105 protein-coding genes, 3 tRNA genes, 3 rRNA genes and 1 pseudogene (2 of these 112 cut by a window edge) are annotated in these 115343 nt (G+C 52.6%); 43 read left to right on the top strand and 69 right to left on the bottom strand.

Annotated elements, in window-relative coordinates; all coding sequences use genetic code 11:
- The 4 genes in view from HV314_RS20125 to HV314_RS20140 are tightly spaced (at most 47 nt apart) and all read right to left on the bottom strand, a layout consistent with a single transcriptional unit that may run on beyond the window.
- Window positions 1-485, bottom strand: the 5' end (the start) of a protein-coding gene (locus HV314_RS20125; protein ID WP_003838846.1) for a flagellar motor switch protein FliG. 532 nt of this gene lie to the left of the window's left edge; the window shows 485 of its 1017 coding nt (coding positions 1-485); its start codon is at window positions 483-485; its stop codon lies beyond the left edge, outside the window.
- On the bottom strand, window positions 463-2142 hold the full coding sequence (fliF, locus tag HV314_RS20130) for a flagellar basal-body MS-ring/collar protein FliF (protein ID WP_142417612.1): 1680 nt from the start codon (window positions 2140-2142) through the stop codon (window positions 463-465). Before fliF ends, HV314_RS20125 begins: the two co-directional genes overlap by 23 nt.
- A 4-nt stretch (window positions 2143-2146) precedes the next feature.
- Window positions 2147-2509 (bottom strand): flagellar hook-basal body complex protein FliE, encoded by a 363-nt coding sequence (locus tag HV314_RS20135; RefSeq protein WP_029139418.1) that lies wholly within the window; start codon window positions 2507-2509, stop codon window positions 2147-2149.
- 47 nt (window positions 2510-2556) lie between these two features.
- Window positions 2557-3543 carry a sigma-54 interaction domain-containing protein gene (locus tag HV314_RS20140; protein ID WP_016151826.1) on the bottom strand — a complete coding sequence of 329 codons (987 nt, stop codon included), beginning with the start codon at window positions 3541-3543 and terminating at the stop codon, window positions 2557-2559.
- A gap of 594 nt (window positions 3544-4137) precedes the next feature.
- Between HV314_RS20140 and HV314_RS20145 the strand changes: the two genes are divergently transcribed.
- The 7 genes from HV314_RS20145 to HV314_RS20175 are packed head-to-tail and all read left to right on the top strand — an operon-like array spanning window position 4138 to window position 10395.
- Window positions 4138-5001, top strand: a complete 864-nt coding sequence (locus HV314_RS20145; RefSeq protein ID WP_019076071.1) for a FliM/FliN family flagellar motor switch protein — start codon at window positions 4138-4140, stop codon at window positions 4999-5001.
- Window positions 4994-5365, top strand: coding sequence for a FliM/FliN family flagellar motor switch protein (locus HV314_RS20150; protein ID WP_016151824.1), 372 nt, complete (start codon window positions 4994-4996; stop codon window positions 5363-5365). The genes HV314_RS20145 and HV314_RS20150 overlap by 8 nt, the downstream gene beginning before the upstream one ends.
- A complete protein-coding gene (gene fliP / locus HV314_RS20155) occupies window positions 5362-6120 on the top strand; it encodes a flagellar type III secretion system pore protein FliP (RefSeq protein WP_016151823.1) in 759 nt (252 codons plus the stop codon). Before HV314_RS20150 ends, fliP begins: the two co-directional genes overlap by 4 nt.
- Window positions 6121-6132: 12 nt before the next feature.
- A complete protein-coding gene (locus HV314_RS20160; RefSeq protein ID WP_016151822.1) occupies window positions 6133-6405 on the top strand; it encodes a flagellar biosynthetic protein FliQ in 273 nt (90 codons plus the stop codon).
- Window position 6406: 1 nt separating this feature from the next.
- On the top strand, window positions 6407-7189 hold the full coding sequence (fliR, locus tag HV314_RS20165) for a flagellar biosynthetic protein FliR (RefSeq protein WP_046275396.1): 783 nt from the start codon (window positions 6407-6409) through the stop codon (window positions 7187-7189).
- Window positions 7179-8318 carry a flagellar biosynthesis protein FlhB gene (gene flhB, locus HV314_RS20170; protein WP_181546550.1) on the top strand — a complete coding sequence of 380 codons (1140 nt, stop codon included), beginning with the start codon at window positions 7179-7181 and terminating at the stop codon, window positions 8316-8318. Before fliR ends, flhB begins: the two co-directional genes overlap by 11 nt.
- Window positions 8302-10395: a flagellar biosynthesis protein FlhA gene (locus HV314_RS20175; protein ID WP_016151819.1), complete on the top strand. Its 2094-nt coding sequence runs from the start codon at window positions 8302-8304 to the stop codon at window positions 10393-10395. Before flhB ends, HV314_RS20175 begins: the two co-directional genes overlap by 17 nt.
- 38 nt (window positions 10396-10433) lie before the next feature.
- Here the strand turns inward: HV314_RS20175 and HV314_RS20180 are convergent, their stop codons facing one another.
- The gene (locus HV314_RS20180; RefSeq protein ID WP_016155761.1) at window positions 10434-11195 is read right to left on the bottom strand and encodes a C40 family peptidase; all 762 of its coding nucleotides are present in this window, start codon (window positions 11193-11195) and stop codon (window positions 10434-10436) included.
- 349 nt (window positions 11196-11544) lie between these two features.
- Between HV314_RS20180 and dpaA the strand changes: the two genes are divergently transcribed.
- On the top strand, window positions 11545-12285 hold the full coding sequence (dpaA, locus tag HV314_RS20185) for a peptidoglycan meso-diaminopimelic acid protein amidase (RefSeq protein WP_016151817.1): 741 nt from the start codon (window positions 11545-11547) through the stop codon (window positions 12283-12285).
- Here the strand turns inward: dpaA and HV314_RS20190 are convergent.
- Both HV314_RS20190 and lpcA read right to left on the bottom strand, forming a co-directional pair.
- Window positions 12256-13023, bottom strand: a complete 768-nt coding sequence (locus HV314_RS20190) for a class II glutamine amidotransferase (RefSeq protein ID WP_016151816.1) — start codon at window positions 13021-13023, stop codon at window positions 12256-12258. The two genes, dpaA and HV314_RS20190, sit on opposite strands and share 30 nt — an antisense overlap.
- A 149-nt stretch (window positions 13024-13172) precedes the next feature.
- Window positions 13173-13751 (bottom strand): D-sedoheptulose 7-phosphate isomerase, encoded by a 579-nt coding sequence (gene lpcA, locus HV314_RS20195; protein WP_016155760.1) that lies wholly within the window; start codon window positions 13749-13751, stop codon window positions 13173-13175.
- 239 nt (window positions 13752-13990) lie between these two features.
- On the opposite strand from lpcA, the gene fadE reads away from it, so the two are divergent.
- Window positions 13991-16435, top strand: a complete 2445-nt coding sequence (gene fadE, locus HV314_RS20200; protein ID WP_181546552.1) for an acyl-CoA dehydrogenase FadE — start codon at window positions 13991-13993, stop codon at window positions 16433-16435.
- A gap of 51 nt (window positions 16436-16486) precedes the next feature.
- Here fadE and ivy read toward each other — a convergent pair whose 3' ends face one another.
- Window positions 16487-16933, bottom strand: coding sequence for an Ivy family C-type lysozyme inhibitor (ivy, locus tag HV314_RS20205; RefSeq protein WP_047498493.1), 447 nt, complete (start codon window positions 16931-16933; stop codon window positions 16487-16489).
- A 173-nt stretch (window positions 16934-17106) separates the two neighbouring features.
- On the opposite strand from ivy, the gene HV314_RS20210 reads away from it, so the two are divergent.
- Window positions 17107-17874 carry an amidohydrolase gene (locus HV314_RS20210; RefSeq protein WP_181546554.1) on the top strand — a complete coding sequence of 256 codons (768 nt, stop codon included), beginning with the start codon at window positions 17107-17109 and terminating at the stop codon, window positions 17872-17874.
- 178 nt (window positions 17875-18052) lie between these two features.
- Window positions 18053-18463, top strand: coding sequence for a Spy/CpxP family protein refolding chaperone (locus tag HV314_RS20215; RefSeq protein ID WP_181546556.1), 411 nt, complete (start codon window positions 18053-18055; stop codon window positions 18461-18463).
- Window positions 18464-18478: 15 nt separating this feature from the next.
- On the opposite strand, the gene HV314_RS20220 is transcribed toward HV314_RS20215, so the two are convergent.
- From HV314_RS20220 to HV314_RS20260, 9 genes are all read right to left on the bottom strand, one after another.
- Window positions 18479-19198, bottom strand: a complete 720-nt coding sequence (locus HV314_RS20220) for an EAL domain-containing protein (RefSeq protein ID WP_049040762.1) — start codon at window positions 19196-19198, stop codon at window positions 18479-18481.
- A gap of 1 nt (window position 19199) precedes the next feature.
- The gene (locus tag HV314_RS20225) at window positions 19200-20867 is read right to left on the bottom strand and encodes an O-antigen ligase family protein (RefSeq protein WP_181546558.1); all 1668 of its coding nucleotides are present in this window, start codon (window positions 20865-20867) and stop codon (window positions 19200-19202) included.
- A 1-nt stretch (window position 20868) separates the two neighbouring features.
- Window positions 20869-21411 (bottom strand): fimbrial protein, encoded by a 543-nt coding sequence (locus tag HV314_RS20230; RefSeq protein WP_137379584.1) that lies wholly within the window; start codon window positions 21409-21411, stop codon window positions 20869-20871.
- A 9-nt stretch (window positions 21412-21420) separates the two neighbouring features.
- Window positions 21421-22485, bottom strand: coding sequence for a fimbrial protein (locus HV314_RS20235; protein WP_016155754.1), 1065 nt, complete (start codon window positions 22483-22485; stop codon window positions 21421-21423).
- Window positions 22482-23087: a fimbrial protein gene (locus HV314_RS20240; protein ID WP_019076065.1), complete on the bottom strand. Its 606-nt coding sequence runs from the start codon at window positions 23085-23087 to the stop codon at window positions 22482-22484. The genes HV314_RS20235 and HV314_RS20240 overlap by 4 nt, the downstream gene beginning before the upstream one ends.
- Window positions 23088-23099: 12 nt before the next feature.
- A complete protein-coding gene (locus tag HV314_RS20245) occupies window positions 23100-23876 on the bottom strand; it encodes a fimbrial biogenesis chaperone (protein ID WP_046275745.1) in 777 nt (258 codons plus the stop codon).
- A 26-nt stretch (window positions 23877-23902) separates the two neighbouring features.
- Complete coding sequence (locus tag HV314_RS20250; RefSeq protein ID WP_181546560.1) at window positions 23903-26374, bottom strand: fimbria/pilus outer membrane usher protein; 2472 nt, start codon at window positions 26372-26374, stop codon at window positions 23903-23905.
- Window positions 26375-26415: 41 nt separating this feature from the next.
- Window positions 26416-26964 (bottom strand): fimbrial protein, encoded by a 549-nt coding sequence (locus tag HV314_RS20255; RefSeq protein WP_019076063.1) that lies wholly within the window; start codon window positions 26962-26964, stop codon window positions 26416-26418.
- Window positions 26965-27033: 69 nt separating this feature from the next.
- Window positions 27034-27582, bottom strand: a complete 549-nt coding sequence (locus HV314_RS20260; protein ID WP_016155749.1) for a fimbrial protein — start codon at window positions 27580-27582, stop codon at window positions 27034-27036.
- A 750-nt stretch (window positions 27583-28332) separates the two neighbouring features.
- On the opposite strand from HV314_RS20260, the gene HV314_RS20265 reads away from it, so the two are divergent.
- Window positions 28333-29016: a winged helix-turn-helix domain-containing protein gene (locus HV314_RS20265; RefSeq protein ID WP_223307926.1), complete on the top strand. Its 684-nt coding sequence runs from the start codon at window positions 28333-28335 to the stop codon at window positions 29014-29016.
- A 1-nt stretch (window position 29017) separates the two neighbouring features.
- On the top strand, window positions 29018-29536 hold the full coding sequence (locus tag HV314_RS20270; RefSeq protein WP_016155747.1) for a hypothetical protein: 519 nt from the start codon (window positions 29018-29020) through the stop codon (window positions 29534-29536).
- Window positions 29537-29692: 156 nt separating this feature from the next.
- Here HV314_RS20270 and HV314_RS20275 read toward each other — a convergent pair.
- Both HV314_RS20275 and dnaQ read right to left on the bottom strand, forming a co-directional pair.
- A tRNA-Asp gene (locus tag HV314_RS20275) sits at window positions 29693-29769 on the bottom strand.
- 134 nt (window positions 29770-29903) lie between these two features.
- Window positions 29904-30632, bottom strand: a complete 729-nt coding sequence (gene dnaQ / locus HV314_RS20280) for a DNA polymerase III subunit epsilon (protein WP_029139417.1) — start codon at window positions 30630-30632, stop codon at window positions 29904-29906.
- A 64-nt stretch (window positions 30633-30696) separates the two neighbouring features.
- On the opposite strand from dnaQ, the gene rnhA reads away from it, so the two are divergent.
- Window positions 30697-31164 (top strand): ribonuclease HI, encoded by a 468-nt coding sequence (gene rnhA, locus HV314_RS20285; RefSeq protein WP_016151805.1) that lies wholly within the window; start codon window positions 30697-30699, stop codon window positions 31162-31164.
- Here the strand turns inward: rnhA and HV314_RS20290 are convergent.
- A complete protein-coding gene (locus HV314_RS20290; RefSeq protein WP_046275000.1) occupies window positions 31161-31883 on the bottom strand; it encodes a class I SAM-dependent methyltransferase in 723 nt (240 codons plus the stop codon). The two genes, rnhA and HV314_RS20290, sit on opposite strands and share 4 nt — an antisense overlap.
- A gap of 33 nt (window positions 31884-31916) precedes the next feature.
- Between HV314_RS20290 and gloB the strand changes: the two genes are divergently transcribed.
- A complete protein-coding gene (gene gloB / locus HV314_RS20295) occupies window positions 31917-32672 on the top strand; it encodes a hydroxyacylglutathione hydrolase (RefSeq protein WP_046274999.1) in 756 nt (251 codons plus the stop codon).
- Between the two features lie 71 nt (window positions 32673-32743).
- Window positions 32744-34102 carry a murein transglycosylase D gene (mltD, locus tag HV314_RS20300; RefSeq protein ID WP_029139416.1) on the top strand — a complete coding sequence of 453 codons (1359 nt, stop codon included), beginning with the start codon at window positions 32744-32746 and terminating at the stop codon, window positions 34100-34102.
- A gap of 48 nt (window positions 34103-34150) precedes the next feature.
- Here the strand turns inward: mltD and HV314_RS20305 are convergent, their stop codons facing one another.
- The 3 genes from HV314_RS20305 to HV314_RS20315 all read right to left on the bottom strand — a co-directional run bounded on the left by HV314_RS20305 (window position 34151) and on the right by HV314_RS20315 (window position 37105).
- The gene (locus HV314_RS20305) at window positions 34151-34921 is read right to left on the bottom strand and encodes a class I SAM-dependent methyltransferase (protein WP_016151801.1); all 771 of its coding nucleotides are present in this window, start codon (window positions 34919-34921) and stop codon (window positions 34151-34153) included.
- A 76-nt stretch (window positions 34922-34997) separates the two neighbouring features.
- Window positions 34998-35798 (bottom strand): endonuclease/exonuclease/phosphatase family protein, encoded by an 801-nt coding sequence (locus tag HV314_RS20310; protein WP_053389570.1) that lies wholly within the window; start codon window positions 35796-35798, stop codon window positions 34998-35000.
- Window positions 35799-35929: 131 nt separating this feature from the next.
- Window positions 35930-37105 (bottom strand): MFS transporter, encoded by a 1176-nt coding sequence (locus HV314_RS20315; RefSeq protein ID WP_115191224.1) that lies wholly within the window; start codon window positions 37103-37105, stop codon window positions 35930-35932.
- A 104-nt stretch (window positions 37106-37209) separates the two neighbouring features.
- Here HV314_RS20315 and yafC point away from each other — a divergent pair, with 104 nt between their 5' ends.
- Complete coding sequence (gene yafC, locus HV314_RS20320; protein ID WP_047357608.1) at window positions 37210-38124, top strand: DNA-binding transcriptional regulator YafC; 915 nt, start codon at window positions 37210-37212, stop codon at window positions 38122-38124.
- 20 nt (window positions 38125-38144) lie between these two features.
- Here yafC and dkgB read toward each other — a convergent pair whose 3' ends face one another.
- From dkgB to gmhB, 7 genes are all read right to left on the bottom strand, one after another.
- Window positions 38145-38948 (bottom strand): 2,5-didehydrogluconate reductase DkgB, encoded by an 804-nt coding sequence (gene dkgB / locus HV314_RS20325; RefSeq protein ID WP_019076057.1) that lies wholly within the window; start codon window positions 38946-38948, stop codon window positions 38145-38147.
- A 164-nt stretch (window positions 38949-39112) separates the two neighbouring features.
- Window positions 39113-39189: transfer RNA gene (locus HV314_RS20330), tRNA-Asp, on the bottom strand.
- A gap of 55 nt (window positions 39190-39244) precedes the next feature.
- Window positions 39245-39360: ribosomal RNA gene (gene rrf, locus HV314_RS20335) — 5S ribosomal RNA — on the bottom strand.
- 98 nt (window positions 39361-39458) lie between these two features.
- A 23S ribosomal RNA gene (locus tag HV314_RS20340) occupies window positions 39459-42365 on the bottom strand.
- 219 nt (window positions 42366-42584) lie between these two features.
- Window positions 42585-42660, bottom strand: a tRNA-Glu gene (locus HV314_RS20345).
- An 85-nt stretch (window positions 42661-42745) separates the two neighbouring features.
- A 16S ribosomal RNA gene (locus HV314_RS20350) occupies window positions 42746-44287 on the bottom strand.
- The 16S, 23S and 5S rRNA genes sit together here with 2 tRNA genes alongside, the layout of an rRNA operon.
- Before the next feature lie 364 nt (window positions 44288-44651).
- The gene (gene gmhB / locus HV314_RS20355; RefSeq protein WP_016151783.1) at window positions 44652-45218 is read right to left on the bottom strand and encodes a D-glycero-beta-D-manno-heptose 1,7-bisphosphate 7-phosphatase; all 567 of its coding nucleotides are present in this window, start codon (window positions 45216-45218) and stop codon (window positions 44652-44654) included.
- 189 nt (window positions 45219-45407) lie between these two features.
- Here gmhB and metN point away from each other — a divergent pair, with 189 nt between their 5' ends.
- The 7 genes from metN to HV314_RS20390 all read left to right on the top strand — a co-directional run bounded on the left by metN (window position 45408) and on the right by HV314_RS20390 (window position 51879).
- Window positions 45408-46439 carry a methionine ABC transporter ATP-binding protein MetN gene (gene metN, locus HV314_RS20360; protein ID WP_016151782.1) on the top strand — a complete coding sequence of 344 codons (1032 nt, stop codon included), beginning with the start codon at window positions 45408-45410 and terminating at the stop codon, window positions 46437-46439.
- The gene (locus tag HV314_RS20365) at window positions 46432-47085 is read left to right on the top strand and encodes a methionine ABC transporter permease MetI (protein ID WP_016151781.1); all 654 of its coding nucleotides are present in this window, start codon (window positions 46432-46434) and stop codon (window positions 47083-47085) included. Before metN ends, HV314_RS20365 begins: the two co-directional genes overlap by 8 nt.
- 44 nt (window positions 47086-47129) lie before the next feature.
- On the top strand, window positions 47130-47945 hold the full coding sequence (metQ, locus tag HV314_RS20370) for a methionine ABC transporter substrate-binding lipoprotein MetQ (protein WP_006686809.1): 816 nt from the start codon (window positions 47130-47132) through the stop codon (window positions 47943-47945).
- 116 nt (window positions 47946-48061) lie between these two features.
- Window positions 48062-48466 (top strand): Rcs stress response system protein RcsF, encoded by a 405-nt coding sequence (gene rcsF / locus HV314_RS20375; protein WP_016151780.1) that lies wholly within the window; start codon window positions 48062-48064, stop codon window positions 48464-48466.
- Complete coding sequence (gene tsaA / locus HV314_RS20380) at window positions 48463-49170, top strand: tRNA (N6-threonylcarbamoyladenosine(37)-N6)-methyltransferase TrmO (protein ID WP_047417110.1); 708 nt, start codon at window positions 48463-48465, stop codon at window positions 49168-49170. Before rcsF ends, tsaA begins: the two co-directional genes overlap by 4 nt.
- Before the next feature lie 113 nt (window positions 49171-49283).
- Complete coding sequence (gene proS, locus HV314_RS20385) at window positions 49284-51002, top strand: proline--tRNA ligase (protein WP_016151778.1); 1719 nt, start codon at window positions 49284-49286, stop codon at window positions 51000-51002.
- 52 nt (window positions 51003-51054) lie between these two features.
- The gene (locus HV314_RS20390; protein ID WP_047358506.1) at window positions 51055-51879 is read left to right on the top strand and encodes a YaeF family permuted papain-like enzyme; all 825 of its coding nucleotides are present in this window, start codon (window positions 51055-51057) and stop codon (window positions 51877-51879) included.
- Between the two features lie 47 nt (window positions 51880-51926).
- On the opposite strand, the gene nlpE is transcribed toward HV314_RS20390, so the two are convergent.
- The 3 genes from nlpE to HV314_RS20405 are packed head-to-tail and all read right to left on the bottom strand — an operon-like array spanning window position 51927 to window position 53623.
- Window positions 51927-52628: an envelope stress response activation lipoprotein NlpE gene (nlpE, locus tag HV314_RS20395; protein ID WP_087121852.1), complete on the bottom strand. Its 702-nt coding sequence runs from the start codon at window positions 52626-52628 to the stop codon at window positions 51927-51929.
- A gap of 30 nt (window positions 52629-52658) precedes the next feature.
- Window positions 52659-53081 (bottom strand): alternative ribosome rescue aminoacyl-tRNA hydrolase ArfB, encoded by a 423-nt coding sequence (arfB, locus tag HV314_RS20400; RefSeq protein WP_016151775.1) that lies wholly within the window; start codon window positions 53079-53081, stop codon window positions 52659-52661.
- A complete protein-coding gene (locus tag HV314_RS20405; RefSeq protein WP_046275338.1) occupies window positions 53078-53623 on the bottom strand; it encodes a YaeQ family protein in 546 nt (181 codons plus the stop codon). Before HV314_RS20405 ends, arfB begins: the two co-directional genes overlap by 4 nt.
- A 188-nt stretch (window positions 53624-53811) precedes the next feature.
- On the opposite strand from HV314_RS20405, the gene HV314_RS20410 reads away from it, so the two are divergent.
- Together HV314_RS20410 and rof are read left to right on the top strand one after the other, a co-directional pair.
- Entirely contained in the window at window positions 53812-54012 is a 201-nt protein-coding gene (locus tag HV314_RS20410) for a YaeP family protein (RefSeq protein ID WP_003018499.1), read from the top strand.
- Complete coding sequence (gene rof, locus HV314_RS20415; protein ID WP_016151773.1) at window positions 53999-54259, top strand: Rho-binding antiterminator; 261 nt, start codon at window positions 53999-54001, stop codon at window positions 54257-54259. The genes HV314_RS20410 and rof overlap by 14 nt, the downstream gene beginning before the upstream one ends.
- A gap of 54 nt (window positions 54260-54313) precedes the next feature.
- Here rof and tilS read toward each other — a convergent pair whose 3' ends face one another.
- The 20 genes from tilS to rpsB form a co-directional block, all read right to left on the bottom strand.
- Window positions 54314-55606 carry a tRNA lysidine(34) synthetase TilS gene (gene tilS / locus HV314_RS20420; protein WP_181546562.1) on the bottom strand — a complete coding sequence of 431 codons (1293 nt, stop codon included), beginning with the start codon at window positions 55604-55606 and terminating at the stop codon, window positions 54314-54316.
- Window positions 55607-55667: 61 nt separating this feature from the next.
- Window positions 55668-56057: a VOC family protein gene (locus tag HV314_RS20425; protein ID WP_016151771.1), complete on the bottom strand. Its 390-nt coding sequence runs from the start codon at window positions 56055-56057 to the stop codon at window positions 55668-55670.
- Between the two features lie 66 nt (window positions 56058-56123).
- A complete protein-coding gene (gene ldcC, locus HV314_RS20430) occupies window positions 56124-58262 on the bottom strand; it encodes a lysine decarboxylase LdcC (protein ID WP_016151770.1) in 2139 nt (712 codons plus the stop codon).
- A 99-nt stretch (window positions 58263-58361) separates the two neighbouring features.
- Window positions 58362-59321, bottom strand: a complete 960-nt coding sequence (accA, locus tag HV314_RS20435) for an acetyl-CoA carboxylase carboxyl transferase subunit alpha (RefSeq protein WP_003018513.1) — start codon at window positions 59319-59321, stop codon at window positions 58362-58364.
- Window positions 59322-59333: 12 nt separating this feature from the next.
- Window positions 59334-62816: a DNA polymerase III subunit alpha gene (gene dnaE / locus HV314_RS20440; RefSeq protein ID WP_181546564.1), complete on the bottom strand. Its 3483-nt coding sequence runs from the start codon at window positions 62814-62816 to the stop codon at window positions 59334-59336.
- Window positions 62817-62840: 24 nt separating this feature from the next.
- Window positions 62841-63437 carry a ribonuclease HII gene (gene rnhB / locus HV314_RS20445; protein ID WP_019078405.1) on the bottom strand — a complete coding sequence of 199 codons (597 nt, stop codon included), beginning with the start codon at window positions 63435-63437 and terminating at the stop codon, window positions 62841-62843.
- Entirely contained in the window at window positions 63434-64582 is a 1149-nt protein-coding gene (lpxB, locus tag HV314_RS20450) for a lipid-A-disaccharide synthase (protein ID WP_080859352.1), read from the bottom strand. Before lpxB ends, rnhB begins: the two co-directional genes overlap by 4 nt.
- Entirely contained in the window at window positions 64582-65370 is a 789-nt protein-coding gene (gene lpxA, locus HV314_RS20455; RefSeq protein WP_003018525.1) for an acyl-ACP--UDP-N-acetylglucosamine O-acyltransferase, read from the bottom strand. Before lpxA ends, lpxB begins: the two co-directional genes overlap by 1 nt.
- Before the next feature lie 3 nt (window positions 65371-65373).
- Window positions 65374-65829 carry a 3-hydroxyacyl-ACP dehydratase FabZ gene (fabZ, locus tag HV314_RS20460; protein WP_003018528.1) on the bottom strand — a complete coding sequence of 152 codons (456 nt, stop codon included), beginning with the start codon at window positions 65827-65829 and terminating at the stop codon, window positions 65374-65376.
- A 103-nt stretch (window positions 65830-65932) separates the two neighbouring features.
- Window positions 65933-66958, bottom strand: a complete 1026-nt coding sequence (gene lpxD / locus HV314_RS20465) for a UDP-3-O-(3-hydroxymyristoyl)glucosamine N-acyltransferase (RefSeq protein WP_046275342.1) — start codon at window positions 66956-66958, stop codon at window positions 65933-65935.
- Window positions 66959-66961: 3 nt separating this feature from the next.
- Window positions 66962-67447, bottom strand: a complete 486-nt coding sequence (gene skp / locus HV314_RS20470) for a molecular chaperone Skp (protein WP_016151765.1) — start codon at window positions 67445-67447, stop codon at window positions 66962-66964.
- A gap of 122 nt (window positions 67448-67569) precedes the next feature.
- Entirely contained in the window at window positions 67570-69984 is a 2415-nt protein-coding gene (gene bamA / locus HV314_RS20475; protein ID WP_151222945.1) for an outer membrane protein assembly factor BamA, read from the bottom strand.
- Between the two features lie 29 nt (window positions 69985-70013).
- Complete coding sequence (gene rseP, locus HV314_RS20480; protein WP_181546566.1) at window positions 70014-71366, bottom strand: sigma E protease regulator RseP; 1353 nt, start codon at window positions 71364-71366, stop codon at window positions 70014-70016.
- Between the two features lie 11 nt (window positions 71367-71377).
- Window positions 71378-72235 carry a phosphatidate cytidylyltransferase gene (gene cdsA, locus HV314_RS20485; protein WP_181546264.1) on the bottom strand — a complete coding sequence of 286 codons (858 nt, stop codon included), beginning with the start codon at window positions 72233-72235 and terminating at the stop codon, window positions 71378-71380.
- Window positions 72236-72247: 12 nt separating this feature from the next.
- The gene (gene ispU, locus HV314_RS20490) at window positions 72248-73006 is read right to left on the bottom strand and encodes a (2E,6E)-farnesyl-diphosphate-specific ditrans,polycis-undecaprenyl-diphosphate synthase (RefSeq protein WP_003018543.1); all 759 of its coding nucleotides are present in this window, start codon (window positions 73004-73006) and stop codon (window positions 72248-72250) included.
- 312 nt (window positions 73007-73318) lie between these two features.
- The gene (gene ispC / locus HV314_RS20495) at window positions 73319-74515 is read right to left on the bottom strand and encodes a 1-deoxy-D-xylulose-5-phosphate reductoisomerase (protein WP_151222946.1); all 1197 of its coding nucleotides are present in this window, start codon (window positions 74513-74515) and stop codon (window positions 73319-73321) included.
- Window positions 74516-74734: 219 nt separating this feature from the next.
- On the bottom strand, window positions 74735-75292 hold the full coding sequence (gene frr / locus HV314_RS20500) for a ribosome recycling factor (protein ID WP_016151760.1): 558 nt from the start codon (window positions 75290-75292) through the stop codon (window positions 74735-74737).
- A gap of 139 nt (window positions 75293-75431) precedes the next feature.
- Window positions 75432-76157: a UMP kinase gene (pyrH, locus tag HV314_RS20505; protein ID WP_005132114.1), complete on the bottom strand. Its 726-nt coding sequence runs from the start codon at window positions 76155-76157 to the stop codon at window positions 75432-75434.
- A 145-nt stretch (window positions 76158-76302) separates the two neighbouring features.
- Window positions 76303-77154, bottom strand: coding sequence for a translation elongation factor Ts (tsf, locus tag HV314_RS20510; protein WP_003018551.1), 852 nt, complete (start codon window positions 77152-77154; stop codon window positions 76303-76305).
- A 134-nt stretch (window positions 77155-77288) separates the two neighbouring features.
- Window positions 77289-78014 (bottom strand): 30S ribosomal protein S2, encoded by a 726-nt coding sequence (gene rpsB / locus HV314_RS20515; RefSeq protein ID WP_016151758.1) that lies wholly within the window; start codon window positions 78012-78014, stop codon window positions 77289-77291.
- 450 nt (window positions 78015-78464) lie between these two features.
- Here rpsB and map point away from each other — a divergent pair, with 450 nt between their 5' ends.
- The 4 genes from map to HV314_RS20535 all read left to right on the top strand — a co-directional run bounded on the left by map (window position 78465) and on the right by HV314_RS20535 (window position 83398).
- Entirely contained in the window at window positions 78465-79259 is a 795-nt protein-coding gene (gene map, locus HV314_RS20520; RefSeq protein ID WP_016155726.1) for a type I methionyl aminopeptidase, read from the top strand.
- Between the two features lie 114 nt (window positions 79260-79373).
- Complete coding sequence (gene glnD / locus HV314_RS20525; RefSeq protein ID WP_046275347.1) at window positions 79374-82046, top strand: bifunctional uridylyltransferase/uridylyl-removing protein GlnD; 2673 nt, start codon at window positions 79374-79376, stop codon at window positions 82044-82046.
- Window positions 82047-82077: 31 nt separating this feature from the next.
- Entirely contained in the window at window positions 82078-82902 is an 825-nt protein-coding gene (gene dapD / locus HV314_RS20530) for a 2,3,4,5-tetrahydropyridine-2,6-dicarboxylate N-succinyltransferase (protein WP_003829186.1), read from the top strand.
- 109 nt (window positions 82903-83011) lie between these two features.
- A complete protein-coding gene (locus tag HV314_RS20535; RefSeq protein ID WP_003018562.1) occupies window positions 83012-83398 on the top strand; it encodes a DUF3461 family protein in 387 nt (128 codons plus the stop codon).
- Window positions 83399-83440: 42 nt separating this feature from the next.
- On the opposite strand, the gene cdaR is transcribed toward HV314_RS20535, so the two are convergent.
- The 3 genes from cdaR to dgt all read right to left on the bottom strand — a co-directional run bounded on the left by cdaR (window position 83441) and on the right by dgt (window position 87827).
- Window positions 83441-84598 (bottom strand): DNA-binding transcriptional regulator CdaR, encoded by a 1158-nt coding sequence (gene cdaR / locus HV314_RS20540; protein ID WP_016151755.1) that lies wholly within the window; start codon window positions 84596-84598, stop codon window positions 83441-83443.
- Window positions 84599-84746: 148 nt separating this feature from the next.
- Window positions 84747-86180: a serine endoprotease DegP gene (gene degP / locus HV314_RS20545; protein ID WP_016151754.1), complete on the bottom strand. Its 1434-nt coding sequence runs from the start codon at window positions 86178-86180 to the stop codon at window positions 84747-84749.
- A 129-nt stretch (window positions 86181-86309) separates the two neighbouring features.
- Entirely contained in the window at window positions 86310-87827 is a 1518-nt protein-coding gene (gene dgt, locus HV314_RS20550) for a dGTPase (protein ID WP_046275348.1), read from the bottom strand.
- An 83-nt stretch (window positions 87828-87910) separates the two neighbouring features.
- Between dgt and mtnN the strand changes: the two genes are divergently transcribed.
- Genes mtnN through HV314_RS20565 form a run of 3 tightly spaced genes read left to right on the top strand, consistent with a single transcriptional unit; the run spans window position 87911 to window position 90063 of the window.
- Window positions 87911-88609 (top strand): 5'-methylthioadenosine/S-adenosylhomocysteine nucleosidase, encoded by a 699-nt coding sequence (gene mtnN / locus HV314_RS20555; RefSeq protein WP_016151752.1) that lies wholly within the window; start codon window positions 87911-87913, stop codon window positions 88607-88609.
- Complete coding sequence (gene btuF, locus HV314_RS20560; protein WP_016155723.1) at window positions 88602-89402, top strand: vitamin B12 ABC transporter substrate-binding protein BtuF; 801 nt, start codon at window positions 88602-88604, stop codon at window positions 89400-89402. Before mtnN ends, btuF begins: the two co-directional genes overlap by 8 nt.
- A gap of 37 nt (window positions 89403-89439) precedes the next feature.
- Window positions 89440-90063, top strand: coding sequence for a TRIC cation channel family protein (locus HV314_RS20565; protein WP_006686772.1), 624 nt, complete (start codon window positions 89440-89442; stop codon window positions 90061-90063).
- Between the two features lie 119 nt (window positions 90064-90182).
- Here the strand turns inward: HV314_RS20565 and erpA are convergent, their stop codons facing one another.
- The 3 genes and pseudogenes from erpA to clcA all read right to left on the bottom strand — a co-directional run bounded on the left by erpA (window position 90183) and on the right by clcA (window position 92030).
- Window positions 90183-90527, bottom strand: a complete 345-nt coding sequence (gene erpA / locus HV314_RS20570) for an iron-sulfur cluster insertion protein ErpA (RefSeq protein WP_003018581.1) — start codon at window positions 90525-90527, stop codon at window positions 90183-90185.
- Window positions 90520-90585 (bottom strand): annotated as a pseudogene (yadW, locus tag HV314_RS27205) (small protein YadW). Before yadW ends, erpA begins: the two are co-directional and overlap by 8 nt.
- Before the next feature lie 23 nt (window positions 90586-90608).
- The gene (gene clcA / locus HV314_RS20575; protein ID WP_181546568.1) at window positions 90609-92030 is read right to left on the bottom strand and encodes a H(+)/Cl(-) exchange transporter ClcA; all 1422 of its coding nucleotides are present in this window, start codon (window positions 92028-92030) and stop codon (window positions 90609-90611) included.
- 168 nt (window positions 92031-92198) lie between these two features.
- Here clcA and hemL point away from each other — a divergent pair, with 168 nt between their 5' ends.
- Entirely contained in the window at window positions 92199-93479 is a 1281-nt protein-coding gene (gene hemL / locus HV314_RS20580; RefSeq protein ID WP_016151749.1) for a glutamate-1-semialdehyde 2,1-aminomutase, read from the top strand.
- Between the two features lie 100 nt (window positions 93480-93579).
- Here the strand turns inward: hemL and fhuB are convergent, their stop codons facing one another.
- The 6 genes from fhuB to hrpB form a co-directional block, all read right to left on the bottom strand.
- Window positions 93580-95562 carry a Fe(3+)-hydroxamate ABC transporter permease FhuB gene (fhuB, locus tag HV314_RS20585; RefSeq protein WP_181546570.1) on the bottom strand — a complete coding sequence of 661 codons (1983 nt, stop codon included), beginning with the start codon at window positions 95560-95562 and terminating at the stop codon, window positions 93580-93582.
- The gene (gene fhuD / locus HV314_RS20590; RefSeq protein ID WP_181546572.1) at window positions 95559-96449 is read right to left on the bottom strand and encodes a Fe(3+)-hydroxamate ABC transporter substrate-binding protein FhuD; all 891 of its coding nucleotides are present in this window, start codon (window positions 96447-96449) and stop codon (window positions 95559-95561) included. Before fhuD ends, fhuB begins: the two co-directional genes overlap by 4 nt.
- Window positions 96449-97246: a Fe3+-hydroxamate ABC transporter ATP-binding protein FhuC gene (gene fhuC / locus HV314_RS20595; RefSeq protein WP_003845793.1), complete on the bottom strand. Its 798-nt coding sequence runs from the start codon at window positions 97244-97246 to the stop codon at window positions 96449-96451. The genes fhuD and fhuC overlap by 1 nt, the downstream gene beginning before the upstream one ends.
- Before the next feature lie 47 nt (window positions 97247-97293).
- The gene (gene fhuA / locus HV314_RS20600) at window positions 97294-99543 is read right to left on the bottom strand and encodes a ferrichrome porin FhuA (RefSeq protein WP_016151746.1); all 2250 of its coding nucleotides are present in this window, start codon (window positions 99541-99543) and stop codon (window positions 97294-97296) included.
- A 232-nt stretch (window positions 99544-99775) separates the two neighbouring features.
- Window positions 99776-102316 (bottom strand): bifunctional glycosyl transferase/transpeptidase, encoded by a 2541-nt coding sequence (gene mrcB / locus HV314_RS20605; RefSeq protein WP_181546573.1) that lies wholly within the window; start codon window positions 102314-102316, stop codon window positions 99776-99778.
- 135 nt (window positions 102317-102451) lie between these two features.
- Entirely contained in the window at window positions 102452-104881 is a 2430-nt protein-coding gene (gene hrpB / locus HV314_RS20610) for an ATP-dependent helicase HrpB (RefSeq protein ID WP_181546575.1), read from the bottom strand.
- Between the two features lie 73 nt (window positions 104882-104954).
- On the opposite strand from hrpB, the gene thpR reads away from it, so the two are divergent.
- From thpR to panD, 9 genes are all read left to right on the top strand, one after another.
- A complete protein-coding gene (gene thpR / locus HV314_RS20615) occupies window positions 104955-105485 on the top strand; it encodes an RNA 2',3'-cyclic phosphodiesterase (protein ID WP_181546577.1) in 531 nt (176 codons plus the stop codon).
- 15 nt (window positions 105486-105500) lie between these two features.
- Window positions 105501-106205 (top strand): DNA/RNA nuclease SfsA, encoded by a 705-nt coding sequence (gene sfsA / locus HV314_RS20620; RefSeq protein WP_016151742.1) that lies wholly within the window; start codon window positions 105501-105503, stop codon window positions 106203-106205.
- 177 nt (window positions 106206-106382) lie between these two features.
- A complete protein-coding gene (dksA, locus tag HV314_RS20625; RefSeq protein WP_003018625.1) occupies window positions 106383-106838 on the top strand; it encodes an RNA polymerase-binding protein DksA in 456 nt (151 codons plus the stop codon).
- A 70-nt stretch (window positions 106839-106908) separates the two neighbouring features.
- Window positions 106909-107805 (top strand): tRNA glutamyl-Q(34) synthetase GluQRS, encoded by an 897-nt coding sequence (gluQRS, locus tag HV314_RS20630; RefSeq protein ID WP_181221214.1) that lies wholly within the window; start codon window positions 106909-106911, stop codon window positions 107803-107805.
- A 71-nt stretch (window positions 107806-107876) separates the two neighbouring features.
- Window positions 107877-109271, top strand: coding sequence for a polynucleotide adenylyltransferase PcnB (gene pcnB / locus HV314_RS20635; protein ID WP_203457720.1), 1395 nt, complete (start codon window positions 107877-107879; stop codon window positions 109269-109271).
- Window positions 109268-109747, top strand: coding sequence for a 2-amino-4-hydroxy-6-hydroxymethyldihydropteridine diphosphokinase (gene folK, locus HV314_RS20640; RefSeq protein ID WP_016151739.1), 480 nt, complete (start codon window positions 109268-109270; stop codon window positions 109745-109747). Before pcnB ends, folK begins: the two co-directional genes overlap by 4 nt.
- A gap of 120 nt (window positions 109748-109867) precedes the next feature.
- A complete protein-coding gene (panB, locus tag HV314_RS20645; protein WP_181546579.1) occupies window positions 109868-110659 on the top strand; it encodes a 3-methyl-2-oxobutanoate hydroxymethyltransferase in 792 nt (263 codons plus the stop codon).
- Window positions 110660-110784: 125 nt separating this feature from the next.
- Window positions 110785-111639 (top strand): pantoate--beta-alanine ligase, encoded by an 855-nt coding sequence (gene panC / locus HV314_RS20650; protein ID WP_016151737.1) that lies wholly within the window; start codon window positions 110785-110787, stop codon window positions 111637-111639.
- Between the two features lie 95 nt (window positions 111640-111734).
- Entirely contained in the window at window positions 111735-112115 is a 381-nt protein-coding gene (gene panD / locus HV314_RS20655; RefSeq protein WP_000621526.1) for an aspartate 1-decarboxylase, read from the top strand.
- A 6-nt stretch (window positions 112116-112121) separates the two neighbouring features.
- Here panD and HV314_RS20660 read toward each other — a convergent pair whose 3' ends face one another.
- From HV314_RS20660 to HV314_RS20675, 4 genes are all read right to left on the bottom strand, one after another.
- Window positions 112122-113351, bottom strand: a complete 1230-nt coding sequence (locus HV314_RS20660; protein ID WP_016151736.1) for a polysaccharide deacetylase family protein — start codon at window positions 113349-113351, stop codon at window positions 112122-112124.
- Window positions 113352-113412: 61 nt separating this feature from the next.
- The gene (locus tag HV314_RS20665) at window positions 113413-113853 is read right to left on the bottom strand and encodes a PTS sugar transporter subunit IIA (protein ID WP_019078390.1); all 441 of its coding nucleotides are present in this window, start codon (window positions 113851-113853) and stop codon (window positions 113413-113415) included.
- 103 nt (window positions 113854-113956) lie between these two features.
- Window positions 113957-114727 carry an ABC transporter permease gene (locus HV314_RS20670; RefSeq protein WP_003829467.1) on the bottom strand — a complete coding sequence of 257 codons (771 nt, stop codon included), beginning with the start codon at window positions 114725-114727 and terminating at the stop codon, window positions 113957-113959.
- Window positions 114724-115343 carry the 3' portion of an ABC transporter ATP-binding protein gene (locus tag HV314_RS20675; protein WP_046275357.1) on the bottom strand. 307 nt of this gene lie beyond the right edge of the window, so the window shows 620 of its 927 coding nt (coding positions 308-927); its start codon lies beyond the right edge, outside the window — the gene reads right to left on this strand; the stop codon is at window positions 114724-114726. The genes HV314_RS20670 and HV314_RS20675 overlap by 4 nt, the downstream gene beginning before the upstream one ends.

Below are 115343 nucleotides of genomic sequence, written 5' to 3' on the forward strand. Positions count from 1 at the left end.
TTTTGCACCGACTCATTCATGTAAGACAGTACCGTGGCCGAGATCTCCGGCGTCAGGAAGGCAAGGAAGACGGCCTGCAATTGCAAATGTTCTTCTGAGATCAGTATCGCCAACTGGCGCGGTTCCACCCACTGTAAACGCGCCATCCGCGAGCGGATCTCATCACCATAAATGCCGTTGATCACGCTGCTGGCGATTTCTGTTCCCAACGCTTTATTGAGGATCCCTTGCAGCATGGAACGCGAGGCACCGTTGATGCCGCTCTGCTCGCGGAACTCATCAAAAAAGTTATTGATCACTTTTTTCGCCATGCTGGTTTTCACGCCAGACAGACGCGCCATATTTTCACTCAGACGAACCACCTCTTCACGGCTGAGCTTTTGCATCACCGTGGCTGCCGCCTCCTCGCCCAGACACAGCAATAAAATTGCGGCCTGTTCCAGGTAGCTGTTGTTACTGCCGTTATTTATTGTCAATTCGCTCATTGCTGGTAATCCATTGTCTGAGAACTTCAGCTACGCGATCGGTGTCGCTCATCGCCAGTTTTTGCAGGAACTCCAGCTTCACTTCCAGGCCGGAACTCTGCGAAGGCAAGCTGTCGTCACCAGGGAAAGAAGGCAGTTCGATATTTTTGCGTTCATCTTCAGCAGCCGCAAAATGGGGCTTGTCCGCAGGGATCGCGATCGGTGCGGCGTCCAGCGCCAGTTCAGGCGTAGAGGTCCGACGGCGCTCGACAGTCAAACGTTTCATGACCGGGCGCACGACAAACAGCAGCAGCAGTAACGCCAGCAGGCCACAGCCAATTAAGCGAACCCAGGCCAGAATGCTGTCATCCTTCCATAAAGGCAGCGTCGGCTCGACGGGGATCGACTGCGGCACAAAGTTGAGCAGGGATAAGGACAGATTGTCGCCACGCTTTGCATCAATCCCGGCAGCGTTATTCAACAGCGCCGTCAGCTGCGTGGTTTGTTCCGGTTTCCAGTTCTTTAATGCCGGCGCGCTCTGGTTGAGGACTATGGCCACATTTAAACGTTTGATGTCGAATCCAGGGTGCTGGATATGTTCAACGCTACGGTCCCAGGAGTAGTCGCGTTTGTTCTCGCTATGTTTTGACAGCGCGGCTGGCTGGCGAGAATCCTCAGGCGTCGTCCCTGCGGCGCCATTTCCCACCTGGTTTGCCGCCAACGGAGGACGATTGCTCAGCGAGCCGGGGATCCCCATGGCGATTTGGTTGGTATCACTATCGAGTACCGTTTCTTCACGATTAACCTTCGGCGTGTCACCGTAGTGCTCCTGGGTTTCATCGATATTGCTCAGATCGAGATCCGGCATCACGCTCACGCGGTAATTGCCGGTTCCGACCAGCGAGTCGAGGACATTTGCGAGACTGGCGCGGGTCTTATCCTGAATATCTTTGAGGATCTGGTCGCGCTTACGCGTCGCCGCAGAAACGGCTTCTCCCGCGCCAATGCCGTCGGACAGTAAATTCCCCGCCTGGTCGACAACGCTAACCTTCGACGCATTCAAATTAGGCACACTGCCGGACACCAGATGCACAATGGCATTTACCTGGTCCATGTCCAGCTTGCTGCCATAATGCAGACGCACTACTACTGAAGCGCTGTTTTGTGGCTCATCGCTGACGACAAATGAACTCTCTTCATTCAGCGCCAGATGCACGCGGGCACTCTCAACGGCGTCCAGCGTCATGATGCTCTGCGCCAGTTCACCTTCCAGGCTCCGCTTATAGCGGACGTTCTGCACAAACTGACTGGCGCCCAGCACTTCGTCTTTATCCATCAGCTCGTAGCCGCTGGGCAGCATGGCTTGCACGCCTTTCGCCGCCAGCGTCATCCGCGTTTTCGACAGCGCCTCTTCCGGAACCAGAATTTGCCCGCTTTGCGGGTCGATACGATATTCCAGCTTTTCACCATCCAGCACGGTGACTATTTGTGAAACCGGGAGATGTTCCTGACTACCGTACAGCGAAACATAGCCGTGATTGCTGTTCCACAGCACGCTGACAATAATGGCTGTCGCCGCAATGGCCGCTGCCGCCAGTAACGCCAGACGTTTATTACCATCCAGGCGAAAAGAGAACGAGGGTAAAAACTGAGTGAGTTTTTTTATTAATTCATTCATAGCGTTAGACTGACATGCTCATCAGGTCATTGAATCCGGAAGCGACTTTATTTCTGACCTGAACCAGAGCAGAAAACGATAACGATGCCTGCTGACTGGCAATCATGGCCCCCGCCAGGTCGTCGCTTTTCCCCATCTCAATGGCCGTTTGTTTTTGCTCCGCGACCTGCTGAAATTGATCAACATGATTCAGTGCGCCTTGCATGACGTGGTCGAACGAGACCGGAGATGATGCCGACTGGGCGCCCACGGCGTTAATCTGCATTGGCGAAAGGACAGGCGCCTGAGCGACCGCTTTCATCTGCTGCATGTCCTGCATCATTTGCGTCTGCATCGTACTGGCTGGGGCTATCGTATTTATGCTCATGACCTACTCTTAAAATTAAAAAAGCGTTCTCGCTACCACAGACTGATTCAGGAAAAGATCTCTATTCCCTGTTTTCGCATTGACGCCAGACGATAACGAAGCGCGCGTGGGGTAATGCCTAATAAATCAGCAATTTTGGTTTTATTACCCTGATATTTACGCATCAGGTCAGCGATATATTGATACTGCGCGCTACGGCCATGCTGACCCAGATTATCGCTGGTCGTTATTGGCATACTGGGCTTTGGCTGCCATTGCGGTTCGCTCCAGGAATCAGATTCAATGGATGGCAGACCTAAGGTATCGGGATAAATGACACCATCACGATTCAGGATCATTCCCCGTTGGATAGCGTTCTCAAGTTGACGCACGTTCCCCGGCCATTCGTAGCTGAGTAACGCCCGGCGTGACGATTCAGAAAGCTTGATATTTTTAACCAGTACCGTGGAGTATTTTTTGATAAAGGACTCCGCCAGCGGAATAATGTCTTCCATACGCTCGCGCAGCGGCGGCATCGTCAACGGAATAACTGACAACCGATAATAGAGATCTTCTCTGAAGCGTCCTGCAGCCACTTCTTCTTCAAGATTTTTATTGGTACAGGCAATTAAACGGAAGTTCAGTTTGATTAAACGGTTACTGCCTAAGCGCTCAACCTGTTGCTCCTGCAATACACGCAATATTTTAGCCTGTAGCGCTAAAGGCATATCGCCAATCTCATCCAGTAATAATGTACCGTTATTGGCTAATTCCATTTTCCCCGGCACGGTCGCCACTGCTCCGGTGAATGCCCCTTTATCATAACCAAACAACGTGGCTTCGAGCATATTTTCAGGGATAGCGGCACAGTTCACCCCGATATAGGGGGCCTGTGGCTCCTGCGCAAACGTAATTGAATGGATAAATTTGGCGATACATTCTTTACCAGTACCGGTTTCACCATGGATAAGCACTGGAACATTAAACGCAGCAATACGCCTTGCCATTGAAAAAACATTGATACTGGAGGCTGCTTCGGCAATAAGTTCAAACATGATTATTTTACACTTAGAAGTAAAGTTAACATCCGTTACGAGAAATACACAAATCATTCCAAAGCACAATCATCGAATAATAGATATCGCCCGTGCCATGTTTTAATCCCATCCTTGCTCATGTTTTACCGCCCCATCAAAGGGCAGCCCTATCGAAGACTATTTCAAAATAGGGTTTTTCCTAAAAAAATAGTAACACCGGTGCCTTTAACAATCTTAAATTAAAAGATAATAAAATTATTATTCCATAAAAAACAACAAGTTATGGATGTAGAGATATGAAACCAAGGCACACAAGACGTGCCTTGCCAAGGTAAGAGGATTAGCGGGGAGCATCACGTATATGTAATTAATTATTTTTTAATTATAACCTGACACCATTAATAACTTGCAGAGGAGAGAGGTAAAATATCTAATGTCCAGCCCTACATCAGAGACGAGAGTAGGTACTGCATTTCATATCTAATGGACTTCAACAATATGAGAAAGCGTCAAGGATGAACCATAAATTAAATGGAGTAGTATTTTCTTTTATAACCGCGGGATTTGATATCAACTCATCCGCCCCAAAAATTACAGCTGAGAAAGCGTACCATGCTGAAATATAGTCAAACGCCCGGAATCTTTAAACTTGAAGGCAACCGGCTTGGGCGTCCTTATCATCGTCTGCCGACTATGTTTACGGGTAATTTTGATACAATTGAATCACATCTCGGAAACTATTTTCTGAAAAAACATCGCACAAATATAACACTCAGAAAAATACAATGTGAGATGGACGTTATCAATAAAAGCGCTGAGTTATTAGTCTCGCAGGTTGGACATTTGGCTTTTGATATCGATCGCGCGTTATTGTTAATGTTATTAGGTAACTTTTATGGCCTGACTTCATCGCTTGCAGACGAAAATTCAGAAGATGATTTACCAACCAAGACGGAAACCCGGCTGAGAAGCAGGCTGGCGCTGGATATTAGCAATATCATTTTTAATAAAAATATATCAGGCATTCCGCTGACGCTTAAACCTGACAGCAGTACCGTACAAACACATTGGGCTTATCAGCTCACTTTTGTTTTAGGTGATGAGGAGAATTGCAGTTTCCGCATCTTACTGGACGATTCCCATACCGATTACATTCTGAATTTAATCCGCCGTAGCGAGCACGGCGAGAAGAAAAAGCAGGTTGATAAAGCCAACGTTGAGATGCGTAAAAAAACGCTGATTAAAGAAATCATTCATACGCTGCCGCTGACCATGAACGTCAAGATTGCAGAAATTCCCCTCAATGTCGCCGACCTGACGACAATTAAACCCGGGGATATTTTACCTATCGCAATGCCTGAAACTTTCCCTGTTTATATTGGGAAATCCGAATTATTTAATGCCCTGATCGTAGAGGACAAAGACAAACTGTTTTTATCCGAATTAACGAGCAAGACGGAGAAATCCTATGAGTAAGCCAGAAGATATTTTAGAGCAAGGTTTCGAGTTAGCGCCCGAAACAACCACGCCAACGGCACCGTCGGCAACAGAAACGTTGGTGGCGCGTTTAGAAGACCGCTTTTCCGAGTCGATGTCATTACTCAAACGTATTCCGGTCACGCTAACGCTGGAAGTGTCATCCGTGGAAGTGATGCTGTCCGATCTGCTGAACATTGATGACGACACCGTCATTGAGATGGACAAGCTTGCCGGTGAACCGCTGGATATTAAGGTTAATAACATCCTGCTGGGCAAGGCTGAAGTGGTGGTGGTCAATGAAAAATATGGCCTGCGCGTCCTTGAATTCAACACGCATGAAATCAACGACCTGGCACCATGAAACGCGCACCAACCCTCACGCTCATACTGGGTATCTCATTACTCATCCTTTCTCCCTTTGCCTGCGCGCAAGGGGGAGATATCCCGTTGCTGAATGTGATTTCACACGGTAATAGCCAGGAATACAGCGTAAAAATCCAGGTCCTGATCCTGATGACCCTGGTGGGCATTCTGCCAACCCTGGTGCTGATGATGACCTGCTTTACGCGTTTTATTATTGTTCTCTCCCTGCTGCGCCAGGCGTTGGGGCTACAGCAAACGCCACCCAACCGCATACTGATAGGCATTGCGCTGTCGTTAACCATGCTGGTGATGCGTCCGGTCTGGATCAACATTTACGACCACGCGGTTGTGCCTTTTGAAAACGATCAAATCACACTCCCTGACGCCCTGAGTACTGCCGCCTCGCCCCTGAAGCGCTTTATGCTGGCGCAGACCAACAAAAAAGCGATTGCGCAGATCATGACGATCGCCAACGCGAAAGGTAATGCAGCCGATCAGGATCTCTCCATTATCGTCCCGGCGTATGTGCTGAGCGAACTTAAAACCGCCTTCCAGATAGGCTTCATGATTTACATCCCGTTCCTGGTGATCGACCTGATCGTCGCCAGCGTGCTGATGGCGATGGGGATGATGATGCTGTCACCGCTGATCGTTTCCCTCCCCTTTAAGCTGATGCTGTTTGTGCTTATTGACGGCTGGGCGCTGACCGTCGGTACGCTGACCTCCAGTATTCGCGGTCTGGGACTGGGCTAACGGAGATCGGATATGTTAACCATTGATGTAGCGGCAGATATCGTCGCCAGCGGCATAAAAGTCGTGATCATTTTAGTCTGCGTGTTGGTCGTTCCCAGCCTGCTGGTGGGGATGCTGGTCAGCATTTTTCAGGCCGTTACGCAGATTAACGAACAAACGCTCAGCTTTTTGCCCAGGCTTATCGTCACCCTCGCAGTTTTGGGCATTAGCGGAAAATGGATGATCGTCCAGTTAAGCGATCTCTGCGTGCATCTGTTCACTCAGGCCGCCATTCTGGTGCACTGACATGCGCGAAACAGACGTTACACAGTTAAGTAACCTGATACTGGGCATGTGGTTTCCATTCGTGCGCATTATGGCGTTTATTCACTACGCGCCGGTACTGGATAACGCGGCGCTCACGGTGCGAATACGCATAATTTTGTCCCTGGCGCTGGCCTTTATCATTACGCCGCTTATTCCCCATCCGGTTCCTGACAGCCTGCTGTCGATCAACAGCATTATTTTGACCGCAGAGCAGTTTCTGTGGGGCATGCTTTTCGGCCTGATGCTGCAGTTTTTATTTTTAGCGCTGCAGCTGGCCGGCCAGATCCTCTCTTTCAATATGGGGATGAGCATGGCGGTGATGAATGACCCCAGCAGCGGCGCATCAACGACGGTGCTGGCGGAGATGATCAACATCTACGCGGTGATCCTGTTCTTTGCGATGGATGGGCATTTGCTGCTGGTGAGCATTTTATTCAAAGGCTTTACTTACTGGCCGATTGGTAATGCGCTGCATCCACAATCTTTGCGCACCATTTCCTTGGGGCTGGGCTGGGTGTTTGCCGCGGCCACCCTGCTGGCGCTACCGACAACCTTTATCATGTTGATTGTCCAGGGCTGCTTTGGCCTGTTGAACCGCATTGCGCCTCCGCTCAACCTGTACTCGTTAGGTTTTCCGATCAACATGCTGGCGGGTCTTGTCTGCTTTGCGACTCTGCTTTACAACCTGCCCGACCACTATTTGCACCTGGCAAATTTCGTCTTGCAGCAACTTGACGCGCTCAAGGGGCACTATGGCGGATAGCAGCAGCGAAGAAAAAACAGAAAAACCCTCGGCGCAAAAACTTCGCAAAGCCAGGCAAGAGGGGCAAATTCCGCGCTCAAAAGATATGGGGCTTGCCGCCAGTCTGTTTGCCGCGTTTATGGTGATCTCCAGCAGCTTCCCCTGGTATGAAGATTTTGTCCGCGAAAGCTTTATCAGTGTGCATCAGTATGCGCAGAACATTAATGATCCGGACATTATCGGCCAGTTCCTTGAGCACCATCTGCTGATTTTAGCCAAATTCATCCTGACACTGTTACCCATGCCGGTCGCCGCGTTGTTTGCCTCGCTGATTCCCGGAGGCTGGTTATTCCTGCCAAAGAAAATTTTGCCGGACTTTAGCAAATTAAGCCCGCTCAAAGGAATTGGCCGTCTGTTTTCCACCGACCATCTGGTGGACACCGGCAAGATGACGCTCAAAGCGATTGTGCTGCTGGTGATGCTGTGGATTAGCGTGCGCAATAATGTTGCCGCCTTCCTGGGACTGCAGGAGCTGTATTTCAAGCAGGCCGTCAGCGATGGCCTGGCGCTGTACAGCAGCATCATGCGCAACTTTGTCATCCTGTTTGTCTTTTTCGCGGTGATCGATGTTCCTCTGGCGAAGAAAATGTTCACCAAAGGGTTGAAGATGACCAAACAGGAAGTGAAGGAAGAGTATAAAAATCAGGAAGGTAAGCCGGAGGTACGGGCCAGGATCCGTCGCCTGCAACGGCAAATGGCGATGGGGCAAATTCGCAAGGTGGTGCCAAAAGCCGATGTGGTGATCACCAACCCAACCCACTATGCCGTGGCGCTACAGTATGACCAGTCGCGCGCCGCCGCGCCCTTCGTTGTCGCCAAAGGCACCGATGAAATCGCGCTGTATATCCGTCAGGTGGCGGCGGAGAGCAATATTGAGATTGTTGAATTTCCTAAGCTGGCGCGCTCCGTTTATTACACCACCCAGGTCAATCAACAGATCCCATTTCAACTTTATCGGGCGATAGCACACGTCCTGACCTATGTACTGCAAATGAAACACTGGCGTGACGGTTCACAATCACGCCCTTCGCTGAACAGACATATTTCCATTCCAAAAGAGGTTCTTAAACTGGATGCCGAAAACAACTAAACAATTCCTCGCGCTGCTGCGTAACGGTAACATCGGCATTCCGCTGGTCATACTGTCTATCCTGGCGATGGTGATCCTGCCATTACCACCGGCCGTGCTGGATATTCTGTTCACCTTTAACATCGTGCTGGCGGTGATGGTGCTGTTGGTGGCCGTTTCCGCGAAACGCCCGCTCGAATTCAGCCTGTTCCCGACCATTTTGCTGATCACCACCTTAATGCGCTTGACGCTGAACGTAGCATCAACGCGCGTGGTGTTACTGCACGGCCATATGGGCGCAGGCGCTGCCGGTAAGGTGATTGAGTCCTTTGGTCAGGTGGTGATCGGCGGTAACTTTGTCGTCGGTTTTGTGGTGTTCATCATCCTGATGATCATCAACTTTATCGTGGTTACCAAGGGTGCCGAGCGTATCTCCGAGGTTTCAGCCCGCTTTACGCTGGACGCCATGCCCGGGAAGCAGATGGCGATCGATGCCGATCTGAACGCAGGCCTGATTAATCAGGCACAGGCGCAGGCGCGACGTAAAGATGTGGCGGGCGAAGCGGATTTCTATGGCGCAATGGACGGTGCGTCGAAGTTCGTGCGCGGTGATGCCATCGCCGGGATGATGATCCTGGCCATCAACCTGATAGGCGGCGTCTGTATCGGTATTTTCAAATACGATTTAAGCGCCGAAGCCGCATTCCAGCAATACGTACTGATGACCATCGGCGACGGTCTGGTCGCCCAGATCCCGTCTCTGCTGCTGTCGACGGCGGCGGCGATTATCGTTACTCGCGTGAGCGACAGCGGTGATATCGCCACAGACGTGCGTAGCCAGTTGCTGGCCAGCCCCTCCGTACTCTATACCGCCACCAGCATTATGTTTGTACTGGCGGTGGTACCGGGAATGCCGCATTTCCCGTTTCTGGTGTTCAGCGCCCTGATGGGTTTCACCGCCTGGCGTATGAGCAAGCGCCCGAAGGTGGCTGAAACTGAAGAGAAAAATCTTGAGACGCTGACCAAAACTATCGTTGAAACCACTGAGCAACAGGTCAGTTGGGAAACTATTCCTTTGATCGAGCCAATCAGCCTGAGCCTGGGGTACAAGCTGGTGTCGCTGGTAGACAAATCCAAAGGGAATCCGCTCACTCAACGTATTCGCGGTGTACGGCAGGTTATCTCAGACACTAACGGCGTGCTGCTCCCGGAAATTCGCATCCGCGAAAACTTCCGTCTAAAACCGACCCAGTACGCCATTTTTATCAATGGGATCAAGGCTGATGAGGCTGATATTCCCTCAGATAAGTTGATGGCGCTGCCCTCCAGTGAAACGTATGGCGAGATCGATGGTGTTTTAGGCCACGATCCGGCCTACGGTATGCCGGTGACGTGGATTGTCCCGGCGCAAAAAGCCAAAGCGCTAAATATGGGGTATCAGGTCATTGATAGTGCCAGCGTCATTGCGACGCATGTGAATAAGGTCATTCGCAACTTTATTCCCGACCTGTTTAACTACGATGATATTACCCAACTGCATAACCGCCTCTCTTCGATGGCCCCCCGTCTGGCGGAAGATCTGAGCGCGGCGCTGAATTACAGCCAGCTCTTGAAAGTTTATCGGGCGCTACTGGTCGAAGGCGTGCCGCTGCGCGATATCGTTACCATTGCCACCGTACTGGTCGCCAGTAGCGCCGTCACTAAAGATCATATTCTGTTGACGGCAGATGTGCGTCTGGCGCTCCGTCGCAGCATTACCCATCCGTTTGTGCGCAAAGATGAGCTGGCGGTCTACACGCTGAATAATGAGCTGGAGAATCTGCTGGCTAATGTAGTGAATCAGGCTCAGCAAAGTGGAAAAGTGGTGCTCGATAGCGTACCGGTCGATCCTAATATGCTGAATCAGTTCCAGACCAATATGCCGCAGATTAAAGAACAGATGAAAGCCGCGGGTAAAGAGCCGGTACTGCTGGTCGCACCGCAGCTACGTCCTCTGCTTGCGCGCTATGCGCGCCTGTTTGCACCAGGCTTACAGGTGTTGTCATATAACGAAGTTCCGGATGAGCTGGAATTAAAGATCATGGGGGCGTTGAGTTAACCCCTGACGAGGCGGTGCCATTCGCACCGCCTTTTTGATTACAGAATGGTATTTTCCGTCAGAATACGACGAGCGCCGAGATAATGATCCTGCCAGAAGTCATCGGATAAATTGCTCACCCGAATCGTTTCTCCCGTACGCGGCGATTCAATAAATTGTCCCTGCCCCAAATAGACGCCCATATGATCGGCAATATCCCGACTGTGAATATGAAAGAACAATAAATCACCACGACGAAGGTCGCGATTAGCGACGATGGTCGCCCGCCGATAGTGATACATTTCATTCGCCGTACGTGGCAATTTTGCTGCCAGAATTTTGTTGTAGGCATAAAAGATCAGCCCGCTACAGTCAAAGCCTTGTTCCGGGCTGGTCCCGCCCCACAAATAGGGTTTACCTAACTGCTGCTCAAGACGGTGGATTGCCACTTCGGTTATGTTGTGCAGATGATCGCTACTGAGAAAATGGTCATTCTCAGCCAGCTCCTGCCAGCGTTGATCGCTCGCTTTTAGTGGCCCCGGGAACCACTCCGGGTGCTGTTTAATCAGCGTCCTGTTTTGCTGGCGCAGCGCGCTTTTACTTTGCGCATTACCTTCCACCACATAACTTGCCTGCTTTTTTACCTGCGCGTGGTACTGCTTCAGCAGCCGGGCGCGGTTACGCATGCGTAATTGCGCCGCATAGCTTAAATGGGCGTCAGATAAGAGGGGCTGAACTTTGGCGACAGACGGCGAGGACAACACAACACACAAAGACAGCAGACCCGGCAAAAAGCGTCGGGGCGCAGAGACAAAAGACATGAAAACAACACTACCTAATCAAACACGTTCGCCGCAGTCTACCGCTATTGCCGGGCATTCCATTTTAATATTCGATTATTAAATTATTAATTTTTTAAATTCAATATATTAGGAATTCTGCACTCAGAAGACTTAATGACGTGCGCTAACCCGCAAAATACGTCAGTGTCTGACTGCCTTTAAGCACAATTTTCCGTATAAAGAAAATCTAAAGTGTAAACGCCGCACGAGAGACTTGCGAAAAACTCTCTGGGTGATAATGTGAGCGCTCCAGATCCAGATTTATCCGATTTGGGAACTCTTTTTGCCGTCCTGGCGTGTGTAATCGTTTTATCAAGGAATAAGCAGTATGCGTAAAATCGCATTTTTTCTTGCGATGCTTTTATTGCCGTGCGTTTCATTTGCCGGTTTGCTGAGCAGCAGCAGCCCGACTACGCCTGTCAGCAAAGAATATAAGCAGCAATTAATGGGCTCCCCCGTCTATATCCAGATCTTCAAAGAAGAGCGAACGCTGGATCTGTACGTCAAGATGGGCGAACAGTATCAATTGCTCGACAGCTATAAGATCTGCAATTATTCCGGCGGCTTAGGTCCGAAACAGCGTCAGGGCGATTTCAAAAGCCCGGAAGGGTTTTACAGCGTACAGCGCGGACAGCTGAAACCGGATAGCCGCTTTTATAAAGCGATTAACATTGGTTTCCCTAACGCCTACGACCGCGCACACGGTTATGAAGGTAAATACCTGATGATCCACGGCGCCTGCGTTTCCGTCGGCTGCTACGCAATGACCGACAACGGCATTGATGAGATTTTCCAGTTTGTCACCGGCGCACTGGTGTTTGGGCAGTCCAGCGTGCAGGTTAGCATTTATCCATTCCGCATGACCGATGCCAACATGCAGCGCCATAAGTTCTCGTATTACAAAGAATTCTGGGCGCAGCTAAAGCCTGGCTACGATTACTTTGAACAAACGCGTAAGCCACCGACCGTTTCCGTCGTCGATGGCCGTTACGTTATCAGCAAGCCGTTGAGTCACGAAGTGGTTCAGCCGCAACTGGCATCAAACTATACGCTCCCCGAGACAAAATAACGCCCACTCGCCTGGCATAATCTTTTGCCAGGTTTCATTGCCGGTTAGCGGCTGAGTGGCAATCACGGTGACCACATCATTGGGTGTGGTCTCTGAGCTAAAATCGATTTCCACATCCTGATCCAGCAGTGTCGCCACGCCAAACGGCGCACGACGGGTAATCCAAAACAGGTTGGTCGAGCAGAAAGCCATCACATAACGCCCGTCAGACAACAGCATGTTGAAGACGCCCTTCTCACGCAATTCTCCTGCCAGCATCGCGATATATTTAAACACTGCCGTCATATTGCCAGGCGTACGCGGATACCGTTCAGTCAGCTTGTGGAGCAGCCAGCAGAAAGCTTTTTCGCTGTCGGTTTCCCCGACCGGGCGGAAATTACCGGTTTCCAGCGATTTATAGCCGCTGAGCTGTCCATTATGAGCGTACGTCCAGTTACGTCCCCACAGTTCACGCGTAAATGGATGGGTGTTTTCCAATGCCACTTCGCCACGATTCGCCTGACGAATATGGGCAATCACGGAACAGGATTTGATGGGATAGTCTTGTACCAGTTTGGCGATAGGCGAATTAAAGCTGGGTTGCGGATCTTTAAACGTACGGCAGCCCTTACCTTCATAAAACGTAATACCCCAGCCGTCTTTGTGCGGCCCGGTACCTCCGCCGCGCTGAACCAGCCCGGTGAAGCTAAAGCAGATATCGGTTGGCACATTGGCGCTCATCCCGAGCAGTTCGCACATACATCACCTCCACAAACGCCTTTAAGCGGGAAGGCGTAATTGTTGCAGCCAGTTTAGATTCGGACAGCGCGCAGAAACCGGAGCGTACACGTAGTACGTGAGGATTTCGGGCACTGCCCGGATTCAAAATGGCAAATAAAATAGCCTTCTTACTTCACCATCTCTTTTTCGATCAACTGGATCAGGATATGGATCACTTTGATATGAATTTCCTGAATGCGGTCAGCATAGCCAAAGTGCGGCACGCGAATTTCGATATCCGCACTACCCGCCATTTTGCCGCCATCTTTACCAGTCAGGGTGATGACTTTCATCCCTTTCTCGCGCGCTGCGGCAATCGCTTTAATCACGTTAGCGGAATTCCCTGAAGTAGAGATGCCTAACAGGACATCGCCTTCGCGACCCACGGCTTCAACGTAGCGGGAGAAGACATAATCGTAACCGAAATCGTTGCTGACGCAGGAGATATGGCTGACATCAGAGATAGCGATCGCCGGGTAGCCTGGGCGGTTTTCGCGATAACGTCCGGTCAGCTCTTCGGCGAAGTGCATCGCGTCGCAATGGGAACCGCCGTTACCGCAAGAAAGTACCTTACCGCCAGCTTTAAAGCTGTCTGCCAACAGGACCGCCGCGCGCTGAATGGCGTGAATATTGGCGTCATCTTTAAGAAAATTAGCCAGCGTTTCCGCCGCTTCGCTCAGTTCGTTACGAATAAGATCCTGGTACATGAGGATATCCTTCAGCATGAATGTAAATGACAAGATGCAGTGTACCGGATAGCGCTACCAGCGAGAAGTACAAGCCACAGGAATGGCTGCGGCTTTTGATTTTTTGTGCCGGTTAAAACAGCAACAATGTGAGCTTTGTTGTAATTATTTTGTAAACACATTGCTAAAAGAATTTACATCCACTACAACCATATCATCACAAGTGGTCAGACCTCCTACAAGCAAGGGAGCTTTTCGTTATGATGATTTTGAGTATTATCGCTACGGTTGTTCTGCTCAGCGTTCTGTTTTATCACCGCGTGAGCTTATTCCTCAGCAGCTTAATTTTGCTCGCCTGGACAGCTGCGCTTGGCGTGGTTGGCCTGTGGTCAATCTGGCTGCTGGTTCCTCTGGCCATTCTCCTCGTACCGTTTAACTTTACTCCAATGCGCAAATCCATGATCTCTGCGCCAGTGTTCCGCGGTTTCCGTAAAGTCATGCCGCCGATGTCGCGTACTGAGAAAGAGGCGATTGATGCCGGTACAACCTGGTGGGAAGGCGACCTGTTCCAGGGCAAGCCAGACTGGAAAAAACTGCATAACTATCCTCAGCCGCATCTGACAGCTGAAGAACAAGCGTTTATTGACGGCCCGGTGGAAGAAGCCTGCCGCATGGCGAACGACTTCCAGATCACCCATGAACTCGCGGATCTGCCGCCGGAACTGTGGGCGTATCTGAAAGAACACCGCTTCTTCGCGATGATCATTAAGAAAGAGTACGGCGGGCTGGAATTCTCCGCGTATGCTCAGGCTCGCGTTCTGCAGAAACTCTCCGGCGTTTCCGGGATCCTGGCGATCACCGTTGGCGTACCTAACTCCTTAGGCCCTGGCGAACTGCTGCAGCATTACGGCACCGAAGAGCAGAAGAATCATTACCTGCCGCGTCTGGCACGTGGTCAGGAGATCCCCTGCTTTGCTCTGACCAGCCCGGAAGCGGGTTCCGACGCAGGCGCGATCCCTGATACCGGCGTGGTTTGTATGGGCGACTGGCAGGGCCAGCAGGTGCTGGGTATGCGCCTGACCTGGAATAAGCGTTATATCACTCTGGCGCCTATCGCTACCGTACTGGGTCTGGCATTTAAACTCTCCGACCCGGAAAAACTGCTGGGTGGTGAAGAAGATCTTGGCATTACCTGTGCGCTGATCCCAACGTCAACCCCAGGCGTACAAATTGGGCGTCGACACTTCCCGCTGAACGTGCCGTTCCAGAACGGTCCGACGCTGGGTAAAGATGTCTTCGTGCCGATTGATTACATCATCGGTGGCCCAAAAATGGCCGGTCAGGGCTGGCGCATGCTGGTGGAATGTCTGTCCGTGGGACGCGGTATTACCCTGCCGTCTAACTCGACGGGCGGCGTGAAATCGGTGGCAATGGCAACCGGCGCGTATGCGCACATTCGTCGCCAGTTCAAAATCTCTATCGGTAAGATGGAAGGTATTGAAGAGCCGTTGGCACGTATTGCGGGTAACGCGTACGTGATGGATGCAGCAGCGTCGCTGATTACCTACGGTATTATGCTGGGTGAAAAACCGGCGGTGCTGTCGGCCATCGTGAAGTATCACTGTACCCACCGTGGACAGCAGTCAATCATCGATGCAATGGATATTACTGGCGGTAAAGGCATTATGCTTGGCGAAAGCAACTTCCTCGCCCGTGCTTATCAGGGCGCGCCTATCGCCATTACCGTTGAAGGTGCCAACATTCTGACCCGGAGCATGATGATCTTCGGTCAGGGGGCGATTCGCTGCCATCCGTACGTTCTGGAAGAGATGGCTGCGGCACAGAGTAACGATGTGAATGCGTTCGACAAGCTGCTGTTCAAACACATCGGCCACGTCGGCAGTAACAAAGTGCGCAGCTTCTGGCTGGGCCTGACGCGTGGCTTAACCAGCAGCACGCCAACCGGCGATGCGACCAAACGTTACTACCAGCATCTGAACCGTCTGAGCGCTAACCTGGCACTGCTTTCAGATGTTTCCATGGCCGTACTGGGCGGTAGCCTGAAGCGCCGTGAACGTATCTCCGCGCGTCTGGGCGATGTATTAAGTCAGCTGTATCTGGCCTCTGCGGTACTGAAGCGTTATGACGATGAAGGCCGTAATGAAGCAGACCTGCCGTTGGTTCACTGGGGCGTTCAGGATGCGTTGTACAAAGCGGAACAGGCGATGGACGACCTGCTGAAAAACTTCCCGAACCGACTGGTCGCGGGCTTGCTGAATGTGGTTATCTTCCCTACCGGTCGCCACTACCATGCACCGTCTGACAAGCTGGATCATAAAGTCGCGAAGATTCTGCAGGTTCCGAGCGCCACCCGTTCTCGCCTTGGCCGCGGTCAATACCTGACGCCGAGCGAGCATAACCCGGTAGGTTTGCTGGAAGAGACTTTGCTGGATGTGATTGCAGCCGACCCTATCCACCAGCGGATCTGCAAAGAGCTGGGTAAAAACCTGCCGTTTACCCGCCTGGATGAACTGGCGCACAATGCGCTGGCTAAAGGGCTGATTGATAAAGACGAAGCCGCAATTCTGGTGAAAGCCGAAGCGAGCCGTCTGCGTAGCATCAACGTGGATGACTTTGAACCCGAGGCGCTGGCGACTCAGCCGGTAAAGCTGCCAGAGAAAGTGCGTAAAATCGAAGCGGCCTGAATATCGGCGAAATAAAAAGCGGAGCTGAAGCTCCGCTTTTTTGCTTACACATTAGTTGTAGTTAAACGCATCAGGATGATTTTGCAGGCTCCCGCTCAGCGCAGCGAACAGTACCGTTTTACCGTCGATTGACAGCTCGTCGCTCACGTTCAGCCACGTTAGTTTCTCTCGTGAGGTTTTCTCATCAACCGTTGAGAACACCCCCATCATCTGCTGTGACTTTTCTGACCACAGCACCGCAATACGTTCTGCACTGCAATCATGCGGTTTGCACGCGCTCAGAACCTGGTATGATTCGCCACCCAGCTTCACCGTCTGCGTCGGGGAAGATGTTCCCCCTTTATTGATCCATGCGGGCAATTTATTCCCTTCCACCATTTGGCTGTACGCTGCTTTTGTCGCATCATCTTTCGCCAGAGTGCTCAGGTTAATATCGCTTTGCGCCATTGCACCTGTTGCCACGACCATCGTAGCGATAGTGGTTAATATCTTTAGCATTTTTCCTCCTTGGCCGATCCCCGCATTATTCTGCCTATAAATGGTGGTTGGAGATACTGATAAATGCAAATCAGCGGTTTCTGGAAAATGGCCTTTCAATATGTCCCCCACCCACACACTCCGCGAATAAGATGTTAGAGTTAACTTAAGCCCACAACGAGGAGTTTGGTACTGTGTCTGGTTTGAAGATTACTCTCTTGCAACAATCTTTAGTCTGGATGGATGGTCCGGCTAACCTGCGCCACTTTGATCGGCTGCTGGAAACACTCACCGGACGCGACGTGATCGTCCTGCCCGAGATGTTTACTACCGGATTTGCTATGGAGGCCGCCGTTCAGTCACTCGCGCAGGAAGAGGTGATCCAGTGGATGCGAGTAAAAGCGCAGCAGACACAGGCTCTGATTGCCGGCAGCGCCGCTCTCTTGTCTGAACGTGGCTCGGTAAACCGCTTTTTGCTGGTCGAACCCGAAGGTAATGTCCATTTCTATGACAAGCGCCATCTGTTCCGCATGGCGGATGAACATCAACATTATCAGGCGGGTGACGCGCGGGTTATTTTTGAATGGCGCGGCTGGCGCATTCTGCCGTTGGTCTGTTATGACCTGCGTTTTCCGGTATGGTCGCGCAACCGCAACGATTACGACCTGGCATTGTATGTCGCCAACTGGCCGGCGCCGCGTTCGCTACACTGGCAGGTTCTGCTCACCGCGCGGGCAATTGAGAACCAGGCTTATGTAGCAGGATGTAACCGCGTGGGTACTGACGGTAACGGCCATCATTATCGCGGTGACAGCCGGGTGATTAATCCGCAGGGGGAGATTATTGCCACCGCCGAGCCGCATCAGGCTACGCGCATTGACGCTGAACTGTCACTCTCGGCGCTGCGCGAGTACCGCGAGAAATTCCCCGCCTGGCAGGACGCTGACCCGTTCACGCTGTAGATATCGCCTTCCCTCCCGCTGCACAACGTTTTCCGTAGCGGGATTGTTTCACTCCGTAACCAACCGCAAAACAAATTCGCGTGGCGACGTGTTTCGGGCATCGTATTCTGCAAAGGATAATCACTCGTCTCCAGCGAGTGACAGACAATGTTAATAATTCCCTTATCAGGATCCCGAAATGAAGAACTTCGTACGCATGACTTTGCTGGCGGCAACCGTGGCTGGCGCTTCTTTTAGCACGCTTGCAGCAAACGTATCCAATGTACCCGCACCAGCTCAGGACCCGGTAGTTCAGCACCTTAAACTGAGCACTGACCAGGTTGCGCAGATTAAAAAGCTGCACCAGCAGCTTGAAACCAACGTTAGCCAGATATCGGTGAAGGATGATAAAGACGGCGCGTTGATTGACGTCATCAAGTCCGGGAAATGGGATGAAGCCGCCGTCAAAAAACAGCTTTCCGCCTTCAGCAATATCGAACAGCAGGCGCGTTATTACCGCGTGAAATACTATTTCGACCTGAACAAAGTACTGACCCCAGAACAGCGCCAGCAGGTGCAAAAAGATATCGCACAGACGCTGAGCGAATAATGACCATGGCCTGAATCAGCAATGATTCAGGCTTTTCGGTAATACTTCCTGCTCGAACAAAAATCCCTGCACAGCATCTGCGCCGCTCATACGGCAAATGGCATAATCCTGCGGCGTTTCCACCCCCTCGATCACAACCCGTTCTCCCAGCCCGCGAAATTGATTGACCAGTACCCTTAACTGCCAATCCGACGTCCTGAACTGATGAAACATTCCGCTTTCAATTTTGATGGCATCGAAACGGATGCCAGACAGTCGCCAGACAAAAAATAGCTCAGGCGAAACATCATCCAGCCACACGCGAAACCCGTGACGCACCAGGGTTTTAACGGCAATGCATACGGCCTGCTGTTCTGCCTTTTCCAGTCGCATCATGGTGCCAGGATCCTGTATTTCGATAACAATCCGCCCCTGATGCGCCTGCCGGGCGAGCTGCGCAATCCACGACAGACAGGTCAGCATCCTGACGGATAAATTCAGCGAATAACTTCCTGAGAGTGCCAGTACCTGCCGCATTTGCCACAGAAATAGCTGCTGTTTTGCGGTGATGGAAAGGTGCTTGAAAAAAAGATCGAGCGGTAGCGGCGTGCGTACCTGACTTAACACCTCGCAGACATCCAGCGATGCATCATCAAAAAAATGGATACGCTGCAAACGGATCCCGGTGATCCGCAGCAGCTCGGCGTTGCGGGGAAGCTCTGGCCCAGGGCGGGTCTGTTCGCTGAATCTGTTCATATCATTCCATTTTTTGATTGAAAGGACGTCGTGCATCCTGCAGCCACGGGATACGGCGATCGTTCGGGTATGTCAGGTAAAAGCGCGTCGCCAGACGATGCGCCTCAGGTAGGTCGCGCTGCTGTAACGCCAGCAAGATTTGCGTGAAGGAGACATTCGGGTCTGGGTGAACACGCACATAGTCAGGCGCCCAGCGGCGAACCGCTTCCAGCCAGCGAGCGTCCCGGGAACGCTGATACCGTTGCAGATACCCCATCTGAACATCAAACCGGTAGCGAGGGGCAAGGAGCCAGCCTCCTACCGGGAGCGACTCGGCCAGACGCCACTGCGCTGACTGTCGCTCCGCCAGCGTCAACTGCTGTTGCGTGTGCAGTGAGAGAAGCAACAATGGCGTGAAGGTCAAAAACGAGATCAATGCCAGCGCACGAATCAGCGACGTCGACGTAAGCGTCAGGCGAGCCCCTTTTAGCGGGCTATCTGCACAACGAAGCAGCAGGATCAGCAGTAACCAGTGTGGTGTTGACTGCCTGACGGGGTATTCCGTCAACATATGAATAACCACCGGCAGCGCCGCCACCAGACAGGCGCGACGCCAGCGATTTCCGTGCATCCACAGCCAGAAGCCTCCCGTAATAAAGCACAGCGTCCCCGCCAGCCCAACCAGGCCGCCCTCCACCAGCCACAGCACCAGCTCATTGTGCGGATGCGAGATGCTGCTCAGCCCCAACGGCCCCGCACGTTCGAGAAACACGGCGGCAAAACTGCCCACGCCCCACCCCGTCCACGGGCGTTCGGCAAATAATGCCAGTGACGTTTTAAGCACCGTCCAGCGCACCTGGGAAGTGGTCAAGTGATCGACTGTAGCAACGGACAAAAAATGGCGAGCGAGCGTGCCCGCCACCATGCCTAACGCCAGCGGCAACAGAAGTAGCAACAACATACGGCGTTGCGCCGGGAAAACCACCAGCAGCAAGACTTCACCTACCACCACAGACACATAGCCGGTTTGCGACTGGGATTCATGCAGCACAAAGCCCATCATCACCAGGGCAATCCCGATGACAATTCGATATCTGTCGCGTAGCCGTACAAAGAGCGGAGCTGACAGCAGCACACCAGATGCAGTGAAGCTGGCCATCAGATTGACCTGCTGAAAAATACCGTAGGGCCGCGTACCGCGTCGCCAGGCAAACTCCCAGTAATCAACACCCGGCAAATGCCAGTACTGATACAAAAACGCCAGACATTCGATGACGCACGCGCCCCATAGCAGGGTCAGCAGTACCGTCAGGGTGTTTGCCGCAAGCGGAATCTGTAATGTCACCAGATAGACGAGCACGCCTCCCAGCAGCGCCCCTGCGACCAGCTGCGCCTCGAACTGCCAGACGCCAGGCGTCAGCAGACAAAGCAGCGTCAGGATGAGCGCCCCCATCGAAAAAACCGTGGCAGGGACAGTGATGCGCCAGTGTTGACGAGGCACCAGCACTGATGCGCTTGCAGCCAGCACAACGGCATAAATCCAGCTCGTAATATTAAGCGGCAACGACAGACCGCTGCCGCCGTTATTCGGCCAGTAGAGATGCATTACCCCACACCAGAAAAACAGACTAATAACGAGCAATAATTTCTGCGCAGGCAGCGGCGCAATACGATTCAGTGCGTTCATCATGCTACTGGTAGTTCAGTGTCCAGGTTCCGCTGGCGCTGAACGGACCGTATTCGAGAGACTGATTTTTTATCGCCGACGGCTCTGCTGCGACCCACGCCCAAAAATTTAGCGTCATCGAGCCTGCAGTTATCTCTTTGACTGACGTGCTCTCATCAAGGCGAATTGCCGTGCCGTCCTCTTCACTCATCCCAATACCGATCCCTGTCGCGCCGCCCTGTTCACTGCTATCCAGCGCAAGATGATCGGCAAGCTCAGCATCCTCACTACCACTGAAAGTGACCGAGATCCCGCGAAAAACCTCTGGGTTGCAGTCGCGTAGCTGAATGCTGAATTTTTCCGGCTTACTGCGCCCCGAAAGATAGAGATCCTGCGTTGCGATTTGCCCGAAATCGACCTCGATTTTGTCGCCTCCAGGTGCCAGGCTGCAGGCCAGCGCTCTGATAGTGCCGTGAAAATACATATCGCCGCCGACCAGTTTGGTGTCGGCCTGCGCCATGCCGCCAAGCAGTAACACGCCGATCGCGAATAACGCCGAAAATCTCATGGCATCCCCCTACTGAAACTGCGCAACAACGGTGGCAGAGGCTTCAAACTCACCTTCCTTAACGCTTCCCACGCCCGGCTTTGCCACCGGTGCAGCGGTGAGATTCCAGTCGCCCTGATTCTGGTAAAAACCTTTCACGTTATAGAATTGATTGGGCACGACGGTGCCACCGCTCTCGTCTTTAAGCATAATGCCGAGATCGTCGCGCTTTTGTCCGCCGCTCAGCGTGCCGAGGAGATGATCGTTGAACCCCGCCGTGCCTGACGCCGTGGTAGTTTGTACGCCAAGATTAATGTTCAGCGCGCCCTGATCGAAGCTGCCGCCTTCACAAACAACATGAATGGGGATCGACTTGCTGTAGTTAGTGCCATTGAGCCGGGCAGCGGATCCTGGCAGATCGCCAAACTCAATGCTGATTTTGTCTCCCCGGTTGAAGGTGCATTTGTCCGGTACGGTAATCAGCCCGGATTTAATCACCACACGGGAAATCGCCGTAGTGGGCGTAGGTCCCGCGCTCCCCATGCGCCCGGCAACCTCCACCAGAGACTGGGAAGTGATATTGATGCCGTTGATAATGGGTTTAGTGACAATAAACGTCACTTTCCCTTTTGAACCACTTTCAACGTTAGTGGCGCGCGTGTAGCCCTTGCGCTTTTTGCAAGTGTTATTGCTGTTGCGGTTTGAAACGTTGGTAAAAGGCGCCTGAACATACTGTTTATAGCCCCCGGCAACCCACACCTGCACTTCCACATCCAGATACTCATTTAGCCGAAAACGGTTCGCCCCCTGATTTGAAGGCGGCATCGTAGTCGTGGTGGTGTAGTAAATCGGCGACCGGGAGATGTCAGCCTGCTCGCAATAGAAATTCACCACATACCAACTGCCCAGATTCCAGGTAAACGGATCCGTTCTGCCACCCACGTGGTTTTTACTGACATCCAGCGAGCTCAATTCGATATCGTACTGATGCGGCGACCCGCCCTCCGGCTCACCTTCCCCCTGTGTAAATGCCTGCCCGGCCAGTGGACAGCCAGCCAGGGCAACCCACAACAGCGCTTTGCGTAATACGCTCATAGATACTCCAGCTTAAGTCTCACCAGGCCGTTAAATTCTCCGGCAGTCACCTCTGGCCCAAAAGATTCCAGCGTGGCCAGAAAGTGAATGGCGTTATCGCCTGGTTTGAGGATCCACATACGTTGCGGTTGGTTCAGATGGATCAGCTGATTACGCTCGGTCAGTAGCCGAATGCCCGCGCCGCGCACATCACCACGAATACGCCCCAGGTCACTGTTTTCCGGCGCGCCTTCGGCCATCAGCGTCATCGAAACGCCACGTTCCACCGTGCTGTGCGCCAGCTCGGGCATTTCGCTGGTCTGCCCGGGGAAATCCCTCAGGGTATGACCAGAGCCCTTTAAGCAGCCGTTCAGGTACAGCGTGACCAACACCGGTTCGCTGCGATCGCCGCCCTGGCGAAACCGACTGGCGGAAATATCACCAAGATTGATGGTCTGATCGCGTGAGGCCATATCCAGCACGCACGGCGACACGTAGACCCGGCCGTGAAAGCGGACGTTGCCATACTCACCGGACACGTTGCTCATATCCTGGCGGCCGCTGGTGGCCTGAACCTGCCAGGCCATGCCCGCCATCAGCAGGGCGCAAAGCATCTTTTTCATTTACGATTCCTGTTACCGGGGCTGTTGCTCCATCGGCAATGCTTTACATACATTGCCTGTGCAGCTGAATTTCAGTTCGGGATGACCGCCAAAATCGTTCACGTACATCATGCTGAACTGGCTGACGCTGCCGTCCGTGACGCTGAAATCGAGAGAGGATTTTGGTGAGACCATAACGCCGGGGAAGTCGGTCAATCTGCCGCCTCCCTGCGCTTCTGGCTTGCGGCTTAAGCCGATTAAGGTGACGAAGTAAGGCGTTGGGTTATCCACACTCCAGCGCTGGCCCTGCTTGTGAAAGACCAGTTGGTTTTGCCACACGGCGCCCGGCGTTTCCGGCACAATGGCGGCCGGACGGTAGAACAATTTGATGCGCGACTGCATCGCCAGTTGCAGCACGTTCGGCTTATCCGGTTTAGGCGGAATTTCACGTACGTTCAGGTAGAACAAGCTCTCGCGATCCTGCGGCAGGGCGTTGATCCCGCTGGTTTTCGTCACGCGGGCAATTCCCTTTTGCCCACCGTTAATTCGTTGCAGCGGCGGTAAGACCATCAGCGGCGAGGTAATTTTTGTTCCGTTGGCATCTTCCACCCACGACTGAGCCAGAAACGGAATGCTCGGGCTGGTATTGGTTAAGTTCGCACTGACTGAGCGCGCATCACCAGTGATGATCATGCGGGTACGGTCGAGCGCAATACCCGCCCATGAGGTGTTGATCTCTGCAATCAAAAGCAGGCCACAGGCCACGGGTTTAAGCCAACGCTGCACGGAGTAAAAAGCTTGATTATTCATGACAAAATTCATTCAGGTTATTGAAATTATTCACAAGGCAACAGCACGTTACCTTCTGGGTTGATTTGTTGTGGCACCTGTAAGTGGCACTGCGCACGGCCAGCCCAGGCAACGGAAAGACGCTCAGCCGGATTCACACCCGCAATCCAGGCCATACCGTTTTCCATTACCATGGCGACGCTAACGCCGTTAGCGTTAAACACTTCGGCGCCAAACGGCGGTACCGAGCCATCCTTCAGGCGCAGCAGCGCCATCATTTTTTGCCCCTGCGCCACGGCAAAATGCTGGTAGCCAATCGCACCTTCCGTCAGGGTGTTGGTCACGATGGCTTTAGTCGCGGAAATGTCCTCGTCCATTGCGTCCACATCGATACGGGTATCAAAGCTGTGATAGCTAACGACGTCCGGTACGACGGCAATACCGAAGCGGTTTGAGTGCGCCTGTTCGCCGTTCAGCGGCACGTTCGCCACCCCGTCGGTATCAACCATCACTCTAGCGGTATTCATCGACGCCTGGCTGTTGTGCAGCGCCGCACCGTGACGCGTCGCGGTAAAGCCGCCGCGCATCGTGCCGCCAACGGAGAAATAACGTGATTGCTGCCAGCTGACGTTAGATTCCAGTTCCGCCATCATGCTGCGGTGCTTGTAATAGCCATCAAACGCCGTACGCCCTTCACCGGAAACCCCTGTGCGCAAACGCCACGGATTGTTACGGTCGCGGTTATCGGAATACGAAACCATCTGGCTGGTCTGGTTGCCGCTGTTCTGCAATTCGTAATCCATAGAGCGGCCATCGCTCCATGGCACCGAGATTGAAAGCGAAAGACTGTCGTCTCGTTTGCCCTGATACTCAGAGCGGTAAGCCGCAACGTTGGCGCTGATCCCCTGGATGCCAGCAAATGAAAAGCTGTGCCCCATCGATAATCCGTAACGATCCTGGGAACCGCGATCCCAATAGTTCTGGTGGGTATAGGTCAGGTACAGCGTGGTCGCTAATAGTGGATCGTCAGCAAAGAAGGTTTTGTTGCCGGTGATGGTGTACATCTCTTTTTCGTTGCCGGCACTGTTGTTATTTTCATACTGCTCGTCGAGAAACTGCGAGAAAGTGCGGAAGTTACGCTGTGAGAAGCGGTAACCGGCAAAGGTGATGGCGCTGTTGTACTCATCAAAAGTTTTGGCGTAGCTGAGCTTAAAAGACATACCTTTTTGTTCAGCCTGATGCTTTACCCGACTCACGGATTGCGTCGCATCAGCCGACAGCGCCCCCAGCCAGCTCAAGTCCCGCCCAATCCCCATCGACCAGGCGTTATAGCGATCGCCAGTCAGCAGCGCGCCGCCGTACAGCGACCATGCATTGCTGACCCCCCATGAAAAATCACCGCTATAAAACGCAGGCCCCTGAACGTCGTGGTTATAACGCGATGGCTTCCCGACCGCGGCGTTGTAGCGCACATAGCCTGGGCGCGTCAGATAAGGAATATCGGCCGTATTGACCTGAAAAGTGTGTACGCTGCCATCCTGCTCCTCGACGCGAACATCCAGCGTGCCGCGTACCGAACCGTGCAGATCCTGAATATTAAATGGCCCTGCAGGAACGGTGGTTTGATAGATAACACGGCCCTGCTGACTGACGGTAACCTTCGCATTGCTGCGGGCGATGCCGTGCACTTCAGGCGCGTAGCCCTGCAAATTCGGTGGCAACATACGCTCGTCGCTAGCGAGGTTAGCCCCGGTGAAACGCACCGAATCAAAAACCTGGGAATTCAGGTAGATTTCGCCGACCGTCAGTTTTGCAGCCTGCATCGGCAACGGTCGATAGGCATAGATCTGATCCCAGTCGATACGGCCGCGATTATCATCCGAAGCGTAATTGGCCTGATACTGGCCACGAAATCGCCACGCGCCGAGGTTAAAACCTGTCTGCCCATAGCCAGACAGAGAGCGATAACGATCGCCGCCCTGTTCATAATGTGTGGCCTGGCCCGAGACGCTGTAGTCAAAAATCAGCCCCGCGACGCCGTTATCCCAGCGCTCCGGTGGCGTCCAGTCTGGATCGGTATATTTCATCCACGCCTGAGGCACGATAATGTCCAGTACGCCTGCGCTATTATTCAGCGCCACACCCGGCAGGCGGGAAATGTCATAGCAGGTCGCGCTAATCGGATGAATATAGACCAGCGCCTCTTCTTTGAGCGCCAGTAATTCGAGTTGTTGCGGGGTCAGACATGCCATGGATTTATGCGGGTTGGCAGGATCGACGATATAACGGATCGACTGCTGTGGAATCTCCTGGCTGTTAATACGAACATCCAGCAGATATTCTCCGGGAGTCACAAAGTTGCCTTCGGAAAAACGCTGCAAATCGACATTGTGCCTGTCGCTGGCATCCAGTACGTCGGTATTAAATTCAATGGCCTCATCCGCTTCAGCCCATGAAGAGGCACAGACCAGAGCAATAAAAAGCGCCAGACGTTTTTTATCTGTTTTCAGCGTGATCATTTTCGTTCGCAAACCTTCAGATACCCGAATTGCAGTGCAGCTCAGAGATAATTCACAACAAAATGCGTGACCGCAGTAAATTCGCCAGATGTCATTCTTCCGTCGCGGGAGATCAAATAAGCCGTAAAATTGAGCGTGTTTTTCCCTGGATTAAGCACATAGTCCGGTGATGGCTCACCCAGATGAATTTGCTGTCCGTTGCTGTCATATATTTCTATCGCTAAATTTTCAGTTTCCGATTGCACGCTTAGATAATCAGGATTGTCACTATCCGGTGCGCCAGAAAAGGTAATATTGGCGCGTTGAAACAGATTCCCGGGGTGTTGAGAATCCCCTAATGAACATCCCAACAAATGAATGCTGAAATCATGCGCTGATACTTTCTCTGGTTTTCCGGAAATATCTCTGGCTGAGAGATCATCAAATTCAACCAGTAGCGACCGGTCGCGTGGATCGACATAACAGGCAGCCTCAATAATATTTCCGCGCATGCGCATTTTGCCGGGCGTACTGACAAGACGATTGGTGTCAGCCAAAACCCATGCAGGCGATATGAAGATAAAAAGCAGTAAAATTCGCCATCCAGGCATCACCGCATTTCCTTTCAGTTATTCGCAGGAAGGGTTAAGCAGGCGCGTTAATGCGCCTGCTGCAGATCGTTACTGGTAGTCGATCTGGAAATTAACGGTAGATTCGAAATCACCTGGAGTTACCGCGGCAGATGCGTTGTTTGCCTGCAGGTAAGCGACGAAATCAATGTCGGTTTCACCATCGGTAATGTTGACCTGAGAGGCGGCTTGACCCCATTCCACGTCCTGGTTGCCACTGTCAATCATACCGATGCCCGCGCCCTTTGCAGTACCAGAGGTGAATGCAGCCAGCGCGTTGTTGTCTGTATCAATCGTTGCCGGGGTATAGGTCACAGTGGCCGTTTTCGCGACGGTCGTATCACAGCCCTGCAGAACGATTTTGGCATGCTTAACGCCAGCACGTTGGTTGTCTTTTAACTGAGAAGTTGGGATCTCACCAAAATTAACCTGTACCGGGCTGGATTCTGGTGCCAGACCGCATGCGGAATTAACCAGAGAACCGGTGAAGTGAATTTTACCGTTAGTCGGTTCGACATTTTTTGCAGCAAAAGCAGAAGAGGCAGTAAAAGTCATTCCCGCCATCAGCGCACAGGCCACAGCCACGTTTTTCATTTTCATATTACTACTTAACCTTATATCTGTTTTTTAGTTATTCCGAAGATCTATTTCCGCAGATAATTTATGTCCGGAAAATCCTGATCTGCAGGTGGCGGTAGCGCATATCCTTGCAAACAATCCATCTCAAGCCGCCCCGTATTTTGAACTTCATTGGTATTCCATCCGAAATACCGTCCACAGTTGTTTACGCTGTTTCGGGGCTTATATTAAGTCGACGGGAAAATGACACAATGCAAAAATCCGGTATTAATCAAACTCAGGGAATCATGTTGTAACACTGTCTGCACAGCGATCGTTTACCTAAAAAACCGCCAAAAATCACGACTTAGCCAGTGTTAGTATCTATCATTTAGCATTTTTATAGAGTTTTTATCTATCAACTATTTTTTTATTTAGCCAGAACAACAGGCAAAATGTATTTATGAAATTTTTGTAAAAATGAAATTGGATATCAAAAGCGAGTAATGACAATAAGATAGTGAAAGAGAGGAAGGAGAAAAGAGGATTCTATAAGAGATATTAAAATATTGTTATATAAATATTAATAAAGCGATCTATGGTACAACCATTTTTTATAAATGAATTATGTTATGCTATTGCTTCACCCACTCGAATGCGAGATATCCTGCTTTAAAGGAGACATCAGTGATTTCTCATATACCAATAAACAAAATTAAATCCGTAATTATTGGTGATGGCTTAGTTTTCAGACCACATAAAAATACCCTAAAAGACCTGGCATCTGGTGAAATGGCCACATTGAATAATGTGGCAACACAATTACTGCTCTATTTGTTGCAAAATGGTAAAGAGATATCCTCGCGTGATGAAATTCTGCTGAATGTTTTTCAGCATAATGGCGCCAGAGCGACGGATGCGAATCTCAATCAGCACATTTCATTTCTGCGCAAAGCAATAACGTCTACGGGTCATCCTGCAGAGCTCATCGTCACAATTCCGCGGATGGGATTTCGGATGGGCGACGCTAATATCAATATTCAGCAACTGGAAGAAGCGCAAGCTCCCGCCAGAATTGCCAATGTTGCATCGACGCTCAACAAAAAGAAACAAAGCCGTTGGCCTGTGGCGATAACCGCGTTAATTACCGGTATCGCCGTGCTGGCGACAGCGTGGTTAACATGGATACCCAATGAAATCGCCATGACGGACGCGACTATCCTGCGGACTATCGACTATGAACAATGCCGTGTACATATATTAGGAAACGCCCTCACCGATACCATAACCGAAAAGAAAGCGCTGGATATTTTCAAGTCCGTGGGCATTAACCCCGACTGTTCGTACCCAAAAGATCTGTATCTCAATACCTGGGCGAGCAACCATAATCTGGTTGAGTGGTCGTTTGCCGCTGAATGCGGGCTGAACCTCGGCTATTACCATTGCATCAGCCAGTATCGCCATCATGAGGAATGATATGAAGCAAGAAAGCGATCACTCTCCTTTACTATGGTCAGTCGTGATTGCCATTTTTGGGCTGGCGGCTATCGCTTTTTTTATTATCGCCGGGAATGCGAAAAAACAAGAAATCAGTTTTTCCTGCTCCTCGGAATTCACGTCGATACTCGACATCCAGGATACAAAAAAGGTACTCCATGGAATAATGCTGATTACCAGCTACAACTCCGGACACCTTTCATTGTCAGTACAAGGGAAACTCAAAAGTGATGATGGCGAGTTTGCTGTGAACCGAAAACTGTTCTTTCGCTATGCCCGACCACTCGGCCATACTGCTGGTGTTTTCATGCTCACTCCCAACGGACGTGAAAAATCCCCCGATGATGAAGCAACGGATGCTGTCGATTATCTCTTCTTCGACGCTTACGAACGTGCCGACAAGCTGTATATGCTAAAGCACTTGAATGAAGAAACGGTGCTTATCGGCGATAACTTTTCACCCCGCTTCGCCTGCGTGATGAATCACTTCGCAGGTTGATCTGCCCCTGGATATGCGTCGGGTTAAGGATGACCTGATGTGTTGCCTGCCCGATAGCACGGACGTGGTCGATAAAGTGTGATGATGAGATTATTATTGTTGGCGGGCTAAAACGACGAAAGCCTGAATCATTTCTGATTCAGGCTTTCTGAATAGTGGCGGAATGGACGGGACTCGAACCCGCGACCCCCTGCGTGACAGGCAGGTATTCTAACCAACTGAACTACCACTCCGCGTTGTGTTCCACTTGGGAACGAAGCGAATATTACGGATTGCCTCACGCCTCGTCAACGCTTTTTCTCACGTTTTTTAATCGTTTGCTGCAAAAATCACCCGAATGGTCATTTCCATACGGAAAACGTACAAACTATGCCCGCCAGAGGCAACTTCCGCCTTTCTTCTGCACCAGGTCAAGGCGCGACTCATGGGCCGCTAACTCTTCATCAGTGGCGAAAACAACGCGTAGTTTGCTGGACTGTCGCACAATACGCTGGATCCCCGTGTCATTCTGCTGCTGGCTGTCACCTTCCATTGAGAACGCCATCGTGGTCTGCCCACCGGTCATCATCAGATAAACGTCGGCCAGAATCTGGGCATCGAGCAATGCGCCGTGCAGGGTTCGCTTACTGTTGTCTATTTCATAGCGTGAGCATAACGCATCAAGGCTGTTGCGCTTGCCAGGAAACATTTTCCTCGCCAGCGCCAGGCTATCGGTAATTTTGCAGAATTCGTTTGTCTTCGGAATATCCCGCCTGAGCTTAGCGAATTCGTAATCCATAAAGCCGATATCAAACGATGCGTTATGGATGACCAGCTCCGCACCGCGGATGTAGTCGAGAAACTCATCGGCCACATCGGCAAACGTAGGTTTATCAAGCAGGAATTCGTCTGCGATTCCGTGTACACCAAACGCTTCCGGGTCCACCAGCCGATCCGGTTTCAGGTAAACGTGGAAGTTATTCCCGGTCAGGCGGCGGTTCACCACTTCAACCGCACCGATCTCAATGATCTTGTGGCCTTCGTAGTGGGCGCCAATCTGGTTCATACCGGTGGTTTCGGTATCGAGGACGATCTGTCGTGTAATTCCAGTGCTCATAACGGTCATTTATGTCAGACTTATCGTTTGATTTCGATTTGCTAAAACAGGAAGTCTACCAGAGATGCTTAAACAGGTAGAGATTTTCACCGATGGTTCTTGCCTGGGAAATCCAGGGCCAGGTGGTTATGGGGCGATTTTACGCTATCGCGGGCGCGAAAAAACCTTTAGCGAAGGCTACAACCTCACCACCAATAATCGCATGGAGCTGATGGCGGCAATCGTTGCGCTGGAAGCCCTGAAAGAACAGTGTGAAGTGATACTCAGCACGGACAGCCAGTATGTGCGCCAGGGCATTACGCAGTGGATCCACAACTGGAAGAAGCGCGGCTGGAAAACAGCAGATAAAAAACCAGTGAAGAACGTCGATCTGTGGAAACGTCTGGATACCGCGCTGGGGCCGCATCAAATCAAATGGGAATGGGTTAAAGGCCATGCGGGCCATCCGGAAAACGAACGCTGTGATGAGCTTGCGCGCGCCGCAGCAATGCGTCCCACTCAGGATGATATTGGGTATCAGGCGGAGGCTTAAGCGTCCGGTTTACGGTATTGCCGGGTTGCACCAACGGCCTGGCGGATAGGCGTTTTGCTTTTATTTTGTTTCATCGGGTTGAGCGTAAGCGGAATGGTTCGCTTACGCGCAACCACCAGTTGCAAACAGCCCAGCGCAGGGATATGGGCGCTTAACATTTTCCCGCCCTTCTTGTTCCAGGGCAGGACATGAAAACGGCTATAGTGCAGTACTTCAAAATTCAGCAATGAGAGCCAGTCCAACTGCCGCATGAGGGTAAACATCCGGCTGTTGTAGGGCGATGTTTTACGCAATACGGGCACCAGTTTACGCAATCCCATCAGACTTACCGGGTTAAAGCCGCTCAGAATCAACCAACCGTCATCAATAAGCACGCGATCGGCTTCATGCAGTAAGCGATGTGGATCGGAACACCACGGCAGCGTATGAGCCAACAAACAAACATCCACGGACTTATCGGCAAAGGGCAGATGTAAAGGATCGGCAGTCACCTGCATGGGAGCGCCTTGCAAAGAAACATTTACCTGATGAGAAACCGCGCACGCTTCGGAATTGATTTCTGCGCTTAAATTACCAATCTTAAGCAGATGAAATCCGTACATTTTTGCGAACCACGGGTTAAGCTGATGCTCCAGCGCCTGACGATAGTGTTCGCCCCAGGGCAAATCATCCCAACTAACGGGCGCTACGACAGTTTGAGGGATCCTTGCCGGTTTCATCACAACCTTCCGTTACGCATTGAGAGGTAATCTATGAATCTTAACAGTATTCCTGCATTTCAGGACAATTACATCTGGGTCCTGTCGAATAATGACAAACATTGTCTGATTGTGGACCCGGGTGAAGCAGAACCTGTTCTGAAAGCTATTGCAGAACATAACTGGGTTCCCGAGGCCATTCTGCTGACACATCATCATCAGGATCACGTGGGCGGCGTGAAAGAACTTCTGCAACATTTCCCACAAATAGCGGTATACGGACCGGCTGAAACGCAAGATAAGGGAACGACGCATATAGTCGAAGATGGCGATATTGCACTCGTTTTGGGGCATGAATTTACGGTAATTGCTACGCCGGGTCACACTTTAGGACATATCTGTTACTTTAGCCACCCTTACCTGTTTTGCGGCGACACGCTCTTCTCCGGTGGCTGCGGTCGGCTTTTTGAAGGCACAGCATCTCAAATGTATCAATCACTTAAAAAACTAAACGCACTTCCTGACGATACATTGATTTGTTGCGCACATGAGTACACATTAGCAAACATGAAGTTTGCCTTAAGCATTCTACCGCACGATCCGTTCATAAATGAATATTATCGTAAAGTTAATGAGTTACGCGTAAAAAAACAAATGACACTGCCCGTAATTCTGAAAAATGAGCGACGAAATAATCTTTTTTTAAGAACGGAAGACATTGATTTAATTAATGAAATAAATAAAAAAACAATATTGCAACAACCTGAAGAGCGTTTTGCCTGGTTAAGGTCAAAGAAAGATACGTTCTGACAATTGCGGGTTGCCTTTTGAAAACTTCGCCGTTATGATCGGTCGTCTTTTAAGCAACTATTGACACACACATGAAGGCAAAAGCGATATTACTCGCCTCTGTCCTGCTTGTTGGGTGCCAGAATACTGGTAACGTCCAACAACACGCACAGAGCCTTTCTGCAGCTGGTCAAGGGGAAGCAGGAAAGTTTACAAGTCAGGCGCGATGGATGGACGACGGAACATCTATCGCTGCTGATCAAGATTTGTGGGCTTTCATTGGTGACGAGCTAAAGATGGGAATTCCGGAAAACAACCGGATTCGCGAACAGAAACAGAAGTATTTACGCAATAAGAGCTATCTCCACGATGTAACTTTACGGGCAGAGCCGTATATGTACTGGATAGCCGGGCAGGTTAAGAAACGTAACATGCCAATGGAACTGGTACTACTACCCATAGTGGAGAGCGCTTTTGATCCTCACGCAACGTCTGGCGCCAATGCCGCAGGTATTTGGCAGATCATTCCGAGCACGGGGCGCAATTATGGTTTAAAACAGACCCGCAATTATGATGCACGTCGCGACGTTGTGGCTTCCACCACCGCCGCACTGGACATGATGCAGCGTCTGAACAAAATGTTTGATGGCGACTGGCTGCTGACCGTTGCTGCTTATAATAGCGGTGAAGGTCGTGTCATGAAGGCAATTAAAACGAACAAAGCCCGTGGTAAACCCACTGACTTCTGGTCGTTGCCATTGCCTCAGGAAACGAAGCTATATGTGCCAAAAATGCTGGCATTGAGCGATATACTCAAAAACAGCAAACGCTATGGCGTGCGTCTGCCAACAACAGACGAAAGCCGCGCGTTGGCACGTGTTCGCCTGAGTAGCCCGGTTGAAATGGCTCAGGTTGCCGATATGGCAGGTATTTCCGTCAGCAAGCTGAAAACCTTCAATGCAGGCGTGAAAGGCTCCACGTTGGGTGCCAGTGGTCCGCAATATGTGATGGTGCCAAAGAAGCATGCAGAGAAGCTGCGTGAGTCTCTGGCCTCAGGCGAAATTGCAGCCGTGCAGTCAACGTTGGTTGCGGATAACACGCCGCTGAACAGCCGTAGCTACAAAGTTCGCTCTGGCGATACGCTTTCTGGCGTCGCTTCACGTCTTGGCGTGAGCACCAATGACCTTAAGCAGTGGAATAATCTGCGCGGGTCATCGCTGAAAGTAGGCCAAAATCTGACGGTGGGCGCTGGTACCAGCGCACAGCGACTGGCGAACAACAGCGATAGCATCACCTATCGTGTGCGTAAAGGCGACTCGCTCTCGAGCATTGCCAAACGCCACGGGGTTAACATCAAGGATGTGATGCGCTGGAACAGCGATACGAACAATCTGCAGCCAGGCGATCAGCTAACGTTGTTTGTGAAAAACAGCGGTATGCCGGACTCCTGATAGCATTGTAGAAATGAAGGCACTGGTTTCCCCCCAGTGCCTTTTTTTTTATCCCGCTTTATGTGCTTCAACCATTATCGTGTCGCTGGTAAACGAGCCATCTTCCTGTAACGCAAAATAGGCTTTCACTTCCGCAGAAGCACTTTGTTGGTATACACGGATCGCGTCGCTCAACGCTGCAGGCGTGCGCATCCGCGCCACCCACGAACTGAACTCCAGCGGCAGACGATCGGTTAACAAGGTATCGGCAATCAGATTGGCGTCATTGATTAACGACAGCCATTCTCCGCTGGAATAGTTGCGTACGTGCGAGGTATCGCGTAACGCCTCCACAGTTTGCAACCAGATGTCACGTACAGGATGGCCTGGCGACATCACATCCATCACAATCAACACGCCGCCGGGCCTCAGAATGCGGTTCACCTCTCGCAACGCACGCCCGACATCATGCCAGTGATGCGCGGAATAGCGGCTAATCACCACGTCAAATACGTTATCTTCAAACGGCAGGCTTTCAGCATAACCCTGCCGTGTGGCGATATTCTCCAGACCTCTGTCCTTTGCCGCTTCAGTGACCACGTCAAGCATCTGCGACGATAAATCATATGCCACTACCTGCTTTACGTATTGCGCGGCCACAAAGCTGGCGTGCCCCGCTCCGCATCCCATATCCAACACGCGGGCCTGCGGAAATGCCAGCAACCTTTCCCCCAGACGTTGCAAGTCACGACCAGAGGCGTGCACCGCACTGGTTAAGTAGGCATTAGCCTGAGAGCCAAACTGTTTTTCGACGTTGTCATGATGAGAGCGTGTTGTCATTGTGTTGTCCTTCGGTTGTTGTGAAATATGAAGGGCAACCATCACAGGCCTGCCCTACGGCAGACCTGACACACCGTTATTGTTCAGGTTTGCCGGGACTGAATTCAACGAGTAGCGGGTTGTGGTCGGAGGCGCGGGTGACCAGCACAGAGGCCTCACTCACGTTCAGACCGCGATAGAACACAAAATCGAGAGGACGACCAAACGCGCGGCGGCGCTGATCGTCGGTAAAGCGCACCTGGCGCAGCGACATTTCACGCGCAAAGCGGTACAGCGCATTCATCCGTCGACGGCTCCAGGCATTAAAATCGCCGGCCATAATCACCGGACCGCTGTGATGAGCAATCTGATCGCCAATGGGAAGTAACTGCTTACTATAGACATCAACGCCAAGGCTAAAGTTAACCGCGTGGATATTCACCACCATTAACAACCGAGTGTCAGGCAACGGGTACACCGTCACCAGCGCCGATTTCGCCAGCCGTAAAATAGGCTCTCGCTCGCGCAATGGGCAGCAGTAAACTGGATGGGCGGAGGAGAGTGTCATAACGCCAGAGGGGTGCTGAGGCAGCACAAAGGCGGGAACCTGGTCGGCAGCGAGATAGTTAGTGGTCGCAAACTGCACCAATTCTGGTGTGGTTTGCGCTTCCTGCAATAACACCAGATGCGCGTCTTTACCAAAATTCTTCAGCACCGACTGCCATTCTGCTCGCTGCTGTTTAAAAATATTCCATACCAGCACGCGAATGCGATCTTCACTGCTTAACGGTACGCCTGCGGGTAATGCCTGGCCAATATGCGCAAACGAGCCCGGCGGTAAAATCCGCTCGACGGGTTGTCCGGCAACATAACGCATGGCATAGGTGTTTTTTCGCACTTTAGACTTTCAAACCTCTGTAACGTCAACCAGTCCGCAGCCGGACTGGTTCTTCTGTTATAGGGATTTTAGCACTCACTTTCAACGAACAATTGCAGTTTGTTTTGTAAGTAGGCGCTTACATCAATGATTTACCCCAGAGCAACGCGTGTGGACTTATCAAGACGGCCACTCAGCCCCATCAGCAGGAAAGCCACCAGAACAATAAGTGCCCCAATCCACGGTGTCTGCGCCAACCCATAATGCTCGACCGTTTGTCCGCCAATCACGGAACCCAGTGCAATACCAATATTAAACGCTGCAATGTTCAGCCCTGACGCCACATCAACAGCATTGGGCGTAAATTGTTCCGCTTTCTGTACCACGTAGACCTGCAATCCTGGTACGTTACCGAAGGCAAAGATCCCCATCACCAGAATGGTAGCCAGCGCGGCGTACTGCGTGGAAGCCGTCAGTTGGAAGACCATCAGCAGAACAAACAGCGCGGCAAAAATGAATTTCAATGCAGGAACCGCACCATGCTTATCCGCCAGCTTACCACCCCAGATATTGCCGATAGCAACTGATACCCCGTAACCCAGTAAGATCCAGCTCACCGCTGCCGGGGAGAAGCCCGCCAGATCCTGCATCATCGGTGCCAAGAAGGTGAAAGCCGTGAACACACCACCGTAGCCCAATGCCGTAATGGCGTAAATCAGCAACAGACGAGGATGAGTCAGCACTTTCACCTGGTCGCGAATGCTGGCGGCCGCTCGACCAGGAATGTTAGCCGGGATCAGCAGTTGGCTACTAATCAGCGCAATCACGCCTAACATTGATACTGCCAGGAAAGTCTCACGCCAGCCAAAGTGCTGGCCGATAAACGTACCCAGCGGCACGCCCGTGACCAGTGCCACCGTTAAGCCACCGAACATAATAGCGATGGCGGAAGCTGCTTTTTCTTTTGGCACCAGACTTGTCGCGATAGTGGAACCAATCGAGAAGAATACGCCGTGAGCCAGCCCCGTCAGCAGACGGGCGACAATAAGTGTCATATACCCGGGTGCCTGCCATGCCAGTAAATTCCCCGCCGTAAACAGGACCATCAGCGCGACAAGCAACTTTTTACGTGGCAGGCTTCCGGTCAGAGCGGTCAGTACCGGTGCGCCAATCGCCACACCCAGCGCATAGATTGAAACCAGCATCCCGGCTGAAGGTAACGAGATTGCCAGTTGTTGAGCGATGGTCGGCACCAGGCCAACAATCACAAACTCAGTCGTGCCAATAGCGAAGGCACTTATTGTTAGTGCAAATAATGCGAGAGGCATAAATAACTCCGTAACATCAGTAATCAGATGACACGCAGTATGCCGGGATGTTTTAATAACAAAAATATTCAAAATCTCAATATAATTTTGCGTCAGGTGCAAAAATGAAAGCAACCTCTGAAGAACTTGCGATTTTTGTGGCCGTTGTGGAAAGCGGCAGCTTCAGCCGGGCGGCAGAACAACTCGGTCAGGCTAATTCCGCAGTCAGTCGGGCAGTAAAAAAGCTGGAGATGAAATTGGGTGTGAGTCTGCTTAATCGAACTACCCGACAGCTAAGCCTGACAGAAGAAGGAGAACGCTACTTCAGGCGTGTGCAGCAGATACTGCAAGAGATGGCAGCAGCAGAAACGGAAATCATGGAGTCACGCAATACCCCGCGCGGCCTGCTGCGTATCGACGCGGCAACGCCGGTGATGCTGCATTTCCTGATGCCGCTAATCAGACCGTTCCGTGAGCGATATCCTGAGATGACATTGTCTCTTGTCTCCTCAGAAACGTTCATCAATCTTATTGAACGAAAAGTGGATGTCGCGATACGAGCAGGTACGCTGACTGACTCAAGCCTGCGTGCGCGTCCGTTGTTTACCAGCTATCGTAAGATTATTGCCTCACCGGACTATATTGCCCGTTTTGGCAAGCCCGAGACCGTCGAACAGTTAAAGCAGCATCTGTGTCTGGGGTTTTCCGAACCCGTTTCACTCAATACCTGGCCGATTGCCCGTAGCGACGGACAGCTCCATGAGGTCGAATGTGGGATTTCTTCCAACAGCGGGGAAACGTTAAAACAGCTTTGCCTGAGCGGCAATGGTATCGCATGTCTTTCAGATTATATGATTGATAAAGAGATCGCGCGGGGAGAACTGGTGGAGCTGCTGGCCGATAAACGTCTGCCGGTAGAAATGCCTTTCAGCGCCGTTTACTACAGCGATCGTGCGGTCAGTACACGCATTCGGGCATTTATAGACTTTTTAAGTGAGTATATAAGAACAGCTCCCGAAGGAGCTGTGAAAGAGGGTTAAAGGTACAGAGGGTCGGGCAATTAATCCCAATCAGGGGCCAGGCCTTCCGGGCTGACCAGACGATCGTTGCAGTCCAGTGCCGCGATCGCTTTTTTATCTTCAGTATCCAGATGCAGGTCCAGCGCCAGCAGGTTGCTTGCCAGGTTTTCACGCTTGGTAGATGAAGGGATCACGGAGTAACCTTCATCCATTGCCCATGCCAGAATAACCTGCGCCGGGGTCGCGTTATGTTTAGCGGCAATGCGTGCAATCACTTCATCTTTTAGCGCCTTACCGTAAGCCAGCGTCATGTAAGAGGTGATGTGGATACCGTGCGCTTTAGCCCAGTCAACCACCTTACGACTCTGCAGATACGGAGACAGCTCAATCTGGTTGGTCGCGATATTGTCTGCACCGACTGTAGCAATGGCTTTTTCCATCAGCGGAATAGTGAAGTTTGAGATACCAATTTCGCGAGTCAGCCCCTGCTCTTTCGCTTCAAGCAGCGCCTGCATAAACTCTTCAACGGATACCGCATCGCCCGGAGATGGCCAGTGGATCAGCGTCAAATCAACATAATCCGTACGCAGTTTCTTCAGACTTTCTTTCAGACTTGGGATCAGTTTGTCTTTGCTGAGATTTTCAATCCAGATCTTGGTGGTGATGTACAACTCGTTACGCGGTACGCCACTTTCGGCAATTGCCTGACCAACAGCCGCTTCATTTTCATAGATTTGCGCAGTGTCGACAGCACGGTAGCCCAGCTCAAGCGCCGTTTTGACAGAAGCGATAACCACGTCGTCTTTCAGGCGAAACGTACCTAAACCAAATGCAGGGATAGTCATAGAATTCCTCTTTTTAATCACTATGTTCGTTAACTGAGAGGATTATGACCATCAGTTCTTTGCCGAAAAAGAGTGAAAAATGCAGAGGATTTTTGCGGATTCAGCAATAATTAAATCGCTGGAAAAGAAAAAGCCCTGAGCGTTAGCTCAGGGCTCTTAATAAGTGGCGGAACGGACGGGACTCGAACCCGCGACCCCCTGCGTGACAGGCAGGTATTCTAACCAACTGAACTACCGCTCCACCGAATTTCTTTGTCACTACCCGGATTATTCATCCCGGTTTACTGCAATTTGATGCCTGGCAGTTCCCTACTCTCGCATGGGGAGACCCCACACTACCATCGGCGCTACGGCGTTTCACTTCTGAGTTCGGCATGGGGTCAGGTGGGACCACCGCGCTACAGCCGCCAGGCAAATTCTGTCTATCAACACACCTCTCGGGTCTGTCGATATAATCTGTAATCAAGCTGAATTTCGATGTCTCTTTCGCCAAAACACCTTCGGCGTTGTAAGGTTAAGCCTCACGGTTCATTAGTATCGGTTAGCTCAACGTATCGCTACGCTTACACACCCGACCTATCAACGTCGTCGTCTTCAACGTTCCTTCAGGACCCTTAAAGGGTCAGGGAGAACTCATCTCGGGGCAAGTTTCGTGCTTAGATGCTTTCAGCACTTATCTCTTCCGCATTTAGCTACCGGGCAATGCCATTGGCATGACAACCCGAACACCAGTGATGCGTCCACTCCGGTCCTCTCGTACTAGGAGCAGCCCCCCTCAATTCTCCAGCGCCCACGGCAGATAGGGACCGAACTGTCTCACGACGTTCTAAACCCAGCTCGCGTACCACTTTAAATGGCGAACAGCCATACCCTTGGGACCTACTTCAGCCCCAGGATGTGATGAGCCGACATCGAGGTGCCAAACACCGCCGTCGATATGAACTCTTGGGCGGTATCAGCCTGTTATCCCCGGAGTACCTTTTATCCGTTGAGCGATGGCCCTTCCATTCAGAACCACCGGATCACTAAGACCTGCTTTCGCACCTGCTCGAGCCGTCACTCTCGCAGTCAAGCTAGCTTATGCCTTTGCACTAACCTCCTGATGTCCGACCAGGATTAGCTAACCTTCGTGCTCCTCCGTTACTCTTTAGGAGGAGACCGCCCCAGTCAAACTACCCACCAGACACTGTCCGCAACCCGGATTACGGGTCTACGTTAGAACACCAGCCATTAAAGGGTGGTATTTCAAGGTTGGCTCCATGCAGACTGGCGTCCACACTTCAAAGCCTCCCACCTATCCTACACATCAAGGACCAGTGTTCAGTGTCAAGCTATAGTAAAGGTTCACGGGGTCTTTCCGTCTTGCCGCGGGTACACTGCATCTTCACAGCGAGTTCAATTTCACTGAGTCTCGGGTGGAGACAGCCTGGCCATCATTACGCCATTCGTGCAGGTCGGAACTTACCCGACAAGGAATTTCGCTACCTTAGGACCGTTATAGTTACGGCCGCCGTTTACCGGGGCTTCGATCAAGAGCTTCTCCTTACGGATAACCCCATCAATTAACCTTCCGGCACCGGGCAGGCGTCACACCGTATACGTCCACTTTCGTGTTTGCACAGTGCTGTGTTTTTAATAAACAGTTGCAGCCAGCTGGTATCTTCGACTGATTTCAGCTCCATGAGTAAATCACTTCACCTACATATCAGCGTGCCTTCTCCCGAAGTTACGGCACCATTTTGCCTAGTTCCTTCACCCGAGTTCTCTCAAGCGCCTTGGTATTCTCTACCTGACCACCTGTGTCGGTTTGGGGTACGATTTTGTGTTACCTGATGCTTAGAGGCTTTTCCTGGAAGCAGGGCATTTGTTACTTCAGCACCGTAGTGCCTCGTCATCACACCTCAGCGTTAACAAGACTCCGGATTTACCTGGAATCTCCGCCTACATGCTTAAACCGGGACAACCGTCGCCCGGCTAACATAGCCTTCTCCGTCCCCCCTTCGCAGTAACACCAAGTACAGGAATATTAACCTGTTTCCCATCGACTACGCCTTTCGGCCTCGCCTTAGGGGTCGACTCACCCTGCCCCGATTAACGTTGGACAGGAACCCTTGGTCTTCCGGCGTGCGGGTTTTTCACCCGCATTATCGTTACTTATGTCAGCATTCGCACTTCTGATACCTCCAGCATGCCTCACAGCACACCTTCAACGGCTTACAGAACGCTCCCCTACCCAACAACACATAGTGTCGCTGCCGCAGCTTCGGTGCATGGTTTAGCCCCGTTACATCTTCCGCGCAGGCCGACTCGACCAGTGAGCTATTACGCTTTCTTTAAATGATGGCTGCTTCTAAGCCAACATCCTGGCTGTCTGTGCCTTCCCACATCGTTTCCCACTTAACCATGACTTTGGGACCTTAGCTGGCGGTCTGGGTTGTTTCCCTCTTCACGACGGACGTTAGCACCCGCCGTGTGTCTCCCGTGATAACATTCTTCGGTATTCGCAGTTTGCATCGGGTTGGTAAGTCGGGATGACCCCCTAGCCGAAACAGTGCTCTACCCCCGAAGATGAATTCACGAGGCGCTACCTAAATAGCTTTCGGGGAGAACCAGCTATCTCCCGGTTTGATTGGCCTTTCACCCCCAGCCACAAGTCATCCGCTAATTTTTCAACATTAGTCGGTTCGGTCCTCCAGTTAGTGTTACCCAACCTTCAACCTGCCCATGGCTAGATCACCGGGTTTCGGGTCTATACCCTGCAACTTAACGCCCAGTTAAGACTCGGTTTCCCTTCGGCTCCCCTATTCGGTTAACCTTGCTACAGAATATAAGTCGCTGACCCATTATACAAAAGGTACGCAGTCACCCCATAAAGAGGCTCCCACTGCTTGTACGTACACGGTTTCAGGTTCTTTTTCACTCCCCTCGCCGGGGTTCTTTTCGCCTTTCCCTCACGGTACTGGTTCACTATCGGTCAGTCAGGAGTATTTAGCCTTGGAGGATGGTCCCCCCATATTCAGACAGGATACCACGTGTCCCGCCCTACTCTTCGAGTTCACAACACATGCACTTTTGTGTACGGGGCTGTCACCCTGTATCGCCGGACTTTCCAGACCGTTCCACTACCACACATGCTGATTCAGACTCTGGGCTGCTCCCCGTTCGCTCGCCGCTACTGGGGGAATCTCGGTTGATTTCTTTTCCTCGGGGTACTTAGATGTTTCAGTTCCCCCGGTTCGCTTCATTACGCTATGTATTCACGTAATGATAGTGTGACGAATCACACTGGGTTTCCCCATTCGGAAATCGCCGGTTATAACGGTTCATATCACCTTACCGACGCTTATCGCAGATTAGCACGTCCTTCATCGCCTCTGACTGCCAGGGCATCCACCGTGTACGCTTAGTCGCTTAACCTCACAACCCGAAGATGTTTCGTAAAACACTTCAGTGTTGCGAAAATTTGAGAGACTCGGACACACCGCTTTTCATTTCTTATTACGGAGAAATGAAACAGTGTGTCGTTTCAATTTTCAGCTTGATCCAGATTTTTAAAGAGCAAATATCTCAAACGAGACTCGAAAGTCTGTTTTGAGATACTTCGGTCGGCGACTTTCACTCACACATACCAGCAAGTGGCGTCCCCTAGGGGATTCGAACCCCTGTTACCGCCGTGAAAGGGCGGTGTCCTGGGCCTCTAGACGAAGGGGACACTGAAGTCTCAATCGAAAGACGCCTTGCTATTTACTTTTCATCAGACAATCTGTGTGAGCACTACAAAGAACGTTTCTTTAAGGTAAGGAGGTGATCCAACCGCAGGTTCCCCTACGGTTACCTTGTTACGACTTCACCCCAGTCATGAATCACAAAGTGGTAAGCGCCCTCCCGAAGGTTAAGCTACCTACTTCTTTTGCAACCCACTCCCATGGTGTGACGGGCGGTGTGTACAAGGCCCGGGAACGTATTCACCGTGGCATTCTGATCCACGATTACTAGCGATTCCGACTTCATGGAGTCGAGTTGCAGACTCCAATCCGGACTACGACATACTTTATGAGGTCCGCTTGCTCTCGCGAGGTCGCTTCTCTTTGTATATGCCATTGTAGCACGTGTGTAGCCCTACTCGTAAGGGCCATGATGACTTGACGTCATCCCCACCTTCCTCCAGTTTATCACTGGCAGTCTCCTTTGAGTTCCCGACCGAATCGCTGGCAACAAAGGATAAGGGTTGCGCTCGTTGCGGGACTTAACCCAACATTTCACAACACGAGCTGACGACAGCCATGCAGCACCTGTCTCACGGTTCCCGAAGGCACCAAGGCATCTCTGCCAAGTTCCGTGGATGTCAAGAGTAGGTAAGGTTCTTCGCGTTGCATCGAATTAAACCACATGCTCCACCGCTTGTGCGGGCCCCCGTCAATTCATTTGAGTTTTAACCTTGCGGCCGTACTCCCCAGGCGGTCGACTTAACGCGTTAGCTCCGGAAGCCACGCCTCAAGGGCACAACCTCCAAGTCGACATCGTTTACGGCGTGGACTACCAGGGTATCTAATCCTGTTTGCTCCCCACGCTTTCGCACCTGAGCGTCAGTCTTTGTCCAGGGGGCCGCCTTCGCCACCGGTATTCCTCCAGATCTCTACGCATTTCACCGCTACACCTGGAATTCTACCCCCCTCTACAAGACTCTAGCCTGCCAGTTTCGGATGCAGTTCCCAGGTTGAGCCCGGGGATTTCACATCCGACTTGACAGACCGCCTGCGTGCGCTTTACGCCCAGTAATTCCGATTAACGCTTGCACCCTCCGTATTACCGCGGCTGCTGGCACGGAGTTAGCCGGTGCTTCTTCTGCGAGTAACGTCAATTGCTGCGGTTATTAACCACAACACCTTCCTCCTCGCTGAAAGTACTTTACAACCCGAAGGCCTTCTTCATACACGCGGCATGGCTGCATCAGGCTTGCGCCCATTGTGCAATATTCCCCACTGCTGCCTCCCGTAGGAGTCTGGACCGTGTCTCAGTTCCAGTGTGGCTGGTCATCCTCTCAGACCAGCTAGGGATCGTCGCCTAGGTGAGCCGTTACCCCACCTACTAGCTAATCCCATCTGGGCACATCCGATGGCAAGAGGCCCGAAGGTCCCCCTCTTTGGTCTTGCGACGTTATGCGGTATTAGCTACCGTTTCCAGTAGTTATCCCCCTCCATCGGGCAGTTTCCCAGACATTACTCACCCGTCCGCCACTCGTCACCCAAGGAGCAAGCTCCTCTGTGCTACCGTTCGACTTGCATGTGTTAGGCCTGCCGCCAGCGTTCAATCTGAGCCATGATCAAACTCTTCAATTTAAGTTTGATGCTCGTGAATTAAACTTCGTAATGAATTACGTGTTCACTCAGAGACTTGGTATTCATTTTTCGTCTTGCGACGTTAAGAATCCGTATCTTCGAGTGCCCACACAGATTGTCTGATAAATTGTTAAAGAGCAGTTGCGACGCGCTTTAGCGCTCTGTCGCGAGGTGGCGTATATTACGCTTTCCTCTTTCAGAGTCAACCCTCATTTTCAGGTTTTTCTCTTCAACCGAACCGGCTGTTTGTGTGAAGTGATTCACATCCGCCGTGTCGATGGAGGCGCATTATAGGGAGTCGACTCAGGAAGACAAGCGGTAAAATGCATTTTTGTTTCAACCGCTCATCTTTTATCCATTACGCTTACTTTTGCTGCTTTTTTATCGCCATTGGCAGGTCTGCCAGACTATTTATGACCAAATCTGCCGCATTTTCTGCTTCCGGCGTAACAGGTTTGCCCGTGCGCACCAGAACCTTCGTTCCAACATTCGCCGCTGCCGCTGCCTGCATATCTTCTATCTTGTCGCCTACCATATAGGAAGCGGCCATATCGATATGCAGGAAGTCTCGGGCGGAGATCAACATTCCAGGATGCGGTTTACGACAGTCGCAGACCTGACGATACTCTTCTACTGTGCCCTGCGGATGATGCGGGCAATAGTAGATACCATCCAAATCAACGTCGCGATCGGCCAGCGACCAGTCCATCCATTCGGTCAACGTTTCAAACTGTGCCTCAGTAAATTTGCCACGAGCGATACCAGACTGGTTTGTCACGATAATGAGCGCGTAACCCATATTTTTAAGTTCACGCATGGCATCAATAACGCCGTCGATAAACTCGAACTCGTCAATCTCATGTACGTAACCGTGGTCCACATTAATGGTGCCGTCGCGGTCGAGAAAAATTGCGGGTACAGATTTTGCCACCTTTTATAGCTCCTGAATAAGGCATGTGGCTCTAGTATCGCATGTTTCGGCGGGCAAGAAAGTGCTCATCGTGCAAAGCTAGATTGATTTAGACGTCTGGATGCCTTAACATCCATCTTGTTGACGGCTTCGACCGTCCCAGACAGACGAAAATGCCACGGCTAACTTAATTACGATAATAAATAACCAATGATTAAACTTTCGAATATCACCAAAGTGTTCCAGCAGGGGACTCGCACCATTCAGGCGCTAAATAAAGTCAGCCTGCACGTTCCTGCCGGGCAGATTTATGGCGTCATTGGCGCCTCCGGTGCCGGTAAAAGTACGCTCATTCGCTGCGTTAACTTACTTGAACGCCCAACCGAAGGCAGTGTTCAGGTTGGCGGTCAGGAGCTGACGACGCTTTCTGAATCCGAGCTGACTAAAGCTCGCCGTCAAATCGGCATGATTTTCCAACACTTTAACCTGCTCTCTTCCCGTACCGTGTTTGGCAACGTCGCGCTGCCGCTGGAACTGGATAACACGCCAAAGGAAGAGATCAAACGCCGTGTAACAGAACTGCTGGATTTAGTCGGCCTTGGCGACAAGCACGACAGCTACCCGGCCAACCTTTCCGGCGGACAAAAACAGCGAGTGGCGATTGCGCGTGCGCTGGCCAGCAATCCAAAAGTGTTGCTGTGTGATGAAGCCACCAGCGCACTTGATCCGGCAACAACCCGCTCGATTCTGGAATTATTGAAAGACATTAACCGTCGTTTGGGACTCACCATTCTGCTGATTACCCATGAGATGGACGTTGTAAAACGCATTTGTGACTGTGTGGCGGTCATCAGTAATGGTGAGCTGATTGAGCAGGACACCGTCAGCGAAGTGTTCTCCCACCCGAAAACGCCGCTGGCACAGAAATTTATCCAGTCCACGCTACACCTGGATATCCCGGAAGATTATCTGGAACGTTTAAAAGCAAAGCCAGAAGCCGACAGCGTGCCAATGCTGCGCATGGAATTCACCGGTCATTCGGTTGATGCGCCATTACTTTCTGAGACGGCCCGTCGCTTTAACGTGAATAACAACATTATTAGCGCGCAGATGGATTACGCCGGCGGCGTGAAGTTCGGCATCATGCTGACTGAAATGCACGGCACACAGGAAGATACACAAGCAGCCATTAACTGGTTGCAGGAACACCATGTAAAAGTAGAGGTACTGGGTTATGTCTGAGCCGATGATGTGGCTGCTGGTTCGCGGCGTATGGGAAACGCTGGCAATGACCTTTGTGTCCGGTTTTTTTGGTTTTGTGATTGGCCTGCCGGTTGGCGTGTTGCTGTACGTAACGCGGCCGGGGCAAATCATTGAGAACGCGAAGCTCTACCGCACGCTCTCTGCACTGGTGAATATTTTCCGTTCCATCCCGTTCATTATCTTGCTGGTGTGGATGATTCCGTTCACCCGCATGATCGTTGGCACCTCTATTGGGCTGCAGGCCGCTATCGTCCCGCTGACCGTCGGCGCCGCGCCGTTTATCGCCCGTATGGTGGAAAACGCGCTGCTCGAAATCCCGACCGGGCTGATTGAAGCCTCCCGTGCAATGGGCGCCACGCCGCTGCAAATTGTACGTAAGGTATTACTTCCAGAAGCACTGCCTGGACTGGTCAATGCGGCCACCATCACCCTTATCACGCTGGTGGGGTATTCCGCGATGGGCGGTGCCGTCGGTGCCGGTGGCCTTGGCCAGATTGGTTATCAGTACGGTTATATTGGCTACAACGCTACCGTCATGAATACAGTGCTGGTATTGCTCGTCATTCTGGTTTATTTAATTCAGTTATCCGGTGATCGCATCGTCCGGGCTGTCACGCACAAATAACGTTGCACACAACACTAAAAACTCATTAAGAAAAGGAAATAAGCATGGCGTTCAAATTCAAAACCTTTGCGGCAGTTGGAGCCCTGATCGGTTCTCTGGCACTTGTGGGTTGCGGTCAGGATGAAAAAGATCCTAACCACATCAAAGTGGGCGTTATTGTTGGCGCAGAGCAGCAGGTCGCAGAAGTCGCGCAGAAAGTGGCTAAAGAAAAATACGGTCTGGATGTTGAGCTGGTCACATTTAACGATTACGTCCTGCCTAATGAAGCACTGAGCAAAGGCGATATTGATGCTAACGCCTTCCAGCACAAACCGTATCTGGATCAACAGATCAAAGATCGCGGCTACAAACTGGTTGCCGCAGGTAATACTTTTGTTTACCCGATTGCGGGCTACTCTAAAAAAATCAAGTCACTGGATGAGTTGCAGGAAGGCTCTCAGGTCGCGATTCCAAACGATCCGACTAACCTTGGCCGCTCCCTGCTGCTGCTGCAAAAAGTGGGCTTAATCAAACTGAAAGACGGTGTTGGTCTGCTGCCGACCGCGCTGGACGTGATTGAAAACCCGAAAAACCTGAAGCTGGTTGAACTGGAAGCGCCGCAGCTGCCGCGTTCCCTGGACGATGCACAAATCGCACTGGCGGTCATCAACACGACCTACGCCAGCCAGATCGGCCTGACCCCGGCTAAAGACGGTATCTTTGTTGAAGATAAAGATTCTCCGTACGTAAACCTGATCGTGACTCGTGAAGACAATAAAGATGCTGAGAATGTGAAGAAATTCGTTCAGGCATACCAGTCTGACGAAGTGTACGAAGCAGCAAACAAAGTCTTCAACGGCGGTGCTGTTAAGGGCTGGTAATTTTAGGCTGTTTCCAGAATCTGTAATATCATCAGGACGGGCGCTTGCCCGTCTTGTCATTTATGCAAGCACCTGATTCAATATCTGACGTTTAGATCATTCATTGAGGAAATATTATGCGTGCTTTACCGATCTGTTTAGTAGCACTCATGCTGAGCGGCTGTTCTATGTTAAGCAGATCCCCTGTTGAACCCGTTCAAAGCACCGCTACCCCGCCTAAAGCGGAGCCGGAAAAACCCAAAGCACCGCGCGCGGCGCCGGTAAGAATCATTACTAACGCTGAAGATTTAGTTGGCAAACCGTTCCGCGATCTCGGCGAAGTCAGCGGCGAATCCTGCCAGGCATCCAACCAGGATTCACCGCCGAGCATTCCAACCGCACGCAAACGCATGCAGATTAACGCATCTAAAATGAAAGCAAATGCGGTATTGCTGCACAGTTGTGAAGTAACCAGCGGAACGCCGGGTTGCTATCGCCAGGCGGTTTGCATCGGTTCTGCACTGAACATTTCGGCGAAATGAGCCATTTTCAGTTCGAGCAAATAGGCGTTATCCGCTCACCTTATAAAGAAAAGTTCGCCGTTCCACGCCAGCCAGGTCTGGTGAAAAGTGCCAGCGGTGAACTGCATTTGCTCGCACCTTATAACCAGGCCGATGCCGTTCGCGGCCTGGAAGCCTTCAGCCATTTGTGGGTGATTTTTGTTTTTCACCAGACAATGGAAGGTGGATGGCGTCCAACCGTGCGCCCTCCCCGTCTTGGCGGCAACGCCAGAATGGGCGTCTTTGCCACGCGTTCAACGTTTCGTCCGAACCCTGTTGGCATGTCGTTGGTTGAGCTGCGGGGCATACGTTGCCATAAAGAGCACGTAATCCTTGAGCTCGGCGGGCTGGATCTTGTTGATGGCACGCCGGTAGTGGATATAAAACCGTATCTGCCGTTTGCCGAATCGCTGCCTGATGCTCGCGCCAGCTATGCTCAGGACGCGCCGCAGGCCAGTGTAGACGTGACGTTCAGTGAAGAGCTCGCTGAGCAACTACCAAAGCTCGAACAGCGTTACCCGCATCTTCGTCAGTTTATTGCCGAAGTGCTGGCGCAGGATCCGCGTCCTGCCTACCGTAAAAACGAGGAAGAAGGCAAAACCTATGCCGTCTGGTTGCTGGACTTTAACGTCCGCTGGCGCGTGACGCCGTCAGGATTTGAGGTCTTTGCTCTGGAAGCCCGCTAATTTGCATCGCGTACTCTTTTGACATCCCCTTCTCGCTGGTAAACTAAACCACTTTTGTTTTGTGCCAGGCTCATTTTGAGCCTGTTCGATCGTTCAACTGGAACCGTAACAACATGCGTACTAGCCAATATCTGCTCTCCACTCTGAAGGAGACACCTGCCGACGCCGAGGTCATCAGCCACCAGCTGATGCTGCGCGCCGGGATGATCCGCAAGCTGGCCTCCGGGTTATATACCTGGCTGCCGACCGGCGTGCGCGTCCTGAAAAAAGTCGAAAACATCGTGCGTGAAGAGATGAACAACGCCGGTGCGATCGAGGTGTTGATGCCGGTCGTTCAGCCTTCTGAACTGTGGGAAGAGAGCGGCCGTTGGGAACAATACGGCCCGGAACTGCTGCGTATTGCTGACCGTGGCGATCGTTCGTTCGTACTCGGCCCAACGCATGAAGAAGTGATCACCGACCTGATCCGTAATGAGCTGAGCTCTTACAAACAGCTGCCGCTGAACTTCTATCAGATCCAGACCAAATTCCGTGACGAAGTACGTCCGCGCTTCGGCGTGATGCGTTCCCGTGAATTCCTGATGAAAGATGCCTACTCTTTCCACACTTCTCAGGAATCTCTGCAGGAAACCTACGACGCGATGTACGCTGCGTACAGCAAAATCTTCAGCCGTATGGGGCTGGATTTCCGTGCGGTACAAGCGGATACCGGTTCTATCGGCGGCAGCGCCTCTCACGAATTCCAGGTGCTGGCGCAGAGCGGTGAAGACGATGTGATCTTCTCTGACTCTTCCGACTATGCGGCAAACATCGAGTTTGCCGAAGCTGTTGCACCGAAAGAACCGCGCGCCGCTGCAACGCAGGAAATGACGCTGGTTGATACGCCGAACGCTAAAACCATCGCCGAGCTGGTTGAACAATTCAACCTGCCTATCGAGAAAACCGTGAAAACACTGCTGGTGAAAGCGGTTGAAGGCAGCAGCTACCCGCTGGTTGCGCTGCTGGTTCGTGGCGATCACGAGCTGAACGAAGTCAAGGCGGAAAAACTGCCGCAGGTTGCCAGCCCGCTGACCTTCGCCACCGAAGAAGAAATTCGTGCGCTGGTTAAAGCAGGTCCAGGATCTCTGGGTCCGGTGAACATGCCGATTCCGGTGGTTATCGACCGTACCGTTGCGGTAATGAGCGATTTTGCTGCCGGTGCCAACATCGACGGTAAACACTATTTCGGTATCAACTGGGATCGCGATGTGGCCACCCCGGAAGTGGCTGACATTCGTAACGTGGTCGCCGGCGATCCAAGCCCGGATGGCAAAGGTACGCTGATGATCAAACGCGGTATCGAAGTGGGCCACATCTTCCAGTTGGGTACCAAGTACTCTGAAGCGATGAAAGCCGCCGTTCAGGGAGAAGATGGTCGTAACCAGACGCTGACCATGGGCTGCTACGGTATCGGGGTCACTCGCGTTGTGGCTGCTGCGATTGAACAGAACTACGACGATCGCGGCATTGTATGGCCAGACGCCATTGCCCCGTTCCAGGTTGCTATTCTGCCGATGAACATGCACAAATCCTACCGTGTGCAGGAGCTGGCTGAAAAGCTGTACGCGGAGCTGCGCGCGCAGGGTATTGAAGTGCTGATGGACGATCGTAAAGAGCGTCCAGGCGTGATGTTTGCTGATATGGAGCTCATCGGTATTCCGCATACCATCGTGCTGGGCGATCGTAACCTCGACAACGACGATATCGAATACAAATACCGTCGTAACGGCGAGAAAGAGCTGATTAAAACCGGCGACATCGTCGACTACCTGGTCAAAGCTATTAAAGGCTAATACCAGCATAAGGCCCTGAGGATCAGGGCCTTTTTTACATGGATTGTATAAAATGGCTAAATCAACGGCGTATTACCGCCTGCTCCTCCCCTTCGGTCTTCTGCTTTCAGCCTGCACGATTGACGTCAGTCAGCAAAATTCATCAGCAACGGCTGTTGATGCCCAGGCAAAGAAATGGGAGGTAAAACTCCAGCATCAAAGCTCATTTACCGATCAAGCGCTGCATGAAATTACGGATACCGACCTCAGGCCGGGCGACCTGCTGTTTTCCTCTAGTCTTGGGGTGACCTCATTTGGTATTCGCGCGTTCAGCACCTCTTCTGTCAGCCATGTCGCCGTTTACCTTGGCGATAATGAAGTTGCCGAAGCGACCGGGGCGGGAGTACAAATCATTTCGCTCAAAAAGGCTGAAAATCACAGCGATAAGCTTTTTGCTCTGCGGGTCCCCAACCTCACACCGCAGCAGGCCGAAGAAATCAAAACATTCGCTTATAAAATCAAAGATAGCGGCTATAACTACCGCGGCATCGTCGAATTTATTCCGTTTATGGTGACCCGGCAAATATGTTCATTGAATCCTTTCTCAGAGGATTTTCGCCAGCAATGCGTCAGCGGGCTGGCAAAAGCACAGTTGAACAATACCAGTGAAGGAGAAAAGAAGGCGTGGTTTTGCTCCGAATTCGTAACCGATGCGTTTGCCACAGCCGGGCACCCGCTAACAATGGCGCAGCCGGGTTGGATTAGCCCTTCCGACCTGATGCATATGCGCGAAGGTGACATTTCCGCGTTTAAGTCTGAAACGCAGCTACAGTATATCGGCCACCTGAAGTTAGGGATTTATATCAAAACCAGCCGTTTTGTTGGATTGATCCGATAAGGAAAAACTGTCCGGGCGATCGCCGGACAGTTTTTATAAGCTGCAGATTAATCATCGCAACTCTGGCCAGGGATAAACTTAATTTCTTTATCCGCTCTTAAGGTTTTCACTGGTGTGCCCGTATCAGGATTTTCTTCCATCGTGAAGTGCCCTTCCACAGTAAGCAGAACTGCCTTATCCGTTGCACCACGCGCAGTCAGATAATCTCGCTCCAGTTGTGCATTGTTCGCGACAGAGACTCTTTTACCCGTCGCACAATCAGTGAAGGTTGCCGCGTCAGCCATATAGAAGTACATCCCCCGCATCGGCATTGGCGTCACCGGTAAGCTGGCGGAAACTGGCTCAAGCGTGTAGTTGAACTGTGACTCAATCGGGTTACCTTCACGATCGAGCATCTCCAGCGCTTCACCTTTTGCCCGGTAGTACGACTTTTCACCTTTGCTGTCAGTCAGCACCAGCTTATCGGCAGTGCGCGCCCATGTACCATAAGAGGCAAAGGAGGACGGTTCATCCCGCACGCCCTGATAGCGTTCGTTCATCACCCATGTGCCGTCTTTTTCCAGGAACAGAGAGGTTTCAATTCCTTCGCAGTCCGCGCAAGGCAAAATGCCACGCCAGCTTTGCTGCATCGGTTTTAATTCTGCCGCCCGCGTCGGCTGTAGTACATCGACTTCAGTACGGTTGTTACAGCCGATCAAGGAAAAAAGCGTGCATGCAGCGACCACGGACAATATTGCTGTTTTCACTATGAATTCCTTATAATTTTTTATTCCCGCTCGTCAGTCTTGCGTTCGACGAACTCTCCCACGCAGTGCTTTCACTGTGGATTTTTGCGCCTTCGATGACAACCTGCGCTCTTTCGAGGCGCGCGTTGGACGTGTTGCCTGTCGGCTTTTTTGCACCGCGGTTAATTCTTTTATCACCGCCACCAGTCGGGAGATTGCCGCTTCCCGATTTAGCTCCTGGCTACGGTATTCCTGCGCCTTAATGATAATAACGCCATCGCTGCTAATCAGATGATGGCTGGCGGCCAGCAGACGTTCCTTGTAATACTCTGGCAGGCCTGAGGCCCGAATGTCAAAGCGCAAATGGATAGCCGTGGAGGTCTTGTTAACGTGCTGACCGCCCGCGCCCTGTGCCCGAATCGCCGTGATTTCCAGCTCACTGTCAGGGATAGAGACGTTTCGGGAGATAACAATCATGAACGCGGCTGCCACGCGGTCAGATGAATTTCCAGATTGTTCTGAGAATCAGACAGCCAGATAGCGCCATCCTGGATAGTTGCCTGCAGCGCCATTGTACGACCAGCAAAATCACTCAGTTGCGCCAACTGTTCATCATCCAGATACCACACGGTGAGATTTTTAAACTGCGCACACTTGTTCTGGTTTTGCTGCCACCAGATCTGGGCCGCACGGCTGTTGTAAGTAAACAGAGCAACCTCACCAGACTGGGTACAGGCTTTTTTAATACGACGCTCATCCGGCAGACCCAGTTCAATCCAGAGATCGATGCCCAGATGGTCGTTACGCAGCCATGCTTCAGGCTCGTCTTCAGCACTCAGGCCACGCGTGAACTGCAGCCGTTCATCGGCATATTTAATCCAGGCCAGCAGGCGCAGCATCATGCGCTCCTGGGTTTCAGAGGGATGACGCGCCAGCGTCAAGGCCGCGTCAAGGAACTGGTTGCGGTCGAGATCCGCTACGTTGACGACGGCTTTATAAATTGTCGCTTTAAGCGCCATGAGAGAACTCCTTTCGAATCAGGCGCTCATTGTAGCGAAAACCGCGGCAAAAGGCTGCTAACAGCTCCTCAATCAAGGCGCTGATATTGCTTGAATGAGTATGGTATAGTCACCTTGCTAAACAGAGTTTATCTTCGTAGGCTTAGACTTGCATCCACGGTTAAGTCAGAGTGCTGACAGGAGGGCATGTGGAAAAATATTGTGAGTTAATACGCAAGCGGTACGCGGAAATCGCCAGCGGAGACTTAGGGTATATCCCGGATGCGCTGGGTTGCGTATTGAAGGTGCTTAATGAAGTGGCGGCAGACAGCGCCCTTCCAGAGTCGGTCAGGGAAAAAGCGGCCTATGCTGCCGCCAACTTACTGGTGAGCGATTATGTCAATGAATGAAACGTATCAACCCATCAATTGTGATGATTACGACAATCTTGAACTCGCCTGCCAGAACCATTTGTTACTGACGCTGGCGCTAAAAGATGGCGAAGTTTTGCAGGCGAAAGCGAATGACCTGGTTTCACGCAAAAACGTGGAGTATCTGGTCGCAGATGTCGCAGGTGAAATCCGGGAGCTTCGTCTCGATAAAATTGCCAGCTTCAGCCACCCGCAAATCGGTACCGTGGTCGTCAGCGAATCTTAACTTTTCTTGCACCTTATCAGGCCTAAATGACCAGGCCTGATAATCGCACCGCCATCAGGCATGCCAAATCAGACTCATACCTTCTTCATCTACCGCCGCACCCTCACGCGTCACAAAAACACCCGCAGCCGCAATCAACGTTTCACCGTAAAACAACAACGGCGTGGTATCTCGTCGCCAGGGCGGGATCCCCTGCTCCTGCCAGATTTTCTTTAATTTACGTCCACCGTTACGCCCGACAATATGCAATACGCCTGGCGCTTTAAAACGAATACTGACGGCTTCACCTGCTTGCGGCATGCGCAATTCGCCAGCAGAGATTAGCTGCACCGAGCCTAACCCAGCTGGCAGCGTCAACGGCGTTTCCCGGCATGACCACGGGATGACTGTTTCGCTTTGCCCGTCGACCGATTTAACCCACCATAGCTGTGACTGATAGCGACGGACCTCATATTCTCCTAGACGAAAACAGGGGGAAGCATCTTCTCGCGCCAACGCCACTTCCTGCCAGATACGTTCCAGCCCGTCCCGGGAAGGCATCGGTGCATTTACCCCCGCCAACCAGCGACGAAGCAGAGCGGCACGCCGCACGCCACTCATCATCATTAACGGTGCCAGTAACAGTGTGCCTTGGGCAGTCACGCAGTCGGCTAAATCATTGGCCAGCAGTTCATCCAGTAAACTCTCCTGCTCGGCGCACAGCGCGGCGCTACGGGCTACGGCTTGCGCGAAGTGCGGCCATCGTTGTTGGAGCAACGGGGTAACGCGCAATCTGAGAAAATTGCGATCGTAGGCATCATCCTGATTACTTTCATCTTCGATCCAGCATAATTCATGCTGTCGCGCCCATGCTTCAAGCGCCTCTCGCGTTTGCGCCAGCAGCGGTCGAATCAGTTTGGTTCCGGCAAATGGTGAGCTTTCGCCCATGGCGGAAAGCCCGGCAGGACCACTGCCGCGCTTAAGCGCCAGTAGAAAGGTTTCACACTGGTCGTCGAGATGCTGGGCGGTCATCAGCACTTCACCCGGTAGTAAGGTCTGCGCAAATGCCTGATAGCGCGCGCGTCGCGCCTGAGCTTCGATGCCCAAACCATCATCCTCAAGATGGACCCGTTCAACCACCAGCGGCACCTGCCACTGTGCGCATACCGACTCACAGTGTTGCACCCAACTGTCTGCCTGCGGGCTTAATCCGTGATGAATATGGATTGCGCGCAAGGCAACCTCAGGATTTTGCGCTCGCCACAGTACCAGTTGATGCAGCAGCACGGTGGAGTCCAGCCCGCCGCTAAAGGCGACCAGAATCGATTGAGAATTTAGCAGTGAAGTGTTCAGCGTGAGTGTCGTCATGATGGTTACTTACAATGGCATTGCCCGGCACATTGCCGGACTAATGCCACAATGATAAGACTTACAGCTCGTACAGTTCGAGCGGTAATCCGTCCGGATCGTTAAAAAACGTAAAGCGTTTGCCGGTAAACGGATCGATACGCACGGATTCGCACTTCACGTGGTGAGCTTCCAGATGCGCGATCGCTTTTTCCACGTCATCTACGCTGAACGCCAGATGGCGTAAACCGCAGGCTTCCGGTCGACTCGGACGGCAAGGCGGAAATGGAAAAGAAAAAAGCTCAATCACATACTGACCGTTCAATGCCAGATCCCCCTTCCACGAGTCACGTTCTTCCCGGTAGGCTTCGCTGATTAGCGTAAAGCCCAGCACATCACAGTAAAATGCCTTACTCGCCGCGTAGTCCGTCGCAATAATGGCAATATGGTGAACCTGTTTTAATCCCAGCATAGCGTCATCACCTCTTTCGTTTTTCTGCCAGCACGTTACTCGTGCGTAATGGGTTCACGCAAGTCGTCATGCCATTTTTAGGACTCGCACGCGATACACGCCATCTTCACCCAGTTTAGCGCCATGGATATCGGTTTCAAATCCAGGATAGTGATGGCCCACTGAACACAACATCAGCAGAAAATCGAGTACAGCCCGACTTTTGGCCGTGATCATTTCCCCGGGCATCAAGAGCGGCACACCGGGAGGATAAGGCAGAATCATATTGGCAGAAATGCGCCCCACCAGTTGATCGAGCGCCACCGTTTCGACCTCACCTTTGATCTGCCGCTGCCAGGCCTGGTGCGGGGTCATTTTCATTTCCGGTAAGGTATCAAATGCCCGCAGCATCAGCCCGGAGAGATCGTGCTGGCGGATCAGCTTATGGATCCCCTGCGCCAGATCCTGAATACGCATATTACGATAGAAATCGGGATCCTCGGCATACAGATCCGGCAGCATATTTTTCACGCGTAAATTCAGATCGTACGAGCGTTTAAATTCCGTCAGGCCGCGCAGTAGCCCCATCGCCCGGGTTTTATCAATGCCAATACTGAAAAGGAACAACAGATTATACGGTCCCGTTTTCTCGACAACGACGCCGCGCTCATCAAGGAATTTCGCCACCAGCGCCGCAGGGATCCCCTCTTCACTCATATTTCCCTGTTCATCCATTCCCGGCGTAAGAATGGTGACCTTCACCGGGTCGAGGAACATATGGTCGGCGTCAGCATCAACAAATCCGTGCCAGTCTTCACCAGGCGCTACCGGCCAGCACTCCGCTTCATCTACCCTTTCCGGCTGCCAGATATCAAAGAACCAGCCATCCGACTCTTCGCGTAGCCGCTGCACTTCTTTACGGAAATGCAGCGCCCGCTCCACCGAACGATTGATCAACCGCTTGCCTGAATTGCCACGCAGCATTGCCGCCGCCGTTTCTATCGACGCGACAATCGGGTAGCTCGGGGAAGTGGAAGTGTGCATCATAAAGGCTTCGTTGAACGTCTCTTCGTCGTAGTCGCCCTTAATGTGGATCAGAGAAGCCTGTGATAGTGCCGCCAGCATCTTGTGGGTTGACTGGGTTTCAAAAATCACTTTCCCCGGCACCCGTTCGCCGCTCATCCCGCTTTTCCCCTGATAGATCGGGTGAAAATGGGTATACGGCACCCAGGCAGAATCAAAATGAATGGAGGGCACATCCAGGGTTTGCTTGATCCAGTTAGTGTTATACAACAGGCCGTCATAGGTGGAGTTGGTGATCACCGCGTGTACCGGCCATAGCGCCTGAGGGGTCTCTTCTACCTTGCGTTCAATGCTTGCGCGGGTGAATTCCCGACGAGGTATACCGCCGAGGATCCCCAGCGCATTGCGCGTAGGCTTCAGCCAGATTGGCACCACATCGCTCATCATGAGCAAATGCGCCAGCGACTTATGGCAGTTGCGATCAATCAGTAGCGTACTGCCTGAAGGCGCGGCATACATGCCGACAATCTTGTTCGACGTCGAGGTGCCGTTGGTCACCATATAGCTCTGCTCGGCGCCAAAGGTGCGCGCGATATACTCCTCCGCTTCCAGATGCGGGCCAGTATGATCCAGCAGCGATCCGAGTTCAGTCACGGAAATAGACACGTCGGCCTTCAGCGTATTGCCGCCAAAGAAATCATAGAACAGGCAGCCTACCGGGCTTTTCTGATACGCCGTTCCCGCCATATGTCCGGGCGTGCAGAAGGTGTACTTTCCTTCCTTCACATAGGTAAACAACGCCTTGGTGAAAGGAGGCGTGATGTTATCGAGGTATTCGCTGGTGTACTGACGGATGCGGGTTGCAATATCTTCAGACTGGCCCAGCGCATACTCAAAAAACCACAGCGCCATGCGCAGGTCGTGTGCGCTGACATCCATCGTCGAATGAGTATTAATAAAGGCGTAGAGCGGGAGATACTCGTTGAGCTGGTTGATGTCACTGCACAGATCCAGACTGTATTCATCCCAGTCAAAAATGACACCGCAAATTCGTGGGTTATGTTCGATAAACTTAAGCAGGTCGACGCTATTCTGCGGCCAGATAATCTGAAACCCCTGCTGTTGCAGCGCACGCTCAAGTTCCTTGATGGGCTCATCTTTATAAAAGACGCCATGCGGTCCCATGATGGCAATGATATTCATGCGTTCCTCCTGGAAAAACCTTAGTTAATCATAGCCTGGTGAAACCACAGGTAAAAAAAAGGGCCACAGCGTTGTGGCCCTTTTCAGAATTAATGCAGTTTACGCGTAACCGTAGCTCATCAGACGCTGGTAACGACGGTTTTTCAAATCATCTTTGCTTAACACGTCGAGATCGGCGAGATCGGCCAGCAGCTGTGCTTTCAGGGACGCAGCCATCACTTCCGGGTTGCGGTGCGCGCCGCCCAGCGGTTCCGGGATGATAGAGTCGATAAGCTTCAGCTCTTTCAGACGCGGCGCGATAATCCCCATCGCTTCTGCGGCCAGCGGCGCTTTGTCGGCGCTTTTCCACAGAATGGAGGCACAGCCTTCCGGGGAGATAACGGAATAGGTGCTGTATTGCAGCATATTCACTTTATCGCCTACGCCGATCGCCAGCGCGCCGCCGGAACCACCTTCACCAATAACGGTGCAGATTACCGGTACGCTCAGACGCGACATTTCACGCAGGTTGCGCGCAATCGCTTCAGACTGACCACGTTCTTCCGCGCCCACGCCCGGATAAGCCCCTGGGGTGTCGATGAAGGTAATGATCGGCATATTGAAACGCTCGGCCATTTCCATCAGACGCAGCGCTTTGCGATAGCCTTCCGGTGCCGGCATGCCGAAATTACGACGAATTTTTTCTTTGGTCTCACGGCCTTTCTGATGACCAATGATCATCACCGGACGACCATCCAGACGCGCGATGCCGCCGACAATAGCTTTATCATCCGCATAGGCACGATCGCCCGCCAGCTCATCAAATTCATCAAATGCCAGGCGGACATAATCCAGGGTGTACGGACGCTGTGGATGGCGCGCCAGTTGGGCTACCTGCCATGCGCCAAGATCGGCGAAGATTTTACGCGTCAGCTCTACGCTTTTTTCACGCAGACGATGCACTTCTTCATCGATGTTAATATCCAGTTTCTCATCCTGACGGCTAACCGCAGTCAGAGAATCGATTTTTGCTTCCAGCTCTGCAATCGGCTGTTCAAAATCAAGGAAATTCAGACTCATAGTATTCCTGTATTAGTCAAACTCCAGTTCCACCTGCTCCGAACCAATAAGGCCACGGAGATCGTTTAGCAAACGATCGCTCGGAGAGACACGCCACGTTGCGCCAAAACGCAATCGCGCACGTGCATCCGCCCTCTGATAGTAGAGATGTACTGGAATTGTCCCCGAGCGGTGGGGTTCCAGAGACTGACGGAGTCGGTTTAAAAGCTGGTCATCAATTTGCCTGTCCGTCAGCGAGATAGCAAGCCCGCGAGCATATTTTTCCCGGGCTTCGTCAATATCCATGACTTCACGGGCCATCATTTTAAGCCCGCCGCTGAAGTCATCAAAGCTGACCTGTCCGCTGACGATAAGTATGCGGTCTTTTTCCAGCAATTGCTGGTATTTATCCAGGGCGTCGGTAAACAACATAACTTCCAGACGCCCGGAACGGTCATCCAGGGTACAGATGCCGATACGATTGCCGCGCTTGGTGACCATTACCCGCGCAGCAATGACGAGCCCCGCAGCCATGGTGACTTTACCACGTTCTGTCGGATGCATGTCTTTCAGCCTGTGGCCTCCAACATAGCGCTCAATTTCTTTTAAATACTGGTTGATGGGGTGTCCCGTCAGGTAAAGCCCTAACGTTTCACGTTCCCCTTCTAATACCACCTGCTCCGGCCACGGTGTACAGTTAGCATAAGACTGTTCAATTTGTTCCGGCTCTTCAGCCAGCACGCCAAACATGTCCGCCTGACCCGTTGCCTCGGCTTTCGCATGCTGATCGGCGGCTTTTAGCGCATCGTTGAGCGAATTCATCAGCGCCGCACGATGCGGACCAAGGCGGTCAAACGCCCCGGACATGATTAACTTTTCCAGCACCCGGCGGTTGAGTTTTTTGATGTCCGTGCGCGCACAGAGATCAAACAGCTCGCGGAAGTAACCGCCTTCGTTGCGCGCCTCAATAATAGCTTCAATTGGCCCTTCACCCACGCCTTTTATCGCGCCGATGCCATAGACAATTTCGCCATCATCATTCACGTGAAAATGATAAAGCCCGGAGTTGATATCCGGCGGCAGGATTTTGAGCCCCATACGCCAGCATTCATCCACCAGCCCGACCACTTTCTCGGTGTTATCCATATCGGCGGTCATTACCGCCGCCATAAACTCGGCGGGGTAATGCGCCTTCAGCCATAGCGTCTGGTAAGAGACCAGCGCATAGGCAGCGGAGTGCGATTTGTTAAATCCGTAACCGGCGAATTTCTCCACCAGGTCAAAGATTTTCATCGCCAGTTCGCCGTCGACGCCGCGCTTTTTCGCCCCTTCTTCAAAGGTGCCGCGCTGCTTAGCCATCTCTTCCGGCTTTTTCTTACCCATCGCACGACGCAACATGTCCGCACCGCCAAGGGTATATCCGGACAGCTCCTGAGCAATCTGCATAACCTGTTCCTGATACAGGATAATGCCGTAGGTCGGCTCCAGTACCGGTTTCAGACACTCATGCTGCCATTGTACGTCCGGGTAGGAAATCTCTTCGCGACCATGCTTACGGTCGATAAAGTTATCTACCATCCCCGACTGTAGCGGACCAGGACGGAACAGGGCCACCAGGGCGATCATATCTTCGAAGCAGTCAGGCTGCAGACGTTTGATAAGATCTTTCATGCCGCGGGATTCAAGCTGGAAGACCGCCGTGGTCTCCGAGCGTTGCAGCATGTCGAAGCTTTTCTTGTCATCCAGCGGGATAGCGGCGATATCCAGCGGCGGCTCGCCGTTCTTTTCACGGCGCGCGTTAATCATTTCCAGCGCCCAGTTGATGATGGTGAGCGTACGCAGGCCGAGGAAGTCGAACTTCACAAGGCCGGCATATTCCACGTCGTTCTTATCAAACTGAGTAACCGGGTGCAGCCCCTGTTCATCGCAGTACAGCGGCGCAAAATCTGTAATTTTGGTCGGCGCGATAACTACACCACCGGCGTGTTTACCGGCGTTACGCGTGACGCCTTCCAGCTTACGCGCCATATCGATCAGCGCTTTAACCTCTTCATCTGCCTCATAAATTTCCGGCAGTTGGGGTTCGGCTTCAAAGGCTTTTGCCAGCGTCATGCCCGGATCGGGCGGCACCAGTTTCGAAATACGGTCAACGAAGCCGTACGGGTGTCCCAGCACGCGCCCCACGTCGCGGATAACCGCTTTGGCCGCCATCGTACCGAAGGTAATAATCTGCGAAACCGCATCACGACCGTACATTTCCGCCACGTGTTCAATTACCCGGTCGCGTTTCTCCATACAGAAGTCAACGTCGAAGTCGGGCATTGAGACACGTTCCGGGTTCAGGAATCGTTCGAACAGCAGGTCAAATTCCAGCGGATCCAGGTCGGTAATTTTCAGCGCATAGGCGACAAGCGAGCCGGCACCGGAACCACGTCCAGGGCCTACCGGTACGCCGTTATCTTTCGACCACTGGATAAATTCCATCACGATCAGGAAGTAGCCAGGAAATCCCATCTGGTTGATAACTTTAAGTTCAACTTCCAGACGTTCGTCATAAGGCGGGCGCTTCTGGGCGCGAACTTCAGGGTCCGGGAACAAAAACGCCAGACGCTCTTCCAGACCTTCGCGCGATTTCGCCACGAGGAAATCCTCGGTGGTCATATCACCGGTCGGGAACTGTGGCAGGAAATACTCACCCAGACGTACCGTCACGTTACAGCGCTTAGCTATCTCAACGGTGTTTTGCAGCGCTTCCGGAATATCGGAAAACAGCTCGCACATCTCATCTTCGCTACGCATGTACTGCTGCGGCGAATAATTACGCGGGCGTTTCGGGTCGTCAAGGGTGAACCCGTCGTGGATTGCCACGCGGATTTCATGCGCGTCAAAATCACCGGTTTCAAGGAAACGAACATCGTTGGTCGCCACCACCGGAAGACCACACCTTTCTGCCAGCTCTACCGCTGCATGCAGATAATTTTCTTCATCTTGTCTGCCGGTACGGATAAGCTCGAGGAAATAGCAATTTGGAAAATGTTCTTCGTAAAACGCTACGCACTCATCAACCAGCGCGTTATTACCGCGCAGCAGGCTGCGCCCGACGTCGCCCATGCGGCCGCCGGAGAGCAAAATCAAACCTTCTTTTAACTCGGCCAGCCAATCCCGGTCGATGACCGGCCCTTCTGCGCCATAACCTCGCTGATAGGCTTTCGATATCAACAACGTCAGGTTCTGATAGCCGGTATTGTTTGCGGCCAGCACGGTGAGCTGCGTGAGTTCATCGCCCAGCAGCTCGCTACGGACATGAAAATCTGCGCCAACTATCGGCTTGATACCCGCACCGTGACCCGCTCCGTAAAACTTCACCAGACCACACAGGTTGGTAAAATCGGTGATCGCCAGCGCAGGCATGCCTAACGCGGCCGCCTTTTTCACCAGCGGCCCGGTTTTCGCCAGCCCATCGATCATGGAGTAGTCGCTGTGCACCCGCAGGTGGACGAAACGAGGTTCAGACATCTTCAGATTCCTTCGACACAAGAATCAGGACGTGAGTCCCAGTGCGCGTTTGACGGGGCCAAAACTACGGCGATGGTGCTCTGTTGCGCCATGCATTGCCAACTTTTCCAGATGAAAAGCGGTTGGATAGCCTTTGTGCTGTGCAAAGCCATACTGCGGGAACACCGTATCCAGGGCCGCCATTTCAGCATCACGAGTGACTTTTGCCAGTATCGACGCCGCGCTAATCTCCGCCACACGGCTATCACCTTTTACCACCGCCAGCGATGGCACCGGTAATGCCGGGCAACGATTGCCGTCGATCAGTACGTATTCCGGCGCTATATGCAGACCCGCAACCGCACGCTGCATGGCCAGCATAGTGGCATGTAAAATATTCAACTCGTCGATTTCATGTGGTTCAGCACGCCCCAGGCTCCAGCTTAACGCTTTTTCTTTAATCTCATCGAATAGCGCCAGGCGACGTTTTTCCGACAGTTTTTTTGAGTCGTTAAGACCGATAATAGGGCGAGCCGGATCCAGAATGACGGCGGCAGTGACGACCGCGCCGACTAAAGGACCACGTCCAACTTCATCTACACCCGCCACTAAATGCGTATGCGGATATACAAATTCAATCATTGCGCTAACTCCAGGACCGCATCCGCCGCCTGCTCATCAGCGTTGCAACGGATCTGCTGATGCAGTTCACGGAATGTGTCGTGCATTGCATGGCTGGTTTTGCCATTCGCCAGCAACGGCAACAGCGCTTGCGACAGCGCCTGCGGTTCGCACTCTTCCTGCAACAGCTCTTTAACCAGTTCTCTTCCCGCCAGCAGGTTAGGTAGCGAAACGTAATCGGTCTTCACCAGACGCTTTGCCAGCCAAAAGGTGAAAGGTTTCATACGATAGCCAACCACCATCGGGCATTTTGCCAGCATACATTCCAGCGCAGCGGTGCCAGAAGCCAGCAGTGCGGCATCGCTGGCAACCATCGCTTCACGTCCCATCCCATTAAGCAGATGTACGGAAAGCTCCGGTGCAACTTCAGCTTTAATGCGCTCAAACTGCTCGCGACGTTTGGCATTCACCAACGGCACTACCACTTCGAGATCTGGATAATGCTGGCGTAACAACTGCGCCGTTTTCAGAAAATCGGCGCTGAGCATCTCCACTTCTGCGCCACGGCTTCCTGGCAATAGCGCCAGGCAGTGAGCGTCATGGGGAATACCCAGAACATCGCGAGCCGCGTTTTTATCCGGGTCCAACGGCATGGCATCTGCCATGGTATGACCGATAAAGCGGCACGGGACGTTAAATTTGTCATAAAACGCTTTTTCGAAAGGCAGAAAGGCCAGCACCATATTGGTGGATCTGCCTATTTTGAAAACGCGTTTCTGTCGCCAGGCCCACACAGAGGGGCTGACGTAATGAATGGTTTTAATGCCCTGCTTTTTCAAATTCCCTTCGAGGGTAATATTGAAATCAGGCGCATCAATACCGACGAAAACATCCGGCTTTAAGTCGGTAAATCGGCGAGTGAGATCGGCGCGTATTTGCAGTAAACGGCGCAGGCGTCCGAGCACTTCAACAATGCCCATTACCGCCAGCTCTTCCATTTCGTACCAGGCTTCACAGCCTTCGGCCTGCATCAGCGGACCCGCCACGCCAACAAAACGCGCATTGGGAACGCGAGCCTTGAGTGCACGAATTAACCCTGCACCAAGAATATCGCCGGAGGTTTCTCCGGCGACGAGGGCAATCGTTAAAGGACGCTGCTCAGTCATTAACGAATCAGACCACGCGTTGAGCGCTCAAAGAAGTCGCTGAAAGCCTGAACTTCAGGGTACTGTTTCGCCAGTTCCGCGATTTCCGGTTTCACTTCTTCCAGCGTTTTACCGCTACGGTACAACGCTTTGTAGGCATTACGAATCGCGGTAATCGCTTCGCGGGTGAATCCACGACGCTTCAGACCTTCGATATTGACGCCAAATGGCGTTGCGTGGTTGCCTTGGGCGATAACGTATGGAGGCACGTCCTGAGCAACGCCAGAACAGCCACCAACCATCACATGCGCGCCGATGATGCAGAACTGATGCACCGCAGTCATACCGCCGATGATAACAAAATCATCCAGCGACACATGCCCGGCAAGCGTGGCGTTATTCGCCAGAATACAGCGGTTGCCTACCGTACAATCATGCGCGACGTGCGCATTAATCATCAGTAAGTTATCGCTGCCCACCTTCGTCACTCCACCGCCCTGCACTGTGCCACGATGAATGGTGACGCTTTCGCGGATGCGGTTGCGATCGCCAATTTCCACGCGGGTCGGTTCGCCAGCATATTTCAGATCCTGGTTAACTTCACCGATGGAGGCAAACTGATAGATCTCGTTATCGCGACCAATTTTTGTATGGCCATTCACGACAACGTGAGACTTCAGTACGGTACCCTCACCAATTTCAACATGGGGTCCAACAATACAAAATGGGCCAATGTGAGCGTTAGCGCCAATGCTGGCGCCTTCTTCCACAATGGCGGTTGGGTGAATAAAGGCGGATTTATCAATCACGTATCAGGCCTCCCGGCTACGGGCACACATCATCGTTGCTTCGCACACAACTTTACCGTCGACCAGCGCAACCCCTTTAAAACGGGTCAGGCCGCGGCGCGTTTTCTCGAAAGTCACTTCCATGATCATCTGATCGCCTGGCACGACAGGACGCTTAAAGCGCGCTTCGTCAATACCCGCAAAATAGTACAGTTCACCTGGTTCCAGTTTCCCTACGCTTTTAAACGCGAGGATACCAGTGGCCTGCGCCATTGCTTCCAGAATCAGTACGCCTGGGAAAATAGGTTTACCCGGGAAGTGGCCCTGGAAGAAAGGCTCGTTAACAGATACATTTTTCACTGCGCGCAGAAAGCGACCTTCTTCAAAATCCAGCACGCGGTCAACCAGCAGAAACGGAAAACGGTGCGGCAGAAGTTCTAAAATCTCTTCAATATGCAGAGTATGAGTGTTAGTAGTCAAAATACTCTTCCTGTCAAAATATACTAAAAGGCAATAATAACACGGCCTGTCGCAATCGTATGAATGGGACAGGCCGAAAAGTCAGACATGCAAAAACGGTGCTTTAGTCTTGTTGATTAACCTTGCGCTCAATCGCTTTGAGACGCTTGCTCATATCATCAATATTCATCACCAGTGCAGCTGTTTTACGCCATACCTTATTGGGTTGTAGCGGAATGCCTGAGGAATAGACGCCAGATTCGGTGATAGGACGCATCACCATACCCATGCCAGTAACCGTGACTTTATCGCATATTTCCATATGCCCATTGATCACGCTGGCGCCGCCAATCATGCAGTAACGGCCAATCTTCAGGCTACCCGCCATAATGACGCCACCGGCTACCGCCGTATTGTCGCCAATCACAACGTTATGCGCAATCTGGCACTGGTTATCAATGATAACACCATTACCGATCACAGTATCGTCCAGCGCACCACGGTCAATGGTGGTACAAGCGCCGATCTCGACGCGATCGCCGATAATCACGCGACCAAGCTGCGGGATCTTCACCCAGTTACCGCGATCGTTCGCGTAACCAAATCCATCAGATCCGACGACAGTGCTGGACTGGATCAGGCAATTCTCACCGATCTGAATGTCGTGGTAAATCGTCACATTCGCCCACAAGCGTGAACCTGCGCCGATTTTAGTATTTTTTCCGACGAAGCAGCCTGCGCCGATAACGACGTTATCGCCCAGTTCTACGCCAGACTCAATGACCGCATTTGCGCCCACAGAAACATTATTACCCAGCTTCGCCGTCGCATCGATCACTGCACTCGGTGCAATGTTTTGTGCGGGCTGCGGCGTGGTATCTAAGATTTGCGCCATACGTGCATAGGTCAGGTAGGGATTCTTCACTACCAGCGCAGCACTCTTAGCAAAAGGAAGATCGTCCTGCGTCATCACAACGGCAGAGGCCTGGCATACGCCTAAGTGTTCACGGTACTTAGGATTCACCATGAACGTGATATTGCCAGTTTGCGCAGATTGCATGGACGCTACGCCGGTGATGACGATATCGCCATCACCGTGTAATTCTGCATCCAACTGCTCTGCTAAATCAGCCAGTCGAATTGAAGGCATTACTTATTTAACCTGTTTCAGTACGTCAGCGGTGATGTCTTTTACATCGCTGCTGTTGTATGCAACGGTGTTTGCGTCAACAACCAGATCGATGCTCTGACTGTTAGCAACAGATTTCACAGCTGTCTGGATACGAGTAACCAGTTTGCCACGTTCTTCGTTGGAACGACGCGCACGATCCTGCTCAAAAGCCTGAGCTTTCTGAGAGAAAGTCTGACGCTGAGCCATGACGTCTTTTTCCAGCTTGGTACGATCGCTACCCGCTTTCATGGATTGCAGACGCTGCATTTTAGATTGCAGATCAGATTCCATACGCTGCAGTTCGCTGGCACGGCCTTTGAACTCGTTTTCCAGCGTAGCAGAAACGCCCGTCTTCTGTGCAACCTGTTGGAACAAGCTACCCATGTTGACGATTGCAATTTTGTCAGCAGCCTGTGCGGACGTTGCCATCGCTAAACCGAGACCTGCAGCTAATAACCACTTTTTCACAATTAACTCCTTACCATCCCATTTGCACCCGAAGGTACAGTTCTTTGCGTGGCCAGGCGATCCCATGCAAGATCGCCTAAAGTCATCGCTACACTACCACTACATTCCTTTGCGAAGAACAATTACCAGGTTTTACCAATGTTAAACTGGAACTGTTCCGCTTTGTCTCCATCGTACTTCTTGAACGGCTGGGCGTAGGAGAAAACCAACGGCCCCAATGGGGACATCCATTGTAAAGCGATACCCGCTGACATACGGATATTGTTCGGATCGCTGTAGTCCGGATAACCAGAGTACTTAGCTGAATCCCAGTTCGTATCCCAAACGGTACCCATATCCCAGAAGAATGAGGTACGGACCGAGTTGGCATACTTGTCGCTGATAAACGGCGTCGGGGTAATAAATTCCAGGCTGGCGACAGCCATGGCGTTACCGCCCACCGCATCATCCGATTTACACGGTGAAGTATTGGTGGCGTCACATTCGTTATCGTAATCGCTATCGTTGTTATAACGATTAGCCGGTAAATAGACAGCCTTTGGACCGATGGTGTTGGACTGGAAACCACGCACGGTGCTGGAACCACCCGCATAGAAGTTCTCGTAGAACGGCATCTCTTTGCTGCCGATGCCGTCACCATAGCCCCACTTCGTGCGACCCAGAACAACCCATTTGTGATCGTCATCGATCGGCACATAGGTCGCGGTATCCAACGTCGCTTTGTAGTATTCGTTGTCAGAACCCGGAATGGTTACTTTACCGTTCAGGTTGACACGCGTACCTTCCGTTGGGAAGTACCCACGGTCCAGCTTGTTATATGTCCACCCATAGTTGAAGGTGAAATCGTCTGATTTAAAGCTATCAGCGTCAGGATCCTTACCCATTGAAACCAGATAACGTTGCATTGCAACCTGTGGATCCATGTTAGACAAGGAGTTATGCACATAACCCACACCCGCACGCAAGGTGTTGTATTCGTTGATCGGGAAGCCGAGCGTTGCGTCAGTACCATAACTTTTGTTGGTATAGTCGGACAGGTCTGCATCATCCGCTTTAAAGTCATTGTAGAAAACGCGACCACCAAGGCTCACCCCATCAACGGTGAAATATGGGTTGGTGACAGACAACTCAGTATAGGTCTGATAGTCGTTTTTGGTGCCGTTGATCCCGACTGAATAACCGGTACCTAACCAGTTATCTTGCTGAACGCCAGCCTGGAAGCTCACGCCGCTTTCAGTACCGTAACCAACGCCGAAGTTAAAGCTACCGGTGTTACGCTCTTTAACCTTATAGACCACATCAACCTGATCCGGCCTACCCGGTACACGCTGAGTATCGGTATCGACAGTTTCAAAGTAACCCAGACGGTTCAGACGCTCTTTACCCTGATCAACCAGATCACTACCCAACCAGGCACCTTCCATCTGGCGCATTTCGCGACGCAGAACGGAATCTTTAGAGGTGTCGTTACCTTCAAAACGAATCTTACGCACGTAGAAACGGTTACCTGCATCTACGTTTACGCGTAATTTAACGGTTTTGTCGGCGTCGTTGATTTCAGGTTGCGACTGTACGCGCGGATAGGCATAGCCATAGCGACCCAGAAGCTTCTTGATATCATCTTCCATTTTGGTCACTTTGGTGCCGTTATAGAGTTCGCCTGGCTCGATTTTGGTCAGGGTCTCAATTTCGGCGGAGTGCCCAGCCAGGTTACCGCTCACCTGTACCCCTGAAAGCTTGTATTGATCGCCTTCAGTGATGTTAACGGTAATGTAGATACCTTTTTTATCCGGCGTCAGGCTAACCTGGGTGGAATCGATATTGAAGCGAGCATAACCGCGATCCAGATAGTAGCTGCGCAAGGTTTCAAGATCGCCCGCCAGTTTCTGTTTCTGGTATTTACGATCGCCCACCACGTTCCACCACGGCACTTCATCACGCAGTTGGAAGTGAGAGATCAGTTCGTCGGTCGAGAAAGCATGGTTGCCGACGATATTGATCTGTTGGATCTTCGCCGAAACGCCTTCCTGGAAGACCAGCTTGAGGTCAACGCGGTTACGCGGCAACGGCGTTACCACCGCTTTCACACTGGCGCTGTACTTACCGACGCTATAGTAGAAATCTTCCAGCCCTTTTTCGATATCGGCTAGCGTGGTGCGATCCAGAGACTCGCCAACACGCACACCAGAAGCCTCGAGGTTTTGCTTGAGCATGTCATCTTTCACCGATTTGTTACCGGAGAAAGTAATGCTGGCAATCGTCGGACGTTCTTTTACCTGAACCAGAAGGGTATCACCATCGCGCAGGACGCGGACATCCTCAAAGTTACCGGTGGCGAACAGAGCACGAATGGTATTACTGATGTCTTCATCATTAACCGTGTCGCCTGTGCGCACCGGCATACTGAGGAGAGCCGCACCAACGGCGACTCGCTGTAGGCCTTCGAAATGAATGTCCTTCACTACGAACCCTTCAGCACCGTATACGGTGGCGCTGCTAAACAGCAGCGACGCTATGAGCAACTTTTTCATCGCCATCGTTATTATGCGTTCTTCCTAACACTCTCTTACAACCGAGAGAAATCATTGAAAAGTGCAAGCCCCATTAACAACACCAGCAAGATAGAGCCAATGCGATAACTAAAGTCTTGAACCCGCTCGGATACCGGACCGCCCTTCAGCTTTTCAATCGCCAGGAACAGCAGATGCCCCCCGTCAAGAACGGGCAACGGAAACAGGTTGATTATCCCTAAGTTCACGCTGATAAGCGCAAGGAACATCAGGTAATAAATAACCCCGAACTCCGCTGACATCCCAGCCCCCTGGGCGATAGAAATCGGCCCACTGAGGTTGTTCAGTTTTACATCACCGGTAATCAATTTTCCCAGCATACTGACCGTCAGCTTCATCAACTGCCACGTTTTATCCGAGGCTTCGAGGATGGCGCTGAATGGCCCATACTGGCGTACAGTCTTATACTCATCAGGCAGAGGAATAACTTTAGGCACCACGCCCGCAAAACCCTCAGCCTTCCCGTTAACCTGTTTTGAATCTGGGATTAACGTTAAAGACAAGGAACTTCCTTGTCTTTCAATATCTAGCGCTAACGGCTTATCCGGATTATCGCGCACCAGCGTCACGAACGTCATCCATTGCGTCAGCGGCTGACCATTGACTTTAACGATCCTGTCGCCAGCTTGCAAACCCGCCTTACTTGCAGCGGAGTTTACCTGCACTTCTGACAGCACCGATTCAATCTGCGGACCGCGCGGGCGAATCCCTAAACTGGAAACAGGATCCTCTTTGTCTGGCTCAAATGCCCAATGGCGTAAATCCAGCGTTTTGTCCTGCCGCTGGTTGCTGCCAAACTGCGCCACGCTGAGAGTCGTATGTTCATCGCCAATTTTTGATACCAGTTGTAATCGCACGGCATCCCAATCAGGGGTTTCGATACCATCAACCGCTTTTAGTTCCGTACCCGGCTGAATTTGCGCCTGTGCGGCAATCGAGTTGGGTGTTATTTCACCAACAACCGGACGAACGCCAGGGACACCGATGATAAACACCAGCCAATACGCGAAAATAGCAAAAAGGAAGTTGGCAATCGGACCGGCGGCGATGATGGCTGCGCGTTGTCCAACCGTTTTATTGTTGAAAGCGTAATGGCGCAGCTCCGGTGCGACCGGTTCAGCGCGCTCATCCAGCATCTTGACGTAACCGCCGAGGGGAATCAGGGCGATGACGTATTCCGTACCTGATTTATCGGTACGCCGCCAAAGCGCTTTTCCAAAGCCAATGGAAAAGCGTTCGACGCGGACTCCGCAGCGCCGTGCAACCCAGAAATGACCAAATTCATGCACGGTGATAAGCACACCAAGTGCAACGATGAATGCAGCCAGATTCCAGAGAATACTCAGCATAAGACCATCCGTTAGAGCGTCCTGAATACCAGTAACAACAGGCAGGCAAAGACCGGTACCGCAGCCGTCAGGCTATCAATACGATCCAAAATACCGCCGTGTCCTGGTATTAAGTGACCACTGTCCTTAATACCTGCTTCACGCTTAAACATACTCTCGGTCAGGTCACCCAGCACGGAGGCCAGGGCTGCTACGATGGAGCAAATAAGCAAGGTGACAGGCGCAACCTCAAGATTCGCCCACATGCCATAACCCCATGAGATCACGGCCGCAGTGGCGAGTCCGCCAATAAAACCCTGCCAGGTTTTACCAGGAGAAACCTTCGGCGCCAGCTTATGTTTGCCAAATAGCTTACCAAACATATAGGCACCCGAGTCCGCTCCCCAGACGAGGATCATGACATACAGCAGCCATAACGCGCCACTATAATGATTCTCATCATAGTGCCATGCACGTAGCGCCAGCATTCCCCAAAAGAAAGGGACTATGGTTAACACGCCGAAAATTATGCGTAATGTTTTGGAATTACGCCAGACCGACGCAGAGCCGGGATAAAACAGCACCAGTAACAGCGCCACGCCCCACCAGCCCAGCGACGCCCACAGCGATACTTCAACCAGCGGCTGATGAATATTGCGATGGTATTCCGGCAACAAAAATAGCATCAGTGCCAGCAATAGCCCGCACAAAACAGCCAGCCAGACTCGCTGCGTACGCGTGGTAAAACCGCTTAACTGTCCCCATTCCCAGGCGGCCAGCATACAGACGGCCAGCGTAACAATGGCGAACCCCACCGGCGGCAGCAAAAACAGCGCCGCGATGACAACGGGTATTAAAACAAAAGCAGAAATCAGGCGATACTTCAGCAAAAGCGACCCCCATCAGGCTTTTTCATCACCGGGCTCGGTGCCGCCGAAACGACGCTCACGATTAGCAAAGGCATGCAGCGCACCTTCAAAGTCTTGTTCATCGAAATCGGGCCAGAGAACATCCGTAAAGTAAAGTTCGGCATAAGCAATTTGCCACAACAGAAAATTACTAATTCGATGCTCTCCCCCAGTCCTTATCACTAAATCCACAGGAGCCAGTTCATGCATACAAATTTGCTGCCCCAGCATCTCTTCATCGATTTGCTCTGGACGCAGCAGACCATCCTGCACCTGTTGTGCCAGTTGTCTGACTCCCTGGACTATATCCCACCGTCCACCGTAATTCGCTGCAATATTTAGCGTCAACCCGGTATTCTGGGCGGTAATCGCTTCTGATTTGCGAATCCGTTCTTGCAAACGTGAGTTAAATCGACTGATATCCCCGATAATACGCAGACGTACGTTATGGCGGTGCAGGTTTTTCACTTCGCTATCAAGCGCCCACACAAACAGCTCCATTAACGCGCTCACTTCCTGCGCAGGTCGGTTCCAGTTCTCACTGCTAAAGGCATACAGCGTTAACGCATCAATACCGTTATTGGCAGCAAAAGAGACAGCCCGGCGGACGGACTTTGCTCCGGCCTTATGTCCAAAGGCGCGAATCTTCCCTTGCTTTTTCGCCCAGCGGCCATTGCCATCCATGATAATTGCTACATGGCGACAACCATGTGCTGGCAAATTTTCGCTTAATGGTTTAGTTGCAGACAACATAACGCGTTTTTAGTCCCTGAAAGGATTATACGGTACTCAGGAATACTGAAGCCTTTTGCGCTTCATCCTTCAGGCTGCTCCTTCGTCGGCTGTGATCTTCGCCCAAGTCACATACTCTTTGTATGCTCCAGGGGACTAATCCACTTGCCACCTTGATGCAACCTGAATGATTTTGTGCATCCACAAAAAAGCCGTGTCAAACCACGGCTTACCCGACCGAAAAAAAACAAATACCCGCGATCGAGTGGCGCAGACTATATCACTGAAGCCCAACGCTAACAAATAGCGCGATTCTCCGAGGAGGGATTATCATCAGCTTGAGCGTCGCATCACTTCTTTTCTGGCGACTTCCCGCGCGATAGCATCAACCTTCAGCACGTCATCAACGCTCTGTGGCTCCTGCAAATCCATCTTATCCAGTACGGATAAATTCAGGTCAGCAATATCGGTAAATCGGATCTGCTGCGCCAGGAATGCGGCAACGGTAATTTCATTCGCTGCGTTCAAAGCGGTCGTCGCCGCCTGCCCTTGCTCAAACGCGTCCATCGCCAGTTTCAGGCATGGATAACGCTGGTAATCAGGTGCGGAAAACGTCAACGCACTGAGCTTGCAAAAGTCGACAGGCTTAACGCCGGACGTCACTCGTTCTGGCCATGCCATCGTATGAGCAATAGGTGTACGCATATCAGGTTCCCCCAACTGCGCCAGAACGCTACCATCCTGATAACGAACCATCGAATGAATAACCGACTGCGGGTGAATCAGCACTTCCATCTGGCTTGCATTGGCATTAAATAACCAACGCGCTTCAATGTATTCCAGACCTTTATTCATCATGGTGGCTGAATCGACAGAGATTTTTCGTCCCATCGACCAATTCGGATGACGACATGCCTGATCGGGGGTCCTAGAAACCAGATCGCGCAATGGCGTTTCACGGAAAGGGCCACCAGACCCGGTAAGCAAAACTGATATGACGCCATTTTGCTCAAGGTCAGCGTATCCCAGATTGTGTTGGATAGGTTGCGGTAAACTCTGAAAAATCGCGTTATGTTCGCTATCTACCGGCAAAAGCTGTGCTTTGTGGCGTTGCACGTCGTCCATAAACAGACGCCCGCAGGTCACCAGAGACTCTTTATTCGCCAGCAAAATGCTTTTGCCCGCGCGGATTGCCGCCAGCGTCGGTAGCAAGCCCGCCGCGCCGACAATCGCCGCCATAACCTGATCAACATCATCCAGCGCAGCCATATCACAGGCAGCCTGCTGCCCGCTCATAACCTCAGTACGACTGCCCTGCTCCAGCAGAGCTGCTTTTACCAACGCAGCGCTTTTTTCATCGTCCATTACCGCATAGCGAGGAGAAAATTCCAGACATTGCTCAACCATACGGACGACATTTTTACCCGCCACCAACGCAGCAACACGAAATTTTTCCGGGTTATGGCGTACTACATCCAGCGTACTGCAACCAATGGAACCGGTTGATCCCAGGATGGTTAATTGCTTCATCAGACATCCAGAAGAATTTTACTCGTCATACTTCAAGTTGCATGTACGTTGGCTCTCCTCGTTCACCCCTGTCACGCACGGGTGTACGCTCCCGGGGATGCCCTGCGTCGCCGCCTTCCTGCAACTCGAATTATTTAGAGTATATAGACAGAAAAAAGCAAAACGCCGCCATCCAGCCTTCTCAGGCCTTCTAAGCGGCGTTTTTAGCGTACAGGCGAATCAGAACTGCATCAGTTCCGTTTCTTTCTCTGCCAGCGCCGCATCAACTTTCTTGATAGCTGCGTCAGTCAGTTTCTGTACGTCGTCCTGAGAACGGCGATCGTCATCTTCGCTGATCTCTTTTTCTTTCAACAACGCTTTCACTTTGTCGTTGGCATCACGGCGTACGTTACGTACGGCAACGCGCGCGCCTTCAGCTTCGCCACGCACGATCTTAGTCAGATCTTTACGACGTTCTTCAGTCAGCGGCGGCAGCGGAACGCGGATGTCGGAACCCGCAGAACTTGGATTCAGACCGAGGTCGGAAGCCATAATTGCTTTCTCAACGGCTGGCCCCATAGAACGGTCAAACACGTTGATTTTCAGGGTACGGGAATCTTCAACCGTTACGCTTGCCAGCTGGCGCAGCGGGGTCGGTGTGCCGTAATATTCCACGACAATACCATCCAGCAGGCTAGGAGAAGCACGGCCCGTGCGAATTTTGCTGATTTGGTTTTTGAACGCTTCGACGCATTTGTCCATGCGTACTTCAGCATCTTTTCTGATATCGTTGATCACGTTACGAATCCTTGAAAGCTTGTTTCAGTCAGACCATACCCACCACGCAAGATGTGACAAGTATAGTCTTGATTAATTTTGAGGGACGTATCCCGCGACATTAAAGCGGAATATTACCTGCATTTAGCCGCAACGGGAATTATTCCGTGATTAACGTGCCTTCTTTTTCACCCATAACAACACGGCGCAGCGCACCCGGTTTGTTCATGTTAAAGACACGAATCGGTAATTTGTGGTCACGAGCCAGCGTAAACGCCGCAAGATCCATCACTTTCAGCTCTTTATCCAGTACTTCAGCATAGGTCAACTGTTCGTACATAGTCGCCGTTGGATCTTTAGCCGGGTCAGCCGTAAATACGCCATCGACTTTGGTGGCTTTCAGTACCACATCCGCTTCAATTTCAATACCACGCAGGCAAGCCGCAGAGTCGGTAGTGAAGAACGGATTGCCAGTACCCGCAGACAAAATAACAACGCGGTTGTTACGCAGCAGGCTGATTGCTTCCGCCCAACTGTAGTTATCACACACGCCATTCAGAGGAATTGCGGACATCAAGCGAGCGTTCACATAGGCGCGGTGAAGCGCATCGCGCATCGCCAGACCGTTCATGACGGTGGCTAACATGCCCATGTGGTCGCCCACAACGCGGTTCATCCCTGCTTTCGCCAGACCAGCGCCACGGAACAGGTTACCACCACCAATCACTACGCCAACCTGGATACCCAGCTCAACCAGCTCTTTGATTTCCTGAGCCATACGGTCAAGGATGCTTGCATCAATACCGAAGCCTTCTGAACCTTGCAGAGCTTCGCCACTTAACTTAAGCAGAATACGTTTGTAGACGGGTTTTGCATTGGTAGCCATGTTTCTTTCCTGAGACTGTCAACGAATGAGATGAATTAATTCCGGCGACATTGTATGTCGCTTTTCAGCATGACCACTATAGCGGTTCGCTGAATTTACAAGCCAGACACAAAAAGAAGCCGCCCTCAGGCGGCTCCTTTAAAAATTAAGACTGCTTGGACATCGCAGCAACTTCTGCTGCAAAGTCAGTCTCAACTTTCTCGATACCTTCACCCACTTCAAAGCGGATGAAGCCTGTTACATCAGCGTTGTGCTCTTTCAGCAACTGACCAACAGATTTGCTCGGCTCCATAACGAAAGGCTGACCAGTCAGAGAAACTTCGCCGGTGAATTTCTTCATACGGCCTTCAACCATTTTCTCTGCGATTTCTTTCGGCTTACCAGACTGCATCGCGATGTCCAGTTGAACCTGGTATTCTTTCTCTACCACTTCAGCAGAAACGTCTTCCGGCTTAACGAATTCTGGCTTGCTTGCAGCAACGTGCATTGCCAGCTGTTTAACCAGCTCTTCGTCAGCGCCAGTTGCAGCAACCAGAACACCGATACGAGCACCGTGCTGGTAGTTACCCAAAACTTCGCCTTCCAGGGAAGCAACGCGACGGATGTTGATGTTCTCACCGATTTTAGCAACCAGAGCAACACGTTCTTCTTCGAACTGCGCTTTCAGAACTTCAACGTCAGTGATTTTGCCAGCAACGGCAGCGTCCAGTACTTTGTCAGCAAATGCCTGGAAACCAGCATCTTTAGCAACGAAGTCAGTCTGGCAGTTAACTTCCAGAATGAAAGCGATGTTGCCGTCGATTTTGGTTTTGATTACGCCGTCAGCAGCAACGTTGCCTGCTTTTTTCGCCGCTTTGATTGCGCCGGACTTACGCATGTTTTCGATTGCCAGCTCGATGTCGCCATTAGCTTCAGTCAGTGCTTTTTTGCAATCCATCATGCCTGCGCCAGTACGCTCACGCAGCTCTTTTACCAGGGATGCGGTAATTTCAGCCATTCTAAAATCCTCGGAAGATTTGATCTGCCCGGCATGAAACCGCACAGATTTAAAAGTGAAAAAGGGGCCTAAAGGGCCCCTAACCAAACGTGATACTACCTGGTTTATAAGGGGGCTCGAACGAGCGTGCCTTATTATTCAGCTTCTACGAAGCTTTCTTCCGCCTGGGAAGCCAGATCCTGAGAACGGCCTTCACGAACGGTAGTAGCTACAGCGCCCAGGTACAGGGTCACAGCACGGATTGCGTCGTCGTTACCCGGGATAACGAAGTCAACACCGTCCGGATCAGAGTTGGTATCAACGATAGCAAATACTGGGATACCCAGGTTGTTTGCTTCTTTGATAGCAATGTGCTCGTGGTCAGCATCGATTACGAACAGAGCGTCCGGCAGACCGCCCATGTCTTTGATACCGCCCAGGCTGTTTTCCAGTTTCTCAAGCTCACGAGTACGCATCAGCGCTTCTTTCTTGGTCAGCTTTTCGAAAGTACCGTCCTGAGACTGAGTTTCCAGATCTTTCAGACGTTTGATGGACTGACGAACGGTTTTCCAGTTAGTCAGCATGCCGCCCAACCAGCGATGGTTCACGAAGAACTGGTCGCAGTTGTTAGCAGCTTCTTTCACCGCTTCGCTTGCAGCGCGTTTAGTACCAACGAAAAGGATTTTACCTTTACGAGCAGAGATCTTGTTCAGTTCAGCCAGAGCTTCGTTGAACATCGGTACAGTTTTCTCAAGGTTGATGATGTGAACTTTGTTACGCGCACCGAAGATGAACGGCTTCATTTTCGGGTTCCAGTAACGGGTCTGGTGACCGAAGTGAACACCAGCCTTGAGCATGTCGCGCATGGAAACAGTTGCCATGATTAAAACCTCTATATATAAAAGTTGGGGTTAAGCCTCCACGCATCCCATATTACCGACCCCAAAGGGCACCCCGGAATATGTGCCGATACGTGTGTGTTGTTACACAAAGTGAGATTTGTCGCTCCCGTCCATCGTGTGTAGTCTTCAAATGGATCGGAAGTCCGGCGCGCTTTATACCACAAATACGCTACCGACACCAATAATTGTTGGCGGTGCGTGCTGAATGAACGATGAATTTCGTGTTACAGGGAGGCAGCCAATTTTTTGCATCTCCGGGCGCTTACATGCAGTGAGCGACTGGAGTGAAAAATTTCAGCCAACACACCTGTGGCACGAAAGGCGAAGTTCAGAATGATTCTCAATTTGGCAGCATGTATGCCGGACTGATACCATTGGCACCACTTAAACAATTATTGCCGATATCATCGGCACTGATGGACAGAATTCATGGCTATCTCAATCAAGACCCCTGAAGAAATCGAAAAAATGCGCATCGCTGGCCGTCTGGCCGCCGATGTACTGGAAATGATCGAACCGTTTGTTAAGCCAGGCGTCAGCACCGGCGAACTGGATCGCATCTGTAATGACTACATCGTGAATGAGCAGCAGGCCATTTCCGCCTGCCTGGGCTATCACGGTTATCCGAAGTCCGTGTGCATCTCTATTAATGAAGTGGTGTGCCATGGGATCCCGGACGACGCCAAGCTCCTGAAAGACGGCGATATCGTCAACATCGACGTAACCGTGATTAAAGACGAGTTCCACGGTGATACCTCGAAAATGTTCATCGTCGGCAAACCAACCATTCTGGGCGAGCGTTTGTGCCGCGTCACGCAGGAAAGCCTGTATCTGGCGCTGCGGATGGTAAAACCGGGTATTCGCCTGCGCACGCTGGGCGCTGCGATTCAAAAATACGCGGAAGGCGAAGGCTTCTCTGTGGTCCGTGAATATTGCGGTCACGGCATCGGTCGCGGCTTCCATGAAGAGCCGCAGGTTCTGCACTACGATGCAGACGACGGCGGTGTGGTACTGCAGCCGGGCATGACCTTCACCGTAGAACCCATGCTGAATGCCGGTGATTACCGCATCCGCACCATGAAAGACGGATGGACGGTGAAAACTAAAGATCGGAGCTTGTCTGCTCAGTACGAGCATACTATTGTGGTGACGGAAAAAGGCTGTGAAATTCTGACATTACGCAAGGATGACACCATCCCGGCGATCATCACACACGACGAATAATGTTTTGCCTGATGGCGATGCACCCGCATCTTATCAGGCCTACAAATTGTACTACTTCGTAGGCCGGGTAAGGCGTTCACGCCGTCATCCGGCTTTTTTAATGGGTGGCGCATAATGAATACTCTTCCTGAACAACACGCAAATACTGCCCTCCCCACCCTGCCAGGCCAACCGCAGAACCCCGGAACCTGGCCGCAGCAAGATCTCAATTGCCCCGGCATTAAAGCGCATATCGACACTTTCCAGCACTGGTTAGGTGACGCGTTTGACAGCGGGATTTCCGCAGAGCAGCTGATTGAGGCCCGCACCGAGTTTATTGACCAGTTACTGCAACGTCTGTGGATTGAAGCCGGTTTCGGTCAAATTGCCGACCTGGCGCTAGTTGCCGTTGGCGGTTACGGGCGCGGCGAACTGCATCCGCTTTCCGATATTGACCTGCTGATCCTGAGTCGTAAAAAGCTACCAGACGCGCAGGCCGAAAAAGTTGGCGAACTGTTAACGCTGCTATGGGACGTGAGGCTCGAGGTTGGGCACAGCGTGCGCACGCTGGAAGAGTGTCTGCTGGAAGGATTGTCAGATTTAACCGTCGCCACCAACCTGATTGAAACACGCCTGCTGATTGGTGATGTGGCGCTGTTTCTTGAGCTACAAAAGCATATTTTTAGCGAAGGTTTCTGGCCATCCGATAAGTTTTACGCAGCCAAAGTTGAAGAGCAGAATCAGCGCCACCAGCGCTATCACGGCACCAGCTACAACCTGGAGCCGGATATCAAAAGTAGTCCCGGCGGCCTGCGCGATATTCATACCCTGCAATGGGTGGCCCGCCGCCATTTTGGCGCCACCTCACTGGATGAAATGGTCGGTTTCGGCTTTTTGACGCAGGCAGAACGTGCCGAGCTGAATGAATGTTTGCATATCCTGTGGCGCATTCGCTTTGCCCTGCATCTGGTCGTTAGTCGTTACGACAACCGTCTGCTGTTTGATCGTCAGCTCAGCGTGGCGCAACGCCTGAACTACGGCGGTGAAGGCAACGAGCCTATCGAGCGGATGATGAAAGACTATTTCCGCGTCACACGACGGGTCAGCGAACTGAACCACATGCTGTTGCAACTGTTCGACGAGGCGATCCTCGCCCTGCCCGCCGATGAAAAACCACGTCCGATTGATGACGACTTTCAACTGCGCGGCACGTTGATTGATCTGCGCGACGACGACCTGTTTATTCGCAAACCCGAAGCGATATTGCGGATGTTTTACATCATGGTGCGTAATAGCGCGATCAGCGGAATTTACTCCACTACGCTGCGCCATTTGCGTCATGCCCGCCGTCATTTAACGCAGCCGCTGTGCTACATCCCGGAAGCGCGTTCGCTGTTTCTCAGTATGTTGCGCCATCCGGGCGCGGTGAGTCGCGGCCTGCTGCCTATGCATCGCCACAGCGTGTTGTGGGCCTATATGCCGCAATGGTCGCATATTGTCGGCCAAATGCAGTTTGACCTGTTTCATGCATATACGGTGGATGAACACACTATTCGCGTAATGCTTAAGCTGGAAAGTTTTGCTAACGAAGAGACCCGTCAGCGCCATCCGCTGTGCGTGGATCTGTGGCCGCGTCTGCGACAGCCGGAGCTGATTCTGATTGCCGCGCTGTTCCACGATATCGCCAAAGGTCGCGGCGGCGATCACTCGGTTCTCGGCGCCCAGGATGTGCTCAAATTCGCCGAACTGCACGGTCTGAACTCCCGCGAAACGCAACTGATCGTGTGGCTGGTGCGCCAGCATTTGCTGATGTCGGTTACCGCTCAACGCCGCGATATTCAGGATCCCGAAGTCATTAAGCAATTCGCCGAAGAGGTGCAAACGGAACATCGTCTGCGCTTTTTGGTGTGCCTGACCGTCGCAGATATTTGCGCCACCAACGAAACGCTGTGGAATAGCTGGAAGCAAAGCCTGCTGCGCGAGCTGTACTTCGCGACGGAAAAACAGTTACGCCGCGGGATGCAAAACACGCCGGATATGCGTGAGCGCGTACGCCATCATCAGCTTCAGGCGCTGGCGCTACTGCGCATGGACAACATTGATGAAGAAGCGCTACACCATATCTGGTCGCGCTGTCGCGCCAACTATTTCGTACGTCACAGCCCAAATCAGCTGGCCTGGCATGCACGTCATCTGCTGCAACACGATCTCAGCAAGCCGCTGATCCTGCTCAGCCCGCAGGCCACGCGAGGCGGGACGGAAATTTTCATCTGGAGCCCTGACCGCCCTTATCTGTTTGCTGCCGTCTGCGCCGAACTGGACAGGCGCAACCTTAGCGTCCACGATGCGCAGATTTTCACCACCCGCGATGGGATGGCGATGGATACGTTCATTGTGCTGGAACCAGACGGTAGCCCGCTGTCGTCAGACCGACACGAAGCGATCCGTTTTGGGCTTGAACAGGCGATCACCCAGCGTAGCTGGCAGCCGCCGCAACCGCGTCGCCAGCCGGCAAAATTACGTCACTTTACCGTCGATACCGAGGTCACTTTTCTGCCGACCCATACCGACCGAAAATCATTTCTTGAGCTTATCGCTCTCGACCAGCCAGGACTGCTGGCGCGGGTCGGGCAGATTTTTGCCGATCTGGGAATTTCGCTGCATGGCGCCCGAATTACAACTATTGGCGAGCGAGTAGAAGATTTATTCATAATCGCCACCGCCGACCGGCGCGCCCTTAATAATGAGCTGCAGCAGGAAGTGCATCAACGGTTGACAGAGGCCCTCAATCCAAACGATAAAGGGTAATGTTTTTATTTATTATGGAAAGAGTTTAACAATGCAGCAGTTACAGAACGTTATTGAGTCCGCTTTCGAGCGCCGTGCCGACATTACTCCGGCAAATGTAGATACCGTAACCCGCGAAGCGGTGAATCAGGTTATTTCTTTACTGGATTCCGGTGCACTGCGCGTCGCAGAAAAGATTGAGGGTCAGTGGGTCACGCATCAGTGGCTGAAAAAGGCGGTCCTGCTCTCTTTCCGTATTAACGATAATCAGGTTATCGAAGGTGCGGAAAGCCGTTACTTCGATAAAGTGCCGATGAAATTCGCCAACTACGACGAAGCGCGCTTCCAGAAAGAAGGTTTCCGCGTGGTTCCGCCTGCGGCAGTGCGTCAGGGCGCGTTTATCGCCCGTAACACCGTGCTGATGCCGTCTTACGTGAACATCGGCGCTTATGTTGATGAAGGTACGATGGTTGATACCTGGGCGACCGTGGGTTCCTGTGCGCAAATCGGTAAGAACGTACACCTGTCCGGTGGCGTTGGTATTGGTGGCGTACTGGAACCGTTGCAGGCTAACCCGACCATCATCGAAGACAACTGCTTCATCGGCGCGCGCTCTGAAGTGGTTGAAGGCGTGATCGTCGAAGAAGGCTCTGTCATTTCCATGGGTGTGTATATCGGCCAGAGCACCCGTATTTACGATCGCGAAACCGGCGAAGTGCATTACGGCCGCGTTCCAGCGGGCTCCGTGGTCGTCTCCGGCAACCTGCCGTCGAAAGATGGCAAATACAGCCTGTACTGCGCGGTGATTGTGAAGAAAGTCGATGCCAAAACGCGTGGCAAAGTGGGAATCAACGAACTGTTACGCACCATCGACTAACAGCGATTTGAAAAAGCGGGCTTAGCCCGCTTTTTTTACATCTGCGAGTGGCATAAACAAGGCTTTTCGTTAATTATTCAATGGTTATAGTGAGCTTAAGGGTACCGCTATGTATGACAATCTGAAAAGTCTGGGCATTACTAATCCTGAAGAGATCGATCGTTACAGCCTGCGGCAAGAAGCCAACAACGATATCCTGAAAATCTATTTCCAGAAGGATAAAGGCGAGTTTTTTGCCAAGAGCGTGAAGTTCAAATATCCCCGTCAGCGTAAAACGGTTGTCGCCGATGGCGTCGGCCAGGGTTACAAAGAAGTGCAGGAGATCAGTCCCAACCTGCGCTACGTGATCGACGAACTGGATCAGATCTGCCAGCGAGATCGCAGCGAAGTCGATCTTAAACGCAAGATCCTCGATGATTTACGTCATCTGGAAAGCGTCGTGACCAACAAGATCAGCGAGATTGAAGCCGATCTGGAAAAACTGACGCGCAAATAAGTAGATTGTTGCCTGATAGCGCTACGCTTATCAGGCAATTAATCAATGCTGCTCATCCAGCTGCAACGCCACATACAGCAGCAGTCGATCGTCAAAATTCCCCAGATCCAGCCCGGTCAGCTCTGAGATACGGTTCAGGCGATACTCCAGCGTATTGCGGTGAATAAACAATGCTTTTGAGGTCGCTAGCGGCTGAACGTTATGTCGAAACCATGCTGATAATGTTCGACGCAGCAAACCGTTGTTATCCATCGCTTTCAGCCTTACCAGCGGGCGCGCCAGCTCATTGGCCTGCCAGCCGCCGCGCAGGCTGTCCAGCAGCACCGGCAGCATCAAGTCCTGATAGAAATAGCTCCGGCTTTCCGGCATCCGCTGCTTGCCGACCATCATGGTGGTGCGCGCCGTACGATACGAACGGGCAATGCTGCCGGGCCCGGTAAAATAGTTGCCCAGCGACACGCGAAAACGCAGTTGTCCATTCTCTTTCATGCGGGCAATCAGTTGCTCAACGCGCTTGCGATGATCTTCAGCGTCCCAGCGGCCAAACTGATTGAGCGCTGGTTTCAGCACCACCATCTCGGTCAGAGAAACAATCGCAATCAGATTATTACGTTCGGGTGTAGTCAACGCGTTCTGCAATTGCTGTAGCTCCGCCATCGCACTATCAACGCCAAGCTGACCGCTGTCGACCTCCACTACCGCCACCACACGCGGCTGGTTCAAATCAATGCCCAATCGCTGTGCCCATTCCATCAGCGCCGGGGTATTCTCTTCAGCCTGAATCAGGTTCATCACCAGCTCTTCACGCAGACGGCTATCCTGCGCTAACAGATGCATCAGACGCGACTGTTCCAGCATCATTTCGGCGGTCATGCACACCAGTTCGCCATACTTGCGCAGATGTTCCGGCTCGCCGGTAAGACCGATAACGCCAACGATTTCGCCTTCCAGACGCAGCGGCAGGTTTATCCCCTGACGCACACCGTGTAAATGCCGGGCTACCGCATCGTCAATATCGACCACCCGACCTTGTGAAAGCACCAGCAGCGCGCCTTCGTGCAATTCACCAATTCGTTCGCGATCGCCGCTGCCAATGATCCGCCCGCGGGCATCCATTACGTTGATATTGGTATCAATGATGCGCATGGTTCGCGCTACAATATCCTGCGCCATTTTGGTATCAAGATGCCAGCCAGCCATAAACCCCTCCTGTGAGCAGAGCTCAAGCATAGGGAAGATAATAAGCGGCGGCATTGTGCAACTGCACAAAGCGAGAGGGAGAAGTATGGAGTTGTGGGAAGTATCACAAAAAGAAACCCCTTCCTGTGCAGGAAGGGGTTGAGAGAGATTACTGCATCAACAGATAGATAGAGCTGTCACCACGCTGAATGTTCAGCGCCAGTACAGCCGGTTTGCTGTCGAGGATTTTGCGCAGTTCGGCGATATTTTTCACCGGCTGCTGGTTCGCACCGATAATCACATCCCCTTTCTTCAGGCCAATCCGTGCAGCCGGAGAATTCGCTTTCACCTCGCTGACCACGACCCCTTTGTCCTGGCCTTTGTTGCTCATATCAGCCCCTTCAATGCCTTTGAAGATAGAGCTGGAATCAACCTGAGTCTGGCTGCTCTGCTGCAGTTCCAGATTCACAGTGACCGGCTTACCGTCACGCAACAGGCCAAGGTTAATTTTGCTGCCTACCGGCATCGTACCCACCTGCGCACGCAGGGCGGCGAAGCTGCTGATCGGTTTACCGTTCAGGGAGGTAATCACATCCCCGGCTTTAATACCTGCTTTCGCTGCGGAAGAGTTCGGCATCACCTGGCTGACAAATGCGCCACGCTGAGCATCAACTTTCATCGCTTTCGCCAGCTCAGAGCTCAGCTCGGTACCCATAATACCCAGCTCACCGCGTTTAACCTGACCAAACTCAACCATCTGCGACGTCAGGTTTTTCACCATGTTGCTCGGGATTGCAAAGCCGATACCGATGTTGCCGCCGTCCGGCGCAAGGATCGCGGTGTTAATACCGATCAGCTCACCATTCAGGTTAACCAGTGCGCCACCGGAGTTACCCCGGTTGATCGCGGCATCCGTCTGAATAAAGTTTTCGTAGTTTTCCGCGTTCAGGCCGCTACGGCCCAGCGCAGAAACAATACCGGAGGTCACGGTCTCACCGAGGCCAAACGGGTTACCAATTGCTACGGTGTAATCACCCACACGCAGCGCGTCGGAATCAGCCAGCTTAATCGCCGTCAGGTTTTTCGGATCCTGAATTTGGATCAGCGCGATATCGGAGCGCGGATCTTTACCCACGATCTTCGCATCAAATTTACGGCCATCGCTCAACTGAACCTTAATCACCGTGGCGTTATCCACCACGTGGTTGTTGGTCACGACATACCCTTTCGCGGCATCAATAATTACGCCGGAACCCAGCGCCATAAATTTCTGCTGCTGGCCGCCGCCGTTGTCAGCGCCCGGCGCGCCGCCCTGGCAGAACGGTGAACTCTGGAACGGCGAACCGTCCTGGCAGAATGGTGAATTATCACCGAAGAACTGCTGGAAATTACGCGGCATACGCGGCGTATTTACCGTCGTGCTCCCCTCGACGTTAATGCTTACCACCGATGGCATCACTTTTTCGAGCATCGGGGCCAGGCTTGGCATCTGTTGGGCGGTCATTGCTGAAGACGACGTCTCAGCCGCTGTGGCAGACAGGGGGGACAACGCCAAACCTAAACTCAGAGCCAGTGCACTCATTGCTAATGTGGTTTTTTTCATGTGTTTCGTTCTCGATTAACAGGTAACGCAAAATTGCTGTATACGTCAGAGTCGTTTTATAGCGCTAAGTTCCAGAATTGAGTTTAAGGAAAAAGTAAAATTTTATTGGCCGTCTTTACAAATGAGTATTTATTGCTCTACAGCCATCAAGCGACGATATTCATCCCAGGCATACAGATCGGTCATCCCGCTGATATAATCCTGAATCAGCCGGCAGCGATAATAATATTCCATTACCGAAAACTCAGCGCAACCCGTTGATATTTTACTAACCGCCTCGACATAAGCAAGGCGATGGCGAGTAGACAACTTCTGAAATAATCGTGATTCGATAGGAAAACGTTTAACTCTTTCATTGTCGACCAGCTCAGTAAAATCTGACTGGGACATTTTTAATAAAGGCTGATAGATCTCCAGCAACCCGCTGATCACCCGATACCCCTGCAATTCCAACTGCTCAACGTCCGGATGACTAAATACGTGTTTTACCGCCACATTTTTATAGACCCCCAGCAACTGACTAAAGCTACTGGCATCTTCTAACAGCGCGTGATTAAAGCTGCCGTCAAAAACCTGCGGTAAATTATCAATAAACCGCTGGGCTGCATACGGCACCAGTTTATTCAGCGTATTGACGCGTAAATACATAAAGAACTGATCTTCCGTGCTCCGGCTTAATGTATTTGAACGTGATTTCTCCCAGGCATTCTCAACAACCTGACTAAACAGGGAACCTTTTTCGTGATGCCCCCACGCCTCATGCAGATGGTGATAAAGTTGTTCGACGCTAAAGATTCTTTTCTCAACGGCATCTTCCAGGTCGGCCACGCAATAAGAGATATCATCGGCAGCTTCCATTATCCAGGTTAATGGAAAGCGACTGTAGGGCGCTAATGATAATTCTTTACGTAACCGTTCAATATACGGTTCTTCAGAAAGGTAATAGCCCGGTTTCTTCATTAAATAGTTATGCGTCGTAGGCGTACTTCCACGCCACCACGCCGGACGGGTATATTTTAAAATACCACCAACCTGGGCCCAGGTAAGATTCATACGCATCAAAGTATGCACCAGACGAATCCCCTGGGCATTACCTTCAAAATGGCACAGGTCCTGGCGCACCTTACGGCGAATATCATTCAGCGACTCTTCGCCTTCGCGCAAACGTAACGCCGCCACCAGGCAGCGGTCATCGCTGAGGGGCTGACTTTCCGCGTCGGCGGGATACAGCCGCTGGCGGAACCAGTCATTAATCGCCGCTTCACCAAAATGACCAAACGGCGGATTGCCGATGTCATGCATCAGGCACGACATTTCGACAATACTCTCAAACGGTCCCGTCAGTTCATCCAGACCATACTGCTCCAGCAGTTTTAGTTCTTTCAGTCGGCTGAGGATCTCTTTAGCGATATAGCGCCCAACTTGCTGAACTTCCATCGAGTGCGTCAGGCGCGTGCGCACCGCCGCGTTACGCTCCAGCGGAAAAACCTGGGTTTTTTGTTGCAGTCGGCGAATAGCCGGAGAATTGATAATACGTCCACGATCACTTTCGAAAATACGCAGGATCTCATGCTCCGTCTTCACGCCCTGCGGCGAACGGTAACGACGATGCCAGTTTATTTTTTTTCGGAAATCGATCTGTACCATATCCTCTCCCGCCTGAGAAATGCGCTACCCCTTAAGCGCATGATAGACTATGCCCTCAAATCTGGCTTATCGCGAGTAAATCTATGAAAATCGGCATCATTGGTGCAATGGAAGAAGAAGTTACGCTGCTGCGTGACAAAATCGAAAACCGTCAGACCCTCTCTCTCGGCGGTTGTGAAATTTACACCGGCCAACTGAACGGTACAGAGGTTGCGCTACTGAAATCAGGTATCGGTAAAGTGGCGGCGGCGCTGGGCGCTACGCTGCTGCTTGAACGCTGCAAGCCGGATGCCATCATTAACACCGGTTCCGCGGGCGGCCTGGCCTCTACGCTGAAAGTCGGCGATATTGTGGTTTCTGACGAAGCGCGCTATCACGATGCCGACGTTACCGCCTTTGGCTATGAATTTGGTCAGTTACCGGGCTGCCCGGCTGGTTTTAAAGCCGATCCTGCGCTGATTGCTGCAGCAGAATCCTGCATTGCGCAACTCAATCTGAACGCCGTTCGCGGACTTATCGTCAGCGGCGATGCCTTCATTAATGGCTCCGTGGGTCTGGCTAAAATTAAGCATAACTTCCCGCAGGCCATTGCCGTTGAGATGGAAGCGACCGCGATTGCGCATGTTTGCCATAACTTCAATGTGCCGTTTGTCGTGGTTCGCGCCATCTCTGACGTCGCCGATCAGCAGTCCCATCTCAGCTTTGACGAGTTCCTGGTTGTTGCCGCGAAACAGTCAAGCCTGATGGTTGAAACGCTGGTACAGAAACTGGCGCATGGCTAAATTACTCTCCAGGGCGCTGGTCGCCCTGCTATTCACTCTTCCGGCGTTCCTGTATGCCGCACCGCGTGTTGTGACGCTTTCTCCAGCCAATACCGAACTCGCCTTTGCCGCCGGCATTACACCCGTAGGCGTCAGTAGCTACTCAAACTACCCGCCAGCGGCCAAAAATATCGAGGAGGTTTCCACCTGGCAAGGTATGAACCTTGAACGCATTGTGGCGCTTAAACCGGATTTAGTCGTCGCCTGGCGCGGGGGAAATGCTGAGCGGCAGGTGAATCAACTGACCGCCCTGGGAATTAAGGTCATCTGGGTGGACGCCGTTACCATCGAGCAGGTCGCCGATGCGCTCCGCCAGCTGGCAGCGTGGAGCCCAAAGCCTGAGCAGGCCAAACAGGCGGCGCAAACCATGCTTGATGACTATGCTTTACTAAAATCTCGGTATGCCAACAAACCGAAAAAACGCGTGTTTCTCCAGTTTGGCGCAAATCCTCTGTTTACCAGTGGAAAAGGCTCCATTCAGCACGAAGTTCTTGAGGTATGCGGTGGAGAAAACATCTTTGCCGGCAGTCGGGTTCCCTGGCCACAGGTTAGCCGTGAGCAGGTCCTGGCACGAGCGCCCCAGGCTATTGTTGCAACCGGAGGACCAGGCGAAACTTTGAAAATTGAACAATACTGGGGAAACCAGCTAAAAATACCCATTATTACACTTAATAGTGACTGGTTCGAACGCGCGAGCCCGCGTATTATCCTCGCCGCAAAACAACTCTGTAATGCGCTTTCACAGATAAATTAGCGCCTGCCCCCACCAGGTCTGTTGTGAGGATTTAAAAATGCTCGTCTATTGGCTGGATATTGTCGGCACCGCGGTATTTGCTATCTCTGGCGTCTTACTGGCCGGAAAATTGCGAATGGACCCGTTTGGCGTCCTGGTCCTCGGGGTGGTTACCGCCGTTGGCGGCGGAACGATCCGCGATATGGCGCTGGATCATGGGCCGGTATTTTGGGTTAAGGATCCCACCGATCTGGTGGTGGCAATGATCACCAGCATGCTGACAATCCTGCTGGTACGTCAGCCACGACGTTTACCGAAGTGGATCCTTCCGGTGCTGGATGCCGTTGGCCTGGCTGTGTTCGTGGGGATTGGCGTCAATAAAGCATTTCTCGCAGGGACGGGCCCCCTGGTGGCGATTTGTATGGGGGTGATTACCGGCGTCGGCGGCGGGATCATTCGCGATGTGTTAGCTCGTGAAGTCCCGATGATTCTGCGCACCGAAATCTACGCCACGGCATGTATTATCGGCGGGATCGTGCATGCGACAGCGTTTTATACCTTTAATGTATCGCTGGAAAACGCCAGTATGATGGGGATGATCGTCACCCTGCTGATTAGGCTTGCCGCCATTCGCTGGCATTTGAAATTGCCGACGTTTGCTCTGGATGATAACGGGCGTTGATGTGATGATGCAGAACATGTAGGCCGGATAAGGCGTTTACGTCGCCAACCGGCACATTGCCCGGTGGCGCTACGCTTACCGGGCCTACACCATCAGACCATCGGTATTACAGACAGCAATCAGATGCTGAAAGAAGAACCACACCCGCAGGTGCTTTTCGCATTGGGGTTAGTCACAACGAAGCGGGAACCTTCCAGACCTTCGGTATAGTCAACCGCGCCGCCCACCAGATATTGCAGGCTCATCGGATCAACCACCAGACCCACACCTTGTTTCTCAATGGTCATATCACCATCGTTCACCTGATCATCAAAGGTGAAACCGTACTGGAAACCGCTGCAACCACCGCCGGTGATATACACGCGTAATTTCAGATTCGGGTTATCTTCGTCAGCGATCAGGCTTTTTACTTTATTGGCTGCTGCTTCAGTAAATTGCAGTGGCAGCGCTACGTCATCACTCATATTTTGCTCCAAACGACATTGGCAATTGGGCAAATTATAACCCAATGGTTAAGGCCATTATCTAATACCCTGGTATTTCGTTCAAGTATTCTCGCCAGCGGCGGTACTCTGGCTTTTTGCCGCCTGCTCCGCTTCCTGTTTTGCCAGCGTGCGGGCAAGGATAGTCGAGTATAGCGGCTTTCCACCCATAAATTGGGCTAATAGTGTTGCGCCAAGACAGGTAATAATCATTGGCAAAATGAGCTGATAGTTATCGGTCATCTCCAGCACCAGTACAATACCGGTTAGCGGTGCACGTACCGAAGCCGCCAGCAAAGCCCCCATTCCGGCAATGGCAAAGGTTCCGGCCTCCAGATGATACTGTGGAAAAGAGGCCGCCGCGGCCATACCGAACGCAGTGCCAAGTAATGTGCCCAACGCCAGCATCGGGGCAAAAATCCCACCGGGCGCGCCGGACGAGAAGCACAACAGCGTAGTGATCACCCGGGTAATAAATATAAACAGCAGTAAACCGACGCTAAAATTACCCGCCGCGGCGATAGGAATCAGGTTAAACCCGCCGCCTGCCGCTTCCGGTTTAATTAATCCCAGGATCCCGCACAGGCCACCAATCGCGCCACCCATCAGCACCCATTTTTTAATTTCACCGCCGTGGAAGCGCTGGAACATATCCTGGGTACGCAACACCATCGTGTTGAACAACGGCCCGACACAGCCAAAAATAAGCCCGAGTACAAGATACAGCCACAGCGTATTTACCGGTGCATTAGACAGCTTCCCGACTTCAATAATCGGTGCTTCACCGTTGAACACACGAAACACGATGCTCGACATAATAACGCCGGTAAACACGGCTTTGATCGAGACGAGGTTATAGCGAAACTGCGGGCGCATCTCTTCAATAATGAACAGGATCCCCGCCAGAGGCGCATTAAACGCCGCCGACAAACCCGCAGCCGCACCGGTGGCCAGCAGGGTATGTCGCGCTTCAGCGCTGCGCATGCGGAAAATATCCAGCACCATGCGCCCAATGTTCCCGCCTATCTGTACGGTCGGCCCTTCTCGCCCGAGCACCATACCGGCTCCCAGCGTGCCCATGCCGCCAATAAATTTCACCGGCAGAACGCGCCACCAGCGCACAGGTCGTAGCTCTTCCAGCGCGCCTTCAATCTCAGGGATCCCCGAGCCTCCCGCTTCCGGCGCAAATTTACGAACCAGAAAATAGCCGACCATCGCCAGCAATGCAGAGAGAATAAACGCCAGCGGCCACAGCAGAATGGCATGGTCCGCAACCTGGGCCAGGGTGCCAATGCGCTGATTTTGCACCCAGGTCACCGCTTTCTCAAATGCCACGCCAACAAGCCCCGTCACGGTACCGACAACGGCGGCCATCAACAGGATCGCCAACGGCGTTTTGTCGCGTTCCAGGAGTCGACGGATTTGATCCCTGCGGCGTAAACGCACAATTTGTTGTGCTTCAAAAGAGGGAGAGTCAGTCTTCATCAGATGATCATTAATTGGTAATACAAATACGGAATCGGCATTCTACTCGCACATTTCACGAAAATCCCCTGCAAATCGCATTGTTTCAAATGCGTAAAACTTTCATAACCTTCTCTGAATAACTAGAATAGCGGGCATTTACTTTTTCTACGAACCAGGACCCCATCCATGAGTAAGTCTGAAAATCTCTACAGCGCAGCACGCGAACTTATCCCTGGCGGCGTTAACTCCCCCGTTCGCGCCTTTACTGGCGTGGGTGGTACTCCGCTGTTTATCGAAAAAGCGGACGGCGCGTATCTGTACGATGTCGATGGTAAAGCCTATGTCGATTACGTCGGTTCCTGGGGACCGATGGTACTGGGCCATAACCACCCGGCAATTCGCAATGCGGTGATTGAAGCCGCAGAGCGCGGTTTAAGCTTCGGCGCGCCGACCGAGATGGAAGTGAAAATGGCGGAGCTGGTCACTGAACTTGTGCCGACCATGGATATGGTGCGTATGGTGAACTCCGGTACGGAAGCGACGATGAGCGCAATCCGTCTGGCGCGCGGTTTCACCGGTCGCGATAAGATCATCAAATTTGAAGGTTGCTATCACGGTCATGCCGACTGCCTGCTGGTTAAAGCTGGTTCCGGCGCGTTAACGCTGGGTCAGCCAAACTCCCCGGGCGTTCCGGCCGATTTCGCGAAACACACCCTGACCTGCACCTACAACGATCTCTCTTCAGTTCGTGCAGCATTCGAACAGTATCCGCAGGAGATCGCCTGCATTATCGTTGAGCCGGTCGCAGGCAACATGAACTGCATCCCGCCGCTGCCAGAATTCCTGCCGGGCCTGCGTGCCCTGTGTGATGAGTTTGGCGCGCTGTTGATCATCGATGAAGTCATGACCGGTTTCCGCGTGGCACTGGCCGGTGCGCAGGATTATTACGGCGTCGTTCCGGATCTGACCTGCCTTGGCAAAATCATCGGTGGCGGGATGCCCGTTGGCGCATTCGGCGGTCGCCGTGATGTGATGGACGCGCTGGCGCCAACCGGTCCGGTTTATCAGGCGGGTACGCTTTCAGGTAACCCGATTGCGATGGCGGCAGGTTTTGCTTGTCTGAACGAAGTGGCCCAGCCGGGTATTCATGAAACGCTGAATGAACTGACGACGCGTCTGGCGGAAGGTCTGCTGGAAGCCGCTGCAGAAACGAATATTCCGCTGGTGGTTAACCATGTGGGCGGGATGTTCGGGATTTTCTTCACCGATGCAGAAACCGTGACCTGCTATCAGGATGTGATGGCATGCGACGTTGAACGCTTCAAGCGTTTCTTCCACATGATGCTGGATGAAGGAATTTACCTGGCGCCGTCCGCCTTCGAAGCGGGCTTTATGTCCGTCGCGCACAGTGAAGACGATATCAATAACACCATCGACGCCGCGCGCCGGGTGTTTGCGAAATTGTAAAAGAGAACGTCCAGAAATAACGTAGGCCGGGTAAGGCGAAGCCGCCACCCGGCTTTTTTATTGCCGGATGGCGACGCAGCCTAAATGGAAGAGATTAACCTCAGCGACTCTGCTTACGTAGCAGATAGATAAAGTACGGCGCGCCAATAAACGTCGACAGTAATCCTGCCGGGATCTGATACGGAAACAGCACCATCCTGCCGCACCAGTCAGCAAAGACCAGCAGCACACCTCCCGCCAGCGCCGAAATCAGCATATGCGGCATCGCGCGACGAAAACCCATCATTCGGGCAATATGCGGAGCCATCAGCCCGACAAAACTCAACGGTCCAATGGTCATGGTTGCTGTCGCCGTTAGCCCCGCAGCCAACAGCAGTAACCCCACGCGTGACGGCGTGATCGCCATACCCACCGCACGCGCCGTATCGCCGCCGAGCGGTAAAATCGTCAGCCAACGACGGCACAGCGGCGTCAGCGCCAGCAGGATAACCATCACAATCCCGGTGCGCAGTACCTGTTCGCCCGTCGCGTTATAGGTTGAGCCGGAGATCCAGGTCAGCACGCCCGCCATACGCGGATCGCCGCTGGCCTGCAGCATCATCAACAACATAGTAAACGCCGTACTGAGCGCCATCCCTGCCAGCAGCATACGGTGCGGCGAAAAACCACCGCGCCCGGCGGCAATCATAATGATAAGCAAGGTGACCGCAGCCCCGAGGCTCCCTGCGGGCAGCAGCCAGCCAAAGGCATTTCCGGGGACCAGAAACAGCATTAACACCACGCCAAATGCCGCGCCGGAGCTTATGCCCAGAACTTCCGGGCTAGCCATTGGGTTTCCGGTCAGACGCTGAATAATACAGCCCGCTACCGCCAGCATCACCCCGGCAATCAACGCCGCCAGAATACGTGGCCAGCGCCAGGGCATCAGTTCATCCAGCATCGCGCCGCTGGCCCATGTCCAGCCGTGCGCATCGCGGCCAAACGACAGCGCCACCACCAGAGTCAGCAGCAAAACCACCCCGCCCGCCAGCGCAAACATCAGTACATTCTGACGCTCCGCGGCGATACGGTTGCTGGCATTCATATCCGGTGCGCTCATACTTCTAAGGCGCGGCAACAACCACAGCAGCAATGGCGCGCCAATCAGCGCCGTCACCGAACCGGTGGAGACCTCCATCCATACGCGGGTCAGCCACAGAATGATTTGGTCAGAGAGCCAGAGGATCAACGCACCAATCAGCGGGGCCAGCATCAGACGCGCCAACAGACGCCGCGCGCCGAGCATTTTCGCCAGCAGCGGTGCAAAGAGGCCAATAAAGCCGATAATCCCAACCGCGTTAACCAGCAAGGCGCTGATGACAATCGCCAGCGATAAGGCCGCCAGGCGCGCCAGCGACAACGCCAGACCGAGGTTACGCGCCACGCCGTCATCCAGTCCCATCAGTGTCATTGGACGCAACAGCAGCAGAGTCAGCATCACGCCGCCCAGCAGCTGTGGCCACAGTCGCTGTACGCCGCTCCAGTCGGTTTGGGTTAGCGTGCCGCTGCTCCACAAAAACATGCTTTGCAGTTGATCGTGATGGAAGATAACCATCAACTGGTTAATCGCCCCGCAGTACAGGCTGACCACCAGTCCGGCGAGGATTAACGTCACCGGTGAAAGACGTTTGCCCCAGGCGACGCCAAACACCAGCGCCCCAACGACACAAGCACCTGCCAGCGCAGCAAATTGCGTGGTAAGCGCACCGGGAATAGCCCACAGCGTCGTGACGGTAATGCCCAACTGCGCACCGGTCGCAACGCCTAGCGTGGTTGGCTCCGCCAGTGGGTTACGCAGCACCTGCTGAAACAATACGCCGACCAGTCCCAGCCCGGAACCGACCAACAGCGAAATCGCCAGCCTCGGCAGCAGGCTGTAGTGGAAAACCATCTGTTTAATGGCATCGATATCCGGTGACCAGATAGCCTGTTGCCACTGGTTGCGCGGTAGCGCAACGGAGAAGTTAACCCATGTGAGCCAGCAGGCAGCAACAAACAGAACCGTCAGCAGGAGAATGGGGAACAGCGCGATACGTTTACTCACGCTTTGCCTCCCAGCGCATTATCCAGAATGCGGGCAAAATGCATGGCTGATAGCGTTGCGCCATAGAACCAGACGGCCGGCACGCGCTGAAAACGTCCGCTGCGAACAAAGGGCATAGCCTGCCACAACGGCGTAGACATCAGTGCAGCCATCTCTTTATCGTTGCCGTGCTCAAAGCACAATACATCGACATCCTGAAAAGCAGCCAGACGGTCAATACTCACGGCAGTGCTGCCCCAAAAGTTTGTCTCTCCCTGCCAGGCGTTGGGGATCCCATATTCGTCCAGCACGTCCTGAAACAGGCTGTTTGGGCCAAACACCAGCATATGCCGCGAATCAAGCAGGGAGGTGAGAAGCACAGGGCGCGCACCGCGTTGAATGAAGCGCGGCTTCAGGCTGGCAATAAAACGCTCATACTCAGTCAGATGGCGTTCAGCAGAGTCCTGCAGATTGAACAATTGCGCCATTTCCTGCAGCGATTGTCGCGCAACGACCAGCGGTTTTTTACCGTCGCTGAAGTTAAATCCCCGACCAGGTGCAATACGTGCCAGCTTTTCAGGGGAAGGACCATAGCCTGCCGACCAGAGCAGAAACGAGGGTTTCATTTCGGTCAGCAGTTCGAGATTGGGTTCCGTGCGTAGCCCGACATCAATCACCGAGTCCGGTAGAGGTGGCTCACTGACCCACAGCTTGTAGTTAGGGATATCCGCAATGCCATACGGCGTAATACCCAGCGCCAGCAACAGCTCTACCGGCAGCCATTCCAGCGCCACAATACGCTGCGGATCAATCGCCGCGGCGGACGCCGTATTCATCCGCCACAGCAGCGGCGAGAGCGCCATCGCCGTAAGCAGACGCCGACGGGTAATATGATGTAATTCAATCATTAATAGACAAAACTCACGGGTGCGGCACCAGCCGGATGCGGCAAAATGCCCATCGGGATACCGTAAATCTGTTCCAGAGTTTCACTGCGCATCAGTTCAGCAGGCGTTCCTTGCGCAATCATTTCACCACCGCGCAGCGCAACTAAGTAATCGCAGTAGCGGGCCGCCATGTTGATGTCATGCAGCACCGCAATCACCGTTAGCCCACGCTGCTGGCTTAAGCGATGCACCAGCGCCAGCACGTCAACCTGATGAGCGATATCCAGCGCGGAAGTCGGCTCATCAAGCAGCAGACAGCGGCTGTCCTGCGCCACCAGCATGGCAATCCACGCACGCTGGCGTTCTCCGCCGGACAGGCTATCCACCAGGCGGTGCGCCAGCGGTTTTAAGCCGACCAACGAAATAGCTTCTTCTACTTTCTCTCTGTCGGCAACGCCAAAACGTCCCAGCGCCCCGTGCCACGGATAGCGGCCAATCGCCACCAGTTCACGCACCGTCATCCCTTCGGCCTGAGGCAACTGCTGCGGCAGATAGGCGACCTTGCGGGCAAACGCTTTACTGCTCCAGTTCTCCAGCGGCTGTTCGTCGAGCAGGATTTCACCTTCCGACGGCGGCTGATGACGTCCCAGCATTTTCAATAACGTCGATTTTCCGGACCCGTTGTGGCCGATAAGGCCGGTTACTTTCCCCACCGGAAAAGTTAATGAGAGAGGATGCAAAAGCGTGCGGCCAGGCACACGAAAGGAGACATTACGCAACGCGAAAGTGGTGTCGGGATGGGATCTGTTTTCCTGCATAGCAGCCAACTTGTAAAACGGGCACGCAAAGCGTGCCCAAAAAGAAATTAGAAACGGAAGGTTGCGGTTGCAACGACCTGACGTTCTGCGCCCCAGAAGCAGCCATAGGTATTGAAGCAGCTGGCGACGTACTCACGGTCAAACAGGTTATTCACATGCAGCGCCACGTTGGAACCCGCCATGCCGACGCGGGCCAGATCGTAACGTACTAACGCATCCACCAGCGTATAGCTTCCCACTTTGAAGGAGTTTGCCGGATCGCCATAGCTGGAACCAGTATAACGAACACCCGTACCCAACGTCAGCCCGGAAAGCGCGCCGTCATAAAGGGTGTAATCCCCCCACAGTGATGCCATATGTTTTGGCACCTGAGCAGGCGTGTTACCTTTGTAGTTGGTGTCAGTGGTGTATTCCGCATCGGTATAGGTATAAGAACCGACCACGTTAACGCTGGCTGACAGCGCCGCTTTCGCTTCAATTTCCACACCACGTGAGCGAATTTCACCGCCTTCAACTGACCAGAATGATCCGTTCGGGTCGGCCATCAGGTTGTTGGTTTTGGTCAACTGGTAAACAGCACCGGTGATCACGATCGGACGATCGCTCGGCACATACTTCACGCCCGCTTCGTACTGCTTACCTTTAGATGGAGTAAAGATATTACCGCTTTCCCCGACCTGAGAACTAGGTTCAAACGATTCGCTGTAGCTGAAATACGGAGTCACACCGTTGTCGAACAGGTAGTTAACACCGCCACGCCAGGTGAACTGTCTGTCATCACGGGAATCCAGCACGCCAGAAACGCGGTTCAGTGAGTCCTGCTTAGCCCAGTCGTAACGACCGCCCAGAGTGACCAGCACCTTATCCCACTGCATCTGATCCTGAGCGTACAGGCCCGTTTGTTCCTGTTTATTCAGAACTCGGTAGGCAGCGCCCGGTCCAGTATGTGCCCCAAAATCAAAGTCGCTGCGATCAAGGTTATAAATATCTGAAGGCGCTACCGAACCAGCCCAACCAAACCAGGAGTTGATATCGTTACGCATCCGCATATAGTCAACGCCGGTCAGCAATGTGTGATCCACGGAACCGGTAGCGAATTTGCTCTGCAACTGGGTATCAACAGCGAAGTTCTGCAATTTCTCATTATCGTCAACATACTGACGAGTCAGCGTGTGAGCCCACTCGGACTGAGGAACGCTGGCGCAAGGACTGTTAGCCGGATCTTTTGTATAGAGCGGATCAGAGCACATACCGTAGCCATATACGCTGTTCTGCGAAACCTTGTTTTGCGCGTAACGCAGGTTCTGACGCACGGTAAAGGTGTCGTTAAATTCGTGGTCGAAGCTGTAGCCCACCATCTTCTCGTTACGAGAGTAGGTATTGTTGTTCGCACCTTCGTTGAAATCGGTAGGCAGACGCTTGCCGTTCGGCAGCTCAGTCACCGTCCCCTCTTTCGGCAACCAGCCGTAATAGCCAGTTTCTGGCTCGTTCTGGAAGTAGGAGAGGAAGGTGAAGTTCGTTTTATCATCCGGACGCCATGTGAAAGATGGCGCGATGGCGTAGCGTTGTTCTTCCGCGCCCTGCTGCTGCGCATTCGCGGAACGCGCCAGGCCGGTCAGGCGGTATGAGTACACACCATCGTCATCCAGCGCATCGCTGAAGTCAAAACCGGTCTGGAACAGGCTGTCAGTGCCCATCTTGAACTGAATTTCTTTTAACGGCTCTGTGGTCGGGCGTTTGCTGACCATGTTCAACAAGCCGCCAGGGTTACTCTTTCCGTAAAGAACAGAAACCGGACCGCGCATCACTTCAGCGCGTTCCAGCATATACGGGTCGATTACCGCATCGTTGTAGAAGTTCCCCTGCATCTTCAGGCCATTCAGATAGTTATTCTGACTTTGGCCGTCGGCGGCAAATCCGCGAATAATCAGATAGTCATAGGTGTTAGACGCGCCGCGGGTGCCTACGGCTACGCCTGGCGTGTAGCTGAGCGCCTCTTTAACTGATTTCGGCTGATGCAACGCCATCTCTTCGGCGGTGACCACTGAAATAGACTGAGGAACTTTTTGAATCGGGGTGTCAGTTTTGGTCGCCGTAGCAGACTGTCGTGCGGCGATGGTTGCCGCTGGCCCCCATGCGCTTTCTTGTGCGGCAGGAGCAGCAGTTACGGTGATGGTTTCTTCTTTCGGGTCAACCGCCGCCTGTGCATAGACAGACATGCCGCTAACCGCTGTGGCTACCACTACTGCGATTTTACGCAGCGATGAACTTGGCTGAGCAGTTTTAAGACGCGCCATTGGTATTTCTCTGATGAAAGTGAATGATAACGTAAACGAGAATTATTATTATAACGGCAGCATAATATTCGAAACTCTGGCGAGATAGCAAGCAATACGCGTCCCTACTAAAACTGAGGGGTTAAGAAACAACCAGATGAAAAGAAAGGGTTAATAAATTAGGCTGGAATGTTATTCGGCCCTGAGAATGGACCAAAGAAGAAAAACCCGCCGAAGCGGGTTTTGAGCAATATCAGTTACTGCCGAACATATCCTTTATCCAGCCAGCGACACCGTCGCTATCTTTCTTTTCCTGCTGCGCCGGTTGTTGCTGCTGCTGTTGAGGCTGCTGCTGCGGCGTTGACTGATCGAACGGATTCCCGGTCGGCTGTTGCATCATTTCACCCTGCTGACACAGTGAATCAGGATCGGTAGTCCATACCGGAAGCGTACGCATCCCCCCGCTACAAACGAAGTTACCGTCGTAGTCCACGCCCATATCCACCACATCTTCCGGCGGCGTCAGCACCAGCGGTGTTGGCGTCTGGTTGGCAAGATAACGCTGATAAATCGACATCGCACCGCTGGCACCGTACAGCTTGGTTGGCTGGTTGTTATCACGGCCCACCCAGGTGATGGTTACCTGGCTGCCGTCGATCCCGGCAAACCAAGTATCCACGTTGTTGTTAGTGGTCCCGGTTTTCCCTGCCAGATGAAGCCCAGGATATTTCGCGCCAAGCTGGCGGCCCGTACCACGCTGAACCACCTGTTGCATGGTCCACAGCGTCATATACGCCGCCTGCGCCGGAACGGCACGCTCGGCCTGCGGGAAGCTCTGATACAGCACCGTACCATCTTCGGCAATCACCGAACGCAGCGCCGACAACGGCGCGCGGTTCCCGCCGCTGGCGATAGTCTGGAACGCCTGTGCCACTTCGATCGGCGTCAGGTTCAACGCCCCCAGCAGCATGGCCGGAACCGGGTTAAGCTGATCTTTCGGCGCACCCAGCTTCAGCCAGGTATCGGTGACGGCAGGCAGGCCCAGCGCCATCCCCAGATTTACCGTTGGCACGTTCATTGAGCGCGTTAACGCATCCACCAGCATCACTTTTCCGCTTTCGCTATAGCGACGGTCATCGTTCTGCGGCGACCACACCTGGCCGTTAGGCTGGCGCAGCGCAATCGGGGCATCGGCAATCCAGGTATTCAGACGATACAGCTTCGGCTGGCTGAGCGCGGTCAGATAGGTCGCTGGTTTAGCCAAAGAACCAATCGAACGACGTGCCTGCATCGCACGGTTATAACCAGCGAACTGCGGTTCTGCCCCCCCGACCATGGCACGCACTTCGCCGCTGAAGCGGTCGACCACCACAATCGCGGTTTCCAGATCGCTCAGCTTACGTTGTTTCTTCAGCACCGGAATACCTTCCACCGCCGCTTTTTCTGCAGCGTCCTGCGCCACGGAATCAAAGGTGGTGAAAATCTTCACGCCGGAGAGGTCTTTAACTTTATCGCCCAGCTTTGCCTGTAGCTCCTGGCGCACCATCTGCATAAAGGCGGGTTGCGGTGAGATCACCCCACCACGCGGCTGTACGCCTAACGGACGCGCGCTCAGCATGTCATAAAGATCCTGGTCGATAATCTGCTGCTGCTGCAGCAAACGCAGCACCAGGTTACGACGCTCCAGTGCCAGCTTCGGGTTACGCCACGGGTTATAGATTGACGCCCCTTTAACCATCCCTACCAGCAGCGCCTGCTGGTCGAGGCTCAGCTCTTCCACCGGACGGCCAAAGTAGTAGAGACTCGCCAGCGGGAAGCCGCGGATCTCATTGTCACCGCTTTGACCGAGATAGACTTCGTTCATGTACAGCTCAAGAATGCGGTCTTTGCTGTAACGCGCATCCATGATCAGCGCCATATAGGCTTCGTTGGCCTTACGCCAGTAGGAACGTTCGCTGGACAGGAACAGGTTTTTCACCAGTTGCTGGGTCAGCGTACTGGCCCCTTGTACCGTGCGCCCCGCCGTCAGGTTCGCCAGCACCGCACGGCCAATGGAATAGAGGCTGATACCGTCATGCTCATAGAAGTGACGATCTTCGGTCGCCAGCAGCGTGTCCACCAGCAGATCCGGGAATCCACTGCGCGGGACAAACAGGCGCTGCTCACCGTTAGGCGAAGAGAGCATGGTAATCAGTCGCGGATCGAGACGGAAGAAACCAAACTGGCGGTTGTTATCCATATTCTCGATGGTATCCAGATGGTCGCCATCAAAGGTCAGACGCGCGCGCACCTGCCCTTCTTTACTGTCCGGAAAATCAAACGGACGACGGATCATCTCGATGCTTTTCGCCTGCACGGTGAATTCGCCAGGGCGCGTCATTTTCGTCACCTGACGATACTGCGTAGCCTCCAGCAGTTTCACCATCTCGTTCTTGCCGATCGGCATTTCTGGCTCAAGGTTAACCATACGGCCATATACTGCCGCAGGAAGCTGCCAGACTTTACCATCTATACGGCTGCGAATTTTTTGGTCCAGATAAACGCCGTAAATGGCGATCAGCACCAAAAAAACAATCGACAGTTTTACCAGCAGCCAGAACCAGCCGCGTTTACCACGAGGCTTACGCCCTTTGCCTTTACCCTTACGCGGCATCGGTTCTTCATCCTCATAGTCATCATCATCATAATCGTCGTCATACTCTTCATCTCTGAGTTGACGACGGCTCACCTTTTGTTTCACCGGACGCGAGGCTTTCCCTTTACGTCCAATTGGCTCGCGGTCATTCCCCGCCATGCTTTTTCTCCGCAACATTCAGGCGCAAAGGCCCGATTCTCTGTTCTTCCGTCAGTTAACAGAAGAAGAAATCTCTCAATTTACTGCCGTGTTTATACCGGGTGACGATTTCGCTTTATCCGGCCTACAGTTTCATTACGAATACTTCTTTGTTCGCCGCGTTGGCGCGGTATTCGCCGGATCGTCCGGCCAGACATGTTTGGGATAGCGCCCTTTCATCTCTTTTTGCACCTCACGGTACGATCCCTGCCAGAACGCGCTCAAATCGCTCGTTACCTGTAGTGGTCGTTGGGCCGGAGACAGCAGTTCCAGCACCAGCGGCACGCGCCCCTCGGCGATGGTTGGGGTCTTCGCCTCACCAAACATTTCCTGCATCCGAACCGCCAATACCGGAGGGTTATCCTCATGATAGCGAATGGCAATCCGGCTTCCCGTCGGCACAGTGTAATGCGCTGGCAGTTCACTATCCAGACGTTGCAGCATTGACCAATCCAGCAAACCGCGCAACGCCTGACCCACATTTAGCGCTTTTAACGCGCGTAACGAGTGCACACCGCTCATGTGCGGCAGCAGCCAGCTCTCCAGCGTCGCCAGCAGAGAATCCTCATCTACCGCGGGCCAGTTATACTCTGGCAACCAGTTTGCCGCACATTGCAGACGCAGGCGAAACTGCTCGGCTTCCGGCGTCCAGTTGAGCACACTTAGCCCTTTATCGCGAATGCCGTTCAACATCGCCAGGTGTAACTCCTCTTCCGAGGGTTTGGCCAGCGCCTGTACTTTTACCGTTAGCTGGCCAATGCGCGACCGACGCAATGCTTTTAACGTTCCCTGAGTTTCATCCCATTCGATGGTGTCAGATTGTTGTAGCAGTTCAGGGCATGCCTGTATCAGCACCTCGATATCCAGCGGCAGAGCCAGCAGAATACGCGCATCCGGCGAAGCGCTGCCCTGCAGTAACAGCGGCACAATCAGCCATTCATGGCGTCCGGAGGCGTCATCGGCATCCAGCATTGCCCCCATGCCATTCGCCAGTTGATAGCGCCCTTCCTGCCCGCGCCGACGCGCGATCCGATCGGCAAACGCCTGCGCCAGTAATGAGGGGAGCAGCGCGCTGTCCGGCTGTCCGCTGCGAACGTTAAGCCGTTTCAGTAATTGTTGACTGCGCTGCTGCCAGGCGGGCTGATTTCGTGAAAACGCTACAGCCAGATCGGTACTGCCACCGCGCGGCGGCTCTTCCAGAATCGCAGCCAGTTTTGCCGCCGTTGCCGCTTCATTGTCATTGTTGGCGCTAACCAGCATAGCCGCTAAACGGGGGTCGTTACCCAACGTCGCCATTTTCTGCCCAATGGCGCTGAGCCTGTCACCCTCAAGCGCCCCCAGCATCTGCAGCAGCCGCTTTGCCGCCTGCAGGTTGATGGCGGGCGGGGTATCCAGCCAGTTCAGTTGCTCAGGGTCGGTGCATCCCCATTGCAGCAACTCCATCAGCAGTCCGGACAGGTCGCTCTGTAAAATCTCCGGTTCTCCCTGCGCCGCCGCTCTTTCCGCCTGCTCTTTGGCAAGCAAATGTAGGCAGATACCGGGTTCCAGACGGCCCGCGCGTCCCGCTCGCTGGGTCATCGAGGCCTGGCTTATGCGTTGGGTAATCAGTCGCGTTAAACCGGTACGCGCATCATAGCGCGCCACGCGCTCCTGGGCGCTGTCCACCACCAATCGGATGCCTTCGATAGTTAAGCTGGTTTCGGCAATATTGGTCGCCAGCACCACTTTGCGCTTGCCTTGCGGCGCGGGCAAAATCGCCTGACGCTGTTCGGCAAGCGTCAGCGCGCCGTACAGTGGGCACAACAACACATCGCTGCCCACACGCGTTGCCAGTTGCTCCTGCACGCGCTGGATTTCCCCTACACCCGGTAAAAACAGCAGCAGCGACCCGCTTTCATGGCGCAGGAGTTCTGCCGTCGCTACCGCTACCGCTTCAGCAAAACGCAGATGCGCCGCCAACGGCTGATATCGTCGATCAACGGGAAAAGCGCGGCCTTCAGAAACGATCGTCGGCGCATCGGGCAACATCTGCTGCAAACGTCCGTTGTCCAAAGTGGCGGACATGATCAACAGTTTCAGATCGTCACGCAGCCCTTGCTGCACATCCAGCAACAGCGCCAGCGCCAGGTCGGCCTGCAAACTCCGCTCGTGAAATTCGTCGAGGATGATCAGCCCAACGCCCGTCAATTCGGGGTCGCGCTGGATCATGCGCGTCAGAACCCCCTCCGTCACCACCTCAAGGCGGGTCTGCGGCCCTACGCAGCTTTGCGCACGCATGCGATACCCCACGGTCTCGCCAGGCTTTTCATTCAGCAATTCCGCCAACCGCTGCGCCACATTGCGTGCTGCCAGACGCCGCGGCTCCAGCAAAATAATCCGTCCCTTGATACCGCGATGTTCAAGGAGTCGCAACGGCAGCCAGGTTGATTTCCCGGCACCGGTCGGCGCCGTCAGCAAAACCTGCGACGAGGCATCAAGGGCGGTAAGTAGTTCAGGCACTACGGCGGCAACGGGCAACGACGTCACAAATGACTCCAGAGGGTTAACATTCTTCGCGCTGCATTGTAGCATCGCGTTAATTCATAACCGAGTATCCATCATGTCTGAGCCAAAAAGGCTGTTCTTTGCGATTGAATTGCCTGGCGAGGTTCGGGGGCAGTTAATCCACTGGCGGGCCGCGCAGTTCCCCCCTGAAGCGGGTCGTCCCGTCGCCGCCGATAATCTGCATCTGACGCTCGCCTTTTTGGGCGACGTCAGCGCTGAGAAGCAGCATGCGTTAACGCAGCTTGCAGGGCGTATTCGCCAGCCGGGTTTTACGCTCAAACTCGACGATGCCGGGCAATGGCTGCGCTCGCGAGTCGTGTGGTTGGGAATGCGTCAGCCGCCGCGCGGGCTGCTGCAGTTGGCGAACATGTTGCGGGCACAAGCCGCACGCAGTGGGTGCCACCAGAGCCCGCAGCCGTTTCATCCGCATATCACGCTGCTGCGTGACGCCGGTCACGCGGTATCTATCCCTCCGCCAGGGTTTGGCTGGTCGTTTCCGGTAACGGAGTTTGGGCTTTATTCCTCCTCATTCATGCGAGGACGCACGCGTTACACGCAGTTGCAACGCTGGACGCTGACTGAATAATCAAAGGAACTGTTCATGCAATTTTCTCCACCTTTACAACCAGCAACGCTCATTCAGCGCTATAAGCGTTTTTTAGCGGATGTGATCACACCGGATGGTACAACGTTAACGCTACACTGCCCCAATACGGGAGCCATGACCGGCTGCGCAACGCCGGGAGATACTGTCTGGTATTCGACATCAGAAAATACTAAACGAAAATATCCACATACCTGGGAATTAACGCAAACCCAATCCGGTGCACTTATTTGTGTTAACACGCTGTGGGCCAATAGATTAACGAAAGAGGCTATTCAGCGTTCGTTAATTTCGGAAGTTTCAGACTACAGCACCTTGAAAAGTGAAGTAAAATACGGCGCCGAAGGGAGCCGCATCGACTTTTTGTTACAGGCGGATTCCCGACCTGACTGCTATATTGAAGTGAAATCAGTCACGTTGGCGGAAAAAGATCAGGGTTATTTTCCCGATGCCATCACTGAACGAGGTCAGAAACATCTTCGGGAATTGATGAGCGTAGCGGCCGAAGGCAAGCGCGCGGTGATATTTTTCGCGGTGTTGCATTCAGCCATTACACGGTTTTCACCCGCGCGCCATATCGATGCAAAATATGCGCAATTATTAGTTGAAGCACAGCTTAAGGGGGTAGAAATTCTGGTTTATAAAGCGGAACTTTCTGCCCATGGTATGACTCTTAAAGAGCCGTTGCCCATTACCTTGTAATGGTGTAAACATTCGGTTAATTAGTATTCTGGGCGCATGGGCAAATACGCTTTTCCTCACAGGGTTGTCAAGTGTTACGTTTAGATAATTGCTATCCGGAAAAGCATCTGCTATTTATAGCGACCTGATTTTTCCCCCGAACATGGGGATCGATAGTGCGTGTTAAGGAGAAGCAACATGCAAGAAGGGCAAAACCGTAAAACATCGTCCCTGAGTATTCTCGCCATCGCTGGGGTGGAGCCGTACCAGGAGAAACCGGGCGAAGAGTATATGAACGAAGCCCAGCTGTCGCACTTCAGGCGTATTCTTGAGGCATGGCGTAATCAACTTAGGGATGAAGTTGATCGCACCGTATCTCATATGCAAGACGAAGCGGCTAACTTCCCTGATCCGGTGGACCGCGCCGCACAGGAAGAAGAATTCAGCCTTGAGCTGCGTAACCGTGATCGTGAGCGCAAACTGATCAAAAAGATCGAGAAGACGCTGAAGAAAGTAGAAGACGAAGATTTCGGCTACTGCGAATCATGCGGCGTAGAAATTGGTATTCGCCGTCTGGAAGCGCGTCCGACAGCCGATCTGTGCATCGACTGTAAAACGCTGGCAGAAATCCGCGAAAAACAAATGGCAGGTTAATTCCGGTCATTTTTACCACGTTTACTACAGGCGGGAGCTTCTCCCGCCTTATTATTTGTTAGCCCGCAAAATGAGCGATTCACATTATATTGGCCGCTTCGCCCCTTCCCCCTCTGGCGAACTCCATTTTGGTTCACTGATTGCCGCCCTCGGGAGTTACCTGCAGGCCCGTGCTCGTCGCGGAATCTGGCGGGTACGCATTGAAGATATTGACCCCCCTCGTGAAGTTCCCGGTGCTGCAGACACGATTCTGCGTCAGCTGGAACATTACGGGCTGCACTGGGATGGCGATATTTTATGGCAATCCCAGCGTCATGACGCCTACCGCGAGGCGCTGGCCTGGCTGCATCAGCAGGATCTGAGCTATTACTGCACCTGTACACGCGCGCGTATTCAAAGCGTCGGCGGTATTTACGACGGTCATTGCCGTGAACTACGCCACGGGCCTGAACAGGCGGCGGTCCGCATTAAGCAACGCCATCCGGTGATGCAGTTTACGGACCAACTGCGCGGTGTGATTCAGGCTGATCCGCGGCTTGCAAGGGAAGATTTTATTATTCACCGTCGCGACGGGCTGTTTGCCTATAACCTCGCGGTGGTGGTAGACGACCACTTCCAGGGCGTGACGGAAATTGTGCGCGGTGCCGATCTTATCGAACCGACGGTACGGCAAATTTCGTTGTATCAACAGTTCGGCTGGCAAGCGCCGGACTATATTCATCTGCCGCTGGCGCTCAACGAACAAGGCGCTAAACTTTCAAAACAAAATCATGCACCTGCTCTGCCGCAAGGCGATCCACGCCCGGTGATTGTTGCTGCGCTGCGCTTTCTCGGCCAGCACTCCGATATCCCGTGGCAGGAGATGCGCGTGGATCAGATTCTCACGTTTGCCATTGAAAACTGGAGTCTGACAGCGGTGCCAGAATCGGCGATCGTAAATCCGCCATTCTCAAATGCATCATGCTGAGCTATGATTAGCCGCTATTTTTACACAGCAACACTTGTTCTGATTGAAGTTTGACACTACCGAGGTGCACTATTTTTACCCGAGTCGCTAATTTTTGCCGCAAGGTGCTAAGCCGCGAGGAGCGCGAGGCCGAGCTCGCCGTCGCCCGTCCACATATGACGGTAATCCCGCGTGAGCAGCACTCTATCTCCCGCAAAGATATCAGTGAAAATGCCCTGAAGGTAATGTACAGGCTCAATAAGGCCGGATACGAGGCATGGCTGGTTGGCGGAGGCGTACGCGATCTTTTGCTGGGCAAAAAGCCGAAAGATTTTGATGTCACGACTAACGCCACGCCAGATCAGGTACGAAAACTGTTTCGTAACTGTCGTCTGGTTGGTCGCCGTTTCCGTCTGGCCCATGTCATGTTTGGCCCGGAAATTATCGAAGTGGCAACTTTCCGTGGTCATCATGAAGGCAGCGAGTCCGATCGCACAACCTCACAGCGCGGACAAAACGGTATGCTGCTGCGCGACAACATCTTCGGCTCCATCGAAGAAGATGCCCAGCGTCGCGACTTCACAATTAACAGCCTGTATTACAGCGTGGCTGATTTCACCGTGCGTGATTACGTTGGTGGCATGCAGGATCTCGAAGAGGGCATCGTTCGCCTGATCGGTAATCCGGAAACGCGCTACCGCGAAGACCCTGTACGTATGCTGCGAGCCGTGCGCTTTGCCGCCAAGCTCGACATGCGTATCAGCCCGGAAACCGCTGAGCCAATCCCGCGTCTGGCAACACTGCTTAACGATATTCCCCCCGCACGCCTGTTTGAAGAAGCACTCAAACTGTTACAGGCGGGCTATGGGTATGAAACCTATAAAAAACTGCGTGAGTACAGCCTGTTCCAGCCGCTGTTCCCCACCATTACGCGCTATTTCACCGAAGACGGTGACAGCCCAATGGAACGCATCATCGCTCAGGTGCTGAAGAATACCGATAACCGCATCCACAATGATATGCGCGTTAACCCGGCGTTCTTGTTCGCCGCCATGTTCTGGTATCCGTTACTGGAAGCTGCGCAGAAAATTGCCCAGGAAAGCGGTCTGGCTTATTACGATGCCTTCGCACTGGCGATGAACGACGTACTGGATGAAGCCTGCCGCTCGCTGGCAATCCCGAAACGTCTGACCTCGCTGACCCGTGATATCTGGCAGTTGCAGCTACGCATGTCTCGTCGCCAGGGCAAACGCGCCTGGAAGCTGATGGAGCATCCGAAGTTCCGCGCCGCTTACGATCTGCTGGCCCTGCGTGCCGAAGTGGAAAACAACGCTGAGCTGCAGCGTCTGGCGCAGTGGTGGGGAGAATTCCAGGTTTCAGCACCGCCGGAACAAAAAGGCATGCTCAACGAACTCGACGAAGAACCAGAACGCCGTCGTCATCGTCGCCCGCGTAAACGCGCCCCGCGCCGTGAAGGTTCCGCGTGACCATCGCCTATATCGCTCTCGGCAGTAATCTGGCCTCTCCTCTGGAGCAGGTTAATGCTGCCGTAAAAGCGATTGGCGACATTCCCGACAGCCGTATCGTCGCTGTTTCCTCCTTTTACCGCACACCGCCATTAGGCCCACAGGATCAGCCAGATTACCTGAACGCTGCCGTGGCGCTGGAAACCACTCTCGCTCCCGAAGAATTGCTTAATCATACCCAACGCATAGAGCTGCAACAGGGACGCGTACGTAAAGCCGAACGCTGGGGGCCGCGCACTCTGGACCTCGATATTATGCTGTTTGGCGATGAAGTGATTAACACCGAACGTCTGACCGTGCCGCACTACGACATGAAAAACCGTGGTTTTATGCTGTGGCCGCTCGCTGAAATCGCACCTGAGCTTATCTTCCCGGAGGGTATCAGCCTGCATCAGCACCTCACCCATCTTGGTGCCGCAAAACCTGCACACTGGTAAAGTATCCTCTCCCCTTCAGCGTTTACTACTTTAGTGCCAAACGGTTGCTTAAAACAATTGCCCCCCTGAATGTGACTGTTAGAATGCCGATAAATATGACTTTCATCATCAGGAAATGTTATGAAACCCACCACCATTTCACTGCTGCAGAAATGCAAGCAAGAGAAAAAACGCTTCGCGACCATTACCGCCTACGACTACAGCTTCGCTAAGTTATTTGCCGACGAAGGCATTAATGTGATGCTGGTTGGCGACTCGCTGGGCATGACGATTCAGGGGCATGACTCCACCCTACCGGTCACCGTTGAAGATATTGCTTACCACACTCGTGCCGTACGTCGTGGCGCTCCCAACTGTCTGCTGCTCTCCGACCTGCCATTTATGGCTTACGCCACGCCGGAACAAGCATTTGAAAACGCCGCGGTGGTGATGCGGGCGGGCGCTAATATGGTCAAAATTGAAGGCGGCGCCTGGCTGGTGGATACGGTAAAAATGCTCACCGAACGCGCCGTACCGGTTTGCGGTCATCTGGGATTAACACCGCAGTCGGTGAATATTTTCGGCGGCTATAAAATTCAGGGCCGCGGCGACGCCGGGCAGGTATTGCTGGATGACGCGCTGGCCTTAGAAGCCGCTGGCGCTCAGTTGCTGGTGCTGGAGTGCGTGCCGGTTGAGCTGGCGAAGCGTGTCACCGAAGCGCTGTCGATTCCGGTTATCGGAATCGGCGCTGGTAACGTCACCGATGGACAAATCCTCGTCATGCACGATGCCTTTGGTATTACCGGTGGCCACATCCCGAAATTTGCGAAGAATTTCCTCAATGAAGCAGGCGACATGCGCGCCGCAGTGCGGCAGTATATGGCTGAAGTGGAGTCCGGCGTTTTTCCGGGCGAAGAACACAGTTTCCACTAATTTTTCAGGCCATATATCGGCCTGAAAAGCGTAGCGCCATCAGGCGGTTCGCTGCATGTTGCCGGATGGCGGCGTAAACGCCTTATCCGGCCTACGGTTCCTCAGGCAACTCAAGGAGTCTTGTCGTGTTAATCATTGAAACCCTGCCGCTGCTGCGCCAGCATATTCGTCGTCTGCGTCAGGAAGGCAAACGCGTCGCTCTGGTTCCCACCATGGGCAACCTGCACGACGGCCATATGAAGCTGGTCGATGAGGCAAAAGCGCGGGCTGATGTGGTGATCGTCAGCATTTTCGTCAACCCGATGCAGTTTGACCGACCGGACGATCTGGTGCGCTATCCGCGCACGCTGCAGGAAGATTGTGAAAAGCTGAACAAGCGTAAAGTCGATTACGTTTTTGCGCCTGCCGTTGAGGAAATCTACCCGCAGGGGCTGGAAGGCCAGACGTTCGTTGAAGTTCCCGGTCTCTCCACCATGCTGGAAGGCGCCAGCCGTCCAGGCCACTTCCGTGGCGTTTCCACTATCGTCAGCAAGCTGTTTAACCTGATCCAGCCAGATATCGCCTGCTTTGGCGAGAAAGATTTCCAGCAGCTCGCACTGATCCGCAAAATGGTGGCGGATCTGGGTTATGACATTGAGATCGTTGGCGTGCCGATTATTCGCGCCAAAGACGGTCTGGCGCTTAGCTCACGTAACGGTTATCTGACCGCAGAGCAGCGAAAAATTGCGCCGGGTCTGCACAAAGTGATGAACGGCATCGCTGAAAAGCTGCTTGCCGGCCATCGTGACCAGGAAGAGATTATTGCCATTGCCGAGCAGGAACTGAATGAAAAAGGCTTCCGTGCCGACGATATTCAGATTCGTGATGCCGACACGCTGCTGGAGCTGACGGAAACCAGTAAACGCGCGGTGATTCTGGCCGCCGCCTGGCTGGGTCAGGCACGTCTGATCGATAATCAAAGCGTTACATTAGCCCAGTAGACAGGGGTTAAAAATCAGGCAATACTGCCTGAGAATTTCTCAAAGCAGGCCAGTAGCGCCTGCTTAGCCAAGGTAAACGACAGGGTATAGAAGTTATGATTCGCACCATGCTGCAAGGCAAGCTCCACCGCGTCAAAGTCACGCAGGCGGACCTGCACTACGAAGGCTCCTGCGCCATCGACCAGGATTTTCTCGATGCCTCTGGTATTCTGGAAAACGAAGCTATTGATATCTGGAACGTGACCAACGGTAAACGTTTCTCAACCTATGCGATTGCGGCTGAACGCGGCTCCAGAATCATCTCGGTGAACGGCGCAGCGGCACACTGTGCTGAAGTCGGCGACATTGTGATTATCGCCAGCTTCGTCACCATGTCTGATGAAGAAGCCCGCACCTGGCGTCCGAAAGTGGCCTATTTTGAAGGCGACAACGAAATGAAGCGCACCGCGAAAGCCATTCCGGTACAGGTTGCCTGACAGCCCTTACCCCTGCGGCTGATTACTTATCAGCCGCGACATCGTCTCCAGCGAATCCGTTCTTAAAATATAAAGTCTTTTCAATAAGAACGGATTATCCCCCGGTTTAACCTTCCCTCTCACCGTGGTGACCGCCATGTGGAATCCCGCGTCGCCTGCCGCTTTTACTGCCGTGGCGTTATAGCCGCCAAACGGATACGAAAGATAAAGAACGTGAGGGTTAAACTGGGACAACGCCCGACGCGAACGGGCAAAATCAAACAGAATATTGTGATAGCTGCGGCTCAGCAGGATTGGCCGGTGATTCGCATCAACCCGATGTAAAAAATGGGTATGCGACTGGAAGTCGAACACGTCCCTGATCTCATTCAGTTCCGCGATGCTCATAAACTGCAGTGATTTCGGATCCCACTTCTGCGGGTGGCGCTTGATACGTGAGGAGATAATAAACGCCGTTGCCTTCATGCCGTGCTGCTTCAGAATCGGGTAAGCATAACGACTCACCGACTTCAGACCATCATCAAAAGTCAGCACCACTGCCCGCGCCGGGAGATTCATATTGTTGCGAACATAGCCTTCCAGTTGGTACATCGTCAACGTGGTGTAGCCGCGGTCCTGTAGCCAGGCCATCTGGTTGCTGAAGGCGCGTACGGAGGTTGTCGTGGAGGTGTGGCGAAAACGGGTATTCTCTTCATCGCGCAGAATATGGTGATAGGTTAACACCGGGATACCGTTGTCTTCCTGCGCATCCAGAGCGCTGATATAGGCCAGTCTGCCGCCAATACGGATCTGGTACCAGGTTTGGTTGAGACGGTCTTTAAGCTTGCTGATAACCGGATAACGCAGATTATCCGCCAGCACGCCAAACGGGGCGCTACCAACATCCGGAGCGTTATAAACCGGCGTATCTTTCCAGGTGATCAGGCTTTGGTTGCTGAGGGGTTTATTGAGATCGCCCAGACCATCGTCGACTTTCTGCCGCCCCTGCACAGGCTCCAGATGCCCTTTATCAATAAACCCGGTACCAAAACCAAAGGTAAATTCGTAATAGTCTGCCGCAATTGGCTCAACGGCGAGGATCTGCCCGGCACGAATATTTCCTACCGTCACCATCTTGTTGCCAATCTGCGCCCACACGGCGGCTGCTTCGGTGGTTTGCATGTAGCGAGCAGGCAAAGCCGCAGCTATGCTGCCAGAAAACAGGAGCAATAAAACAAGCAGAACGCGCATCACCATATGAGATAACCGAGGCGAGAAACCCCGGCTATTGTAGCAAAAGCGCCATCAATACCAATGATTAATACTCATACAAATCATGCTTCAACACGAAGGGGGGATTTTTCTGTTGTTGATGCCAGAGGCTAGAGACTTCGGGCCCGCCAAGCGTAACGATGCTATCACGAAAAGCAGAACTGCTCATCGATTCCCGCGACGAAAGCATTCGCTCAAGCAATGGATAACTGATACCTGAAATCACTTCACACTGGGGATGTTTATGGCTCATTAACGAAGCCACGCGGTAAGGCGCGGCCCCGGCCATATCCGTCAGGAATATCACACCCTCGCCAGAGTCTGTAGCATGCAGGGCATGGCACATCATGCGGCTTAGCATATTCGAGCTAAGCCCACGCCAAAAACTCACCGCCTGGCATTGAACCAACGGGCCGTACTTTTTCTCCAGACGATGCAGCATATCCTGTGCCTTATCATCATGACAGGTAATTACCCAACCTAGCATTGCCTACCTCCTTAGCAGGCAAGTAGTTTATCAGGGTGATAAATCCGTAATGGTGATAAGCATCAAAAGTCTTCCTCTCCCGGGTAAGGAGAGGAAGAAAGACTTAGCTGCGCAGGCCGCGTCCGCGCTGAATCAGGTACCAGCACAGCAAATAAAACGCCGCGATAAACACCACCAGCACGCCAAAGGTGGTGACCAGCGGAACATCGTGGATCCCCAGGAAGCCGTAACGGAAACCGCTAATCATGTAGACAATCGGGTTCAGATGCGACAGTCCCTGCCAGAACGGCGGCAGCAACGTTAACGAATAGAAAACGCCGCCCAGATAGGTCAGCGGAGTCAGCACGAAGGTTGGGATCAGGCTGATATCGTCAAAGGTTTTAGCGAAAACCGCGTTCAACAGACCGGCCAGCGAAAACAGCACCGCTGTTAACACCAGCGTAAGCGCCACAAAGACCCAGGAATGCACCTGGAACGGCACAAAGAACAGCGAAATCGCTGTTACCAGGATCCCTACGCACAGGCCACGCGCCACGCCGCCGCCAACAAAGCCGGCGATGATCACGTGCGTCGGTACCGGAGCGACCAGTAACTCTTCAATGTTGCGTTGAAACTTGGCGCTGAAGAATGACGATGCCACGTTAGCGTACGAGTTGGTAATTACCGCCATCATAATCAGCCCTGGCACGATAAACTGCATGTAGCTAAAACCATGCATTTCGCCGATACGCGAGCCGATCAGGTTACCAAAGATAATAAAATAGAGCGTCATAGTAATGACGGGAGGAACCAGAGTCTGGACCCAGATACGCATAAAGCGGTGGATCTCTTTCGCCCAGATGCTTTTCAGCGCAACCCAATAAAGTTGCATCATGCGCGATCTCCTTGTTTTTCATGCACCAGAGAAACAAACAGTTCTTCCAGTCGGTTCGCTTTGTTTCGCATACTCAATACCTGAATGCCCTGGGCGCTCAGTTGTGAGAACACGCTGTTGACCCCCTGTTCACGCAGGACTTCCACTTCCAGCGTGGAGGTATCCACCAGCCGGTATTGATAGCCCTCCAGTTTTGGCAGCGGGCTTTTCGGCGCCAGATCGAGAATAAAGGTCTCGGATTTCAGCTTAGAGAGCAGGCTCTTCATCGAGGTGTTTTCCACCAGCTCGCCATGCTGAATAATACCGATGTTGCGACACAGCATTTCCGCTTCTTCGAGATAGTGAGTGGTCAGAATAATCGTGGTGCCTTTGTCGTTTAAATCCTTTAAAAAACCCCACATTGAACGACGCAGCTCAATGTCGACCCCCGCCGTCGGTTCATCAAGGATAAGTAATTTAGGCTCGTGCATTAGTGCGCGGGCAATCATCAGACGGCGTTTCATCCCGCCGGAGAGCATGCGCGCGCGCTCGTTACGCTTTTCCCATAAATCGAGCTGCTTTAAATATAATTCGCTGCGTTTGACCGCCTCTTTATACTCAACGCCGTAATAACCCG

It is taken from the genome of Citrobacter sp. RHBSTW-00887 (assembly GCF_013728095.1).
GTDB lineage: Bacteria > Pseudomonadota > Gammaproteobacteria > Enterobacterales > Enterobacteriaceae > Citrobacter > Citrobacter braakii.

Coding starts and splice junctions, on each gene's coding strand:
- fliF (WP_142417612.1), bottom strand. CDS start 2,142: ATGAATGAATTAATAAAAAAACTCACTCAGTTTTTACCCTCGTTCTCT.
- HV314_RS20135 (WP_029139418.1), bottom strand. CDS start 2,509: ATGAGCATAAATACGATAGCCCCAGCCAGTACGATGCAGACGCAAATG.
- HV314_RS20140 (WP_016151826.1), bottom strand. CDS start 3,543: ATGTTTGAACTTATTGCCGAAGCAGCCTCCAGTATCAATGTTTTTTCA.
- HV314_RS20145 (WP_019076071.1), top strand. CDS start 4,138: ATGCTGAAATATAGTCAAACGCCCGGAATCTTTAAACTTGAAGGCAAC.
- HV314_RS20150 (WP_016151824.1), top strand. CDS start 4,994: ATGAGTAAGCCAGAAGATATTTTAGAGCAAGGTTTCGAGTTAGCGCCC.
- fliP (WP_016151823.1), top strand. CDS start 5,362: ATGAAACGCGCACCAACCCTCACGCTCATACTGGGTATCTCATTACTC.
- HV314_RS20160 (WP_016151822.1), top strand. CDS start 6,133: ATGTTAACCATTGATGTAGCGGCAGATATCGTCGCCAGCGGCATAAAA.
- fliR (WP_046275396.1), top strand. CDS start 6,407: ATGCGCGAAACAGACGTTACACAGTTAAGTAACCTGATACTGGGCATG.
- flhB (WP_181546550.1), top strand. CDS start 7,179: ATGGCGGATAGCAGCAGCGAAGAAAAAACAGAAAAACCCTCGGCGCAA.
- HV314_RS20175 (WP_016151819.1), top strand. CDS start 8,302: ATGCCGAAAACAACTAAACAATTCCTCGCGCTGCTGCGTAACGGTAAC.
- HV314_RS20180 (WP_016155761.1), bottom strand. CDS start 11,195: ATGTCTTTTGTCTCTGCGCCCCGACGCTTTTTGCCGGGTCTGCTGTCT.
- dpaA (WP_016151817.1), top strand. CDS start 11,545: ATGCGTAAAATCGCATTTTTTCTTGCGATGCTTTTATTGCCGTGCGTT.
- HV314_RS20190 (WP_016151816.1), bottom strand. CDS start 13,023: ATGTGCGAACTGCTCGGGATGAGCGCCAATGTGCCAACCGATATCTGC.
- lpcA (WP_016155760.1), bottom strand. CDS start 13,751: ATGTACCAGGATCTTATTCGTAACGAACTGAGCGAAGCGGCGGAAACG.
- fadE (WP_181546552.1), top strand. CDS start 13,991: ATGATGATTTTGAGTATTATCGCTACGGTTGTTCTGCTCAGCGTTCTG.
- ivy (WP_047498493.1), bottom strand. CDS start 16,933: ATGCTAAAGATATTAACCACTATCGCTACGATGGTCGTGGCAACAGGT.
- HV314_RS20215 (WP_181546556.1), top strand. CDS start 18,053: ATGAAGAACTTCGTACGCATGACTTTGCTGGCGGCAACCGTGGCTGGC.
- HV314_RS20220 (WP_049040762.1), bottom strand. CDS start 19,198: ATGAACAGATTCAGCGAACAGACCCGCCCTGGGCCAGAGCTTCCCCGC.
- HV314_RS20225 (WP_181546558.1), bottom strand. CDS start 20,867: ATGATGAACGCACTGAATCGTATTGCGCCGCTGCCTGCGCAGAAATTA.
- HV314_RS20230 (WP_137379584.1), bottom strand. CDS start 21,411: ATGAGATTTTCGGCGTTATTCGCGATCGGCGTGTTACTGCTTGGCGGC.
- HV314_RS20235 (WP_016155754.1), bottom strand. CDS start 22,485: ATGAGCGTATTACGCAAAGCGCTGTTGTGGGTTGCCCTGGCTGGCTGT.
- HV314_RS20240 (WP_019076065.1), bottom strand. CDS start 23,087: ATGAAAAAGATGCTTTGCGCCCTGCTGATGGCGGGCATGGCCTGGCAG.
- HV314_RS20245 (WP_046275745.1), bottom strand. CDS start 23,876: ATGAATAATCAAGCTTTTTACTCCGTGCAGCGTTGGCTTAAACCCGTG.
- HV314_RS20250 (WP_181546560.1), bottom strand. CDS start 26,374: ATGATCACGCTGAAAACAGATAAAAAACGTCTGGCGCTTTTTATTGCT.
- HV314_RS20255 (WP_019076063.1), bottom strand. CDS start 26,964: ATGCCTGGATGGCGAATTTTACTGCTTTTTATCTTCATATCGCCTGCA.
- HV314_RS20260 (WP_016155749.1), bottom strand. CDS start 27,582: ATGAAAATGAAAAACGTGGCTGTGGCCTGTGCGCTGATGGCGGGAATG.
- HV314_RS20265 (WP_223307926.1), top strand. CDS start 28,333: ATGGCCACATTGAATAATGTGGCAACACAATTACTGCTCTATTTGTTG.
- HV314_RS20270 (WP_016155747.1), top strand. CDS start 29,018: ATGAAGCAAGAAAGCGATCACTCTCCTTTACTATGGTCAGTCGTGATT.
- dnaQ (WP_029139417.1), bottom strand. CDS start 30,632: ATGAGCACTGGAATTACACGACAGATCGTCCTCGATACCGAAACCACC.
- rnhA (WP_016151805.1), top strand. CDS start 30,697: ATGCTTAAACAGGTAGAGATTTTCACCGATGGTTCTTGCCTGGGAAAT.
- HV314_RS20290 (WP_046275000.1), bottom strand. CDS start 31,883: ATGAAACCGGCAAGGATCCCTCAAACTGTCGTAGCGCCCGTTAGTTGG.
- gloB (WP_046274999.1), top strand. CDS start 31,917: ATGAATCTTAACAGTATTCCTGCATTTCAGGACAATTACATCTGGGTC.
- mltD (WP_029139416.1), top strand. CDS start 32,744: ATGAAGGCAAAAGCGATATTACTCGCCTCTGTCCTGCTTGTTGGGTGC.
- HV314_RS20305 (WP_016151801.1), bottom strand. CDS start 34,921: ATGACAACACGCTCTCATCATGACAACGTCGAAAAACAGTTTGGCTCT.
- HV314_RS20315 (WP_115191224.1), bottom strand. CDS start 37,105: ATGCCTCTCGCATTATTTGCACTAACAATAAGTGCCTTCGCTATTGGC.
- yafC (WP_047357608.1), top strand. CDS start 37,210: ATGAAAGCAACCTCTGAAGAACTTGCGATTTTTGTGGCCGTTGTGGAA.
- dkgB (WP_019076057.1), bottom strand. CDS start 38,948: ATGACTATCCCTGCATTTGGTTTAGGTACGTTTCGCCTGAAAGACGAC.
- metN (WP_016151782.1), top strand. CDS start 45,408: ATGATTAAACTTTCGAATATCACCAAAGTGTTCCAGCAGGGGACTCGC.
- HV314_RS20365 (WP_016151781.1), top strand. CDS start 46,432: ATGTCTGAGCCGATGATGTGGCTGCTGGTTCGCGGCGTATGGGAAACG.
- metQ (WP_006686809.1), top strand. CDS start 47,130: ATGGCGTTCAAATTCAAAACCTTTGCGGCAGTTGGAGCCCTGATCGGT.
- rcsF (WP_016151780.1), top strand. CDS start 48,062: ATGCGTGCTTTACCGATCTGTTTAGTAGCACTCATGCTGAGCGGCTGT.
- tsaA (WP_047417110.1), top strand. CDS start 48,463: ATGAGCCATTTTCAGTTCGAGCAAATAGGCGTTATCCGCTCACCTTAT.
- proS (WP_016151778.1), top strand. CDS start 49,284: ATGCGTACTAGCCAATATCTGCTCTCCACTCTGAAGGAGACACCTGCC.
- HV314_RS20390 (WP_047358506.1), top strand. CDS start 51,055: ATGGCTAAATCAACGGCGTATTACCGCCTGCTCCTCCCCTTCGGTCTT.
- arfB (WP_016151775.1), bottom strand. CDS start 53,081: ATGATTGTTATCTCCCGAAACGTCTCTATCCCTGACAGTGAGCTGGAA.
- HV314_RS20405 (WP_046275338.1), bottom strand. CDS start 53,623: ATGGCGCTTAAAGCGACAATTTATAAAGCCGTCGTCAACGTAGCGGAT.
- rof (WP_016151773.1), top strand. CDS start 53,999: ATGTCAATGAATGAAACGTATCAACCCATCAATTGTGATGATTACGAC.
- tilS (WP_181546562.1), bottom strand. CDS start 55,606: ATGACGACACTCACGCTGAACACTTCACTGCTAAATTCTCAATCGATT.
- HV314_RS20425 (WP_016151771.1), bottom strand. CDS start 56,057: ATGCTGGGATTAAAACAGGTTCACCATATTGCCATTATTGCGACGGAC.
- ldcC (WP_016151770.1), bottom strand. CDS start 58,262: ATGAATATCATTGCCATCATGGGACCGCATGGCGTCTTTTATAAAGAT.
- accA (WP_003018513.1), bottom strand. CDS start 59,321: ATGAGTCTGAATTTCCTTGATTTTGAACAGCCGATTGCAGAGCTGGAA.
- dnaE (WP_181546564.1), bottom strand. CDS start 62,816: ATGTCTGAACCTCGTTTCGTCCACCTGCGGGTGCACAGCGACTACTCC.
- rnhB (WP_019078405.1), bottom strand. CDS start 63,437: ATGATTGAATTTGTATATCCGCATACGCATTTAGTGGCGGGTGTAGAT.
- lpxB (WP_080859352.1), bottom strand. CDS start 64,582: ATGACTGAGCAGCGTCCTTTAACGATTGCCCTCGTCGCCGGAGAAACC.
- lpxD (WP_046275342.1), bottom strand. CDS start 66,958: ATGCCTTCAATTCGACTGGCTGATTTAGCAGAGCAGTTGGATGCAGAA.
- bamA (WP_151222945.1), bottom strand. CDS start 69,984: ATGGCGATGAAAAAGTTGCTCATAGCGTCGCTGCTGTTTAGCAGCGCC.
- rseP (WP_181546566.1), bottom strand. CDS start 71,366: ATGCTGAGTATTCTCTGGAATCTGGCTGCATTCATCGTTGCACTTGGT.
- ispU (WP_003018543.1), bottom strand. CDS start 73,006: ATGTTGTCTGCAACTAAACCATTAAGCGAAAATTTGCCAGCACATGGT.
- ispC (WP_151222946.1), bottom strand. CDS start 74,515: ATGAAGCAATTAACCATCCTGGGATCAACCGGTTCCATTGGTTGCAGT.
- pyrH (WP_005132114.1), bottom strand. CDS start 76,157: ATGGCTACCAATGCAAAACCCGTCTACAAACGTATTCTGCTTAAGTTA.
- tsf (WP_003018551.1), bottom strand. CDS start 77,154: ATGGCTGAAATTACCGCATCCCTGGTAAAAGAGCTGCGTGAGCGTACT.
- rpsB (WP_016151758.1), bottom strand. CDS start 78,014: ATGGCAACTGTTTCCATGCGCGACATGCTCAAGGCTGGTGTTCACTTC.
- map (WP_016155726.1), top strand. CDS start 78,465: ATGGCTATCTCAATCAAGACCCCTGAAGAAATCGAAAAAATGCGCATC.
- glnD (WP_046275347.1), top strand. CDS start 79,374: ATGAATACTCTTCCTGAACAACACGCAAATACTGCCCTCCCCACCCTG.
- dapD (WP_003829186.1), top strand. CDS start 82,078: ATGCAGCAGTTACAGAACGTTATTGAGTCCGCTTTCGAGCGCCGTGCC.
- HV314_RS20535 (WP_003018562.1), top strand. CDS start 83,012: ATGTATGACAATCTGAAAAGTCTGGGCATTACTAATCCTGAAGAGATC.
- cdaR (WP_016151755.1), bottom strand. CDS start 84,598: ATGGCTGGCTGGCATCTTGATACCAAAATGGCGCAGGATATTGTAGCG.
- degP (WP_016151754.1), bottom strand. CDS start 86,180: ATGAAAAAAACCACATTAGCAATGAGTGCACTGGCTCTGAGTTTAGGT.
- dgt (WP_046275348.1), bottom strand. CDS start 87,827: ATGGTACAGATCGATTTCCGAAAAAAAATAAACTGGCATCGTCGTTAC.
- mtnN (WP_016151752.1), top strand. CDS start 87,911: ATGAAAATCGGCATCATTGGTGCAATGGAAGAAGAAGTTACGCTGCTG.
- btuF (WP_016155723.1), top strand. CDS start 88,602: ATGGCTAAATTACTCTCCAGGGCGCTGGTCGCCCTGCTATTCACTCTT.
- HV314_RS20565 (WP_006686772.1), top strand. CDS start 89,440: ATGCTCGTCTATTGGCTGGATATTGTCGGCACCGCGGTATTTGCTATC.
- erpA (WP_003018581.1), bottom strand. CDS start 90,527: ATGAGTGATGACGTAGCGCTGCCACTGCAATTTACTGAAGCAGCAGCC.
- clcA (WP_181546568.1), bottom strand. CDS start 92,030: ATGAAGACTGACTCTCCCTCTTTTGAAGCACAACAAATTGTGCGTTTA.
- hemL (WP_016151749.1), top strand. CDS start 92,199: ATGAGTAAGTCTGAAAATCTCTACAGCGCAGCACGCGAACTTATCCCT.
- fhuD (WP_181546572.1), bottom strand. CDS start 96,449: ATGATTGAATTACATCATATTACCCGTCGGCGTCTGCTTACGGCGATG.
- fhuC (WP_003845793.1), bottom strand. CDS start 97,246: ATGCAGGAAAACAGATCCCATCCCGACACCACTTTCGCGTTGCGTAAT.
- fhuA (WP_016151746.1), bottom strand. CDS start 99,543: ATGGCGCGTCTTAAAACTGCTCAGCCAAGTTCATCGCTGCGTAAAATC.
- mrcB (WP_181546573.1), bottom strand. CDS start 102,316: ATGGCGGGGAATGACCGCGAGCCAATTGGACGTAAAGGGAAAGCCTCG.
- thpR (WP_181546577.1), top strand. CDS start 104,955: ATGTCTGAGCCAAAAAGGCTGTTCTTTGCGATTGAATTGCCTGGCGAG.
- sfsA (WP_016151742.1), top strand. CDS start 105,501: ATGCAATTTTCTCCACCTTTACAACCAGCAACGCTCATTCAGCGCTAT.
- dksA (WP_003018625.1), top strand. CDS start 106,383: ATGCAAGAAGGGCAAAACCGTAAAACATCGTCCCTGAGTATTCTCGCC.
- gluQRS (WP_181221214.1), top strand. CDS start 106,909: ATGAGCGATTCACATTATATTGGCCGCTTCGCCCCTTCCCCCTCTGGC.
- panB (WP_181546579.1), top strand. CDS start 109,868: ATGAAACCCACCACCATTTCACTGCTGCAGAAATGCAAGCAAGAGAAA.
- panD (WP_000621526.1), top strand. CDS start 111,735: ATGATTCGCACCATGCTGCAAGGCAAGCTCCACCGCGTCAAAGTCACG.
- HV314_RS20660 (WP_016151736.1), bottom strand. CDS start 113,351: ATGGTGATGCGCGTTCTGCTTGTTTTATTGCTCCTGTTTTCTGGCAGC.
- HV314_RS20665 (WP_019078390.1), bottom strand. CDS start 113,853: ATGCTAGGTTGGGTAATTACCTGTCATGATGATAAGGCACAGGATATG.
- HV314_RS20670 (WP_003829467.1), bottom strand. CDS start 114,727: ATGATGCAACTTTATTGGGTTGCGCTGAAAAGCATCTGGGCGAAAGAG.